This window comes from Flavobacterium sp. T50_26 (assembly GCF_057652995.1).
In genome coordinates, this window is the sequence record NZ_JBYFCC010000006.1 from 57,672 (window position 1) to 162,555 (window position 104,884).

At 33.4% G+C, this 104,884-nt stretch carries 92 protein-coding genes, 3 tRNA genes and 1 riboswitch (1 of these 96 running past the window's edge); of the genes, 42 read left to right on the plus strand and 53 right to left on the minus strand.

Going from position 1 to position 104,884, the window contains the following annotated elements; translation table 11 throughout:
• From AC23MC_RS04980 to tgt, 6 genes are all read right to left on the minus strand, one after another.
• Positions 1 to 1,109 carry the 5' portion of an asparagine synthetase B gene (locus AC23MC_RS04980; protein ID WP_487567397.1) on the minus strand. Its footprint begins 76 nt before the window's first position, so only the first 1,109 of its 1,185 coding nucleotides appear in the window; the start codon lies at positions 1,107 to 1,109; the stop codon falls past the left edge of the window.
• A 221-nt stretch (positions 1,110 to 1,330) separates the two neighbouring features.
• Complete coding sequence (dnaB, locus tag AC23MC_RS04985; RefSeq protein WP_487567350.1) at positions 1,331 to 3,904, minus strand: replicative DNA helicase; 2,574 nt, start codon at positions 3,902 to 3,904, stop codon at positions 1,331 to 1,333.
• A gap of 140 nt (positions 3,905 to 4,044) precedes the next feature.
• The gene (locus AC23MC_RS04990; RefSeq protein ID WP_487567349.1) at positions 4,045 to 4,998 is read right to left on the minus strand and encodes an acetyl-CoA carboxylase carboxyltransferase subunit alpha; all 954 of its coding nucleotides are present in this window, start codon (positions 4,996 to 4,998) and stop codon (positions 4,045 to 4,047) included.
• A gap of 99 nt (positions 4,999 to 5,097) precedes the next feature.
• Entirely contained in the window at positions 5,098 to 5,985 is an 888-nt protein-coding gene (locus AC23MC_RS04995) for a DMT family transporter (protein WP_487567348.1), read from the minus strand.
• A complete protein-coding gene (locus AC23MC_RS05000; protein ID WP_487567347.1) occupies positions 5,972 to 7,048 on the minus strand; it encodes an LptF/LptG family permease in 1,077 nt (358 codons plus the stop codon). The genes AC23MC_RS04995 and AC23MC_RS05000 overlap by 14 nt, the downstream gene beginning before the upstream one ends.
• An 80-nt stretch (positions 7,049 to 7,128) precedes the next feature.
• Positions 7,129 to 8,259: a tRNA guanosine(34) transglycosylase Tgt gene (tgt, locus tag AC23MC_RS05005; protein ID WP_487567346.1), complete on the minus strand. Its 1,131-nt coding sequence runs from the start codon at positions 8,257 to 8,259 to the stop codon at positions 7,129 to 7,131.
• A gap of 149 nt (positions 8,260 to 8,408) precedes the next feature.
• On the opposite strand from tgt, the gene AC23MC_RS05010 reads away from it, so the two are divergent.
• The 4 genes from AC23MC_RS05010 to AC23MC_RS05025 all read left to right on the plus strand — a co-directional run bounded on the left by AC23MC_RS05010 (position 8,409) and on the right by AC23MC_RS05025 (position 13,627).
• Positions 8,409 to 10,748 carry a T9SS type A sorting domain-containing protein gene (locus AC23MC_RS05010; protein ID WP_487567345.1) on the plus strand — a complete coding sequence of 780 codons (2,340 nt, stop codon included), beginning with the start codon at positions 8,409 to 8,411 and terminating at the stop codon, positions 10,746 to 10,748.
• Between the two features lie 202 nt (positions 10,749 to 10,950).
• Positions 10,951 to 11,796: a transketolase gene (locus AC23MC_RS05015; protein ID WP_487567344.1), complete on the plus strand. Its 846-nt coding sequence runs from the start codon at positions 10,951 to 10,953 to the stop codon at positions 11,794 to 11,796.
• 16 nt (positions 11,797 to 11,812) lie between these two features.
• Positions 11,813 to 12,769 (plus strand): transketolase family protein, encoded by a 957-nt coding sequence (locus AC23MC_RS05020; protein ID WP_487567343.1) that lies wholly within the window; start codon positions 11,813 to 11,815, stop codon positions 12,767 to 12,769.
• 126 nt (positions 12,770 to 12,895) lie between these two features.
• Complete coding sequence (locus AC23MC_RS05025) at positions 12,896 to 13,627, plus strand: sulfite exporter TauE/SafE family protein (RefSeq protein WP_487567342.1); 732 nt, start codon at positions 12,896 to 12,898, stop codon at positions 13,625 to 13,627.
• Between the two features lie 49 nt (positions 13,628 to 13,676).
• On the opposite strand, the gene AC23MC_RS05030 is transcribed toward AC23MC_RS05025, so the two are convergent.
• Positions 13,677 to 14,009, minus strand: a complete 333-nt coding sequence (locus AC23MC_RS05030; RefSeq protein WP_487567341.1) for a YegP family protein — start codon at positions 14,007 to 14,009, stop codon at positions 13,677 to 13,679.
• Positions 14,010 to 14,422: 413 nt separating this feature from the next.
• On the opposite strand from AC23MC_RS05030, the gene AC23MC_RS05035 reads away from it, so the two are divergent.
• From AC23MC_RS05035 to pheT, 5 genes are all read left to right on the plus strand, one after another.
• Positions 14,423 to 15,370 carry a tetratricopeptide repeat protein gene (locus tag AC23MC_RS05035; RefSeq protein ID WP_487567340.1) on the plus strand — a complete coding sequence of 316 codons (948 nt, stop codon included), beginning with the start codon at positions 14,423 to 14,425 and terminating at the stop codon, positions 15,368 to 15,370.
• Between the two features lie 217 nt (positions 15,371 to 15,587).
• Complete coding sequence (gene recG, locus AC23MC_RS05040; RefSeq protein WP_487567339.1) at positions 15,588 to 17,693, plus strand: ATP-dependent DNA helicase RecG; 2,106 nt, start codon at positions 15,588 to 15,590, stop codon at positions 17,691 to 17,693.
• A 141-nt stretch (positions 17,694 to 17,834) separates the two neighbouring features.
• Positions 17,835 to 18,698, plus strand: a complete 864-nt coding sequence (locus AC23MC_RS05045) for a bestrophin family protein (protein WP_487567338.1) — start codon at positions 17,835 to 17,837, stop codon at positions 18,696 to 18,698.
• A gap of 167 nt (positions 18,699 to 18,865) precedes the next feature.
• A complete protein-coding gene (locus AC23MC_RS05050; protein WP_487567337.1) occupies positions 18,866 to 19,393 on the plus strand; it encodes a hypothetical protein in 528 nt (175 codons plus the stop codon).
• A 116-nt stretch (positions 19,394 to 19,509) separates the two neighbouring features.
• On the plus strand, positions 19,510 to 21,930 hold the full coding sequence (gene pheT / locus AC23MC_RS05055) for a phenylalanine--tRNA ligase subunit beta (protein WP_487567336.1): 2,421 nt from the start codon (positions 19,510 to 19,512) through the stop codon (positions 21,928 to 21,930).
• Positions 21,931 to 21,999: 69 nt separating this feature from the next.
• Here the strand turns inward: pheT and AC23MC_RS05060 are convergent, their stop codons facing one another.
• Positions 22,000 to 22,569 carry a fasciclin domain-containing protein gene (locus tag AC23MC_RS05060; RefSeq protein ID WP_487567335.1) on the minus strand — a complete coding sequence of 190 codons (570 nt, stop codon included), beginning with the start codon at positions 22,567 to 22,569 and terminating at the stop codon, positions 22,000 to 22,002.
• Between the two features lie 192 nt (positions 22,570 to 22,761).
• On the opposite strand from AC23MC_RS05060, the gene AC23MC_RS05065 reads away from it, so the two are divergent.
• Positions 22,762 to 23,478, plus strand: a complete 717-nt coding sequence (locus tag AC23MC_RS05065; RefSeq protein WP_487567334.1) for a hypothetical protein — start codon at positions 22,762 to 22,764, stop codon at positions 23,476 to 23,478.
• Positions 23,479 to 23,564: 86 nt separating this feature from the next.
• Here AC23MC_RS05065 and rpsA read toward each other — a convergent pair whose 3' ends face one another.
• On the minus strand, positions 23,565 to 25,340 hold the full coding sequence (rpsA, locus tag AC23MC_RS05070) for a 30S ribosomal protein S1 (protein ID WP_487567333.1): 1,776 nt from the start codon (positions 25,338 to 25,340) through the stop codon (positions 23,565 to 23,567).
• A gap of 345 nt (positions 25,341 to 25,685) precedes the next feature.
• Between rpsA and AC23MC_RS05075 the strand changes: the two genes are divergently transcribed.
• Complete coding sequence (locus tag AC23MC_RS05075) at positions 25,686 to 26,573, plus strand: L,D-transpeptidase (protein ID WP_487567332.1); 888 nt, start codon at positions 25,686 to 25,688, stop codon at positions 26,571 to 26,573.
• A 2-nt stretch (positions 26,574 to 26,575) separates the two neighbouring features.
• On the opposite strand, the gene AC23MC_RS05080 is transcribed toward AC23MC_RS05075, so the two are convergent.
• The 27 genes from AC23MC_RS05080 to AC23MC_RS05210 all read right to left on the minus strand — a co-directional run bounded on the left by AC23MC_RS05080 (position 26,576) and on the right by AC23MC_RS05210 (position 59,370).
• A complete protein-coding gene (locus AC23MC_RS05080) occupies positions 26,576 to 28,138 on the minus strand; it encodes an AsmA family protein (RefSeq protein ID WP_487567331.1) in 1,563 nt (520 codons plus the stop codon).
• Positions 28,139 to 28,367: 229 nt separating this feature from the next.
• On the minus strand, positions 28,368 to 30,245 hold the full coding sequence (locus AC23MC_RS05085) for an alpha-amylase family protein (protein WP_487567330.1): 1,878 nt from the start codon (positions 30,243 to 30,245) through the stop codon (positions 28,368 to 28,370).
• A gap of 64 nt (positions 30,246 to 30,309) precedes the next feature.
• The gene (gene hisIE / locus AC23MC_RS05090; protein ID WP_487570631.1) at positions 30,310 to 30,924 is read right to left on the minus strand and encodes a bifunctional phosphoribosyl-AMP cyclohydrolase/phosphoribosyl-ATP diphosphatase HisIE; all 615 of its coding nucleotides are present in this window, start codon (positions 30,922 to 30,924) and stop codon (positions 30,310 to 30,312) included.
• A gap of 59 nt (positions 30,925 to 30,983) precedes the next feature.
• A complete protein-coding gene (gene hisF, locus AC23MC_RS05095; RefSeq protein WP_487567328.1) occupies positions 30,984 to 31,739 on the minus strand; it encodes an imidazole glycerol phosphate synthase subunit HisF in 756 nt (251 codons plus the stop codon).
• 28 nt (positions 31,740 to 31,767) lie between these two features.
• On the minus strand, positions 31,768 to 32,499 hold the full coding sequence (gene hisA, locus AC23MC_RS05100; RefSeq protein WP_487567327.1) for a 1-(5-phosphoribosyl)-5-[(5-phosphoribosylamino)methylideneamino]imidazole-4-carboxamide isomerase: 732 nt from the start codon (positions 32,497 to 32,499) through the stop codon (positions 31,768 to 31,770).
• Positions 32,496 to 33,119: an imidazole glycerol phosphate synthase subunit HisH gene (gene hisH, locus AC23MC_RS05105; RefSeq protein WP_487567326.1), complete on the minus strand. Its 624-nt coding sequence runs from the start codon at positions 33,117 to 33,119 to the stop codon at positions 32,496 to 32,498. Before hisH ends, hisA begins: the two co-directional genes overlap by 4 nt.
• Positions 33,120 to 33,226: 107 nt before the next feature.
• The gene (gene hisB / locus AC23MC_RS05110; protein ID WP_487567325.1) at positions 33,227 to 34,363 is read right to left on the minus strand and encodes a bifunctional histidinol-phosphatase/imidazoleglycerol-phosphate dehydratase HisB; all 1,137 of its coding nucleotides are present in this window, start codon (positions 34,361 to 34,363) and stop codon (positions 33,227 to 33,229) included.
• Position 34,364: 1 nt separating this feature from the next.
• On the minus strand, positions 34,365 to 35,426 hold the full coding sequence (gene hisC / locus AC23MC_RS05115) for a histidinol-phosphate transaminase (RefSeq protein WP_487567324.1): 1,062 nt from the start codon (positions 35,424 to 35,426) through the stop codon (positions 34,365 to 34,367).
• A complete protein-coding gene (gene hisD / locus AC23MC_RS05120) occupies positions 35,419 to 36,708 on the minus strand; it encodes a histidinol dehydrogenase (protein ID WP_487567323.1) in 1,290 nt (429 codons plus the stop codon). Before hisD ends, hisC begins: the two co-directional genes overlap by 8 nt.
• A gap of 197 nt (positions 36,709 to 36,905) precedes the next feature.
• On the minus strand, positions 36,906 to 37,763 hold the full coding sequence (gene hisG / locus AC23MC_RS05125; RefSeq protein ID WP_487567322.1) for an ATP phosphoribosyltransferase: 858 nt from the start codon (positions 37,761 to 37,763) through the stop codon (positions 36,906 to 36,908).
• A 268-nt stretch (positions 37,764 to 38,031) separates the two neighbouring features.
• Positions 38,032 to 40,254: a S41 family peptidase gene (locus AC23MC_RS05130; protein WP_487567321.1), complete on the minus strand. Its 2,223-nt coding sequence runs from the start codon at positions 40,252 to 40,254 to the stop codon at positions 38,032 to 38,034.
• 225 nt (positions 40,255 to 40,479) lie between these two features.
• A complete protein-coding gene (locus AC23MC_RS05135) occupies positions 40,480 to 40,980 on the minus strand; it encodes a hypothetical protein (RefSeq protein ID WP_487567320.1) in 501 nt (166 codons plus the stop codon).
• An 82-nt stretch (positions 40,981 to 41,062) separates the two neighbouring features.
• Positions 41,063 to 42,181, minus strand: a complete 1,119-nt coding sequence (locus AC23MC_RS05140; RefSeq protein ID WP_487567319.1) for a VIT1/CCC1 transporter family protein — start codon at positions 42,179 to 42,181, stop codon at positions 41,063 to 41,065.
• Between the two features lie 6 nt (positions 42,182 to 42,187).
• Positions 42,188 to 43,297 (minus strand): efflux RND transporter periplasmic adaptor subunit, encoded by a 1,110-nt coding sequence (locus AC23MC_RS05145; protein ID WP_487567318.1) that lies wholly within the window; start codon positions 43,295 to 43,297, stop codon positions 42,188 to 42,190.
• Between the two features lie 7 nt (positions 43,298 to 43,304).
• Positions 43,305 to 47,642, minus strand: a complete 4,338-nt coding sequence (locus AC23MC_RS05150; protein WP_487567317.1) for a CusA/CzcA family heavy metal efflux RND transporter — start codon at positions 47,640 to 47,642, stop codon at positions 43,305 to 43,307.
• A gap of 73 nt (positions 47,643 to 47,715) precedes the next feature.
• Positions 47,716 to 49,095, minus strand: a complete 1,380-nt coding sequence (locus AC23MC_RS05155; protein WP_487567316.1) for a sensor histidine kinase — start codon at positions 49,093 to 49,095, stop codon at positions 47,716 to 47,718.
• 14 nt (positions 49,096 to 49,109) lie between these two features.
• The gene (locus AC23MC_RS05160) at positions 49,110 to 49,772 is read right to left on the minus strand and encodes a response regulator transcription factor (protein ID WP_487567315.1); all 663 of its coding nucleotides are present in this window, start codon (positions 49,770 to 49,772) and stop codon (positions 49,110 to 49,112) included.
• Entirely contained in the window at positions 49,769 to 51,085 is a 1,317-nt protein-coding gene (locus AC23MC_RS05165) for a DUF3570 domain-containing protein (protein ID WP_487567314.1), read from the minus strand. The genes AC23MC_RS05160 and AC23MC_RS05165 overlap by 4 nt, the downstream gene beginning before the upstream one ends.
• A 15-nt stretch (positions 51,086 to 51,100) precedes the next feature.
• A complete protein-coding gene (locus tag AC23MC_RS05170) occupies positions 51,101 to 51,310 on the minus strand; it encodes a DUF4266 domain-containing protein (protein ID WP_487567313.1) in 210 nt (69 codons plus the stop codon).
• Positions 51,311 to 51,312: 2 nt separating this feature from the next.
• Positions 51,313 to 52,290: an FAD:protein FMN transferase gene (locus tag AC23MC_RS05175; RefSeq protein WP_487567312.1), complete on the minus strand. Its 978-nt coding sequence runs from the start codon at positions 52,288 to 52,290 to the stop codon at positions 51,313 to 51,315.
• Positions 52,291 to 52,725, minus strand: coding sequence for a thioredoxin family protein (locus AC23MC_RS05180; RefSeq protein WP_487567311.1), 435 nt, complete (start codon positions 52,723 to 52,725; stop codon positions 52,291 to 52,293). It lies immediately after the preceding gene.
• Positions 52,726 to 52,803: 78 nt separating this feature from the next.
• Positions 52,804 to 54,831, minus strand: coding sequence for a hypothetical protein (locus AC23MC_RS05185; RefSeq protein WP_487567310.1), 2,028 nt, complete (start codon positions 54,829 to 54,831; stop codon positions 52,804 to 52,806).
• Between the two features lie 30 nt (positions 54,832 to 54,861).
• Positions 54,862 to 55,068, minus strand: coding sequence for a GldL-related protein (locus AC23MC_RS05190; RefSeq protein WP_487567309.1), 207 nt, complete (start codon positions 55,066 to 55,068; stop codon positions 54,862 to 54,864).
• 370 nt (positions 55,069 to 55,438) lie between these two features.
• Positions 55,439 to 56,185 (minus strand): 3-oxoacyl-[acyl-carrier-protein] reductase, encoded by a 747-nt coding sequence (gene fabG, locus AC23MC_RS05195; RefSeq protein WP_276975734.1) that lies wholly within the window; start codon positions 56,183 to 56,185, stop codon positions 55,439 to 55,441.
• Positions 56,186 to 56,341: 156 nt separating this feature from the next.
• Positions 56,342 to 57,652, minus strand: a complete 1,311-nt coding sequence (locus AC23MC_RS05200) for a Na+/H+ antiporter NhaC family protein (protein ID WP_487567308.1) — start codon at positions 57,650 to 57,652, stop codon at positions 56,342 to 56,344.
• 63 nt (positions 57,653 to 57,715) lie between these two features.
• Positions 57,716 to 57,811: riboswitch (SAM-I-IV-variant riboswitch) on the minus strand.
• A 47-nt stretch (positions 57,812 to 57,858) separates the two neighbouring features.
• A complete protein-coding gene (locus tag AC23MC_RS05205; RefSeq protein ID WP_487567307.1) occupies positions 57,859 to 58,737 on the minus strand; it encodes a pirin family protein in 879 nt (292 codons plus the stop codon).
• Positions 58,738 to 58,836: 99 nt separating this feature from the next.
• Positions 58,837 to 59,370, minus strand: a complete 534-nt coding sequence (locus tag AC23MC_RS05210; RefSeq protein WP_487567306.1) for a DUF1697 domain-containing protein — start codon at positions 59,368 to 59,370, stop codon at positions 58,837 to 58,839.
• Positions 59,371 to 59,603: 233 nt separating this feature from the next.
• On the opposite strand from AC23MC_RS05210, the gene AC23MC_RS05215 reads away from it, so the two are divergent.
• Both AC23MC_RS05215 and AC23MC_RS05220 read left to right on the plus strand, forming a co-directional pair.
• Positions 59,604 to 59,813: a hypothetical protein gene (locus AC23MC_RS05215; protein ID WP_487567305.1), complete on the plus strand. Its 210-nt coding sequence runs from the start codon at positions 59,604 to 59,606 to the stop codon at positions 59,811 to 59,813.
• The gene (locus AC23MC_RS05220) at positions 59,813 to 60,085 is read left to right on the plus strand and encodes a type II toxin-antitoxin system YafQ family toxin (protein WP_487567304.1); all 273 of its coding nucleotides are present in this window, start codon (positions 59,813 to 59,815) and stop codon (positions 60,083 to 60,085) included. Before AC23MC_RS05215 ends, AC23MC_RS05220 begins: the two co-directional genes overlap by 1 nt.
• A gap of 100 nt (positions 60,086 to 60,185) precedes the next feature.
• Here the strand turns inward: AC23MC_RS05220 and AC23MC_RS05225 are convergent, their stop codons facing one another.
• From AC23MC_RS05225 to AC23MC_RS05265, 9 genes are all read right to left on the minus strand, one after another.
• A complete protein-coding gene (locus tag AC23MC_RS05225) occupies positions 60,186 to 60,614 on the minus strand; it encodes a hypothetical protein (protein ID WP_487567303.1) in 429 nt (142 codons plus the stop codon).
• A gap of 78 nt (positions 60,615 to 60,692) precedes the next feature.
• Complete coding sequence (sucD, locus tag AC23MC_RS05230; protein WP_487567302.1) at positions 60,693 to 61,565, minus strand: succinate--CoA ligase subunit alpha; 873 nt, start codon at positions 61,563 to 61,565, stop codon at positions 60,693 to 60,695.
• A 109-nt stretch (positions 61,566 to 61,674) separates the two neighbouring features.
• Positions 61,675 to 62,037, minus strand: a complete 363-nt coding sequence (locus tag AC23MC_RS05235) for a nuclear transport factor 2 family protein (protein WP_487567301.1) — start codon at positions 62,035 to 62,037, stop codon at positions 61,675 to 61,677.
• A gap of 1 nt (position 62,038) precedes the next feature.
• The gene (locus AC23MC_RS05240) at positions 62,039 to 62,968 is read right to left on the minus strand and encodes a UDP-3-O-(3-hydroxymyristoyl)glucosamine N-acyltransferase (RefSeq protein WP_487567300.1); all 930 of its coding nucleotides are present in this window, start codon (positions 62,966 to 62,968) and stop codon (positions 62,039 to 62,041) included.
• 56 nt (positions 62,969 to 63,024) lie between these two features.
• Positions 63,025 to 63,591 carry an elongation factor P gene (gene efp / locus AC23MC_RS05245; RefSeq protein ID WP_248433998.1) on the minus strand — a complete coding sequence of 189 codons (567 nt, stop codon included), beginning with the start codon at positions 63,589 to 63,591 and terminating at the stop codon, positions 63,025 to 63,027.
• Between the two features lie 56 nt (positions 63,592 to 63,647).
• Positions 63,648 to 64,433, minus strand: coding sequence for an acyl-ACP--UDP-N-acetylglucosamine O-acyltransferase (gene lpxA / locus AC23MC_RS05250; RefSeq protein WP_248433999.1), 786 nt, complete (start codon positions 64,431 to 64,433; stop codon positions 63,648 to 63,650).
• Positions 64,434 to 64,443: 10 nt separating this feature from the next.
• Positions 64,444 to 65,841: a bifunctional UDP-3-O-[3-hydroxymyristoyl] N-acetylglucosamine deacetylase/3-hydroxyacyl-ACP dehydratase gene (locus tag AC23MC_RS05255; RefSeq protein WP_487567299.1), complete on the minus strand. Its 1,398-nt coding sequence runs from the start codon at positions 65,839 to 65,841 to the stop codon at positions 64,444 to 64,446.
• Positions 65,841 to 66,866: a UDP-3-O-(3-hydroxymyristoyl)glucosamine N-acyltransferase gene (lpxD, locus tag AC23MC_RS05260; RefSeq protein ID WP_487567298.1), complete on the minus strand. Its 1,026-nt coding sequence runs from the start codon at positions 66,864 to 66,866 to the stop codon at positions 65,841 to 65,843. The genes AC23MC_RS05255 and lpxD overlap by 1 nt, the downstream gene beginning before the upstream one ends.
• A 24-nt stretch (positions 66,867 to 66,890) precedes the next feature.
• The gene (locus AC23MC_RS05265) at positions 66,891 to 68,135 is read right to left on the minus strand and encodes an HD domain-containing protein (protein WP_487567396.1); all 1,245 of its coding nucleotides are present in this window, start codon (positions 68,133 to 68,135) and stop codon (positions 66,891 to 66,893) included.
• A gap of 125 nt (positions 68,136 to 68,260) precedes the next feature.
• On the opposite strand from AC23MC_RS05265, the gene porX reads away from it, so the two are divergent.
• The 8 genes from porX (at position 68,261) to AC23MC_RS05305 (ending at position 75,187) form a co-directional block, all read left to right on the plus strand.
• Positions 68,261 to 69,814 carry a T9SS response regulator signal transducer PorX gene (gene porX / locus AC23MC_RS05270; RefSeq protein ID WP_487567297.1) on the plus strand — a complete coding sequence of 518 codons (1,554 nt, stop codon included), beginning with the start codon at positions 68,261 to 68,263 and terminating at the stop codon, positions 69,812 to 69,814.
• Between the two features lie 240 nt (positions 69,815 to 70,054).
• A complete protein-coding gene (tsaE, locus tag AC23MC_RS05275) occupies positions 70,055 to 70,459 on the plus strand; it encodes a tRNA (adenosine(37)-N6)-threonylcarbamoyltransferase complex ATPase subunit type 1 TsaE (protein ID WP_487567296.1) in 405 nt (134 codons plus the stop codon).
• Between the two features lie 272 nt (positions 70,460 to 70,731).
• On the plus strand, positions 70,732 to 71,925 hold the full coding sequence (locus tag AC23MC_RS05280) for an alanine dehydrogenase (RefSeq protein ID WP_487567295.1): 1,194 nt from the start codon (positions 70,732 to 70,734) through the stop codon (positions 71,923 to 71,925).
• A 38-nt stretch (positions 71,926 to 71,963) separates the two neighbouring features.
• Complete coding sequence (locus tag AC23MC_RS05285) at positions 71,964 to 72,347, plus strand: DUF4258 domain-containing protein (RefSeq protein WP_487567294.1); 384 nt, start codon at positions 71,964 to 71,966, stop codon at positions 72,345 to 72,347.
• A 4-nt stretch (positions 72,348 to 72,351) separates the two neighbouring features.
• Positions 72,352 to 72,789 carry a GNAT family N-acetyltransferase gene (locus AC23MC_RS05290; protein ID WP_487567293.1) on the plus strand — a complete coding sequence of 146 codons (438 nt, stop codon included), beginning with the start codon at positions 72,352 to 72,354 and terminating at the stop codon, positions 72,787 to 72,789.
• A gap of 352 nt (positions 72,790 to 73,141) precedes the next feature.
• Complete coding sequence (locus AC23MC_RS05295) at positions 73,142 to 73,648, plus strand: phosphoribosylaminoimidazolesuccinocarboxamide synthase (protein WP_487567292.1); 507 nt, start codon at positions 73,142 to 73,144, stop codon at positions 73,646 to 73,648.
• A 418-nt stretch (positions 73,649 to 74,066) separates the two neighbouring features.
• Positions 74,067 to 74,573, plus strand: coding sequence for a Crp/Fnr family transcriptional regulator (locus AC23MC_RS05300; protein WP_487567291.1), 507 nt, complete (start codon positions 74,067 to 74,069; stop codon positions 74,571 to 74,573).
• Positions 74,574 to 74,629: 56 nt separating this feature from the next.
• Positions 74,630 to 75,187, plus strand: a complete 558-nt coding sequence (locus tag AC23MC_RS05305) for a DinB family protein (protein WP_487567290.1) — start codon at positions 74,630 to 74,632, stop codon at positions 75,185 to 75,187.
• A gap of 401 nt (positions 75,188 to 75,588) precedes the next feature.
• On the opposite strand, the gene AC23MC_RS05310 is transcribed toward AC23MC_RS05305, so the two are convergent.
• From AC23MC_RS05310 to AC23MC_RS05320, 3 genes are all read right to left on the minus strand, one after another.
• Positions 75,589 to 75,662: transfer RNA gene (locus AC23MC_RS05310), tRNA-Arg, on the minus strand.
• Positions 75,663 to 75,664: 2 nt separating this feature from the next.
• Positions 75,665 to 75,742 (minus strand) — tRNA-Pro (locus AC23MC_RS05315).
• Positions 75,743 to 75,750: 8 nt separating this feature from the next.
• A tRNA-Ser gene (locus tag AC23MC_RS05320) sits at positions 75,751 to 75,834 on the minus strand.
• 290 nt (positions 75,835 to 76,124) lie between these two features.
• Between AC23MC_RS05320 and AC23MC_RS05325 the strand changes: the two genes are divergently transcribed.
• Together AC23MC_RS05325 and AC23MC_RS05330 are read left to right on the plus strand one after the other, a co-directional pair.
• A complete protein-coding gene (locus AC23MC_RS05325) occupies positions 76,125 to 77,303 on the plus strand; it encodes an acetyl-CoA C-acyltransferase (protein ID WP_487567289.1) in 1,179 nt (392 codons plus the stop codon).
• Positions 77,304 to 77,322: 19 nt separating this feature from the next.
• Complete coding sequence (locus AC23MC_RS05330) at positions 77,323 to 78,084, plus strand: C40 family peptidase (protein WP_487567288.1); 762 nt, start codon at positions 77,323 to 77,325, stop codon at positions 78,082 to 78,084.
• A 52-nt stretch (positions 78,085 to 78,136) separates the two neighbouring features.
• Here the strand turns inward: AC23MC_RS05330 and AC23MC_RS05335 are convergent, their stop codons facing one another.
• Positions 78,137 to 79,408 carry a tetratricopeptide repeat protein gene (locus AC23MC_RS05335; protein WP_487567287.1) on the minus strand — a complete coding sequence of 424 codons (1,272 nt, stop codon included), beginning with the start codon at positions 79,406 to 79,408 and terminating at the stop codon, positions 78,137 to 78,139.
• 28 nt (positions 79,409 to 79,436) lie between these two features.
• Complete coding sequence (gyrA, locus tag AC23MC_RS05340) at positions 79,437 to 82,001, minus strand: DNA gyrase subunit A (RefSeq protein ID WP_487567286.1); 2,565 nt, start codon at positions 81,999 to 82,001, stop codon at positions 79,437 to 79,439.
• A 259-nt stretch (positions 82,002 to 82,260) separates the two neighbouring features.
• Between gyrA and AC23MC_RS05345 the strand changes: the two genes are divergently transcribed.
• The 4 genes from AC23MC_RS05345 (at position 82,261) to AC23MC_RS05360 (ending at position 87,063) form a co-directional block, all read left to right on the plus strand.
• Entirely contained in the window at positions 82,261 to 84,810 is a 2,550-nt protein-coding gene (locus AC23MC_RS05345) for an ATP-dependent Clp protease ATP-binding subunit (RefSeq protein WP_487567285.1), read from the plus strand.
• Positions 84,811 to 84,896: 86 nt separating this feature from the next.
• The gene (gene rimK, locus AC23MC_RS05350; RefSeq protein WP_487567284.1) at positions 84,897 to 86,267 is read left to right on the plus strand and encodes a 30S ribosomal protein S6--L-glutamate ligase; all 1,371 of its coding nucleotides are present in this window, start codon (positions 84,897 to 84,899) and stop codon (positions 86,265 to 86,267) included.
• A 137-nt stretch (positions 86,268 to 86,404) separates the two neighbouring features.
• The gene (locus AC23MC_RS05355; protein WP_291116022.1) at positions 86,405 to 86,701 is read left to right on the plus strand and encodes a type II toxin-antitoxin system HigB family toxin; all 297 of its coding nucleotides are present in this window, start codon (positions 86,405 to 86,407) and stop codon (positions 86,699 to 86,701) included.
• Positions 86,702 to 86,703: 2 nt separating this feature from the next.
• The gene (locus tag AC23MC_RS05360; RefSeq protein WP_487567283.1) at positions 86,704 to 87,063 is read left to right on the plus strand and encodes a helix-turn-helix domain-containing protein; all 360 of its coding nucleotides are present in this window, start codon (positions 86,704 to 86,706) and stop codon (positions 87,061 to 87,063) included.
• A 19-nt stretch (positions 87,064 to 87,082) separates the two neighbouring features.
• On the opposite strand, the gene hutH is transcribed toward AC23MC_RS05360, so the two are convergent.
• Entirely contained in the window at positions 87,083 to 88,585 is a 1,503-nt protein-coding gene (gene hutH / locus AC23MC_RS05365) for a histidine ammonia-lyase (RefSeq protein WP_487567282.1), read from the minus strand.
• Between the two features lie 123 nt (positions 88,586 to 88,708).
• Between hutH and AC23MC_RS05370 the strand changes: the two genes are divergently transcribed.
• Complete coding sequence (locus AC23MC_RS05370) at positions 88,709 to 90,088, plus strand: TlpA family protein disulfide reductase (RefSeq protein ID WP_487567281.1); 1,380 nt, start codon at positions 88,709 to 88,711, stop codon at positions 90,086 to 90,088.
• A 58-nt stretch (positions 90,089 to 90,146) separates the two neighbouring features.
• Here AC23MC_RS05370 and AC23MC_RS05375 read toward each other — a convergent pair whose 3' ends face one another.
• Positions 90,147 to 91,643, minus strand: coding sequence for an NAD(P)H-hydrate dehydratase (locus tag AC23MC_RS05375; RefSeq protein WP_487567280.1), 1,497 nt, complete (start codon positions 91,641 to 91,643; stop codon positions 90,147 to 90,149).
• A 270-nt stretch (positions 91,644 to 91,913) separates the two neighbouring features.
• Here AC23MC_RS05375 and thrA point away from each other — a divergent pair, with 270 nt between their 5' ends.
• On the plus strand, positions 91,914 to 94,361 hold the full coding sequence (gene thrA, locus AC23MC_RS05380) for a bifunctional aspartate kinase/homoserine dehydrogenase I (RefSeq protein ID WP_487567279.1): 2,448 nt from the start codon (positions 91,914 to 91,916) through the stop codon (positions 94,359 to 94,361).
• Between the two features lie 119 nt (positions 94,362 to 94,480).
• The gene (locus AC23MC_RS05385) at positions 94,481 to 95,401 is read left to right on the plus strand and encodes a homoserine kinase (protein WP_487567278.1); all 921 of its coding nucleotides are present in this window, start codon (positions 94,481 to 94,483) and stop codon (positions 95,399 to 95,401) included.
• A 198-nt stretch (positions 95,402 to 95,599) separates the two neighbouring features.
• Here the strand turns inward: AC23MC_RS05385 and AC23MC_RS05390 are convergent, their stop codons facing one another.
• On the minus strand, positions 95,600 to 96,769 hold the full coding sequence (locus AC23MC_RS05390; RefSeq protein WP_487567277.1) for a THUMP domain-containing class I SAM-dependent RNA methyltransferase: 1,170 nt from the start codon (positions 96,767 to 96,769) through the stop codon (positions 95,600 to 95,602).
• A gap of 71 nt (positions 96,770 to 96,840) precedes the next feature.
• On the opposite strand from AC23MC_RS05390, the gene AC23MC_RS05395 reads away from it, so the two are divergent.
• From AC23MC_RS05395 to AC23MC_RS05450, 12 genes are all read left to right on the plus strand, one after another.
• Positions 96,841 to 97,605 carry a class I SAM-dependent methyltransferase gene (locus tag AC23MC_RS05395; RefSeq protein WP_487567276.1) on the plus strand — a complete coding sequence of 255 codons (765 nt, stop codon included), beginning with the start codon at positions 96,841 to 96,843 and terminating at the stop codon, positions 97,603 to 97,605.
• Complete coding sequence (locus AC23MC_RS05400; protein WP_487567275.1) at positions 97,605 to 98,339, plus strand: ZIP family metal transporter; 735 nt, start codon at positions 97,605 to 97,607, stop codon at positions 98,337 to 98,339. Before AC23MC_RS05395 ends, AC23MC_RS05400 begins: the two co-directional genes overlap by 1 nt.
• A gap of 170 nt (positions 98,340 to 98,509) precedes the next feature.
• Positions 98,510 to 99,325 (plus strand): N-acetylmuramic acid 6-phosphate etherase, encoded by an 816-nt coding sequence (gene murQ / locus AC23MC_RS05405; RefSeq protein ID WP_487567274.1) that lies wholly within the window; start codon positions 98,510 to 98,512, stop codon positions 99,323 to 99,325.
• A gap of 46 nt (positions 99,326 to 99,371) precedes the next feature.
• Positions 99,372 to 100,103, plus strand: a complete 732-nt coding sequence (locus tag AC23MC_RS05410) for a hypothetical protein (protein WP_487567273.1) — start codon at positions 99,372 to 99,374, stop codon at positions 100,101 to 100,103.
• 5 nt (positions 100,104 to 100,108) lie between these two features.
• Positions 100,109 to 100,336 (plus strand): DUF6095 family protein, encoded by a 228-nt coding sequence (locus AC23MC_RS05415; RefSeq protein WP_487567272.1) that lies wholly within the window; start codon positions 100,109 to 100,111, stop codon positions 100,334 to 100,336.
• Positions 100,320 to 100,895, plus strand: a complete 576-nt coding sequence (locus tag AC23MC_RS05420; protein ID WP_487567271.1) for a DUF1572 family protein — start codon at positions 100,320 to 100,322, stop codon at positions 100,893 to 100,895. The genes AC23MC_RS05415 and AC23MC_RS05420 overlap by 17 nt, the downstream gene beginning before the upstream one ends.
• A 178-nt stretch (positions 100,896 to 101,073) precedes the next feature.
• Positions 101,074 to 101,442: a DNA topoisomerase IV gene (locus AC23MC_RS05425; RefSeq protein ID WP_487567270.1), complete on the plus strand. Its 369-nt coding sequence runs from the start codon at positions 101,074 to 101,076 to the stop codon at positions 101,440 to 101,442.
• Between the two features lie 34 nt (positions 101,443 to 101,476).
• Complete coding sequence (locus AC23MC_RS05430) at positions 101,477 to 102,253, plus strand: TerC family protein (RefSeq protein WP_487567269.1); 777 nt, start codon at positions 101,477 to 101,479, stop codon at positions 102,251 to 102,253.
• 74 nt (positions 102,254 to 102,327) lie between these two features.
• Positions 102,328 to 103,164 (plus strand): alpha/beta fold hydrolase, encoded by an 837-nt coding sequence (locus AC23MC_RS05435; protein WP_487567268.1) that lies wholly within the window; start codon positions 102,328 to 102,330, stop codon positions 103,162 to 103,164.
• A 1-nt stretch (position 103,165) separates the two neighbouring features.
• Positions 103,166 to 103,651 (plus strand): RNA polymerase sigma factor, encoded by a 486-nt coding sequence (locus AC23MC_RS05440; protein ID WP_487567267.1) that lies wholly within the window; start codon positions 103,166 to 103,168, stop codon positions 103,649 to 103,651.
• Positions 103,648 to 104,217, plus strand: coding sequence for a hypothetical protein (locus tag AC23MC_RS05445; RefSeq protein ID WP_487567266.1), 570 nt, complete (start codon positions 103,648 to 103,650; stop codon positions 104,215 to 104,217). Before AC23MC_RS05440 ends, AC23MC_RS05445 begins: the two co-directional genes overlap by 4 nt.
• Positions 104,218 to 104,289: 72 nt before the next feature.
• Positions 104,290 to 104,727, plus strand: a complete 438-nt coding sequence (locus AC23MC_RS05450; protein ID WP_487567265.1) for a DUF4252 domain-containing protein — start codon at positions 104,290 to 104,292, stop codon at positions 104,725 to 104,727.
• Positions 104,728 to 104,884: the final 157 nt, after the last annotated feature.

The following is a 104,884-nucleotide window of genomic DNA, read 5'->3' on the forward strand; positions in this document are numbered from 1 at the left end:
GGGTGTAAATCTAAAACGGTTGGTGCATCGCCTACTAAATGTTGGTAATCTTCCGGATCGTGACCGCCAAAATAAGTAAACATTCCTTTTCCTTTGGTTCCGTGAATGTATCGAGCTTCGCTGTTGTACTGATTTTGTCCCATCACTAAAACATGCGATTTTACTAATTCGCTATCAAAAGAAGTGGTTTGCCCCATAAAACCTTTGACTAACATGGTATGATTTTGGCAGAGCATCGTTGGAATCGGATCCCATTTTGCAGAATATTCCATTAAAGTGAAATAATCTTTCTCCATCGGCATTCGTCTTTTTGTGGTCATATCAATATCCGAAAATTCATAAACAGTTGGTGTTCTTTCCAAAATAAAATCTTTAAAAGCGAAAGTTCTGGAGTAATCTATTTTTGATTGATAATTGGGTTCGCTTTCGTCGCCATCAAACATCGGTTCACAAATATCAACACCTTCGGCAGAAAGTGCAATATCAAAACTATCTGTTGCTGAGCACATTGCAAACATAAATCCGCCACCAATCACAAAGTCACGAATCTTTTTGGCTACAGCCAATTTTGACTCTGAAACTTTTGAGTAACCTAATTTTGTGGCTAAAGCTTCGGCTTCTTTTTTCTGTTCAATATACCAAGGTGCATTGCGGTACGCTCCAAAAAACTTTCCATATTGACCGGAAAAATCTTCGTGATGCAAGTGCAACCAATCATACAAAAGCAATTGATCAGATAAAACTTCTTCATCATACACCGCTTTGAATGGAATTTCGGCATACGTTAGAACCAACGTCACGGCATCATCCCAAGGTTGTTTTCCCTTTGGAGTATAAACCGCAATTTTTGGAGCTTTTTCCAATACAACCGATTCCATATTTTGAGATGGACTGCTTATTTCTTCCAAAATTTGATTGGCTTGACCTTCTGATAAAAGTTCAAAAGAAACGCCTCGAATCTGGCATTCTTTTCTAATTTCAGGAGCATCGGGCAATAAAAAAGAACCACCACGATAATTGAGTAACCAACTGGCTTTGTAATCATTTTCTAAAGCCCAATAGGTTATTCCGTAGGCTTTTAAGTGATTTTGTTGCGTGCTTTCATCCATTGGTAAAAGGATGAAATTGGCTTTAACCGTGAAGGAAATTAAAAATATAAATAAGTAAAAAATCGTCTTTTTCAAAATTTGCAAATTTTTTAGTTGGCAAAAAAAGTTCTTATGTCAAAGATAAACGATTTTGTGTGAAGAAAATGATAAAATTAATAACCATATAAGTCAAATAAGTATAACGAAATAACTTATTTGACTTATATGGTAAAAATTAAATTTTAAAACGGTACATCCGAATCGTCTTCCTCCGCATTCATATTACTTCCAAACGCTTCGTTGGCAGAAGGAAGATTTTTGGTAATAAAAGTAGTTTCTTCCGCATTCATTCGTGAAGGTAAATCGCCAAAACCGGATGAATAGTCATCTAAATTATCAAATTTACCAAGGTTTCCGATGAATTTCAGACGGATATTTTCTAAACTTCCGTTACGGTGTTTTGCGATGATAAATTCGGCTTGACCTTCGGTTGGTGAACGCTCATCGTCATCCCATTCATCAATTTTGTAATATTCCGGACGATAAATGAACGATACGATATCGGCATCTTGCTCAATTGCACCCGATTCACGAAGATCGGAAAGCAATGGTCTTTTGCTGGAACCACGCGTTTCAACCGCACGAGAAAGCTGTGATAATGCGATAACCGGGACGCTTAATTCTTTAGCTAATGCTTTTAAATTTCTCGAAATCGTAGAAATTTCTTGTTCACGATTTCCGCCGCCTTTTCCGCCACCGCCGGCAGTCATTAATTGAAGATAATCGACAATAATTAATTTGATTCCGTGTTGCGATGACAAACGTCTTGCTTTTGCACGTAAATCAAAAATAGAAAGAGAAGGTGTATCATCAATAAAAAGTGGGGCTTTTTCTAAGTTTTTCACTTTTACACTCAATTGTTCCCATTCGTGTTTTTCTAATTTTCCGGTTCTTAATTTTTCGGAAGACAATCCGGTTTCGGAGGAGATTAAACGCGTAATTAACTGAACAGATGACATCTCCAACGAGAAAACAGCAACCGGCTGATGAAAATCGATAGCCATATTTCGAGCCATTGAAAGTACGAATGCAGTATTATGTGTAACGGTCATGTCTTCTAATAAGAACAATCTGTTTCCGTCAATTTCAAAACCATAATAATCATCAACACAATCAAACTCTACTTTAATTCCAGTTACTTTCCAATCTACTTTAGAATTCCACTCTCTGGCTTTCTTTCGTTCTATTTTTGTTGGAATTTCTTTAATATTTCCAAAAATTCTTAATCGAAAAGCTTCTCCTTCAAATCCTGTAGATTTTATAGAAGTTTTTTTCTTTTTTAATGAAGTTCTGTATCCTAACGAATCACATAAAAATTTGATTTGTCGGGCTAATTTTTCGTCTTTTTGAACGATTTCAAAACAATTAAATTCAGAAGTATAATAGCCATCTGCATCAATAATTCCGGCTAACAATTCTAATCTATTTTGCTTTGAATTAATAAGATATGATTGAGGAATATGCTTATTTTGGATAACATTCAATTTTCGTAATTCAGTTTGAATACAAGTTGAAAATTCTTCGGATGTGTGTTTGTTTCTGTTAACAATTCCGTAACCATTCGTTTTGTCTACTTGCTCATAGACCACTAATTCTGATTCTAAACGATTAGCGTAATCTTCTAAATAATGAATAACTTCGGTATCAATATTTGTAATCCTTTGACTATAAGAATGTCCATCGCCTAACCACAAACCAAGATAATAAGGCTCTAATGAAACTGGCTTTTCAGAAAAATCAACGGCAACTTTATATCCTTTGTAATTTGATTTGAATTTTTCTGATTTTTCTAAATAATCTTTGACTGTGATATTTAAAACATCTCCTTTTTTATGTCCTCCTTCATTTCTACTTCTTTTTAACGAAAGTATATGGCTTTCATTTACTCGATAAGAAATGGCTTTATTTTGATGAATCCAATACATTTTTTCACGACCACGAGCAATCGATTTTACCATTCTTGGATTAGAATCATCGCCCATCAGCAATTCTCCCGAGGCTATATCTTCAACTTTTTTTAATGTTCCATCAAACATAAGAACGTTTGTTCCTTTGCCTAAACATTTCCCCATACCTGGTCTTGCCGCAATAATAATCAAATCACTGGGTTGCCAACCTGAAGTTACTTTATCTAACTTATCAAAACCGGTTGCGACTCCACTTAAACCTTCTTTGTTTGCAATTTCTTCGATTCGTTTTTTGGCTTGGATAACTAAACTCTGTGCCGTTTCTGAACTTCGTTTAATATTTCCTTGCGTTACTTCGTATAATTTTGATTCGGCTTTGTCTAATAAATCAAAAACATCGGTGGTTTCGTCATACGATTCTTCGATAATTTCCGAAGATATTTTGATCAAACTTCGCTGAATAAATTTCTGTAGAATAATTCGAGAGTGAAATTCAATGTGAGCTGAAGAAGATATCTTTTGAGTGAGCTGAATTAAATAAAAATCACCTCCAACTAAGTCCAATTTTGAGTTTCGTTTTAATTGTGCCGAAACGGTTAATAAGTCAATTGGTTGTGTATCAGTAAACAATTGTACAATTGCTTCAAAAATATATTTATGGGCATCTTTGTAAAACGCATCCGGTTGCAAGATATCAATTACTTCATCAACCCCTTTTTTATCAATCATCATCGCTCCCAAAACGGCTTCTTCTAAGTCAAGAGCCTGCGGAGGAAGCTTTCCTTTTTCTAAGTTTATTATCGTAGTTTTATCTACTTTAATCGGGTTAATATTTCGTAAATTTTCCATTTGGCTAAAGTAACTATATTATAAAAAAATGCCTGAAGTTTTTGTTAGTAAAAGGATGTTAACAACTAATTTATATTGTTAATAACCCAAAAAAAATCCGAAGTTCAGGGCTTCGGATTTTAAGTATAATAATGTAAGAATTATTCTTTGAACTCGCCCATCTTACTGTATTTATCCATCCTTTGAGCCACTAGCTCAGTTGTTGATAAATCTTTCAATTCGTTATATCCTTTGATAATATATTGTTCAACAGTTTTAAATGTTGTTTCTCTGTCGTAATGAGCTCCTCCAAGTGGTTCAGGAATAATTTCATCAATTAACTTCTGTTTTTTCATATCATAAGAAGTTAATTTTAGAGCTTCTGCAGCTTGTTCTTTATATTCCCAACTTCTCCATAATATAGAGGAACAAGATTCGGGAGAAATAACAGAATACCATGTGTTTTCAAGCATATAAACTCTGTCTCCTACTCCAATTCCTAATGCTCCACCAGAAGCACCTTCACCAACAATAACGGTAATAATTGGTGTTTTTAAACGAAGCATTTCAAAAATATTTCTGGCAATTGCTTCACCTTGTCCACGTTCTTCGGCTTCTAAACCTGGATATGCTCCGGGAGTGTCGATTAAAGTAACAACCGGAATTCCGAATTTTTCAGCCATTTTCATCAAACGAAGAGCTTTTCTGTATCCTTCCGGATTAGCCATTCCGAAATTTCTATATTGACGTGTTTTGGTGTTAAACCCTTTTTGCTGACCAACAATCATAAACGACTGACCGCCAATTTTCCCTAATCCGCCAATCATTGCTTTGTCGTCTTTGAAATTTCTATCGCCAAAAAGCTCTAAAAAAGTTCCGCCGCACAAAGCTCTCACGTGATCCATTGTGTATGGACGACTTGGATGACGTGACAATTGTACACGTTGCCAAGCGGAAAGGTTTTTGTATATTTTTTTCTTAGTTTCTTCTAATTTTTTCTCAATTTGTTTGCAAGTTGCGGTAACATCAACGTTAGATTCTTCACCGATAATTTGGCATTTGTCTAATTGATCTTCTAACTCTTTGATTGGAAGTTCAAAATCTAAATATTCCATAGGTTTCGACAGATTTTAGTTTAGTTTGAGTAGCAAAGATAGAATTTTATCTTGTTAAGAAAAGCTATTTTTAATGTTAAGTTTTAAAAAATTGAAAAATTAATCTCGTTTATTTTTAAGTCTGAATTTGATAATTCCGTTTAAAACAACGGTTAATAAAATTATAACTGCACCAAAATAAAACTCTTGGCTCATTTTTTCTTTGTCTTTAAAAATTAGTAACGCCAAAATTATTCCGTAAATAGGTTCGAGATTAATTGTTAACATAACTGTGTATGGACTAATATACTTCATGACTTTTACAGAAGCTATAAATGCATAAGCTGTACAAATTGAACTAAGAATAAGTAGATAAATCCAATCTGATGGCTGTAATATAAAGAACTCTCTTGAAAAACTTCCCGTGAACAACAAATAAATTGAAAAACACAAAACACCTCCAAAAAGTTCATAAAATGAAATGACTGTTGAATCATACATTTTGGCATATTTTCCATTAATAACAGAAAAAAGTGCTGATAAAAAGGCCGAGGTTAATGCCAAAATAATTCCTAAATAATAATCACCTTCAAAATTAAAAATGATATAGAGACCTCCAACCACTATTAATCCAAAAAAAACTTCATACCAAACAACTTTTCTTTTGTATAAAATAGGTTCCAAAAAAGACGTGAAAAAAGCACCAGTAGACAAACACGCCAATGTTACAGAAACATTTGATACTTTAATTGCTTTAAAAAATGTAAGCCAATGTAGGGCAATTACAAATCCTAAAAGTAAAAAAGCAATTAGTGTTTTTCGTGGAATAGTGAGATTAATTTTTTTGTAAAAAATAAAAATAGCTATAAAACTAACAGCCATTAGCATTCTAAACCATACCAGAGGTAAAGCATCTAAAGATATTAGCTCACCTAAAATGGCTGTAAATCCCCAAATAAAGACGATTAAATGAAGGTGTAAATAACTTTTTACGTTATCGTTTTGCATTTCTAAGCAAATAAACAGCTAATAAACCAAATACTAAATTAGGAAACCAAACGGCTACCAATGGAGGAATGCTGGATTTTTCAGCCATTGTTCCGAAGATTTTGTCAAAGAAAATATACGTAAATGCAATTACAATTCCGATGGCTAGATTTACTCCCATTCCACCTCTTCGTTTCATAGAAGATACAGAAACTGCAATAATTGTTAAAATAAATGCCGTTACGGGCAAGCTATATTTTCTATACAAAACAACCAAATAGGTATTGATGTTTGCATTTCCTCTTGCTTTTTCCTTATCAATAAATCTAACTAAATCCGGCAACGTGAGTGTTTCAGCGATATAAATAACCGGAGTTAAATCTTCTAAATCAAAACTAAAAATTGTATCTCTTTTTTCAGCTTTTTCTAAAATATCACCATAAAGGCCAACTTTACGTTTTTGATAATTATACATTGTATATGTACTGTCTTTTTCATTCCATTTCAATCGATTAGCAGTAATCTTGTAATCGAGTTTTTCTCCTTTAAATTTTTCTAACGTAAAGTTAAAAGCCGTTTTGGAAATGGAGTTAAAGTTACTTACATATAAAAATTCATCATCACTAATTTGCCGAAAAACATTCGAATTTTGCCTTATTTCTTTATTGTTTTTTAAATAAGTGTAGCGAAAATCATTGAAACCTTTACTAGCTTTTGGAACAAGAAAGAATCCCATTAACAAAGCAAAAACCGAAACGATTGTTGCACCAATTATATACGGTCGAAGAAATCTTGAAAAAGAAATTCCGGAACTTAGGATTGCAATTATTTCTGTGTTATTTGCTAATTTTGAAGTAAACCAAATGACAGAAAGAAACAAAAAAATAGGAAATAATAAATTAGCAAAATAGATTGTAAAATCTAAGTAATACATGGCTACTGCCGATAATGGAACTTTACTTTCTAAAATTTTATTGATTTTTTCGGCCACATCAATCACAATTCCGATAGGAATAAATAACAACAGCATCACCGTAAAAGTGGCTAAATATCGCTTTAGGATGTATTTATCAATTATTTTCATATAGAAAATTAGAATTTAGAGTTTAGAATTTAGAAATCGGAGTGAAACACTTCTGAATTCTAATTTCTAAATTCCTATTTTTATAAACGTTGACTCATTTGCTTCACCATTTGCTCTTTCCATACTCTAAAATCTCCTGCAATAATATGTTTTCTGGCTTCACGAACCAACCACATATAAAATCCGAGATTATGAATGGTTGCAATTTGTTTACCAAGATACTCATTTGCAGCAAACAAATGACGTAAATATGCTTTTGTATACTCCGTATCAACAAAAGTAATTCCCATTTCGTCAATTGGTGAAAAATCATCTTCCCACTTTTTATTTTTAATGTTGATGGAACCGTTTGCTGTAAAAAGCATTCCGTTTCGTGCATTTCTGGTTGGCATAACGCAATCAAACATATCAATTCCTAATGCGATATTTTCTAAAATGTTGATTGGTGTACCCACGCCCATTAGGTAACGAGGCTTATCATGCGGCAAAATTGCCGTAACAACCTCGGTCATTGCATACATTTCTTCTGCTGGCTCACCTACAGAAAGTCCGCCAATCGCATTTCCTTGTGCTCCGGCATTGGCAATATATTCTGCAGATTGTTGACGTAAATCTTTATATGTACTTCCTTGAACAATTGGAAAAAAAGTTTGTTCATAACCATACTTGAAAGGAAGTTTTTCTAAATGATTGATGCATCTGTCTAACCAACGATGCGTCATGTGCATCGATCGTCTGGCATAATTATAATCACAAGGATAAGGCGTACATTCGTCAAAAGCCATAATAATATCAGCTCCAATTGTACGTTGAATTTCCATTACATTCTCAGGCGAAAAGAAATGATAAGAACCGTCAATGTGACTTTTAAACTTCACCCCTTCTTCTTTAATTTTTCTGTTTGAAGAAAGTGAATAAACCTGATAACCGCCACTATCTGTCAAAATATTACGATCCCAATTCATAAATTTATGCAATCCACCGGCTTTTTCAAGAATTTGGGTTTGAGGTCGAAGGTATAGATGATAGGTGTTACCTAAAATTATATCGGGATTAATATCATTTTTCAATTCGCGTTGGTGTACACCTTTTACGGAAGCAACCGTTCCAACAGGCATAAAAATGGGTGTTTCAATCACACCATGATCGGTGGTAATTGAACCTGCACGGGCTTGCGAATGAGGGTCAGTCGTCAATAAATCAAACTTCATATCTTTTTTTTACAATTGGCAAAGATAAAAGAATAGTTAATTTAGAATTACGAATTAGGAATTAAATAACAACTCCGTTTTAAAAATTTTATTTTCCAATAATTCAATCTTTAAAAGTTATATATTTGAAAAAAGTTAAACTATAAATTATGAAAAAAGTTGTAATTCTACTTGTGTTCATTCAATCAATAGGTTTTGCTCAAGAAATATGGAGACCATTAGGATATGACGATTTTGACAAAGCATCATACGGCGATGCAACTTTAGCCGGAAGATACCCAATTGTAGTCAAAAATGACCATGTTTTTTTGTTCAAAATTGAATTGCCTTATTACCAAAACACCAATCATCTCTTCTCGGTAAGCAAATATTCAGATGGTGGATGGCAACATATGGATTTTCCCTTTCTCTTTCCAAATATTCCTACAATTGATTGTTCTGTTGACAGTAACGAAATACCTTATGTGCTATTCAATGCTATTGACGGAAATAATGCTCCGGTAGTAAAAAAGTTTGAAAATGGTAATTGGACAGATGTTGGATCAGACATCTCTAATGTGTCATCAGACTTTTTAAATATAAAGATTGGAAATGATAATTTACCACAGATTTTATATAGGGACGGCAACGTAATTAAATTAAAAAAATTCGATGGCAGTAACTGGATTTTGCTTTCCGAAACCACCGAATTCATACCTTATACTAGTATTTCGCTTGAACTCGACAATAACAACGTTCCCTATGTTGTCTCTAATTATCAAGTTGGCTCAACTTCCAACTGTTTCGTAAAAAAATTCAATGGAAATGCTTGGGAAGAAGTTGGAATTACCGGTTTTGCCCCAATTGGATTTTCATTAGTCTTTGATAATTTCAATGTCCCACATATCTTTATTGGTAATATCATAAAAAAGTTTAACGGATTGGCTTGGGAAAATATTTCATCTCAATTATCAGAACCAAATTTACAGATTAATGGAGGTATAAATTTATTTTTTAATGATTCTAATGAGTTGTATGCGAGTTATTCTGTTTCTGGTTATTTGTTACCTCCTCGAAATTATGTTAAAAAATTGGTTGGCACAACTTGGCAGTCCATTGTAAATAATGGCTTTATCTATGATAAAGTTTATACAGTTTTTGGAAATGATTTATATCATGTTTCTTTTGGAACGGACTATCAACCGGATATATACAAAATAAACAATGGGACATCTACGCTTTTGGGCATGTCTCCTTTTCTACAAGCACGAAGCAGAGATTATGATTTTTCAATTTGCAATGGCATCCCGTTGATAGCCTATCAGAGTAGTAATGGAAAAGCCCAAGTTGCAATGTTGAATAACGAAAGTTGGTCTAATTTAGGTGCACTTAATATCTCAGAAAACGAAATTTACACTGCAAAGATTAAATCGGGTACGGATGGTAATATTTACCTGGCATACAATAATAAAATTTCATACTCAACAAGCGATACCAAACTCAGTGTTAAAAAGCTTACCTCGACAGGATGGGAACTTGTAGGACCAGTCAACTTTTCATTATCTGCAGGAGTTTATTTTGATTTCAAAATGAGTCATGCTAACGAACCATATGTACTTTACATGTCGGGTAGAGTGCAAAAATTTGACGGTAGCAATTGGGTTTTTGTTGGTGGAAGTGCTTTTGTTGGTGATACCGAAGCTCGATTGGCATTGGATTCAAACGATTTACCTTATATTGCCTATAAAGATTTGTCAAACGGTGGTCGGATCGCAGTAAAAAAATTAAATGGTAATGTCTGGGAATATGTAGATCAAACTAGTCTTGCCGTTTATACAGGTCAATCCTATAACCCAAGGATAGTAATTGATGCACTAAACAATATTTACCTTGGCTTTACAGACAATACAAAAAAAGTACATATCAAAAAATTAAATAATGGAGTTTGGGAATCTGTTGGTCCGGATTATTTTAATAACGGAATAACAGAACAACATGAAATAGCTGTTGACTATAATAATGTTTTGTATGTGATTTATAATGAGTTCGAAAATAACTTCAGAAATCAAGCAAAAGTAAAAAAGTTTAATGGTAACAATTGGGAATTTGTAGGTGAATCTAATTTCTCCGCATCATCTATTTTTCATGGGAAAATTGATTTTTGGGCTAACAATACCCCTCTGGCTTCTTTCAGTTCTCGTTATGGCAGTTTCAATGGTATTTTTACAAAATATTTTGGAGAAATGAATGCATTAGGTGTAAACGAACAAGAATTAATTACTGAAAATCCAAAGTGGTTACTGTATCCAAATCCGGTTAATAATACTTTTTCAATTGTAGGAAATGATTCTATCTTGTTAATTGAAATATTCGACATGACCGGTAAAAAAGTGAAAGTGGAAAATGCTAATTTTAATAACATAGATATCTCATCTTTTCGTTCAGGCATTTACATGGTAAAAGTAAAGTCATATAATGGAGCAAGTATTGTGAAGTTAGTGAAAAGTTAAATTGAAATTTTTTAATTTAATTTTTTTCGAGAATTTCGTTGAACTTTTCAATTAGTTACAACTTCTGTTTTTTAATATTAAAACAAATAATTGCCTCTGAAGCATAAAGTTTAAAATAATTGATGATAACTATTCATAAATTCATTTGTCAACCTTTAAAATTACATTTACTTTTGCGACATTAAATTTTTAACTACAAAAAATGTCAAAAACACAACAACTAAAAGACTTTTCAACACAAGTCAGAAGAGACATTCTTCGCATGGTTCACGCCGTAAACTCCGGACATCCAGGAGGTTCTTTGGGATGCACAGAATTTTTTGTCGCCTTATATCAAGTTTTGATGGACAGAAAAGAAGGCTTTGATATGGATGGAAAAAATGAAGATTTATTTTTCTTATCAAACGGTCATATTTCCCCTGTCTTTTACAGCGTTTTAGCCAGAAGTGGTTATTTTCCGGTATCAGAATTAGCAACTTTTCGATTAATTAATTCAAGATTACAAGGACATCCTACTACGCACGAAGGTTTACCTGGAATTCGCATTGCATCAGGTTCACTTGGGCAAGGAATGTCAGTATCTATCGGAGCTGCATTAGCAAAAAAATTGAATAAAGACAGTCATTTGGTTTATTCACTTCATGGTGATGGCGAATTACAAGAAGGGCAAAATTGGGAAGCAATAATGTATGCTTCGGCTTATAAAGTGGATAACTACATTGCTACCATCGATTTAAATGGAAAACAAATTGACGGTTCAACCGACGAAGTTTTACCAATGGGAGACATTAAAGCAAAATTTGTCGCATTTGGATGGGATGTTTTAGAAATCAAAGAAGGAAATAAAATTGAAGCTATAATTTCCGGAATGACTGAAGCAAAAGCAAAAACCGGAAAAGGAAAGCCAGTTTGTGTTTTATTACACACTGAAATGGGTAATGGTGTTGATTATATGATGCACACCCACGCTTGGCACGGAAAAGCTCCAAATGATGAGCAATTAGAAAAAGCATTGGCTCAAAACCCAGCAACTTTAGGCGATTACTAAAACTTTGAACAATCTCATGAAAAAATATATCAATACAGGAAATAAAGACACCCGTTCCGGTTTTGGAGCAGGATTGACTGAATTAGGTCAGAAAAACGAAAAAGTAGTTGCACTTTGTGCCGACTTAATCGGATCATTAAAAATGGATGATTTTAAAAAGAATCATCCTGAACGTTTTTTTCAAATCGGAATTGCCGAAGCGAATATGATTGGTATAGCTGCCGGATTAACTATTGGTGGAAAAATTCCTTTTACAGGAACTTTTGCTAATTTTTCTACCGGAAGAGTGTATGACCAAATTCGTCAATCGGTTGCGTATTCTGATAAAAATGTAAAAATTTGTGCTTCGCATGCCGGACTTACATTAGGTGAAGATGGTGCAACACACCAAATTTTGGAAGACATTGGTTTAATGAAAATGTTACCCGGAATGACAGTAATCAATACGTGTGATTACAACCAAACCAAAGCCGCAACATTGGCTATTGCCGATCATCATGGTCCGGTTTATTTACGTTTTGGTCGTCCGAGTGTGGCTAATTTCACACCTGAAAATGGTGAATTTGTAATTGGAAAAGCTGTTATTTTGAATGAAGGTACAGACGTAACCATCATTGCAACAGGTCATTTAGTTTGGGAAGCTTTGCTTGCTGCCGAAAAATTGGAAGAGAAAGGAATTTCTGCTGAAGTAATTAATATCCACACAATCAAACCATTAGACGAAGAAGCCATTTTAAAATCAGTTGCTAAAACGGGTTGTGTGGTTACTGCCGAAGAGCACAATATTTTAGGTGGTTTAGGCGAAAGTGTAGCAAGAACATTATCGTTAAACAATCCTGTTCCGCAAGAATATGTTGCTGTTCAAGATAGTTTTGGCGAAAGCGGAACTCCAGACCAATTAATGGAAAAATATAAATTGAATCATCAAGCTATTTTTGAAAAAGCTCAAAAAACAATAAGTAGAAAAAAATAGATAATTCATAAGAAACAATCTTTAAAAAATTGCCCTCAAAAAGTAGTAAACTTTTTGGGGGCATTTTAATTTAAATTTCAAAATAACTGCATTAAAATTTGTATATTTAGGTATCAATTCATCAATATGGAAATTGACAAAACCTTGTTATTTTTATTGCTCACATTAATTGCAGAAATCATAGGAACCATTGGCGGTTTTGGCTCTTCAGTATTTTTTGTGCCTTTTGCAAACATTTTCTTTGATTTTCATACTGTTTTAGGAATCACTGCGATTTTTCATTTGTCGAGTAACTTATCAAAAATCTATTTGTTTAGAAAAGGATTAGACAAAAAACTCATTCTTCAAATTGGAATTCCGTCTGTAATTTTCGTGATTATTGGAGGCTTTTTAAGTAAATTATTTGAAAGTAGAATTTTAGAAATTGCATTAGGTATTTTTCTAATCGCACTCAGTTTGCTGTTTTTAATAAAAGACAAACTCATCATTCCACCAAAATTCAAACAAACTGTTATCGGTGGAGCTCTTTCAGGATTTTCAGCCGGATTAATCGGAACCGGTGGAGCTATTCGAGGTTTAACAATGGCTGCCTTTAATTTAGAAAAAAGCGTTTTTGTGGCCACATCAGCAGCAATCGATATGATGATTGATTTATCGCGAACCGGTGTTTATTACAGTAATGGATATATTACTAAAGACATATTGATATATATTCCCTTTCTATTCATAATCGGTTTTGTTGGTAGTTGGATTGGTCAAAAGATTTTAAACCATATTTCGCAAGATTATTTCAAACGAATTTCACTATTTATGATTCTTATAATTGGATTATTTTCAATCTATCAAAGCTTAAAATAAAGAAGCCCTGAGATTTCTCAAGGCTTAGTTGCTATAGTATGTACGGTGGTTATTCTAAATCTTCTTTTACATTTGCATCAGGAGCATTTTTAGCTACAGAAGCAATTCCGTTTTCACGAGCTGCAACCGATTCATACATTTCACTGTTGCCAATAATTTGTCCGTTAGTTGCTTTTAAATTAAAATAAGGTTTTCCATTTTTTGCTTCCAAACGTTCAAAACGCTTATCATCTTGTGAATTTTTTCGAACCGATTCAATTCCGTTTTCACAAGCAGCTTTGGTAGTATAACCTTCACTAGACAGAATTACCTGCCCATTTCCGGCTTTTAAAACAAACTGAAATTCACCATTTTTTCTTTTACTGATTACAAATGATCCCATGCTAATTATTTTAAAAATTATTGAATTGTAAAATTAAGAAGATATTTTAACAAAACATATTATTTTAATGTGAAATTATAAACAATTCTATCATAATTGCGTAGAATTAAAACTACAGATTTATACTATAGATAATTGAAATTGTTTTCGTCTTTCAAAATCCACCACAAAAAACTATCTTCGCTTTAAAATGAAATTGACGTTGACATTGATTTTTGAATTTGAAATTGATTTTACCATTGATTTTTTAAAATGAACGATATCCTACAAACTCCTATCGAATACCTGAAAGGTGTTGGTCCTTCTCGTAGCGAAATGCTTCGAAAAGAACTCAGCATTTATAGTTCACTGGGAATGTAATTCTACTTAAACAAATAAAATAGAATTTAATAAATTTACAAAAAATGAATATCATGAAAACCAAATCAATAAAATTAATTACTCTTGTTTTACTTTTTGTTCATGGAGCTATTTTTGGATGTATTAATGGAGAAACTAAAGTTTTAAAAAATGGTATTTTTATTTATGAAGATCATGAAGGAAGTATTCCGTTTGGACATAAATTCAACAAGTTTAATTTTGAAAAAGTAAAAAAAGAACTAGATAGTTTGTATAAAAAAACAAACGATTTAGACTATCTTTCAGATATTGGCTATGTCTTAATCATTGAAGGAAAATACATAGAAGCTTTAGATATATACTCAGAAATTGAAAAAAAATCACCCAATCGATATTCAACAGCATCTAATATGGGAACAATCTATGAACTTTTGGGGGATAACAAAAAAGCATATTTCTGGATTGAAAAAGGAATTCAAATAAATCCAACATCTCATAATGGTTCAGAATGGTTACATCTTAAAATATTAGAGGCAAAAATTAATAAGGAAAAAAATCTTGATAGTAATTTCTTCTTTTCAACTTCGTTTGGAACATTTAATAATGCTCAAACTGAATTGAGCAATAGCAAAATCGAAAAATTGATTAGTGATATCTATTACCAGTTAAATGAACGAATTACTTTTATAAAAGGTACAGATCTTATTATTGCAAATCTTTTATTTGATCTAGGAAATCTGTGTTTAATTGAAGGAAAAAAATATGAAGCACTAGAGATTTTAAAAATGTCCAGAGAATATGGATTAAAGTCAGAACTTTTGTATAGACGAATCGCATTTACAGAAGGATTAAATACCTGCAATTCCAATGAGTCAAGATTTGAAACATCAAGAATAAATTATAATGATGTTTACAATATTGAAAAAACCATTTTGCTTATTTTGAGCATTATAGCATTTTGTGTCGTACTCTACTTTTTATTTAAAAAGTACAATTCTCAAAATCATACACCAAAAAATTAACTTTTTGAAAAGCTCTAAAGTAAAACCTATTTTACATAGTTTATAAATGATTAACATTTTTATGAAATTTAGGACTTAAAGGTTTAAAATCAAATTTGTTCAATTTCATAATTCCACCACAAAAAACTATCTTCGCTTTGAAATGAAATTGATGTTGACATTGATTTTTGATTTTTGAATTTGACATTGATTTTGATTTTGCCATTGATTTTTTAAAATGAACGATATACTACAAACTCCTATCGAATACCTGAAAGGTGTTGGTCCTTCTCGTGGCGAAATGCTTCGGAAAGAACTCAGCATTCATCGATACGGAGATTTGTTGACGCTGTTTCCCAATCGGTATATTGACCGAACGCGTTATTATAAGATCAATGAATTACAAGCTGGAAATACAGAAGTTCAAATTGTTGGGAAAATTATCCACATCAAAACCGTTGAACAAAAAAAAGGACGAGGTCGCTTAGTCGCTACGTTTGTAGATGACACCGGCGAAATGGAATTGGTCTGGTTTCAAGGTCATAAATGGATTCGTGAAAGCTTAAAACTCAATGCCGTTTATGTTGCTTTTGGTAAAGTTGCTTCTTTTTCAAACCTATTCAACATGGCTCATCCGGAATTGGAATTGTTGGAAGAACACAAGCAAAGTCTACGTTCGGCAATGCAACCGGTTTATCCTTCTACCGAAAAATTAACGCAAAGAGGCATTTCCAATCGTACCATTAACAAAATGATGCAACAATTGTTTGTGGAAACGCAAGCTCGTTTTACCGAGACACTTCCCTCCTATTTGTTGGATGAATTAAAGTTGATTCCGAAAAATGCAGCTTTGTTTAATATTCATTTTCCAAAGAGTCAGGAATTGTTGGCAAAGGCTCAATTTCGATTAAAATTTGAAGAATTGTTTTTTATTCAATTGCAGTTAATCACCAAAAATCTCATTCGAAAACATAAAATCAAAGGCCATCCGTTTGAAAAAGTGGGCGATTATTTTAATAATTTCTATCAAAATCATTTACCTTTTGAATTAACAAATGCTCAAAAAAGAGTGTTGAAAGAAATTCGAAATGACTTGGGCAGTAATGCTCAAATGAACAGATTATTGCAAGGTGATGTTGGTTCCGGAAAAACAATCGTGGCATTAATGTGTATGCTTATGGCGTTGGACAATGGTTTTCAAAGTTGTTTAATGGCTCCTACGGAAATCTTAGCAACACAACATTTTAACGGTTTAACGGAATTAGCTAAAGACTTAAAAATCAATATAAAATTGCTCACTGGTTCAACTAAAACTTCAGAACGAAAAATTATTCATGAAGCGTTAGAAAATGGTGAATTACACATTATTATTGGAACCCATGCTTTATTGGAAGACAAAGTACAATTCCACAATTTAGGTTTAGCGATTATTGACGAACAACATCGATTTGGAGTTCAACAACGTTCAAAACTATGGAAGAAAAATGATATTCCGCCACATGTTTTGGTGATGACCGCCACGCCAATTCCGAGAACATTGGCGATGAGTTTGTACGGTGATTTGGATATTTCTGTGATTGACGAATTGCCTCCGGGACGAAAACCCATTCAAACTGTGCATCGTTACGATTCCAATCGATTGAAAGTTTGGAAATTTTTGAAAGATGAAATTGCAAAAGGCCGTCAAATTTATATTGTTTATCCGTTGATTAATGAAAGTGAAAAATTGGATTATAAAGATTTGATGGATGGTTATGAAAGCATTTCAAGGGATTTTCCACTGCCACATTACAGCGTTTCCATCGTTCACGGCCAAATGAAAGCGGCTGACAAAGAAGAAGAAATGCGACGCTTTGCTGCCGGAAAAACCAATATTATGGTCGCAACCACCGTAATTGAAGTCGGCGTAAACGTTCCAAATGCAAGCGTAATGGTCATTGAAAGTGCGGAACGATTTGGATTATCGCAATTACACCAACTTCGTGGTCGTGTAGGTCGTGGTGCCGAACAAAGTTATTGTATTTTAATGACGAGCCACAAATTGAGCGATGATTCAAAAACCCGATTAGAAACCATGTGCCGCACCAACGACGGTTTTGAAATTGCTGAAGTGGATTTAAAACTTCGTGGACCCGGTGATATTATGGGAACACAACAAAGTGGTGTGTTGAATTTACAAATCGCCGATTTAGTTCGTGACCGTGATATTTTACAAGTTGCTCGCCACGAAGCCATAAAACTCTTGAAAAAAGATGCTTCAATGACATTACCTGAGCACCAAACGTTGCGAATGGTTTTTATGGAAATGAGTAAGAAGAAGAATATTTGGAATTATATTAGTTAATAGAGTTTGAAGGTTGCGAGTTACGAGTTGCGGGTAGGAAAAACATGAAAATTTATATTCTCAATCAAAAATTAAAATTTCTTCTCTACATTTACGTTTTCAAACCAATCACCTATTACCTTTAACCCATTACCCTAAAAAATGGTTCAATACAACCCAAAAGACTGGATTACCTTTATTTTCAGATTTCATAAATCAGATACATTCAGACAATTGATTCCGATGATGATTTTTATCGGGCTTTATACGTTTGGTGTTGGTTATCTAGAGATTGTTTACTGGAAAATGTCTGAAAAAAGTCATTTAAGTAATATCACAATTATGCATAATATGCTAGGATTCGTGATTTCATTATTGCTTGTATTCCGAACCAATACAGCTTATGATCGTTGGTGGGAAGGACGAAAATTATGGGGAGCATTAGTCAACAACAGTAGAAACTTGGCTATAAAACTTCGTGTGATGTTGCACGATGAAAATGATAGAGCCTATTTTAGGAAACTTATTCCCGGTTATGCTTCTATTTTGAATAAGCATCTTACTAATGTAGAAACCAGTAAACAACTTTATGACGATGCTGATTTAGAAATTGATCACCACAAACACAAACCCAATCAATTGGCCAAAATGCTTTTTCAAAAAATAAATGATTTATATGATCAAAAGAAAATTTCCGGCGACCAACTGATTATTTTGAACAACGAAATTATGTCGTTTACTGAGATCTGCGGAGCTTGTGAACGTATCAAAAACACTCCTATCCCCTATTCCTACAGTGCATTCATCAAAAAATTTATCTTTTTTTATGTCATGACTTTGCCATTTGGTTATGTCTTCAGCTTAGGGTATTATTCCATTCCGGTAGTTATTTTTATATTTTATGTACTAGCAAGTTTAGAATTAATTGCCGAAGAAATTGAAGATCCTTTCGGGTTTGATGCAAACGATCTTCCTATAGAAAAAATCGCTTCCAATATTAAAAAACACGTAGAAGAAATCCTTTAAATCATAATAATCACACTAATTTTGAGTTAGTTAACGATAAAACAGTGTTTTTGAACGATTTTATTTTTGTATCACAAATCTTGCACTTAGCTTAGCACCATCAACTAAAAGCTTGCCCGGCAATTAGTTGAATAGATCCCAAGTCTAACACAAAAAACTTAACCAACATGAAAAAAATTACATTAGTAATTTTTACTGCATTTCTGACGCTTAATTGTAGTAAAGACGATTCTTTTAACGAAGAACAAACAAATCTTGCACTGCTTTCCTCCAAAAAAGATATTGCTTTAAAATCTGAAGTGAATTATGAAATCGTTAACAATCAATCTAAATCAATTGGTGAATTGTCTATTTATCACGATGAAACTACTATTTATATGATTTGTAAATCAAATACTAACATTTCTATTTCGGAAGCTGATTTATATTTCGGAACCTTTTCTAAAATTCGTAAAAGTATTGATGATACCGAAACAATTCCTTCTTACAATTTTAAAACTACCACAAATCAGACTGAAAATATCTTTAGAATAGAAAAAGAAAATTTAAAATTTGATAAAAACGGATGCATTTATGTGTCTACGCATTTCAAATTTACAGATGCTACATCACAAGAAAGTAAATCTGCCAATAGTGTTTCACAAGTTTTACCCGGAAGCGAAAAATTATCCTATTTTCTATATTGTATCAATTAATTATAATAAATAAAAAAGTTTCAAAAAGGTCGCTAAATTAAGTGACCTTTTTTATTTAAAATTATGCAAAAAGTAATTCATTGATTATCTTTGCCACCTTTAAAAGCTCATAGAAAATGCGTATCTCATACAATTGGCTCAAACAATTTATTAAATTAGATTCATCTTCCGAAGAAACAGCTGCTTTGCTTACCGATTTAGGTTTGGAAGTGGAAGTTGTAGAAAAATATCAATCTGTTAAAGGTGGTTTAGAAGGAATTGTGGTTGGTGAAGTAAAAACATGCGTCCAACACCCTGATGCTGATAGACTTAAAATAACAACAGTTGATTTAGGCGACGGAAATCCAATTCAAATTGTATGTGGTGCTCCCAATGTTGCGGCTGGTCAAAAAGTTCCTGTAGCAACCATTGGAACCAATTTATTTGATAAAGAAGGAAACGAATTTCAAATTAAAAAAGGAAAAATTCGCGGACAAGAAAGTCACGGAATGATTTGTGCCGAAGATGAATTAGGTCTTGGCGAAAATCACGACGGAATTATGATTTTAGATGACTCTTTGCAAGCAGGAACTTTGTTTTCTAAAGTAATGAACATTGAAAATGATGAAGTTTTTGAAATCGGTTTAACCCCAAATCGTGCCGATGCCATGTCGCATTGGGGAGTTGCTCGTGATTTACGTGCCGGTTTGGTTCAAAAAAATGTTCATCCTGAATTAATTACGCCTTCTGTAACCAGTTTTCGTGTTGATAAAAGAACGCTTAAAATTGATGTTGAAGTAAAAGACATCAAATTAGCTCCACGCTATTGCGGAGTTACAATTTCCGGAATTACAGTAAAACCTTCTCCGGATTGGTTGCAAAATCGTTTAAAAGCCATTGGTTTAACTCCAAAAAATAATATTGTTGATGCTACTAATTATGTATTGCACGAATTAGGACAGCCGCTTCATGCGTTTGATGCGAACAAAATCAACGGAAAAATTATCGTAAAAACTGCTGAAAGTGGAACAAAATTCAAAACCTTAGATGATGTAGAACGAATTTTGCACGAAGAAGATTTAATGATTTGCGACGAAAAAGGTCCGCTTTGCATTGCAGGTGTTTTTGGTGGGAAAAATTCAGGCGTAACCGAAAATACATCCAATATATTTTTAGAAAGTGCTTATTTTAATCCGGTTTCTATTCGAAAAACAGCGAAAAGACATGGTTTAAGCACCGATGCTTCTTTTCGATTTGAACGTGGAATTGATCCAACAATTACAGAATATGCTTTGAAAAGAGCAGCCATTTTAATCAAAGAAATTGCTGGTGGCGAAATTACATCCGATATCATCGATATTTATCAAAAGAAAATTGAGGATTTTACGGTTTTATTGAACTTCAATAAAGTAAATAAAATTATCGGTCAGGAAATTCCAAAAGAAATCATAAAAAAGATTTTGGTTTCCTTAGATATTAAAGTAAATAGCGTTTCCGATGCCGGTTTGGGCTTAACCATTCCTGCTTATCGTGTTGATGTTCAGCGAGAAATTGATGTAATTGAAGAAATTCTTCGTGTTTATGGTTACAACAATATTCAGTTTTCTAAAAAATTGAATGCAACCGTAGCCAATTCAGGAAGAACCGAAGATTATAAAGTTCAAAACATCATCGCTTCACAATTAAATTCGGTAGGTTTTCATGAGATGATGGCTAATTCGTTAACCACTCCTGATTATGCAAAATTATCAGAAAATTTAAAAGAGGAATTCAATGTGATGATGCTCAATCCGTTGAGCAATGATTTATCGGCGATGCGTCAATCGTTATTATTTTCAGGCTTAGAAGCGGTTTCGTATAATATCAATCGTAGAAATTCAGATTTAAAATTATTTGAATTTGGTAAAAGTTATCACAAAATGCCATCCGGTTATGAAGAAAACAAGCATCTTTCTTTATTTGTAACCGGTAATCGTCAAGCTGAAATTTGGACAACTCCACAAAAAACAAGTGATTTCTTTTTGTTTAAAGGATATATTCAATCCATTTTAACGAGACTTTCTTTCGGAAAAACGCAAACTGTTCCGGTTTCAAGTGATGTATTTAATGAAGGAATAGCCATTGCCATTGGAAATGATGTTTTGGTTGAATTTGGTACAGTAAAAAAATCTATTCTAAAATATTTCGACATCAAACAAGAGGTTTTTTATGCCGATTTCAATTGGAATTTGATTTTGAAAATGATTTCCAACAAAATTAAATTTCAAGATATTCCAAAATATCCGGAAGTTCGAAGAGATTTGTCGTTGTTGTTAGATAATAACGTTACGTTTGATAAATTATATTCAATCGCTCGTCAAACAGAGAAAGTTTTACTCAAAGACATTAATCTTTTTGATGTTTATGAAGGAAAAAATCTTCCGGAAGGAAAGAAATCGTATGCGTTGAGTTTTGTTATTCAAGATACCACCAAAACACTGACGGATGATCAAATTGATAAAATAATGAACAAGCTTCAGCAAAATTTTGAAAAAGAGCTAGGAGCTGTTTTGAGATAATAAAAAAAGACCACAACTGTAAAAATTGTGGTCTTTTCCATTTAAAACAAAAATCAAATCAACATGCTTTTATGATTTCGGTGTAACAACTGCATCAACTACGTGAATCACGCCATTGGATTGATTTACATCAGCAATTGTAACTTTCGATTTTCCTCCATTTTCATCTATCAAAATAACATCTTTTCCATTCATTGAAGCATATAATTTTCCACCGCTCACGGTTTTAAATTCTGCTTTTCCATTACCGTCTTTTATTGCCAGCACAATATCTTTTGCACTAAACTTTCCTTGTAATACGTGGTAAGTCAAAATTGTTTGTAACGTTTTAAGATTTTCCGGTTTTAAAAGTGTTTCAACTGTTCCTTTTGGCAATTTATCAAAAGCCGAATTGGTTGGTGCAAAAACGGTGAATGGTCCTTTTCCTTGTAATGTTTCAACTAAGCCTGCTGCTTTTACTGCCGCAACCAATGTGGTATGATCTTTTGAATTCACTGCATTTTCAACAATGTTTTTACTCGGATACATCGGAGCTCCACCCACTTGAACCGTTTTTTCTTTGGTTTGTGCAAAAGTTGATGTTCCCATCATCATTGCAAATGCAACTACTAAGGTTGCCAAATTTCTTTGTGTTTTCATAATAGCTTTTTTTAAGTTATAAAGTAAGTTACGCTGATACAATAATTTTGGTTTTGAATTACTTTCGATTTAACATTAGTTTAGTGAATGTTTTTCGGAAAATAAATTCACAAAAATTTCATTTTTATATGATAAATAATTAATTTAGAACGTATTGTAATTATTTTATGTAACTTATAAAAACATCTTAAAATGCTACTGAAAAAGAAGAATCTTTTAAATGAATTACGATTGGAGAGACATAAATTTAAAACAGAAGAAGCTATTTTAAACGAAGTTTTTTCAATTTTAAATAAAAATGAAATCAAAAGGGCTGAAATTCTTTCAACCTTAACTGAAAAAAGTTCAACAAAATATAATACATTTCATTTTGATTGTTTAGAATCGGATAGAATATTTCATTTGGAACAAATTAAATCAATATGTGTAGATTATCGATTACGATTTTTAGATAGTCACTTATTTAAAGGAAAAATTCCGGAAGAGGCTATCACGAAAATTCATCAACTGGAAAAAGAACATCAAACAAAACTTGAAGGTTTCAGAATTATTGCTCCATCAAAATTGTTTAAATTAGAAAATTATGATGATCCTTTACTGTTTGCTCCAATTGGAAATGGTTATTATTATTTAATTCACAAATGGGGAAATGATTTGCATCCATTACGTAAACTTGCCATGAAACCATTTAAAACAATGGGCAATTTTATAATTTTATTAGTACTTATCAGTTTAGTTTTAACTAGTTTATTACCGCAAAACCTATTTGGCAAATCTCCTCAAAATGTCATGGGTTTAGTTACTTTTTTATTTATGCTTAAATCTATTATGGGAATTGCAATTTATTATTGCTTATGGCAAGGTAAAAATTTTAATGAAGATATTTGGTTGAGTAAATATTATAACTAGTGATTAGCTGCAAACGTTGAAATTATACAAAAAAAATCCCTCAACTTTCGAAGAGGGATTTTTTGAATTTATAAAGTTAAGAAATATTATTTCTCTCCTTTTTCCATTTTAGCTTTAAGGTCAGCTAAAATTTGGTTGTTTTCTCCAAGAGTTTGAGCAGGAGCATTCGTGTTGTTATTAGCAGCAACAGATTCTGTAGCAGCTTTCACGTTTTTCTCTTCTTCTTCTCTAAAGATTGATGTGTGCGAAGCAACAACTCTCTTAAATTCTTTATTAAATTCAATTACTTTGAAGTCAGCAGCATCACCTTTTTTCAATTTTTTACCATCTTCTTTTTCTAAATGACGAGTTGGTACGAAAGCAACAACATCATCACCAAAATCAACTGTTGCACCTTTGTCAACAATTTCAGCGATAGTTCCGTTATGAACAGTTCCTACAGCAAAAGCATCTTCGTGCTTATCCCAAGGGTTTGCAGTAGTTTGTTTGTGACCTAAAGATAATTTACGTCCGTCAACATCCAATTCTAAAACAACAACATCTAACGTTTCACCAACATTGATGAATTCTGATGGATGTTTGATTTTTTTAGTCCAAGATAAATCTGAAATATAAATTAAACCATCGATACCTTCTTCTAATTCTACGAAAATACCAAAGTTTGTAAAGTTTCTAACGATACCATTATGTTTAGAACCAACAGGATATTTAGAAGTGATATCAGTCCAAGGATCTTGCGACATTTGTTTGATACCTAACGACATTTTTCTTTCGTCTCTGTCTAATGTTAATACAACAGCTTCTACTTCATCACCAATTTTCATGAAATCTTGAGCCGAACGTAAATGCGTTGACCAAGACATTTCTGAAACGTGGATTAAACCTTCAACACCTTCAGCAACTTCAATGAAAGCACCGTAATCAGCGATAACTACTACTTTACCTTTCACTTTGTCACCTACTTTCAAGTCTGCATTCAATGCATCCCATGGGTGAGCGTTTAATTGTTTTAAACCTAATTGGATTCTTGTTTTCTCATCATCAAAATCAAGAATTACAACGTTTAATTTTTGATCTAATTCAAGAACTTCGCTTGGGTGATTGATTCTTGACCAAGAAAGGTCAGTAATGTGGATTAATCCATCAACACCACCTAAATCAATAAACACACCATAAGAAGTAATGTTTTTAACAACACCTTCTAATACTTGTCCTTTTTCTAATTGACCAATGATTTCTTTTTTCTGAACTTCAATATCAGCTTCGATAAGAGCTTTGTGAGAAACTACCACGTTTTTGAATTCGTGATTAATTTTTACCACTTTAAACTCCATCATTTTGTTTACATATTGATCGTAGTCACGGATTGGTTTCACATCAATTTGTGATCCCGGTAAGAATGCTTCAATTCCGAAAACATCAACAATCATACCTCCTTTAGTTCTACATTTCACAAAACCGTTTACGATTTCACCGCTTTCGTTAGCAGCAATAACGCGATCCCATGCTTTGATTGTTCTTGCTTTTCTGTGAGATAATACTAACTGACCTGTTCTGTCTTCACGAACGTCGATTAATACTTCTACTTTGTCACCCACTTTTAAATGTGGATTGTAACGGAATTCATTTAAAGAGATAACTCCTTCAGATTTCGCGTTAATGTCAACGATAGCGTCACGATCTGTAATACGAACTACTGTTCCCATTACTACTTCGTCGCTGTCAGTTGAAATGAAGGTTTTAGCAACTAACTCTTCAAATTCTCTTAGGTTTTTCTCATCTACAGCATCAATTCCTTCTTGGAAGTTATGCCAGTTAAAGTTTGCTAAAAACGCTTCTTGTTCTTTTAATAATTCAGACATGCTGATAAAAAATTTGTATTCTGAGTTCTCTTGAGTTTCTTAATGCGATAGAAAACAGCAGAAGTTGTTTACATAAATTGTTTATACCCAATGGAAACTCTTCTCCGCCAAAAGGTGTGCAAAATTACGAACCTTTTTTGAATATACAAAACTATTTTTGAGGGAATTAGTGGGAAATTTCATGGATTGAAAGATAAATAGTAAGTTTTCATCATTTCTTAAACTAATCAACTCATTTTCAGCAATCAAATTCATTTAAAAAAGTTAAAAATTTCCTTATAAATGGGATGTTTTAATTCTAAATAGTATCTTGTCAAAAAACACAAAAACCCAAAATACAATTTAATGAAGACACATTTTAAACATACCATTTTCTTATTCGCATTTGCTTTAATGGTTTCTTGTCAAAATTCGAAAGAAATAGATGAAGTTGAACGACCAAAACCGACCCGAAAATATGACAAACCACAAGATTTCACGTATACAATTTGGTCTTTAAAAAATGATTCGGTTCGAAAAATTTTCAAATCTAAATTTTCAAGTAGTGAAATAACGACAATCGTTTCGTTGAATAGAATTGATAAAAATACACTTCAAAGAGCGGATACTTTAATCATCCCAAATAAATTTGATGATGATTTTCTGGCCTATTCTGCTTTTCCATACACTATTAAAAAATTAAATGATGTGCCAAAAATTGCCATTTTCTCCTATCCTATTCAAGCCTATGGTTTATATGAATATGGCGAATTGGTCAAATGGGGTCCAACTAGTTTAGGATCAAAAGCTCATAAAACACCAACCGGATTATTTTTTACCAATTGGAAAGGCGAAGAAGTACAAAGCACCGTGGATGATGAATGGATTTTACGTTGGAATTTCAACATCGAAAATACAGAAGGCGTGGGTTGGCATCAATATGAATTGCCTGGTTATCCGGCTTCACATTCGTGTTTGCGATTATTGGAAAACGATGCCAAATGGATGTATGATTGGGCAGACGAATGGATTTTGAAAGATGCCAATACCGTTGAAGCCAAAGGAATTCCTGTACTAGTTTTTGGTGATTATGATTTTGATGGAAAATCGCCTTGGTTAAAATTAGTTGATGAACCTAAGGCGAATGATATTTCGGAAAAGGAATTAGAAAATTTAGTTGAAAAACACCTTTCTGAAATTATGAAAGAACAAGAAAACAGAGAAAAAGTGCTGACCAAAAAACAAATAAAATAAGTTTAAAGCAAGGTTTTTTTGAGACCTTCGCCGATGCTTCGCCAAAGAAAATTGTAGAACGATTTTTCTGGAATTCTTTCCACTTCTACTTCCACTTCTTTAACTTTTTCATCAGAATCTTTTTTGACAAACAAATTACCAATAGCCGAAAGAAATTTATTTTTCTCTTTTCGGCTATTTTTTTTGTAAACTGTCACGTTCAAATCTTCATATTTAATGGCAAAATTACCTTTTGATTTTAGATCATTTCCGGCGAAATTAAAATAGACTTCATCCAACATTCCTTCCACATCCACATTCATATAAGGTTTGGTAAAAGGTTTAAGTTGTTCGGCCGGAAAGTTTAAAATCGTACCTTTAATTGTAAATCCGTCCATTTTATCCAGTACGTTGAATTGCCAATCGACTTTCATTGGAGAAACATTCATAAAACGACAATCTACTTTGATTTTTACATCCGATAATTTTTGCTCTTTATAACCGCTATTGACATTGGTTACAGCCATATTAAATTGATGAAATGATAGTAATCCCGCTCCTTTTTCAAATGTTTTTTCTTCTTCATATTCTAAAATGGATTCTCGAATTTGCAATGAATCGACTTGCAATTTAAATGGAATTTCTCTCAATAATTTGTTATACAAAGGTTTTTTGGAAAGATCGTCATTTGGAATTTTTGATCGATAAATGTTAGCATAAACCGAATCTAAAACTATATTTTTTGAATGAAAATAAAAATCTTCTTCTTCAAAACCCCAGTCCATATCTTTTAGTGAGATGGATTTAATTGAAGTTGAATAAATATCTTTTTCGACAGAAATTTTTCTAACAAATTCAGCTCGGCTGTATTCTGAAAATAATTTAAAATTATCGATTTTTAATTCCGATTTTGTACTTTGAATATTCTCTGCTTTCAAATGATAAAATTCATTGGCTCTGAAATAAATACTATCACACGAAAAATCAAAATCGTTGTAATTGAATGGAATTTTTTCTTTGATTGTTTCATCATCCAAAACAACATTATCCAATTCTAAAGAAAGATTACTAACGACTAATGAAGGTAAATTTGTTTTAGTTGAAATGATTTTCAAGTTAGCATTTTCCAATTCAATGTCTGAAACTGAAATGGTGTTTTTAAACGGTTTTACGACACTTTCGTTAATACTTTTCGGATTATTTAATGCTTTGTCATCAATTTTATAGAGAATAATTTCCGGTTGAGAAATAATAAGTTTTGAAGCTTTGATTTTTTTATTGAAAAGGAAACTCCAAATACTAATTCCTTTAATATCAACGTCTGAAATTGTTGCAAATAATCCGGTTTTATCCGTTGTATCATTCATCACTTTTTTGGGAACAATCGTAATGTCATTAATTAAAATCGTTCCGCTCAGCAATGTAATATCGATGGTTTTGTAAACAATATGATAAGGCGAATCGTTATTCTCGTTGATGATTTTAGGCAGTTCTTTTTTTAACCAAAAGCTCAATCCGATATTTAAAACGAAAATCAGAGCTAGTAAACTTAAAACGAAAATGACTATTTTTTTCCACCAAACCATATGAAATGTTTAATTTTTAAATATAGTGACTAATTCAGCAATTAATGCCAAATAAAGTATAAAAAACTTACTATATATTCTTGTATTCATAGAAGAACTAAAGTTATTTAAGCCACAAATTTCACTAATTCACACAAATTAATTCGTGTAAATTAGTGAAATTCGTGGCTTTTTTTCTAATGATTATTTAAAAATCTGTTGGAATTAGTGAGACTCGACTAAAAGAAAATTAAATCTTATAAATAAAACTCTCATTCACACCAATCTTCAACTTAAACTTCCCTACTCCATTTTCAATAACTAATTCAGTTGAACTTTTTCCGTATAATTGATCTTTTAATGTATATTTTCCGTCTTTCAGATTCATTTTTTTTACTACATCTGCCGGAATCATCACATCACATTGAACGGGTGTGTTTTGGTTGAAATTAGTTACAATCACCAATTTCTCGTCGTCACTCCAACGCACATACGAATACAATCCGAAATCATAATTGGAACCCGCATTTAAATTAGCATCGTGAATTTGCTCGAATTCACCCATCAAAGCACTGCTTTTTAAGGTAAAATTCAATAAACGTTTATAGAAATCACGTAATTCTTTTTCTTCCGGTTTTAATTGTCCGCCGTCAAATTTTCCACCATTCATCCAACGTTGATGATGAGGAACTCCAACATAATCAAAGATTGAGGTGCGTGAATTTTTTCCGAAACCGGCATCAAGAGCTCCCGGCTCACCCACTTCTTGACCAAAATAAATCATCGTTGGTGACGAACTGATTGTTGCCGAAACAACCATCAACGGTTTTCCTTTTTTAGCATCATCTGCAAACTGCGGACTCGCCAAACGTTGTTCGTCGTGGTTGTCTAAAAAGTGCAACATATGGTGTTCGATATCTTTCAAATCTTCTCTGATTCCTGAGATATTTTTCGGTAAACCGCGACCTTGCACGATGTTTTTCAATGTGTCATACATTTGCACTTTATCATACAAATAATCCATTTTTCCTAAATGAATATAATTTCTGTATTCACCCGGATTATATACTTCTGCCAACAAAAACGCATTCGGATTTTTCACTTTGATGGATGAATTCATATAACTCCAAAATTCCACTGGAACCATTTCAGCCATATCATATCGAAAACCATCCACACCTTTATCTATCCAATAATGGGTGATATCTTTAAATTTTTTCCACGAATCCGGAACGTCTTTTCCTTTCCAAAATTCGGCGTGAGCTTTGTAATCTTTTTTATCAAAACCTTCAGGTAACGTTGGAAAATCTTTGCTTCCATCCGGTTTTACGCCATAATTAATTTTGACCGTTTCATACCAATCATTGATGTCTGGCTTGGCTAAACGAGAACCATTCCCGGTCCATTTTGCAGGGACTTCTTCAAATTTTCCATCAGCCAACGGGTGTTTTTCACCACCAAGCGGTTTATAATTAGCATCGGTTGGTACCTCAAATTTCGAATTTGGAATGTAATAGAAATTGTTATTTCGTTTGTATTCGACTGATTTATCATCGTCTGCACCAAAATCTTTCACACCTTTCGGATTCGTTTTTCCTTCATATTTTCTGGCAATGTGATTGGGAACAATATCAATTACGACTTTCAAACCGTTTTTGTGTGTTCGCTCAATCAACGCCTCAAATTCTTCTAATCGTTTTGCTGGATCTACTGCCAAATCAGGATTTACATTATAATAATCTTTCACGGCATAGGGAGAACCGGCTCTACCTTTCACCACATCAGGATCATCATTAGAGATGTCATACTTTGTATAATCATTGATTAAAGCGTGATGCGGAACACCGGTGTACCAAATGTGCGTTACACCCAAATCTTTAATTTCCATAAGAGCTTTATCGGTGAAATCATTGAACTTTCCAACACCATTTTCTTCGATTGTTCCCCACGGTTTGTTGGTAGCATTTGTGTTTCCAAATAATCGTGTAAAAACTTGATATACAACAATTTTATGTTCTGAATTGGATTCAGTTACCGTTTCTGTTTGGGCCTTCATATTTTTTTGTTCGCAGGATAAAGTTGAGAATAAGACGATGGTGCTTAGAGCAACCGCTGATTTTTTGAGCATAGAATTTACTTTTTAAAGGTCTAAATATACGAATTTTTAGTAATTGGTAAATAGTGAATAGTAATTAGCGTCTTTGCTTCAAAATTTCAACAATATCATTTAATTCAAAACCTTTTGCCTTCAATAGAATTAAATAATGAAACAGTAAATCGGCACTTTCGCTCAAAAATAAATCATCGTTAGAATCTTTGGCTTCAATGACCATTTCGATTGCCTCCTCGCCTACTTTTTGAGCGATTTTATTGATTCCTTTCGCAAATAAAGAGGCTACATAACTTTTTTCAGACTCGCCATTTTCTTTACGAAGTTGAATCGTGTTTTCTAACTCTGATAAAAATCCAAACGCTGTTTTATTTGGCTGTTGCCAACAAGTTTCGGCTCCCGTATGGCAAACCGGACCAGTTGGGTTGACTTGGATTAAAAGTGTATCATTGTCGCAATCCGCTTCAATTGAAACAAGATTGAGAAAATTTCCGCTTTCTTCGCCTTTTGTCCACAATCGATTTTTTGTACGACTAAAGAACGTAATTTTTTGAGAAGAAATGGTTTTTTGATAGGCTTCTTCGTTCATATATCCCAACATTAAAACTGTTTTGGTCGTTGCATCTTGAATGATTGCAGGGATTAATCTATCGGGGTTTTTATTGAAATTTAAATTATTTTTTAACATATAAGTCATATAAGTTGATTCGTTAAAAGTTTTTGAAGTTCATAAAAGTTTTTTCAAGTTAAAACTCTTTACAAACAAATCGGAATGTTTTGTTTTTTTAGAAATTGTTTTAGTTGTGGAATTGAAATTTCATTATAATGAAAAACACTCGCAGCCAGAGCCGCATCTGCATTTCCGATGGAAAAAGCTTCTTCAAAATGTTGCATTGTTCCTGCTCCACCCGAGGCAATAATGGGGAGATTTACTGTTTTGGATAATTGAGCCAACGCGTCATTGGCAAAACCATTTTTTGTTCCGTCATTGTTCATTGAGGTGAATAAAATTTCGCCGGCTCCTAGTTGTTCAACTTCTTTTGCCCAATCAAATAAATCCAATTCGGTGGCTACTTTTCCTCCAACTAAATGGACTTTCCAATTTTCTTTGATTAATTTGGCATCGATGGCAACCACAACGCATTGACTTCCGAAGTTTTTAGCAATTTCTGAGATTAATTTTGGATTCTTCACAGCGGAAGAATTAATGGAAATTTTATCCGCTCCATTTTTTAAAAGCAATTCAACATCGTGCACTGATGAAATTCCGCCACCAACCGTAAACGGAATGTTGATGGTTTGAGCCACTTTTTGAACCAGTTGAACCAAGGTTTTTCTGCGTTCTTCCGTGGCAGAAATGTCTAAAAAAACCAATTCATCGGCACCTTCCAAACTATATTTCAAAGCTAATTCTACCGGATCTCCGGCATCTTTCAATTCTAAAAAATTAATGCCTTTTACGGTTCTTCCGTTTTTTATGTCTAGGCAGGGAATGATTCTTTTTGTCAACATATTTATTTCTCGCAAAGTCGCAAAGACGCTAAGCTTTTTGTTTAGTTATAAAGTTTTCTAGCTGTTTTAATGTTATTCGGTTTTCATAAATGGCTTTTCCGATGATAACACCGTGACAACCTAATTCGGCTAATTTTGGTAATTCGTCAAACGTTGATATTCCGCCGGAAGCGATTAATTTTATGTTTTTAATTTCATTTAAAATCGTTTTATACAATTCAAAACTTGGTCCTTGCAACATACCGTCTTTTGCAATATCCGTACAGATAACGGACTGAATTCCTTTGGTTTGATAGTTTACAATGAACGGAATTAATTCTTCACTACTTTCCTCTTGCCAACCCAAAACAGCAATTTTTCCATTGGAAACATCGGCACCGAGAATGATTTTTTCATTTCCAAAACGGTAAATCCATTCTTCAAATAAAATAGGATTTTTTACTGCTATACTTCCTCCTGTAATTTGATTGGCACCACATTCAAAAGCGATTTCCACATCTTTATTGGTTTTTAATCCTCCTCCAAAATCAATCTGTAAAGTGGTATTTGTACTTATTTCTTCCAAAATTTTGTAATTCACAATTTGACCTGATTTTGCTCCATCTAAATCGACTAAATGCAAATTGGTTATACCGTGTGCTTCAAATTGTTTCGCAACTTCTAGCGGATTTTCGTTGTATATTTTTTGTGTGGCATAATCGCCTTTTGTTAATCGGACACATTTTCCGTTTATAATGTCGATGGCAGGGATAATTTTCATTTTATTAGGTTTTCGGGTTGCGAGTTACGAGTTACGGGTTTTAGATTGAGGAAATTTTGTAATAGTTTTTCACCGACAAGTCCACTTTTTTCAGGGTGAAATTGAACGCCATAAAAATTATCTTTTTGCAAAGCCGCTGAAAAATCAGTTAAATAATATGTTGTTGCGATGGTTTCTTGGCAGATTTCAGCATAAAAACTGTGCACGAAATACACAAAACCTGTTGAAGCTCGGCAGAAAAACTGCTTTTCATCGGCAGTTTTTATGTCATTCCAACCCATATGTGGCACTTTAACTTGGTTAGAAAACTGAATAACATTTGTATCAAAAATTCCTAAACCTTTGGTATAGCCTTCTTCGGTGTGATTGCACATCAATTGCATTCCCAAACAAATTCCTAAAACCGGTTGGGTTAACGTGGGGATTAATTCATCCAAACCACTGTTTTTTAGTTTTTTCATCGCTGAACTGGCTTCGCCAACACCTGGAAAAATGACTTTCTCGGCAGAACGAATTTCATCTGGATTATTTGTCAAAATGCCTTCAAAACCTAATCGATTCAAGGCAAATTGAATGCTTTTTATATTTCCTGCTCCGTAATCTATTATTGCTATTTTCATTTTTTTGTTTCAGGTTTCAAGTTTCAAGTTTCAGGTTTCAAGTTTCAGGTTTCAGGTTCAAGTTATTCCACAAAAACAACTTGAAACTTTAAACTTGAAACAAATTTTTACAACATTCCTTTTGTACTAGGCAAAATCATTTTCTCAGAATCTCTTTTAACCGCAGCTTTGATTGCTTTAGCGAAAGCTTTAAAAATCGCTTCAATTTTATGGTGCTCGTTAAAACCTTCCGCTTTGATGTTTAAGTTAGCTTTGGCACCATCGGCAAACGATTTGAAAAAATGAAAAAACATTTCCGTTGGCATATCACCAATTTTTTCACGTTTAAAAGGAGCTTGCCACATCAACCACGAACGACCTCCAAAATCGATAGCGACTTGAGCCAAACAATCATCCATTGGGAGGCAAAATCCATACCGTTCGATGCCTAATTTGTTTCCTAACGCTTTTGCAAAAACTTCGCCTAATGCAATGGCCGTGTCTTCAATGGTATGGTGTTCATCCACTTGCAAATCTCCTTTTACCTGAATATCCAAATCCATTTGACCGTGTCTGGAAAGTTGATCGAGCATGTGATCAAAAAATGCTAATCCGGTTTGAATGTTGCTTTTTCCGATTCCATCTAAATTTAAAGTGATGGCGATTTCGGTTTCATTCGTTTTGCGATAAATTGAAGCGGTTCTGTTTTCCAATTTCAAGAACTCATAAATTTGCTTCCAATCATTTGTTTCTAACGCAATAATTGAATTTAATTCTTCCTGTTTAACGGAAATTTCATTCGTACCCAAATTGGTATTATCATTAATGAAAATCGCTTTTGATCCTAAGTTTTTAGCGAGTTCAACATCGGTTAAACGATCACCAATTACGAACGAATTTTCTAAATCATAGTCAGCCGAAAAATACTTTTGCAACAAGCCAATTCCTGGTTTTCGGGTAGAAGCATTTTCGCGTGGAAACGTTTTATCAATCAAAACTTCATCAAACACAACACCTTCATTTTCAAATGTTTTTAAAATGAAATTATGCACAGGCCAAAAAGTTTCATCAGGAAAATTTGCTGTTCCCAAACCATCTTGATTGGTGATCATCACTAATTCAAAATCTAATTCCAAGGCGATTTTGCTTAAATATGTTAATGATTTTGGATAGAAAGTCACTTTATCAAACGCATCAATTTGTTCATCAGGCGTTTCGTTGATGATGGTTCCGTCACGATCAATAAATAGAATTTTTTGTGCCATTTTAAAGTGATTTTAAAGTTGTTATTAATTGATTGTTTTCTTCTTTTGTTCCTACTGTAATTCGAAGACAGTTTTCGCATAATTGCTGATTACTTCGGTTTCGAATCACAATTCCGGCTTGAATTAATTGATTATATCTCAAGTTTGCATCATCTACTTTTACTAAAATAAAATTGGCATCGGAAGGAAAAATACGTTCAATAAATTTAATGGTTTTCAATGAATTGATGACGATTTCCCGCTCCGAAATAATCTTTTTTAATTGAGCATTTAATGTATTTTGATTTAATTTTTTGAGAGCAATTTCCTGTGAAGCTGTATTCAAATTGTAAGGTGGTTTGATTTTGTTCAGAATAGAAATAATTTCTTCCGAAGCATAAATAATTCCAATTCTAAGTCCGGCCAAACCGTATGCTTTTGATAATGTTTGAATAATTACTAAATTAGGAAAATCAGTCAACTCCGACAACCAACTTTCTTTGGACGAAAAATCGATGTAAGCTTCATCCAAAACTACCAAACCACTGAAATTTTTCAATAAATACAAAATACTTTCATCTGAAAATGAATTACCGGTTGGATTATTGGGTGAACATAAAAAGATGATTTTTGTGTTTTCTGAAATGGCATTCAAAATTTCATCCACATTTGGTTCAAAATCTTTGGTTAACAAAATCTCTTTGTTTTCAATGGCATTCAAATCGGCTAAAACACCATACATTCCGTAGGTTGGTGGTAAAGTTATGACGTTATCTTGATTTGGTTCGCAAAACGCACGAAAAAGTAAATCGAGTACTTCATCGCTTCCATTTCCTAATAAAATTTGGTTTAAAGAAACCTTTTTTTGTTTCGCTAAAACTGCTTTCAATAACTTTTGTTGCGGATCAGGATAGCGATTGTATCCATTGGAAAACGGATTTTCATTCGCATCCAAAAAAATTAAATTGGTTTCAAATTCTTTGTATTCATCTCGTGCAGACGAATAGGATTTCATATTCAAAATCGTTTTACGAACTAAATTCTGAATCGAAAAGGAGCTGCTAATTTCTATGTTTTTATTCATTTTTTAAAGCATTAAGTCGTAATGTAACTGCATTTTTGTGCCCTTGTAAACCTTCGGCTTCCGCCATAATATCAATTGCATTTCCGATGTTTTTTAAACCTTGTTCAGAAATTTTTTGAAACGTAATGGCTTTTGAAAAACTATCGAGATTTACACCGGAATAATTCTTTGAAAATCCATTTGTTGGCAAGGTGTGATTGGTTCCAGAAGCATAATCACCAGCACTTTCGGGCGTGAAATTTCCAATGAAAACAGAGCCTGCATTTTGAATTCCGTTAACAAAAAAGTCTTCGTTCTTGGAACAAATAATAAAATGTTCGGGAGCATATTCGTTGATAAAATCCAATCCATCACTTTCCTTTTTAATAAAAATTAATTTCGAATTTTCGATGGCTTTTTGAGCGATTTCTTTTCGAGGTAAAGCTTGAATTTGTTCTTCAATTTCTTTTTCGACTTCATCAATTATTTTTTGCGAATTGGAAACCAAAATTACTTGACTATCGGTTCCGTGCTCGGCTTGACTCAATAAATCAGAGGCAACAAAAGCCGGATTGGCTGAATCATCGGCATAAATCAACAATTCACTCGGACCTGCCGGCATATCGATGGCGGTTCCGAATTGCGTTGCAACTTGTTTCGCCACCGTGACAAACTGATTTCCGGGACCGAAAATTTTATACACTTTCGGAATCGTTTCTGTGCCAAAAGTCAATGCGGCAATAGCTTGGATTCCGCCCACTTTGTAATTTTTTGTCACACCACATAAATTAGCCGCATACAAAATAGCGGGATTTATTTTTCCGTTTTTATCCGGTGGTGAGCACAAAATAATTTCTTCACAACCTGCAATTTGAGCGGGAATAGCCAACATCAAAACTGTTGAAAATAACGGAGCTGTTCCGCTTGGAATGTATAAACCTACTTTTTGAATGGGTCGTTTTTCTTGCCAACATACAACCCCTTTGGTGGTTTCAACTTCAATTTTATTTGCTTTTTGAGCTGAATGAAATTTGTAAATATTTGATTTTGCCAACGCGATGGCTTCTTTTAGTTCGTTTGAAACTTGATTTTCTGCTTCTTTGATTTCATTTTCAGAAACTAAAAAATTATCTAATTTAATTCCGTCAAACAACGAAGTATATTTTGCAACTGCTGTATCGCCTTTGGTTTGGATTTCTTTGAAAATGGCTTTTACTGTTTCTTCTATTTCAGCGAATGATTGGGTTGGTCGTTGGGTTAAGGACGACCACTGGGATTGGGGTGGATTTTTATATTTTTTCATTTTTTTTGAACTTTATGATTAATTGAACTTTGTTTATGGCTCTTTAAGCTTCGCTTTAATGGAACACGGATTGAAAGAATTTAAATGATTTTCACGGATTTTGTTAGCTTTGCTATGATGGATTGAAAAGGATTCGTTTGGTGAACATTTTCTTTTTGAACAAATCTCAACTTGAAACTTGAAACTCGAAACCCCTTCTACAAAACCATCTTCTCAATTGGGCAAACCAAAATTCCTTCGGCTCCGGCGGATTTGAGTTGGTCGATGACTTCCCAAAAGGTGTCTTCTTCGATGACGGAATGAAGGCTGCTCCACCCCGATTCTGCTAACGGCATAATGGTTGGGCTTTTTAAAACCGGAAGAATTTGGCTGACTTCTTGAATTTTATCATTCGGCACATTCATCAAAATGTATTTTGACTTTCTGGCTTTTAGTACGGATTGGATTCGGAATTGAAGTTTGTTTAAAATTTCTTGATTTTCAGTTGAAATGTTTGGTGAAACGGCTAGAACAGCTTCGCTTTTCAGAATGACTTCTACTTCTTTCAGGTTATTTTTGAATAAAGTACTTCCGCTGGAAACGATATCGACAATTGCATCGGATAGACCAATATTGGGAGCAATTTCAACCGAACCGGAAATTTGATGAATATCAATCGAAATGTTTTTCGACTTAAAAAAGTTTAAAACCGTTGTAGGATAGGATGTTGCCACTCGCAAATTATTCAAATCTTGAATGGAATTGTATTGAAAATTCTTTGGTACCGCCACTGAAACTCGGCATTTTGAAAAACCCAATTTTTCAGCAACTGTGATGTTTTGTCCTTTTTCAACCAAAAGATTGTCGCCTACAATTGCCGCATCTACCACTCCGTCGATAAGATATTGCGGAATATCTGAATTACGAAGAAACAAAATTTCTAAAGGAAAATTGGAGGCTTCGGCTTTAAGTTGATCGTTGCCGTTGTTGATGGAAATGCCGCAGTCTTTGAGAATTTGAAGACTTTCTTCGTTGAGTCGACCTGATTTTTGAATCGCAATTTTTAAGGTGTTCATTTTTTGTTTTTTTTTAAATGAGTACACCAAAGCGGAGAGCAACAAAAAACCCGTTTGATGTACTCAAACGGGTTTTAGATATATGAATTAATTACATAGCATCATTACTTCGCTTGAGCGGAGGTGTGATGATGATGATGTAATTGAATTGAAAACATTTTGATCTATTTTGATGTTGCAAATGTAACGACTTAAATTTTTAGAAAACAAAAAATTTAGAAACTTTGTGATTTGTTGAACTTTTATTGTTTGTCAAATCTAATCTAAATTAATCTTTATTTATATACTCAATTGCTTTTTCAAGCACTTCATCGCGACCGTTTTTGATACCTTCGATAGTCGGTTTCACTTCGATATCGGGAACAATTCCGATGCGTTGGGTTTCTCTACCGTCGGGATAGTAAACTCCGATTCCGCTAATCATGGTTGAAATTCCACCCGGAAGAGAAATAGTAGAAACATTTCCATCTGCTCCAGCAGTTGTTGACCCCATCACGATTGCGTTTGGCGATTGTTGATAAGCCATTGCATGGAATTCAGCTGCACTTTGAGTTATTTCATTCACTAAAATAACCACTTTTCCTTTGTAATTATTATCTCTTTTGTTAGTTACATTATAGGTTTTATAAAATGTAAATATTCCAGGTTGTACCAAACTACCTTTTGTGAACTTGACAAAAGGACTCTTTTTGTGCACCAGATAACTTCCTAAAGTGTAGATTGAATAAAAATCAGATGGATAGTTTCTTATATCAAGAATTAAACCTTTGGAGTTTTTAAATTGCTCCCACAAATCCGGTAAACTATCTTTTTTGACTGTACCAATATTTAGGTAAGCAATATCTTTTTCAACAAATTTGAAGGAGGGTTCTTGGTCTTGATAAAATTTATAAATATTAATTTCATCTGTTGTATACGTTGCTATTTTTCGTTGAAATTTTTTCCCATCTCGAATGTATTCGATCGTTAATTCATCGTCATTTGTTCGCAAGACTGAATTAGCAATGTCTCTCAATTGTGTTGGATAATTGGATGCAGGAGTTCTGTGTAATTGTTCTTTTACAAACTCTTCCATTTGTTTTTGATTCACCGAAGCAATAATATCTCCAACTTTTAATCCTGATTCTTCGCCTAATTTATCATCATAAAAACGAGTAACCACAGCTTTTTCTTCAATAAATTTGATTTCTGCTGCTGCAAATTTTGATCCATGAAATTTATTTAAAACCTCATTTCCGCCCCAAATATTGGCGTGCGTATCATGAATTCTGGCAATAATCTCTAACGTAGTTAATGTATATTCTGTTTCGTCTTTTGCTTGAATAAACTTGGGAATAAATTCTTCTAAAACCATTTTCCAATCTTCTTCAATTAAATTTTTGTATGGAAAATAATACTGAATCATGTTCCAATACCGAAACAAAGTCAATAAACGAAAACCTGTATCCGGATAAACCGTTTTTGCATAGGCGTTTTCATTTTTGAAATCAGGATTATTTACATACGGGTAAAAAGCTAAATAATAATGATTGTCAGTTCGTTTTGCTGTTTTTACTTTGTTTAGTGCTGTAGTTAATTCATTTGAAAAATTGGAAGTAGTAATCCAATCTAAATCAGGTTTAAATTTAATTTTATCCTTTGGTTCTTTAAGACTTGTTGTTTTAAAATCACCTAAACTTGCTATCCATGCAGTAAAAATTGCATCGCGTTCGTTTGTTGATTTTGCAGAAAGTATTTTTGGCATAATTCGGAACAATTCATAATCCCAATTCAAATCGCCAGACGCTACTTTTGGATGGTGGTATTTTAGAAATCCCCAAATCAATCCGAGCATTTTGAGATTTGTAATTTGAGTAGAAGTATAATCAAACGATGTTATTTTTGAACCTTCATCAAATTCTTTATCTAATTGAGCCGGAAAAACGGGTTTAATAAATGTTTTTGCATTTTGAATTTCTTTTCCGTCAATCGTAACTTTAAAATCATCTAACCACATTTTGCCTTTTCCAACCAATAATCCACCTACTACTATTTTATCAGTTTTATCCGGACTCATTGGTAAGGTAATTTCGTATTTAGTCCAATCTGTTGTGCCGACAATTCCTCTATCGTTCATATTATCAAAGCCTAAACTTGGGTCAATTCTCATCCATAATCCGGCATGACCTTCGGAAACATTTTCTGTTTTAATGAATCCGCTTAGCGTGATTGATTTTCCTTTGTAATTATCCGGTAATGTAAATGCCCATGCTTTGAAACCAGAATTCCCATCAGTGTAAGCTAAAGAAACCGAATACTTTCCATTTTTAACAATTGTAGAATCTAACGCTTTTTGATATGTTTCATTTCCAAAGATTTCCCAACCTTTTGGATTTCCATTTTCTATGGTTTCAAAATCAAAATTAAATACTGATTTGGTCGGTTGTTTCTGAGCGAAAATCATCATTGTAAATGATAGAAACAAAATCGAAAGCAGGTAACTTTTTTTCATAAATAGCTGTGTTAAGTCTTTTTAAAATAATAATTTCATTCAATAATTTAAAAATCAATAATGAATGATTATTATTTTCACATCGTAAATGAAGTAAATTATCTTACAAAGTAAAAAGTGATTAACAAAAGTTTATGTCATTCTGTTCTTTATAAATATATTTTTTTAAAACAAAAAACCGTCTGAAATTCAAACGGTTTGTAAGGTATATGTAAAAAAAGATGTTTAATCATCATCTTTTTTAAATTCTCTTTCATCGGAAGATGAATTATTCATTTGAACAGTTACATTTTCTCTAATTTCAGTATGACGAATTTCGCCACCCGATGTGCCAACAGATTTTGACAAAACTGCCGAACCTATAGCTGAAATTAATACAACATAAGAAACAATTGCAGCTCTTGAATGCTTTTTAAAATTGGCTACTAAGCCTAAAATTGAAAGAATACCTAAACCATAAAGCACTTTCATAAAAGTTTCTGCAACTTCTTCGTGCTCGTGAATGATGTCGTGCGATATTCCTAATTCTTCTACAATTTCTTCTGCTCCTTCTCCCGTCATCATTGTAGCTTTTGACATAATCATACAAAAAATGAAAATCACATAAGCTGTATTAACCAAAATGGTTTGCTTTTTAAAAATTCCGTAAGCTAAAATTCCGATTCCAAAAAATAATCCGATGATGGGAAAATGGTTAAAAACCATGTGTAAATGTGCGTCGTTCATAATTTCTATTATTTAAAGTTAATATTTTAAGTTTTAAAGTTTCAAGTTTTAGGTATAACTACTGAAATAGTGCTTAAAGAATTTAACCTGCTAATGAAACACCGATTAAAGTTCCAATTCCAAAGGTAATAGCTGCTGCTGCTAATCCAAAAATAACTTGTCGCATACCTGAATAAATAACATTTTTTCCTGTAAATAAAGTTATAGCAGCTCCAATTCCAAAAAGGCCAATAATACTTGATCCAACACTTAGATAGATAGCGTTGTAACCTTCTAAAATAAAAAAAGGAAAAAGCGGAATTATGGCTCCAATTGCGAATAATACAAAAGAAGTGATTGCGGCTTCCCAAGCAGATCCACCTAATTCTTCTTTATTGATTCCGAGTTCTTCTACAATTAATGTTTCAATAGCAGATTCTTTCGTTTCAAATGCTTTTTCGGCTAATTTTTTTGCTTCAAAAACAGACATTCCTTTCGCTTGGTATAAAAGTATTAATTCTTTTTTCTCTTGTTCGGGCGATGCTTCCAATTCTTCTGTTTCTAATTCAATTTGACGCAAATGTAATTCTCGCGAACTTTGAACGGAAAGCCATTCGCCTAATGCCATAGAAATAGCACCTGCCAAAAGTCCTGCAATTCCGGTTAATAAAATTGTGTTGTTGGAAACTGCCGCTCCTGCAACTCCCATCACTAAACTCATATTTGACACCAAACCATCGTTTGCACCCAAAACTGCTGCTCGAAGTGCATTTCCGCCAACAGATTTATGGCGACTTTCGAACTTTGACAAAAAACCACCGGAAACATTAAATGCGGAATTATTATTCACAGCTTCAATGATTTTAAGATGATTGTGCTCAAAACCGGTTATTTCTTTCCCTTCTATTTTTTTGTTTTTGATTGAGTTTACCGCAAACTGTTTTTCAATACTTGATAAATTACTAATGATTGAACTGTAGCCAAATATTTTGCCTAATTTCAATTGCAATTTTGCTCTTGTTGAAGGTAAAGGCATTTGATAATTCACTTCCATTTCTGAAATTTTTTTATGTATGTGAATAGCGTGACCGTTTTCAATTTCGGATAAACCATTTAATACTCGAATTAAATTAATATCTGATTGAAGAGCCGCAATACTTGAATATAAAAAAGCGGTATCAACTTCAGTTTGCAATTGAGATTTAAGTTTACTTGTATCCATGATTAATTAGTTTAAATCAAATACTCCATTTGTGAGTAATTTTATTTTAGCATTAACATTATCATCAGGCATAATTTCAGTGAATTTTTCTGATTTCTCTCCTATTGTAACAGCAACTTTTTTGAATTTATATTCAGTTGTTTTACTTTTTAAAACCAATACATAATGTTTGTCATTTTCTGTAATGATAGCATCAGATGGAACTCCAAATCCTTTTTTAGCATCTGTAATTATGTTAGCTTCTACAAACATTCCAGATAACAATTTTCCTTTTATTTCTGGTGATAGTGTACCAAAAACCGAAATGGTTCTGTCTTTACTTTCTATCGATTTCCCAACTAATTGTACGTTAGAAATGAATTGTTCTTTGCTTGCTTCTGGTACTTTAAAAGTGATTTTTTGACCTTGTTTTACATGTAAAATGTCTTTTTCAAAAATGCTTAAATTCAGGTGTAAATAATTGGTATCTACAATTTCTAAAATTACATCGGAAGGCGACATAAACATGCCAACATTTGCGTTCATAACTGTTACATCACCAGAAATTGGTGCGAAAATAGTAATTTGTGAAGTAAATTTTCCACGCTCAACGTTAGCTGGATTGATGTTTAACAACACTAATTTTTCGCGTAAGCCTTGATACATTCCTTTTGCTTGTCGGTAATCACTTTCTGCTTTTAGATAGTTTTTTTGAGAAGTAATTTTTTCATTATACAACGTTTTCTGACGCTCAAATTCTGATTTTAAATAGTTAATTTGTTCGGCAACTTCTACATAATCCTTTTGTAAATCAAGATAATCTGTGTTTTCTAATGTAATCAAAGCTTGTCCTTTAGCAACTTTATCGCCAACTAATAATTTTGTAGCTTTTACATAACCGCCTAAAAAAGTAGTTACTTTAGCTCGATATTGTGGTGGAACATCAATTTTTCCGGATGATTTGACTATAACTTCAAAATCTTGTTCTATAGGTGAACCAATTTCCATTTTTGACGATTGAAATTGAGCTTCTGTTACTGTAATCAATCCGTCATCAACTACTTTTTCTTCTGCAACTTCTTGTTTGCATGAAAATAAAAGTGTTGTTATCGTTGCTATGTAGAATAGTTTTTTCATTTGTAAATTATTGTATATTAATATATTGTAAGTCTAATTGCGTTTTGTTGTATTGGTTTACGGCATCTAAATAATCTACCTGAATTGTGGTTGCATTTTCTAAACTTTGTATGAATTGAAAAAAATCAATTTCACCATGCTTGTAACTCATGTTGGCTACTTTAATAATCTCTTGAGAAACTTTTTTCCCATATTGATTATAATAATCAATTGCTTGGTTATATTGCTCTAATTCGCTGTTTTTCTGATTGATGTGTGCATCAATCTTAATTAGTTCATGTTGTTTTTGTTGTTCCCATGCTTGTGTTTCTAATTTGGCAACTTTAGATTTAGCAACATTCCCATTAAATAGAATTGGAACAGCAACACCTACTTGAAATCCATATAAAGATTGCGAAATTCCGCTATTTCTTCCTTGAAAATATTCCACGTTTAAATCGGGTAACCAATTCTGTTTTTGGAGTTTTTCATTAGATTTGTATTTTTTTGTAATACTCTCTAAATAAGTACTATACAATTCTTTACTTGAAGTATTTAATGTATTATTCATAGGTTTAATTTCATTTGTTTTTATACTGATTTTTTCCTCCGATTGTACTAAAGCTTGTAATACTTCTAATTGTGCTTTTTTCTCTTTATCTAATTGCGAAAGTTTGGTTCTAATTTGTCTAAATTTAGCTTCAGCAGTTATTTTTTCCAAGTAATTGGTTTCGCCTAATTCAAATCTTCGGTCGCTTGCTTTAGAGAAATTTTGATACAAACTATCTAAATAGCTGTACAATTTTTCTTGATGTTGCAGATATACAATTTGATGATATATTTTTGAAACTTCAAATTTGAGTTTGTTTTTTTGTAATTCAAAAGAAGCCTTTTGACTTTCTAATTCGGCTTTATAGACCTTTTTTTGAGCACCATAAACCGTTGGAAAAGCAAATGATTGCTGCACTCCAAATACTTTTAAGGGTTCGTTATTTAGGGCCAAATTATTTTGGTCATAACTATAATAGACATTCATTTTATCAAAAGAGTAAGCCGTTTTAATAGTTGCATTTGCTTTGTCGATTTGCAATTGTCCTGCTTTTACTAATTTATTGTTTTGCAAAGCTTTAGACATTATTGAATCTAATTCCGTATTATTTTCTTGAGCAAAACCAAAACTTGTACCCAATAAAAATATCAAAATATAAGTTCCGCTTACATGTTTTTTGAATTTCGGTTTTTTGAATTCTTTCTCATCAAAAACTTTGAATAAAATAGGCAAAACAATCATTGTTAATAGTGTTGCTGTGAATAATCCACCAATAACTACAGTAGCTAACGGACGTTGTACCTCTGCTCCAGCCGATGATGAAATTGCCATTGGTAAAAACCCTAAAGCAGCGGCAGCGGCAGTTAATAAAACTGGTCGAAGTCTATCGGTGGTTCCTTTTAAAATGAGTTCGTTCATATCTTTCATGCCACTGTGTTTTAATTCTTTAAAATGTTCAATTAGTACGATTCCATTTAGCACTGCAATTCCGAATAATGCAATAAATCCAACACCTGCCGAAATACTAAATGGCAAATCTCGCATCCATAAAAACAACACACCACCAACTGCTGATAAAGGAATTGCTGAATATACCATTAAAGCTTCTTTGATGGAACCAAAGGCAAAATGCAATAAGATAAAAATTAAAAATAAGGCAATTGGTACAGCAATTAACAATCGAGCTTTTGCACTTTGTAAGTTTTCAAATTGTCCGCCATAGGTTACGCGATAGCCTGTTGGTAAATCAATTTTAGTATCTATAATTTGCTGAACATCATCAACAACACTTTGTAAATCGCGGTTTCTCACGTTGATTCCCACAATAATTCTTCGATTGGTATTGTCTCTTGAAATTTTAGCCGGACCTTCTGTATATTCGATAGAGGCTAATTCTCTCAACGGAATTTGCTCGCCATTTGGAGTAGAAACATATAAATTTCGTAAGTCTTCAATATCGGTTCTGTTCGTTTTATCTAACCGAATGACCATATCAAAACGTTTTTCACCTTCAAATACATTCCCAACGGTTTTCCCAGCGAATCCTAAAGCAATCATTTCGTTTAAATCGGCAATATTTAAGCCATAACGAGCAATTTTGCTTCGGTCGTATTGCACGAACATTTGAGGCAAGCCTTCCGTTTTTTCGATGATAATATCCGATGCACCTTCCACATTTTTAATTGCTTTTTCGATTTCGTGTGCTTTTTTGGCTAAAATATCTAAATCTTCACCAAAAATTTTAATGGCCACATCGGAACGAGAACCTGAAATTAATTCGTTGAAACGCATTTCAATAGGTTGTGTAAATTCGATTTCCATGTTTGGAATTTTCTCTTCTAAAGCCGCTTTGATTTTATCAGCTAATTCATCTTTAGAATCAGCAGAAACCCATTCAGATTTTGGTTTTAATTTTACGATAATATCACTTTCTTCCATACTCATTGGATCGGTTGGCACTTCGGCAGCACCAATTCTACTGACTACTTGTGAAACTTCTGGGAAATTTTTAAGAATTATTTTTTCAATTTTGGTAGTCGTTTCAATGGTTTTAGAAAGTGATGTTCCTGTTTTTAAAACGGGTTGAATCACGAAATCACCTTCATCTAATGTTGGAATGAATTCACCACCCATGGTTGCAAACAAACCAACGGCTAAAAACAATAACCCAACAGCTCCGTAAAGTACTTTTCTAGTATTGCCTAAAGCCCAAGTAATTACAGGTAAATACCAAGAATTCAATTTGTTAATTAAACGATTGGAAATTGATTTTGGGTTTTCTTCTTGCGGTTTTAAAAACAATGAAGCCGCAACAGGAACGTAAGTAAAACAGAATAACATCGCACCCACTAGAGCAAAACTAAATGTCATTGCCATAGGTTTGAACATTTTTCCTTCAACACCTGATAAAGAAAGAATTGGAATAAATACGATAAGAATGATTAACTGCCCAAAAATAGCCGAATTCATCATTTTAGAAGCACTTTTATAGGTAATTTGGTCAATTTCTAACTGACGATCTTCTTTCGTTAAACCGACTAAATGTCTGGATTTATGAGCAATTTGAAAAGCAATAAATTCAACGATAATGACGGCTCCGTCGATTATAATTCCGAAATCGATAGCCCCTAAACTCATTAAATTGGCATCAATTCCGAAAATATTCATGAACGAAATAGCAAATAATAAGCATAGCGGAATTACAGAAGCCACAACCAATCCTGAACGCCAATTTCCGAGCAATAAAACCACAACAAAGATTACGATTAAACAACCTAAAATTAGGTTTTCAGCAACGGTGAATGTAGTTTTACCCACTAACTCACTTCGCTCTAAAAATCCGTTGATAAAAACGCCTTCTGGTAATGTTTTTTCAATTTCTGCAACTCTATGTTTCACATCTTCAATTACTTGTTTTGAATTGCCACCTTTTAGCATCATCACTTGACCCAAAACCTTCTCGCCTTCTCCGTTTCCGGTAATCGCACCAAAACGATTGGCATGACCAAATTGTACTTTGGCGATGTCTTTAATGTATATTGGCAAACCAGAATCATTTTTAACAACAATATTTTCAATATCTTGAGCAGAATTTACTTTTCCTTCGCCACGAATAAAATAACTTTGATTGGTTTTTTCAATATATGAACCACCGGCAATGCTATTATTTTTTTCTAAAGCTGTAAAAACATCAGTAGTAGAAATGTTCATTGCTTTTAAACTAGCAGGATTGATAGCGATTTCGTATTGTTTTAAAAAGCCACCCCAAGTATTGATTTCAACTACACCTTTGATTCCAGATAATTGTCTTTTTACTACCCAATCTTGAATCGTACGTAAATCGGTAACTGAATATTGATTTTTGAATTCGGGTTTTACTTCTAACGTATATTGATAGATTTCGCCTAAACCAGTTGTAATTGGTCCCATTTCCGGTGTTCCAAAACCTTCAGGAATTTTTTCGGTAGCAGTTTTGATTTTTTCAGCGATTAATTGTCTAGGTAAATAGGTTCCTATTTCGTCTTCAAAAACAATCGTTACCACAGATAATCCGAATTTTGAAATAGAACGTATTTCGGTTACACCGGGCAAATTTGCCATTTCAATTTCTACAGGATACGTAATATATTGCTCGATATCTTGAGTAGAAAGATTGCGAGATGTTGTAATTACTTGTACCTGATTATTAGTAACATCAGGCACTGCTCCGATTGAAATTTGGAAAACAGAGAATAAACCAAATCCTAAAACACCAAGCGTGAATAAAAGGATTATGAGTTTATTTTTTAAACTAAAGGCTATAATTTTTTCGAGCATTTTGGCATCTTTTAATTTCAGTAAAATTAATCTGAAAGTAATAAATCCGCCTTAAGATTGACTTAGGAATAAATTAATTAAACCTTAATTCTACAATCGTTCCATCATTTAATCTGCTCTGAATTTTGAAGTCGATATTCAACAAATCCGTAAGTCTTTTTACAATAGACAATCCCAAACCTGTACCTTTTGTATTGGTTTCTAGTGCAGATTGAGAACGATAAAAACGATTTTCAATTTTATCTAGTTCTTCGGTTGGAATTCCAATACCATGGTTATGAATTTTGCAAATAATTTGATTGTTTTCTTTAAATAAATAAACGGAGACAATTCCATTTTGATTAGAATATTTAATCGCATTTGAAAGTAAATTGCTGATAATAATCGAAACCAAATAACCATCGGATATTATAAAAAAATCATCGTTAAAGTCATGTTGAATAGTGATATTTTTGCTATTAATTTTTTGAGAATAGCGTGCTAAATTATCTAAAATCAACGCATTAAGAAAAACCTGTTCGTTTTTGCTCGCTTCTTTCTGATTTTCAAAACGAGCAAGTAAAAGTAATTCATCTACCAATTGATTTAATCGGTCAACTTCTTTGATACTATAATTTATTTTTTCTTCATATTCTGACTGATTGCGAGGTTTACGGATTAAAACCTCTAAAGTTCCTTTAATTACTGCTAAAGGTGTTCGTAATTCATGCGAAGCATCGGAAGTAAATTGTTTTTCGCGTTCTACGGCATTTTCAATTCGGTCGAGTAAATCGTTAATCGTTTTAGAAAGAACGAACAATTCGTCTTTGTTTTGGGGTAAATCTATTCGCGAACTTAGGTTTTCGCGACTAATTTGTTTTGATGTTTCAGTAATTGTTTTGATTGGTTTGATGCTTCTTCCCACAATAAATCTGGCGATAAGAAATAAACTTATCAAAATAATTGGAAATGAAATAAATAGAATGTTTCGCAAATTAGACAAAACCATAATGGCATCATCCAACGACATGGCTACAACGAGATGACCAATTACTTTATGATTATCATAAAGCGGAACCTGAATCTGACGAATAGGTTTTTTGTTTAAATACGTATCAATAAATTCGTTTTTTCTATTTTCTGGATAAAGCTTTAAATTGAGTTTTTTTAAATTGGGTGATTTATCAATTAGTTCGTTATTACTGTCAAAAAATTGAACAAATACAGGGTTTACGTCCACCGTATTGTGTTCTCTTTCACGCCATTCATCTACTTGAATGAGATAGGAATTGTTGTGATCGATTTCAATTTCTTCCAAATGTTTTTCAACTTCATTTTGAATATCATCATTAATGTGATTAAAAACACTCAAACTCACCATTTGATAAATTACTAAAAAAACTATTGTTATTAGCAAAGCAGTGCTAATAATATAGTAAAAAGCAATTCTATTTCGAAAAGAGAATTTAAGCATAAATTGTAACTACCTTAATCATTAGCAATATAACCAACACCCCGAATGGTTTTGATACTTTCATCTTCTTTTGAAAGATTGAGTTTTTTTCGAATGGCATTCATAAACACATCAATTACACCGGTATCATACTCAAAATGAATATCCCAAACATCTTCAATAATTTGATTTCGAGTGCATACTTTTCCTTTGTTTTTAATTAAATATATCAAAAGTTCGTATTCTCTTTGCGTCAATGAAATTTCATTATTTTCTGAAAAAACCTGGTGTTTGGATTGGATAATTTTAATCTTTCCTAAGGTCAAAACATCAACTTCATTGGTGATTCTAAAATGAATTTTTATTCGTTCCAACAATTCATCAAAACTAAATGGTTTTTTGATATAATCATTAGCTCCGGCTTTTAAACCTTCTATTGTTTCTTGAACAGTATCTTTGGCCGTTAAAAAAATAATTGGCGTTGTGGTATTGATTTTTCTGAAAGATTCACAAACTTTTAGACCAGAGAGTTTTGGTAACATCCAATCTAATAAAATTAAATCGGGTTTATGGCTAATTGCCATTTCTAATCCTGATTGACCATCATTGGCAACCAACACTTCGTAGCCTTCTTCTTCTAAACCTTGTTTTAGAAAATTGGCAATTCCTATTTCATCTTCAACGACTAAAAGTTTCATTTGTCTAATACAAATTTAATTCCGAAAGATACAATATTTGCCTCTAAACCATCACTTCTGGAATAATGATTATATCTGAAATCGATGTTTTTTATGCCGAATTTCCAAATTTTAGCTGCTGTAAAAATATCGGTATAATTCACTCCAAATCCGTATTGATGTGCATCAAATGTTGATAAATCATAATCGGAAGTATAAAATTCATCGGTAGAAAGATGTTGTTCGTGCGGTGCAAAATATTTTGATGCAGATTGAGTATAAAAACGATACATCGGAAAAATAGTAAAACGATCTGTTATTTTATAAGGCAATTCAATACTTGCCGTGTGTGAACTAATTCCCCAATTATCCGTATAAAAACGATAATAGGTTCTAAACACAAATTTTTCATTGATATAATAATTCAAACGAGCTCCAATTGGTAATTTAAATCGACTATCCGGTAATCGTTCAATATCATCAGCTAATTGAAATTCATTAATAAATGAATCACTCACATCGGCAAAATAAACCCGTTGATACGGTGTTGAAAGTAAGCCCTGTTGATGTAAAATATCTGCAAAAATGGATAATTGTGTATTCTTATTCAGCACTTGCGAAAAACTGAAAGAAAGAGCATAAGAATTTCTATTTTTTTCCGGTTGAAAAACAAAATTGGTTGGGTTGTAATTGGTATTTCCTGTGATTGAAAAATCATCAAAAATTCCACCGTTTAATGTATTACCATTATCAGCAAAATCTTGTAATTCTTTTGGGTAAATAGGTTTCCAAGTATCTAAATAAACATTGGCAGCAATTCCCACTTCAGTATTTTTATCGTTAAATAATTTGGTTAAACCGCCACCAAATCCAATAGAAGAATAATCATATTCAACTGAACCGGAAATATGTGCATTCCAAATCGTATTTCTATCATCCGCACTATGACTGTAATTCACAACCAACGTAGTTAAAACATCCTGAGCAGAAGCACCCGAACTAGCTTGCCACGGACTTGGAGTTGCACTATCAAACGGATTGATGTTTCCTGATGAAGCCGAAGAATAGGCAGAAATCCCCATATCTACAGTTAAAACATCATCGTCATTTAACGGAACGGCTACAACAATGGTTGGTGTAATATCGGTTAATTCCTCCATCCCACTTCCGCCGGAAACAGCAGAATGGATTCCGTCTTGTTTATAATAACTCATCAAAAAATCAACTTCTGTTGATTCCAACACTCGTTTTTTAAACACAAGTGTTGAATCTTGTTCTTGTGCTAAAAGCGAGAAAGAACAGAGAAAAAGCCAAAGAAAAAAATAGTTTTTCATTTTAAGTTTGGATAATTAGTTACAACCACAACCACCTCCGGTTTTGCCTCCATTGGCTCCGGCTGCTGCTTCGCGATAGACTTGAAAATTAGTTTCAAAACGTTCGGACGAGCGGGCTGCTAATTTCATGTCGGAATCGTTGATTTTTTCTTTTTCGTACTCTTTAACTGAATTGCAGGATTGTAAAGCAAAAAGAGTGATTGTGAGGATTACTATTTTTTTCATATTTATTTTTTTAAGTCAATATTTTTAGAGGTATGCACCACACCTTTATCATCAACAATAATGCATTCGATACCTTTGATTTGATCTACTAAATCGAGTCCAACATCAAGGCCCAGAACGAAAATTCCGGTAGCCAGTGCATCGGCAAGTTCTGTGGTTTTTGCAAAAACCGATACACTAACAATTCCGGTGGCAGGATAACCTGTTCTTGGATCTATAATGTGTGAGTATCGTTTTCCGTTGAAAGTGACAAATTTTTCATAACTCCCGGAAGTTTCTACTGCACTGTCTTCTAAAGGAAAAGTGGCAAATACTTTATTTTTATTCATCGGATTCACGATGGCTACTGTCCATGGTTTTCCGTCAGGTTGTTTGCCCCATGCAAAAATGTCGCCTGAAACATTTACAATTCCTGATTTACAACCGTTTTCGATTAATAAAGCTTTGACTTTATCAGCAATGTAGCCTTGACCGATTCCGCCTAGACCGAGTTTCATTCCATTATTTTTTAGAAAAATTGTCGATTCTTTTTCGTTTAAAATGATATTTTGATAGCCAACTTTAGCAACTGAATTTTTGATAGCTTCTTCGGTTGGCATTTCTTTCATACTACCGTCGAATTTCCAAATTTTGTCCATAGATGCATACGAGATATCAAAAGCTCCGTTAGTCAATTTTGAAATTTTAATGGCTCTTTCAATCAATTCAAAAACTTCTTGATCTACTTTTACGGGAGATTTACCTGCATTTTGATTGACTTTGGAAATCTGTGTGGTTGGAATCCAATCGGAAATTAAATTTTCAATACGTTTAACTTCGTCAATAGCTTGGTTGATATATTGATTTCCCTGAACGGTATCTTTTACAACAACTGTCATCTCAAAAGGACTACCAAGCATGAATGTCTTTTTGGTATGAGTTATTTGTGCGGAAGAATTCCACAAAAAGAAAAGACTACCATATAAAAGAATAGTTTTCATTTACTTTTCGAATTTTTTAATCATCGCTATGTATTCGGCAGGTGATACATTTTTGAATCCGGTCATTCCAAGCACTTTTCCATTTTTATCCAACAAAACTACCAAAGGAAAACTTCCTCCTTTGTTGTATTTTTCGGCTAATACTTTATTTTGCTCTGTTATTTCAGGAGCCAATTGATTTGCTTTTTTCTTTGGAAAATCGGCTTTATATGTCACCCAGTTTTTTTCAGCTTCAACTTTAAATTCAGCTGACATCCAAATGTTTTTTTCTAATTTAATACAAGGAGCACACCAATCGGAACCGGAAAAAACCAAAATGATGTTTTTATTTTCTTTTACGGCAATGGATTTTGCTTGTTCAAAATTAGTTTGCCAGTTTTGAGCATAAAAAAAACTCACTGTAAAAAGGAATACGATAGAAATGTAACTTTTCATTTGCTTTATTTTGATGTAAAATTAACGCAAATAGAGTTACATTATTAGTGAGAAGAATTCAATTAAGTAAATCTTAAGTTATAGCAATCCGTTAAACTTTCTAATAAACCATTCTGAAACCAAAGCAAGAGAAATAATAATAAGTAACCAAACCCAATCGATAATTGGTGTTTTTTTGACTATTTCTTTTTGGATGGGTTTGTAGTTTTCGTTCGCCAATAAAGATGCAATTAATTCATCTGTTTGAGTAGCCAGAAATGTTTTTCCGTTAGTTTGAGTAGCCAATTGATTTAGTTTGGCGTAATCCGGATTGACAAATTGTTTTTCAATGTCAAAATCTAAGACTTCAAAAAAACCTGAATAGGATGTTTTGGAATTGTTTTCGGTTACGGTAAACGAATAATTTCCGGCTGAAAGTCCGTCTAAATTTACTTTATACGAATTGGTTGATTTCAATAAATCATACGATTTTGTTTGATTAGTCGCTTTGTTTTTTACCGAAATGGATAAACGAGCATTATCATCAAATTCATAATTTTTATTGAAATATTGAGCATTAATTTCGATGGCATCGCCTGAATTATAGAAGTTTTCGTGGGTAACAACCAATGATTTTCTAGCATTGTTGGAAGATAAAAACTGAATTGTTTTATCAATAAAAACATCAAATTTCTCAAAGCTTTGTTGATCGATGTGACTTTGCAAACGCCATTTCCAAATATTTTCACCTAATAAAAAAGCCGATCGTTTTCCTTGATTTTCAGTATAAGCTAACAAAGGAAAATTAAGTTCTACGTTGCGAATTCTAGCTCCAATTAATTTATCATAGTTCGATTTTGATGTAATTGTTCCGAACGGATTTTGCAATGGCGGCAAATTTTCAAATCCAATATTATCAATAGCAAAAAGGTTGAATTGTGAAGAAAAAGTAGCCAAATAATCTTCTTGTTGGCCACTCATTTTAAAATCAAACGTAGTTTGCTGTTGATTTAAAAAATTGAAATCGCTGTGCAACCCAGTGATAATCCAAGTGTTTAAATTAGCTAAAGTATTTTTTTCGAAAACCGATTTGAATTCGGATGTTGGTTGGTATAAAATCAATACATTATAATCTTGTAACGAATTGATTTGATTGGGTTTAACAACCGTTACTTTACGTTGTTGATTAGTTTCAATAGCTCGTTTTAACGCTCCGACATCAGGATGATTAATCGAAGAAATAATAGCAACTTCTGTCTTTTGATCGATGATTTCGACAGCAAAGTTCTTGGTGTTATTGTACGTATTTTTTTCCTGTTCGGAAGAAGAAATCGTTGCTTTGAAAACTTGAACGCCCACTTTTTCAGCAGGTAATAAAACGGTGATTAATTGCGATTTTTGACTGTTTGAAAAACTTACATTTTGCTTACTTAAAACTGAATTTCCTTGTGATATGGAAAAAGTGGCATTCACATTTTTATTTCCGGAATAGTTGACAAACACTTCAACTGGAAATTCATTTTTCAGAAACGCATATTTGTTGACGTTGAGCTGACTGATTTTTAAATCTAAAACAGAAGTCGTGTCGCCCAAAACAATTGGGTAAACCGCTTTATTTTCGTCGAATGAATAGATATAATCACTTCCTTGGGTTTGATTTCCGTCTGAGATAATAACGGTGGGATGATTGACACTTTTGTGGATGCTTTTCAGTCCTTTTCCTACTCCATCGATTCGGGTTTGTGTTCCTTTGAAATCATAGGTTTCAGAAGATTCTAATTCGCTTGAAAATTGATAAGATTGTACTTCGTATTTTTCTTGTAAAGCAGAATTGGATGTCAGTTTTTTGTAAACTTCTAAAGCTGATTCTTTGGAATTTAATTCCGCAATTGATGAGGAATTATCGACTACAATTGGTAACGGAATTTTGATGGTTTCAAATGATTTTTGGGTGAGAATTGGGTTGATTAATAAAACCAATAATCCGAAAATGGCAATGAAACGCAAAAAAGCCAAGAACCAATTGATTTTTGAATTGGATTTGGCTTTGTAGAAATAGTGAAAAAATGATACTCCTCCGGCCAGTATTACTGAAAGTAAAAGTAAAAGGACGGTGCTTGTGGTCATTTTTATTTAAAGGGTTAAAAAGTTAAATGTTTATTTGTTTAAAAAAGTATCATTTCTATTACAGATGAGCTTAAATATAAACAATATTGCTGCGATAACTTTAATAAACATACCTATTGTTAAAATAAGATTTCCAGTAATTGGACCAATTTCAAAATGAATTATCTTAAATAATGCACCAATAATAGTTATAATTACTCCTAGTAAAAATAATATGATTATATGTTTATTTTTCATTGATTAAAATGGTTAATTTATACTGTTTTTTAGCCCCGATTGCAATGGAAAGCCTTGTGCAGCTTGGGCTGATTTTTTCTTGCTGAACCAAAGCGACCAACGGAAGCTCTTGGGGCAGCTTAGAAAAAACAGACTGAGCAAACAAGCTTGGAATGAAAAGCGGGATTAGCTTCTTATCAGTTTTCTGTTGTCGGTTGTCGGTTGTCGGTTTTCTAGCCTGTTTCGCAGGAGAATTGCTTCGCCAGTTCGCTACCGCTCGGGCCTATTTCGACTTCGTCATCTTGCGAATTGACAAAGTGAGTGTGGAAACTGAGACTGCGACTGGAAACTGCGACTGAGACTGCGACTGAAAACTGCGACTGTATACTGACTACGTCAACATTCCCCCATCCACGTTCATTACTTGTCCGGTTACGTAGGCACTCAAATCTGAGGCTAAGAAAAGACAAGCATTGGCAACGTCTTCCGGTGTTCCGCCACGTTTTAATGGGATGGAATCTCTCCAGCCTTGCACAACTTCTTCGTTTAATTTTCCGGTCATTTCGGTTTCGATAAATCCTGGTGCGATGGCGTTACAACGGATGTTTCGCGAACCTAATTCTAACGCAATTGACTTAGTAAAACCAATCATTCCTGCTTTTGAAGCGGCGTAATTTGCTTGTCCGGCATTTCCTTTTACTCCAACAACCGAACTCATGTTTACGATGGAACCTTTGCGGTTTTTCAACATTACTTTTTGAACGGCTTTGGTCATATTGAAAACCGATTTTAGGTTAATTTCGATTACTTTGTCGAAATCTTCTTCAGACATCCTCATTAATAAATTGTCCTTTGTGATTCCGGCGTTGTTGATTAAAATATCGATGGTGCCGAATTCTGCCAATACATCATCGGCTAATTTTTGAGCTTCGTTAAAATCGGCTGCGTTTGATTTGTATCCTTTGGCTTTGATTCCTAAAGCGTTTAGTTCGTTTTCTAAAACCAAAGCAGATTCGGCAGACGAACTGTATGTAAATGCCACATTTGCTCCGTGTTGAGCAAAAACTTTAGCGATTCCACTACCAATTCCGCGACTGGCTCCGGTGATGATGGCTACTTTTCCTTCTAATAATTTCATGCTATGTTTGTTTGTTTTGTTTGATTTGAACGACAAATATAAGTAATTCTATTGGCAGAATAGAATGGAATCAGCGTGTTTTTGATGTTAAAAGAAAATTAATTTTTGATTTCATTATTAGACGCATAAATGAAATTTAACTTCGTAAATTTCAATTTAATGTGAATATTTCATAATTAGCTTGTCCCAAAAGGTGCTATAAATTGCTATGATTGTAAACAAAAATAGAAATAAGTAATACCATGCGTTGAGCAGTAAATCTGTCCACGTTAACGCACCACCGGCAAAGCTGAGGATGAGTAAAACTTGTGCTCCATAAGGCAATAAACCTTGAAAAATACATGAAAAAATGTCTAAAATAGTGGCTGTTTTTTTTGCACTTAAGTGGTATTCATCATTAATTTCTTTAGCAATTCCGCCAGTTACAACGATGGAAACGGTGTTGTTTGCAATAGCAACATTAACCAATCCAACTAAGGTTCCAATTCCCATTTGAGCAGAGCGTTTAGATTTTATTCTTTTTTTAATTTGATGCAAAATAAAAGCAATTCCGCCTGCTTTATCAACCATGGCTGCCAATCCACCTGTGAGCATTGAGAGCAAAAATATATCAGTCATGCTTGTAAAACCTTTGTAGATGGTTTGCGAGAAGGATAAAAGTGTAAAATCGCCTTGATAAAATCCGATGATTCCTGCAACAATTATTCCGATTACGAGAGTGGAAAAAACATTGATTCCAAGTAAAGCCAATATGATGACTAAAAGATAAGGTGTAATTGTAATGAATTGATAATCTTGTTCTTGCAAAAAAACTTCGGTTGAACCATGTCCAAAGAAAAGTAGTACTAAAACCGTTAAAGCAGCAGCTGGCAAAGCAATAAATAAATTAACTTTAAATTTGTCTTTCATTCTACAGCCGAGCGATTGAGTTGCTGCAATTGTTGTATCTGAAATTAGTGAAAGATTGTCGCCCAACATTGCTCCGCCAAGTAAAGCTCCACCAATGAGCGATACTGATGAGCCTGATTTGTCGGCTAACGAAATAGCAATTGGTCCAATAGCAACGATTGCTCCAACCGATGTTCCGGTGGCTGTGGATAAAAAGGCTGCTATCAAGAAAATTCCTAAAGGAAAATAGGCCGAATTTATATTTTGGATTCCGAAATTCACTACCGAATCAACTCCACCCATTGTTTTGGTAACCGTTGCAAAAGCTCCAGCCAAAAGATAAATTAAACACATGGTCATAATTTTTGAATCGCCACAACCTTTGATTAATGCTTGAATTTTTTCTTCTGTAGAAAGTTTGAATAATAAGAAAGCTGTAATAATTCCGAGTATAACAGCGATTGGAGAAGGAAGAGCATAAAAATCATTAAGAACAATTCCGCTACCGAGAAAAGTAAAAATAAATACGCCTAAAGGTAGTAATGCCAAAGCATTTCCTTTGTTTTGAGTTTGATTCATAGAGCAATTTTTTTCGTTATTGTTTCACGAATCCATTGCTTACTTGTCTAAAAATGGCATAGTAATGACAACATTTTTTCCAAAAGAATTGGCTTATCGTTTTAGCACCTTGCTTGTTGTTGCAGGTTGCTATCTTTGAAAAGATTCGTGATAACGGCGGCAAAATTAAATCAATTAGACCAAATAAAAAAGAAATTATGTTTTTTTTAAAATCCTTCTGGTAAAGGAACATACGAATCATCATTTTGCACCATTGGAAACGTTTTGTTCTTCCAATTCTCTTTTGCTTTTTCGATGGTTGATGAATCGGAAGCCACAAAATTCCAAAATATGTGACGTTCTTGTTCAAATGGTTGTCCGCCAAAAAGAATGATGTGCGAGTTGGGATGAATCGTCAACGAACACGCGTCTTCCGCTTTAGAAACCAACATATTCCCTTTTTCTACGTGATTATCGCAAGCTTGAATTGAACCTTCGACGATGCAAATTCCGATTTCGCCACGCACTTGTCCGTTGATTTGAAGTTGATATTCTTCTTCGGTTTTTATTTCAACCATGAACATTTCTGAAAAAACAGGAACAGGCGATGTTTTTCCGAAAGCGGTTCCGGCAACGAGTTTAAAATGGGTGCTTCCCTCCTGCCATTGTGGTAATTCATTGCTATCAAAATGATGAAATTCGGGTTGCATAAATTCTTTTTCTTTGGGAAGAGCCACCCAGATTTGATAGCCGTGCATTGTTAAAATGTTTCCGTTTCTGAATTCTTCAGGTGTTCGTTCGGTGTGTGTAACTCCACTACCGGCGACCATCCAATTGACTGATCCGGGTTGGATTTTAACTTTGGTTCCTAAACTATCTTCGTGCATCACTGCTCCTTCTAACAAAAATGTCAGTGTTGCGAGACCGATGTGAGGATGCTGATCTACATCCATATATTTATCAGGACCTAATTCTGTTGGCCCCATGTGGTCAATAAAAATAAACGGTCCGACCATTCTCTTTTTACGAAAAGGTAAAATTCTGCCGACTAAAAAATCGCCGATATCGCGGCTGCGTTCTTCTATAATTAAATCGATGTTTGACATGATATAAGTTTTTTATAAAAATAAAGAAAAGTTATGAGATAAAAAAAGCTCTAGCAACGCAGAACTTTTAAACCTATAAACTCTTAAACTTTTAAACCACTAAAATAGTTCAATCAACTTATTCACTGTATTCCAATTTCGACTTGTAGCAATTACATTTAACTTTTTTTCGATGTATTTTTGAGTCAGTTTTGTATTTCCTGCACCTGTTTCTAATTTCATATAGATTCTGTTTCCATCAATAAATGCTTCATCAGGTTTGAATTGGCTTATTTTTAATTCGTTCAAAAAAGTATTGTTTAATTCTTTTGAAATAAAGGCAACATATAATTTTTTAGTATCAACTCCTTTTTCTTTGAAAAATGGATTATTCGTCAAGCATTTTTCTAAGTCAGCTTTACTAATTACGATAATCGGAACATCAAAACCCAGGTGTTTAGCAATTTCTTGTTTGATGGTAAAACCAACACTTTGAGGATTTTCATCTTCCGATTTTACAAACACATTTCCAGATTGAACATAGGTTTCCACATTTTGAAAGCTAGCATTTTCAAGGATGGTTTTTAAAGTATCCATTTTAATCATGTTGTGACCGGATACGTTGATGCCGCGGAGAAGTACTAGGTGTTTCATTGGGTTAATTTTTATTGAGGTGTTTGATAATTTTGTCACATTTGAGCATCTTTACGTACGAAAAGTAATTTAGTAAAACAGAATTCTCATTCAATATTCCAAAAATAACCTAATTTTATCAATAATCACATAACAAACTTATTACACTTATTACAACCCAATTCTTCCTTAAAAGAATTTGATTTTTTTTATCGAATTGAAAAAAATTGTAACTTTGATTAAAATAATTGATTATGACTACGATAACTTTAAAAATAAATGAAAAATCAAAAGCAGGTAAACTTCTTACTGGTATGATTGAACTTTTAAGTAAAAACAAAAGTGATGTTGAAATTATCAGCACGCCAAATTTTGAAACGTTAAAAGCGATGGAAGATGCTAAAAACGGTAAAGTTATAAGAGCTAAAAATGCTAAAGAATTGATTTCAATCTTAAAATCATAATGTTTACTATAGTAGCCACAAATAAATTTAAAAAAGATTTTAAGCTTTGTATTAAAAGAGGTTTAAATATGAGTTTAATTGAAGATGTTATCTTACAATTAGAAAAAAATGGAACTTTACCATCAAATTTTAAGCCACATGTTTTAAAAGGTAATTACAAAGGATTTTGGGAATGTCATATTCAGCCAGATTGGTTATTAATTTGGCAGCAAGATGAAGAAATAAAACTGATTTCTTTGACTCGTACAGGAACGCATTCAGATTTATTTTAAAATTATTGATTAATAAGTTCGAAAACTCTAAATATTATCAAAAACAAAAAAAGGTTCCCCAATCACAAGAAAACCTTTTTTATATAATTACAAAATAATTTTAAAAAGCCACATTCCACCTCGGTAACTTCCCATTTTCCTTTAAAAATAATTGTAAAATTTGTCCTTCAACAAAAGTTGGAATTACTTTAGTTTTGTTGTTATAAGTTTCATACCAAAACACTTCAATTGCTTCAATTTTTTCTAATTTTAATTGTGTTTTCCAAGAATATTTACGAGCGGTTTTAGCAAATTGATGTCCGTTTACAATTTTGTCATACAAGCCACCATTTTTGGCTTTCAACGTTCCATCATTTTGAACCGTTCCGGTAGAACCGACCATGATTAATTCTTTATTGTCTTCTTGTATGGCATACACCAAAAATACACCACTGGCATCATTTGGAGCATTACAAACTACTTCCAAATCATCGTTTGACGAAAATTGAAAACTTCCACTATTTTTGAATTTGCTTACTTCTTTATACATTTTTATGCTTCTATTTTATATTGAAAAAAATAAGCCCTGACTAATCAAGGCTTATCATAACTTTATATTTTTGGATGATTATCCTAAAACTTCTTTTACTTTTTTACCAATCTCAGCTGGTGAATCAACAACGTGGATTCCGCTTTCTCTCATAATTCTTTTCTTCGCTTCTGCTGTGTCATCTGCACCACCAACGATAGCACCTGCGTGACCCATTGTTCTTCCTTTTGGAGCCGTTTCACCTGCGATAAAACCAACAACCGGTTTGCGGTTACCGTCGGCTTTGATCCATTTTGCTGCATCAGCTTCCAATTGACCTCCGATTTCACCGATCATTACGATACAATGTGTTTCAGGGTCATTCATCAATAATTCAACTGCTTCTTTGGTTGTAGTTCCGATGATTGGATCTCCGCCAATTCCGATAGCAGTTGTAATTCCTAAACCTTGTTTTACAACTTGGTCAGCCGCTTCATAGGTTAATGTTCCTGATTTTGAAACGATTCCAACATTTCCTTTTTTGAAAACGAAGCCAGGCATAATACCTACTTTCGCTTCTCCCGGAGTGATTACACCCGGACAGTTTGGCCCGATTAATCTACAATCTTTACTTTTAATATAAGCATATGCTTTAATCATATCGGCAACAGGAATTCCTTCCGTGATGGTGATAATTACTTTAATTCCGGCATCGGCAGCTTCCATAATGGCGTCGGCAGCAAAAGCGGGTGGTACAAAAATGATAGTTGTGTCTGCTCCTGCTTTTTCAACAGCATCTTTTACTGTATTGAAAACCGGACGATCTAAATGCGTTGTTCCTCCTTTACCCGGAGTAACTCCACCAACTACATTTGTTCCGTATTCAATCATTTGAGAAGCATGGAAAGTTCCTTCGCTTCCTGTAAATCCTTGAACAATTATTTTTGAATCTTTATTAACTAAAACGCTCATGATTGTGTTTGTTTGTGTTTAATTTTCGAGTTACAAAAGTAATTCTTTCGATTACTTTTTTTATGCTTTTTTATATTTTTTTTGCAAAATTACTATACAATTTATTTTTTTAAGGTAATTGGCTCATTTGATAACCTCGAAACAATTTTCCGTCAACAATTTCCCAAATCACAAAAAAATAAGCTAATCGATTGATTTGATTAGGATTTTCAATAGTAGTTCCAAAATGAGTATAATGCACAGAAACTAAATTATCTTCCGCTAAAATTTGATGAATTTGAACCACAAATGTTTCATATCCAATTTTTAAATCATTCGCCATTTGAATCAATTCGTCACGGTTTTTCTTTAAAAAACCTTTGCTACTGTTCCATTCTAAAATTACATCAGGATGTAAAAAAGATTCCAACGTTTTGCTATTATACAAAGCATCAGAATTATAAAACGATTGAACTAATTCTTTTGGGTTCATTTTATTTTAATTTTTCAATTATCTCCGGTATTCGTTTAATATTGGCCAATTGTTTCAACTTTTCACGTGATTCTTCAATTGGTGTTCCGAAATAGGTTTTTCCTCCATCAACTGATTTTGTCACGCCGGTTTGTCCCATAATTACAGCTTTAGAACCAATAGTGATTCCGCTTGTTGTTCCTACTTGACCCCATAAAGTTACTTCATCTTCAATGATAACGCAACCTGCAATTCCGGTTTGAGCAGCAATTAAGCATTTTTTTCCGATAACGGTATCATGACCAACATGCACTTGGTTGTCAATTTTTGTTCCGGCACCAATGGTTGTATCGCCTGTTACACCTCTGTCGATGGTACACAAAGCTCCGATTCCAACATTATCTTCTATTACTACTCGACCTCCTGAAAGCAATTGATCAAATCCTTCTGGTCTTTTCTTATAATAAAAAGCATCAGCTCCTAATATAGTTCCGGCTTGAATCATCACATTATCACCAATTACACAATGATCATAAATACAAACATTGGCGTGGATGAGACAATTTTTACCGATTTTCACATTGTTTCCAACAAAGCAATTCGGTTGAATTACTGTTCCTTCACCAATTTGAGCGGAAGAAGAAATAGAAACATTCGAATAGTTAAACGGTCTAAAATGATTCGTTAATTTATTAAAATCACGAAATGGATCATCAGAAATCAACAATGCTTTTCCTTCAGGGCAATCAACTTGTTTGTTAATTAAAACAATAGTTGCTGCCGATTGAAGTGCTTTATCGTAATATTTCGGATGGTCAACAAATACAATATCTCCCGATTCAACCACATGAATTTCATTCATACCCTGAACCGGAAAATTTTCATCTCCTACAAATTCACTACCAATAATTTGTGCTATTTCTTTGAGCGAATGTGTTTTTGGAAATTTCATAAAACTTGAAATTTGTTATTGAAATTGATATTGATTTTTTTAATTGAGTTTTGAAACTATTCTTTCACACGCTCCATGTATGCACCCGAAGCCGTATCAATTTTAATTTTATCTCCTTCATTAATGAATAAAGGGACGTTTACACTTGCACCTGTTTCCACTTTAGCTGGTTTTGTAGCATTTGTTGCGGTATTTCCTTTAACACCCGGTTCTGTATAAGTTACTTCCAAAATAATTGAAGCCGGCATATCAACTGACAAAGGTAAATCGGTTTCTGTATTAATTTGTACCATTACGTTTGTTCCTTCTTTCAATAAATCTGGAGCATCCAACACATCTTTATTCAATGTAATTTGCTCAAAACTTTCGGTATTCATGAAATAAAACTCAGTTCCTTCTGAATATAAAAACTGAAAAGTATGTGTTTCAACACGAACTACATCAATTTTGTGTCCGGCAGAAAATGTATTGTCTAACACTTTTCCGTTGGTTAAACTTTTTAATTTTGTACGAACAAAAGCCGGTCCTTTTCCTGGTTTTACGTGAAGAAATTCAATGATTTTATATATATCGTGGTTGTGTTTGATACATAATCCGTTTCTAATATCTGAAGTACTTGCCATTCTTGTTTTATTTTAATTTTTTGTATTTCTGTTTCTAATTTCTGAATTCTAATTTTCTAATAAACTCCTGTATAACCTTTCATCACTCCTCGTGAAGAGTTTCTGATGAACTGAAGAATTTCATCACGTTCCGGTGAAGCCGCCATTTCAGCTTCAATGATACTCACTGCTTGGGACGTATTGTAATTTTTTTGGTATAATATTCTGTATATTTCCTGAATTTCTCTGATTTTTTCAGATGTAAATCCTCTTCTTCGTAATCCAACTGAATTAATTCCAACATACGAAAGCGGTTCTTTTGCTGCTTTTGTAAATGGCGGAACATCTTTTCTGACTAACGAACCACCAGAAATCATAGCATGATCGCCAATATTAATAAATTGATGCACAGCTGCCAATCCGCCAATAATAGCAAAATTACCTACGGTAACGTGTCCTGCTAAAGCCACTCCGTTTACAATAATGGCATTATCGCCAATGTGACAATCGTGAGCCACGTGAGCCGTTGCCATGATAAGACAATTTTTTCCAATGGTTGTTTGACCGGAGGCAATGGTTCCTCTATTAATAGTTACACATTCACGAATTGTGGAATTGTCGCCTATAATTGCCAGTGAATCTTCTCCACCAAATTTTAAATCTTGCGGAACTGCTGAAATTACAGCTCCGGGAAAAATATTGCAATTCTTACCAATTCTGGCACCTTCCATTATGGTTACGTTGGAACCAATCCAGGTTCCTTCGCCAATAACTACATTATTATGAATGGTTGTAAACGGGTCAATTACTACATTTCGTGCAATTTTTGCTCCTGGGTGTACGTATGCTAAAGGTTGATTCATAGTTTAGTTGTTAGTTCTTTTTTGCAATTTGTGCCATTAGTTCGGCTTCGGCAACCAACTTTCCGTTGGCATACGCATTAGCTTGCATGTGACAAATTCCGCGACGAATTGGCGTAATCAAATCACATTTAAAAATTAATGTATCACCCGGCAACACTTTATGTTTGAATTTTACATTATCAATTTTCATAAAATAAGTAAGGTAATTTTCAGGATCCGGAACAGTGCTTAATACTAAAATTCCACCTGTTTGAGCCATTGCTTCCACAATTAAAACGCCAGGCATTACAGGAGCATCTGGAAAGTGACCTACAAAAAATGGTTCGTTCATAGTTACATTTTTCAATCCAACCACATGAGTTTCTGATAATTCAAAAATCTTATCGATTAACAAAAAAGGTGGTCGGTGTGGCAGCATTGCCATAATTTTATGAATATCCATCAACGGTTCCTGATGTAAATCATACGTTGGCACCTGATTTCTTTGTTCTATTTTAATGATTTTAGCTAATTTTTTTGCAAATTGAGTATTTACAAAATGTCCTGGTTTGTTGGCGATAACCTTACCTTGAATTCGAGTTCCAACCAAGGCCAAATCACCAATTACATCTAATAATTTATGGCGAGCTGCTTCGTTAGGATAATGTAATGTCAAATTGTCTAAGATGCCATTTGGTTTAACCGAAATTTTATCTTTTCCAAAAGCAGTTCTTAAATTTTCCATTGTTTCTGTTGAAATTTCTTTGTCAACATAAACGATGGCATTGTTTAAATCGCCTCCTTTTATTAAACCATTATTTAAAAGCGATTCCAATTCATGCAAGAAACTAAATGTTCTTGCATCAGCAATTTCTTTTTTAAAATCGCCTATATTTTTTAATGTTGCATTTTGAGTTCCTAATACTTTCGTACCAAAATCAACCATTGCAGTTACTTGATAAGAATCAGATGGCATAACCAAGATTTCACTTCCCGTTGCCTCATCTGTATATGAAATAACTTCTTTAACAACATATACTTTTCTGTCCGCATCTTGTTCAACAACTTCAGCTTGTTCAATAGCTTCAACAAAATACTTAGATGAACCATCCATAATTGGTGGTTCAGAAGCATTTAGCTCAATAATAATATTATCAATATCGCAACCAATGCAAGCTGCTAAAACGTGTTCTGAGGTTTGAATTTTAACCGCATTTTTTTCTAAATTGGTTCCGCGTTGTGTATTTACCACATAATTTGCATCAGCTTCAATGATTGGATGACCTTCTAAATCCACTCTTACAAATGAAAATCCGTTGTTTATAGGAGCCGGTTTGAATGTCATTACAACTTCCTGACCTGTGTGTAATCCTACTCCTTTTAAAGTAACTTCGTTTTTTATGGTTTTTTGTTTAACCGATTGTACCATTATTCTTTAGTTATTGTTTTTTTTAATACTTCTAAATCGTTTACGATTTTTGGCAAATTTTTAAAATGTACGTATGATTTGCTATAATCTCCATAATTAAATGAGGGTGAACCTTGAACTGTCTCGCCATCTTTTAGATTTTTACCAATTCCGGATTGAGCTTGGATGCGAACTCCATCACCTATAACTAGATGACCTGCAATTCCAACTTGACCTCCAATCAAACAATTTCTTCCTATTCTTGTTGATCCTGCTATGCCTGTTTGTGCAGCAATTACAGTGTTTTCACCAATTTCAACATTATGAGCAATATGAATTTGATTATCAAACTTTACACCTTTTCTAATAATTGTTGAACCTAAAGTTGCTCTGTCAATGGTTGAACAAGCTCCAATTTCTACATTATCTTCTATGATAACATTTCCTATTTGTGGAATTTTATCATAACTTCCATCAGCCATTGGTGCAAATCCAAACCCATCAGAACCCACAATTGTTCCGGAATGTATGGTGCAATTATTACCAATTTCAGTTTCCGAATAAACTCTTGCACCAGCGAAAAATACACAATTATCGCCAATTATAACATTATCTCCGATAAAACTATTTGGATAAATTTTTACGTTACTGCCAATTTTCACGTTTTTACCAATATAGCAAAAGCTTCCTAAATACAATCCTTCACCATACGTAACTCCTTCAGAAACAACAGAAGGTTGCTCGATTCCGGATTTCATCAATTTTACTTGATTGTAATATTCAAGTAATTTTGAAAAAGATTTGTATGCATCTTCAACCGTGATTAAAGTTGCCGAAATTTCTTGTTCCGGTTCAAATGATTTATTAACTATTACAATTGATGCTTTTGTTGAATAAATATAATTTACATATTTTGGATTGGCTAAAAAAGTAAGCGATCCTTCGGATCCTTCTTCGATTTTTGACAATTTATAGACTTCAACATTGGGATTTCCAACGACTTCGCCTTCTAATATGGATGCTATTTGTGCTGCAGTAAATTTCATTCCGACAAAAATATAAAAAACTACCTAAAATTTGTTAATTTCTTCGAGTACTTTTGGAAAACAAATATAGAATTTTGTTACCGGCTTAGAGAATGCTTTGGAATTAAGTTGATCTGAAGAAATCACGATATCCTCAATGGTCTTATCTTTTTTAACAATTTTGATTGGTTGCGACTCTTTATTATAACCCAACGTTTTTATTTTTCCTTTAAATACAAAATAATCCGTTTCTGACATGGAGATAGGATATTGTTGCAATAATTGTTCTTTATATGCTGTCAACACTTCTCTATCAAACTTTTCATTGCTCACTTTAATTTTCAGTAAATCTCTGTTGATAATCATTTTGCTTAAAGAACTAAGTACAAAATCATCATGATATTGCCATGATTTCATCGCACTCATAATATCAAAATCATCCAATTGGGAAAATTTCTCTAAAATTTCTACTGTAAAATCTTCTTTTTCAATTTTATTATTCAAAAAAAATGAAAGTGGTTTTGATGCATCCAAAACAATTCCTTTTTGCGAAAGTTCTTTGGCTCTTTTTAATGCTTTAGTGAGAATTAGTTCGGCTACCAAACTGGTTTTATGTAAGTAGGCTTGCCAATACATCAATCGTCTGGCCATTAGGAATTTTTCGATGGAATAAATGGCTTTTTCCTCCACAACCAACACATCATCAATCACATGTAGCATCTGAATTAATCGGTCGGAATTAATATTTCCCTCGGCCACACCGGAATAAAAACTATCTCTTTTTAAATAATCCATTCGATCCATATCCAACTGACTCGAAATCAATTGAAGCATGAATTTTCGATGATATTCTCCTTTAAAAACCTGAATGGCTAAACTTAATTTCCCATCAAATTCCTCATTAAGACGATTCATAAATAAAAGGGAAATTTCTTCGTGATGCACATTTTCAACAATACTTTGTTCTAAAGCATGTGAAAACGGTCCGTGTCCAATATCATGCAACAAAATAGCGACATAAAGAGCTGTTTCTTCGTCTTGCGTAATTGAAATTCCCTTAAAACGAAGAACTTCAACGGCTTTTTGCATCAAATGCATCGCTCCCAAAGCATGATGAAAACGGGTATGATGTGCTCCCGGATAGACCAAATAAGACAATCCCATTTGAGAAATTCTTCGCAATCGCTGAAAGTACGGATGCTGAATTAAATCGAAAACCAATTCGTTCGGAATGTTAATAAATCCGTAAATTGGATCGTTAAAAATTTTTAATTTATTGGTTCGACTCACAAAGTTAGAATTGGATTGCAAATATACTGATTTTGAATTTGTATTAATCATTCATTTTTTACAATAACTTTAATACTTCCTACGTTCGATAATTGTTAAATTGCACCAAATAAAAAAACACCTCTATGGACAAAATAAAAATTCTTTGGGTAGATGATGAAATTGATTTACTCAAACCACATATTCTTTTTTTAGAAAATAAAAATTATGCTGTAACCACTTGCAATAATGGTCGTGATGCGGTTGATATATTTGAAGAAAACCAGTTTGATATTGTGTTTTTGGATGAAAATATGCCTGGTATGAGCGGCTTGGAAACCCTTTCGGAAATGAAAGAAAAAAAATCGGCCGTTCCCGTGATTATGATTACCAAAAGCGAGGAAGAGCATATCATGGAAGAAGCTATTGGTTCTAAAATTGCTGATTATTTGATTAAACCGGTTAATCCAAATCAAATTTTATTAGCATTAAAGAAAAATTTAGATCATTCCCGTTTAATTACCGAAAAAACGACGTTAGATTATCAGAAAGAATTTCGAAAAATTGCGATGGATTTAGCTATGGTAAATTCCTTTGAAGATTGGACGGAATTGTATAAAAAATTAATTTTCTGGGAAATTGAATTAGAAAACATCGAAGACCAAGGATTGATTTCTATTTTAGAATCTCAAAAAGTAGAAGCTAACAGCCAATTCGGAAAATTTATTGAAAAAAATTATGAAAAATGGTTTGAAGAAAAAGCAGACAAACCGGTTTTATCGCACAAATTATTCAGAGAATATGTTGTTCCTGAGATCGTAAAAAAAGACAAACCTATTCTTTTTGTTGTGATTGACAATTTGCGTTATGACCAATGGAAAGCGTTTGAAAGTGTTGTAAACAACCATTACAAACCGGAAAAAGAAGCTGCTTATTATGCCATGTTACCAACCGCTACGCAATATGCCAGAAATGCTATTTTTTCAGGTTTAACTCCTTTAGAAATGGAAAAACAATTTCCTCAATATTGGCGAAATGATGTGGAAGACGGTGGAAAAAACCTCTATGAAGGCGAATTTTTAGAAGCTCAATTAAAACGATTAGGCCTACACATAAAAAGTGAATACTATAAAATCACCAATTTTAAAGATGGTAAAAAGTTAGTTGATAATTTCAAAGGACTTAAAAACAACGATTTAACTACAATTGTTTATAATTTTGTAGATATGCTTTCACACGCTAAAACCGAAATGGAAGTGGTAAAAGAACTAGCTTCTAATGACAAAGCGTATCGTTCGTTAACACTAAGCTGGTTCAAGAATTCTCCTTTGTTGGAAATGATTCAAATGGCACAACAAATGGGTTTCAAACTTATTTTAACCACCGATCACGGAACTATAAACGTAAAAAATCCATCAAAAGTAATTGGCGATAAAAACACAAGTTTGAACCTTCGTTACAAAACCGGAAGAAGCTTAACCTACGAAGACAAAGATGTTTATGCTGTGAAAGATCCGAAAAAAATCGGTTTACCCTCCATCAACATGAGTAGTTCATTTATTTTTGCCAAAAATGATTTGTTCTTAGCATATGTAAATAATTACAATCATTATGTGAGCTATTATCGGAATTCGTATCAACATGGTGGAATTTCATTAGAAGAAATGATCGTGCCGTTTTTGGTGTTTAATCCAAGGTAAAGTCAGTTGTCAGTTGTCGGTTGTCGGTTGAAAACAGTAGTAATTTAGCAGGAACAAATCTGTTTAAATCTATTATAGCGAAGCTATCAAAAATCTGTGAAAATCAGTTCAATCAGTGAAAATCTGTGTGCTATTTTATCTAACCCCTCTCCAAAGGAGAGGATGATTGGAACCCATAAAATTTGCTAATTTTGTAATTTGAATAAAATTCTCTGTACCACTAAAAGTGAAAAAACTAAAATGCAATACCAGTTCAATTTAAGCGAAATAGAATCCATCGCTCAAAAAATAATTTCATCCAACCTCGAAAAAGTTATTCTTTTTAACGGGCAAATGGGTGCCGGAAAAACTACACTTATTAAAGCTTTATCCAAAGCTTTAGGTGTAAAAAATCCAACCTCCAGCCCTACTTTTTCTTTGGTTAACGAATATGAAGCTAAAGAAGGATTGGTTTATCACTTTGATATGTATCGTCTAAAAAATGAAATGGAAGCCCTTGATTTCGGTATCGAAGATTATGTCTATTCCGGACATTGGTGCTTTATCGAATGGGCAGAAAAAATTCCAAATTTAATTCCTGAGAAACATAGTGTCATTACGATAGAAATTTTAGAAAACGGTGATCGAAAGTTAATTTTAAACTGATTTATAGTTCAAATCAACCTGAAACCTGAAACTTTAAACTTAAAAATGGAACACGGATTGAACGGATTTGCTTTGTAAAACGCTGATTTTTACAGATTTTAATAGCTTCGCTATAATAGATAAAAAACGGATTCGTCTGTGAAACATTTTCTTTTTAGCACAAATCAACCTGAAACCTCAAACCTGAAACCTGAAACTTTTCAGAAAAAAAATAACTCTTTTTATTTCCAAAATAATTCCTAACTTAGACACTTATTTTTACAATTTGATTTATGCCCATAACACCTTTCTCCAAACAGCAATTACTTCCGCAGGAAGAAAAATTGGAAATTGCCCGACATAAAAGCGAATTATTTATCGGAATTCCCAAAGAAACTTCCTATCAGGAACGTAGAATTTGTTTGACACCGGATGCTGTCAATTCACTCGTTTCGCATGGTCATCGAGTAATGTTGGAAGCCGGGGCCGGAGAAAGTGCGAGTTATTCCGATAAAGAATATTCCGATGCCGGAGCAGAAATCACACAAGATCCTAAAAAAGTTTTTAGTTGTCCGATGATTCTAAAAGTAGAACCACCAACTTCTACAGAAATCGAAATGATCAATCCCAATACAATTATCATTTCTGCCATACAATTAAAGACACGCAAAAAAGAATATTTCGAAAAATTAGCTAAGAAAAAAATCACCGCATTTGCGTTTGAATTCATCAAAGATGACGATGGCTCCTACCCTGCCGTGAAATCATTAAGCGAAATTGCCGGAACAGCTTCCATCTTAATTGCTGCAGAATTAATGATTAACAATCAATTCGGAAAAGGCTTACTCTTTGGCAATATTACCGGCGTTGCTCCTACCGATGTCGTGATTATTGGTGCAGGAACGGTAGGTGAATTTGCTGCTAAAACCGCTCTTGGTTTAGGAGCAAATGTAAAAGTTTTCGACAATTCAATCACTAAACTGCGTCGTTTACAAAATAATTTAAAACATCCAATTTTCACTTCTACCATACAACCGAAAGGACTTTTAAAAGCGTTACGTCGTTGCGATGTGGCCATTGGTGCAATGCGTGGACAAAACCGCACACCAGTTGTGGTGACCGAAACCATGGTGGAACACATGAAAAAAGGAGCTGTAATTGTCGATGTGAGTATTGACACCGGCGGTTGTTTTGAAACGTCGGAAATCACAACACACGAAAAACCGACTTTTATAAAAAATAACGTAGTGCATTATTGTGTGCCAAATATTCCGTCCCGCTATTCTAAAACGGCTTCGTTGTCGATTAGTAACATTTTAACTCCTTATCTAATTCAAATTGCGGAAGACGGCGGTGTAGAAAGTGCCATTCGTTGCAACCGCGGACTCAAAAACGGACTCTATTTTTACCACGGCATCTTGACTAACAAATCAATTGGCGATTGGTTTGATTTACCAAACAGCGATATTAATTTGATTGTGTTTTAGCGAATTTGTTCGTACTTTTGCCGCATTAAAACTTAGAAATGAAATTCTATCAACGTCTTGCTTTTTTCCTTTTCGGTTTATTAATCGGAGTTATTTTTCTTATTTATTTTTTAGGGGCAAAAGCCGAAGCAAGAGGCGTAACATTCTGTTATTTACCCAATTGTCGTGTATTGAAAGACATTCGTACCAAACCGTTTCACTACTCTGAAGAAGCCTCAAAAGTATTGGCGGAAACGTGGATTGATACGGTTGACATCAAAAATACGTTAACACATGGCGATGTAGATTTTGACCTAAGCAACGTAAAAGAAGGAGCTGCCAAGTTATATGTCATCGAAGGCAAAACCATAAATCAGGTTCCAATCACCTTAGAAGTACTAAACTTTGAGAAAAAAGCCGTTTTAAAATCCATCAAAAAATAGCAACATGAACTGCCTCATTCGTCCTGTTACCGAAACCGATTTTGAGGCTGTTTATCAATTTATCAATGAGTTAGAAGATTGCGTTTTTCCTAAAGAATCGCAACGAGCAATCTTTCTCGAAAACCTCGCCAATTCCAAACATATTTTTCTGCTTGCCGAAATCAACAAAATGCCGGTTGGTTTTCTGAGCTGTCACGTTCAAAACCTGATTCATCACGGCGGTTTGGTAGGTGAAATTCAGGAAATGTTTGTCGATACCAATTATAGAAGTCTCCACATTGGCAAACAATTGCTCAATGAATTAAAAACCATCGCAAAACAAAATAATCTTCTTCAAATTGAAGTCACTTCCGGCTTTAAACGCGAAAAAGCACATGCATTTTATGAACGCGAAGAATTTCCGCATACGCACAAGAAGTTTGTGTGGAAATGTAACCGTTAGTCATTTATTTATAAGCTATTCCCGCTTTCCGCTATAAGCTTTTGCTCAAAAACCTTCTTTTCTAAGGTTTTGCAGTAGCTCCCAAGGTCGCTCTGCCAAACCAAGAAAAAATAGGTTTTTTTCACAAAAGGCTTTCCGCTACAATCGGGGCTAGGAGATTGTGCTGAAAAACAAAATTCAGTGAATAAAGTAGTTTTGATGATTTGTGAGATTTATTTATTAAATTTGAGAAAATAAATCTAACGATTGTCAGACATATACACCCAATTTAGTGTAGACAAGTCTGATTTTGTCAGACATATATAAGTTAGCTGACATTATACCAAAAATCCTTTAAAATCAACTTTAGAGAATGGAACTCGAAAAAAAATTCAAAACGAAAACAGGGTTTTGTCATATTTTACCCGACAAAATTATTTTAACTAGAGATGGAATAATTGGAAATGTTGCAAAAAATACCGTTGGAAATGGAATTTCAAGAATACTAATTATTTATTCTTCTTTTGCTTTTTTCTTACTTTATTTTGGTTTTAAAGCATATCAAGAAAATAAAGTTGTTACCGCATTATTTTATATATTTTTTGCTTGTTATTTATTGTTTAAAGTAAAACAAAGTATGAACTATTCTGCAACTTCAACAATTGAAAGAGATAAAATTAAAGAAGTGAAATTCATAGATGCAAAATATGGTGCTACACGTTCAAGGTTTGAAGTTCTTTTTGAAGATGAAAAAGGAAAAATTAAAACTCGATTAATTTTACTTCCAGGTTCATTAAATGACGGCGAAAATGAAACGAAAAAAGCACTTGAAATTATGAAAATCGAAAAAATATATACTTACAAAAGTAACGTCAGCTAACAACGGTTCCTTTGTAAAGCACCATAAAGTTATCAACAACTTTGAATAAGGGTTATATGTTAGTTTTTTTTTCGAGTAAGGTTATCCGGTCCAATGGCTTGTTGGAAAAGTTGGCAACAACTTTTTGTCCGTCGAAGGTATTGGAGTAAAAAGTTAGGTGCACTTTATCAATGACGCCACGAAAGTTTTTCCTCTTCTATTTACCAAATATGATCATACAACTTAAATGCACTGACATTCCTTTTTGGGCAATAAATGAACTTTTTAAGGCGTTTTAGAACCTTTTATTTTTTAATTTACTTATATTATTGTAAGTTAAAACCAATATATTTACGTTATAATTAATTAAAATCAGTTCCTAAATGGTTTTTTAAGCTAACTAGCTGCAAGCATATCGCAACTCACAACCAGACAGAAAATGAAAGAAATAGTTGAACTTTCGGACAAAGAAATTACAATCGACAGAAATGAGTTTCTTAAAATAAAAGGTAGCATTGACACTAATTTGTATTATATCGTAAGTGGAAGTTTGAGAATTTTTGTTTTAGATGATTACGTGGAACAAACGATTAGGTTTGGTTACAAAGAAAATTTAATTGTTTCGTTGGACTCTTTTTTGACGGGAAGTCCTTCTAACTTATATATTCAAGCAATTAAAAAGACTGTTGTAAAAGTCGTAACCAAAGAGCAAATTAACATATTTTTAGAAAAGGAAAATAATCAAAATTTATGGACAAAAATTTTAGAAAATTTGGTTGTTCAACAAATGGAACGAGAAATTGACATTTTAACAAATTCGCCAAAAGAACGATATGAAAGAGTTTTAAAACGAAGTCCACAACTTTTTCAAGAAATTCCAAACAGACATATTGCAAATTATTTGCGAATGAGTGCCGAAACTTTATCAAGACTAAAAAAGTCTTGACTTCAATCAAGATTTATTGAAAATACAAATTAGAACTTTGCATAAAATTTAAAATTATGCTATCAGAGAAATTAATACAAACGCTTTTGGAACAAACAAAGCAAATTATAAACCAAGCAGAAAAACTAAAATCCTACGATTTGAATAAATTAACGTGGAAAGAAGACGAAATTTCGTGGAGTATTTTAGAGTGTTTGGAACATTTGAACTTATATGGCGACTTTTATTTGCCACAAATAGAAAGTAAAATAGAAAATTCAACTACTAAGACTGATATTGAATTTTACAGTGGAATTTTAGGGAATTACTTTGCGAAAAGTATGTTACCAAAGGAAAAGTTGAATAAAATGAAAACATTTAAAGACAAAAATCCATTAAATGCAAATCTTGACAAAACGGTAATTGACAAATTTATAAATCAACAAATCAAACTTCTGGAATTGCTAAATAAATCAAGAAATGTGAGTTTAAACAAAGTAAAAATTCAGACTTCAATTTCAAGTTTAATCAAACTCAAGTTGGGCGACACTTTTCAGTTTTTTATCAATCATATTATTAGACATTTAAACCAAATTGACAGAATACAAACTGCGATAAAAAAAGCCAACAGCTAACAAGGTTTTTGCTTAAGGCGGGCTGAAGTGCAAAACCCAACCTCAGTTTTTCAATTAAAATTAGCAATAAAACCAGCTTTTGTGCTTCGATTTCCTGCTCGAACGCAAAACCCTAAACCGCTAAAACAATCAAAAATCCAATTGAATAGATTTAAGTTTTACAAAGAATAATAAAGCAATTGGCACACAATTCCTTTATCTTCTTCGGAACCCCAGCTCACCTAAGTCTTCCTTAACAGCACAATACTCTTCGAAGTCTAATAACTTCTAAGCAAAAATATCCTTGAGAAAATACTCATATAGCAATCCCACCAACAAAAACTTAGAGTCTTACAACCTTTTTTACAAAACAAAAAAGTCCTAAAAACAAAAAAACCACCTGAAAATCAGATGGTTCAATGTGACCCAGTCAGGATTCGAACCTGAGACCTACTGCTTAGAAGGCAGTTGCTCTATCCAGCTGAGCTACTGGGCCATTGGTCGGGGTGGCAGGATTCGAACCTGCGGCCTCCTGCTCCCAAAGCAGGCGCGATAACCGGGCTACGCTACACCCCGAAAAAAAGCGGAGAGACAGGGACTCGAACCCTGGCGACAGTTACCCGTCGACAGATTAGCAATCTGCTCCGTTACCACTCCGGCACCTCTCCTATTCTGCAAAGAACTTAACTTTTTTGCGGTTGCAAATGTAGCTTTTCATTCTTTAGTTTACAAGTATTTATCTTGTTTTTTTAATATTTTTTTTGCTTTTCTTTAAAATCACTTAGAAGTCAATTACATAGCTAATCTATCAAAAAAATATAATTGTATGACTTTACCAAGTAATAGTAAAAACAACATCTACTTCTCTTCATTCAAAAATTATAAAAAAGATAATTTTTGTGCTAAAAATAGCTGTAAAATAGTTAATTTCGCAACATAAACAAACGTAAACTTAGTTATGAATAAAAAAGTAGTCATCGTTTCTGCAGTTAGAACACCAATTGGTAGTTTTATGGGAGGTTTATCCACTGTATCTGCACCACAATTAGGAGCAATTGCAATTCAAGGAGCTTTAGCAAAAATAAATTTAGATCCAAAACTTGTTGATGAAGTTTTAATGGGTAATGTGGTGCAAGCCGGAGTTGGTCAAGCTCCTGCAAGACAAGCTGCCATTTTAGCCGGATTACCAAACACTGTTCCATGTACAACTGTTAATAAAGTTTGTGCTTCTGGAATGAAAGCTGTCATGCAAGCTGCACAAGCAATCCAATCAGGAGATGCAGAAGTTGTTGTTGCTGGTGGAATGGAAAACATGAGTTTAATTCCGCATTACGTTCATTTGCGTAATGGTTATAAATTTGGCCCAACAACTATGGTAGATGGAATGCAAAAAGATGGTTTAACTGATGCGTATGATAACAATGCAATGGGTGTTAGTGCCGATTTGTGTGCATCAGAATATAAAATTTCGAGAGAAGAGCAAGATGCGTTTGCTATTCAATCGTATGAGCGTTCTGCAAAAGCTTGGTCTGAAGGAAAATTTGACTCGGAAATTGTTCCGGTTGCCGTTCCACAACGAAGAGGCGAACCAATAATTGTTTCAAAAGACGAAGAATTTACAAATGTAAAATTAGATAAAATACCAAGTCTAAATCCTGCTTTCACAAAAGATGGTTCGGTTACGGCCGCAAATGCTTCAACCATAAACGACGGTGCAGCTGCTTTAATTTTAATGAGTGAAGAAAAAGCACATTCTTTAGGATTAAAGCCATTAGCATTCATTAGAAGTTATGCAGACGCCGCACACGAACCTAAATGGTTTACTACTGCTCCGGCAAAAGCATTACCTAAGGCGTTAGATAAAGTTGGGCTCTCAATTACAGATGTTGATTATTTTGAATTTAATGAAGCATTCTCTGTAGTTGGTTTGGCCAATGCAAAAATACTTGGCCTTGATGGTTCAAAAATTAACGTAAATGGAGGTGCAGTATCATTAGGTCATCCATTGGGTTGCTCGGGTGCAAGAATTATTGTTACTTTGCTAAATGTATTACAACAAAACAATGCTAAACTTGGAGCTGCTGCAATTTGCAACGGAGGCGGTGGTGCATCGGCAATTGTAATCGAAAGAGCATAATCAAGAAACATTAATTTTCATGTACGGAATCTGCAATTTAGCCATCATTCCACTCAGAATTGAACCAAATGATAGAAGCGAGCAAGTTTCGCAAGTCTTGTTTGGTGAACATTTTGAAATACTCGAACAACTAAAACAATGGTTTAAAATTCGTTTGCAGTATGATAATTATGAAGGTTGGATTGACTCCAAACAATGTCAGATTATTTCGGAAAGTGATTTTAATGAAATTTCAAATAGTGCCCTGATTTTAAATCATGATTTGGTGGAATATGTAACATCAAAAGACAATTTACTTATTCCGATACTGCTGGGCTCTTCTTTATCTTTTTTGAATTATGATACTATAAATATCAATAATTTTGAATTTGAAGGACTGAAAGTAACAGGTATAAAACCAAAAAGTGATTTAATAAAAACCGCATTTATGTATTTGAATGCTCCTTATTTATGGGGCGGAAAAACACCTTTTGGCATTGATTGTTCTGGTTTCACACAAATGGTTTATAAACTTAACGGATATAAACTGCTACGCGATGCATCACAACAATCTACACAAGGAGAAGCGTTAAGTTTTATTGAAGAAAGTGAACCGGGAGATTTAGCTTTTTTTGATAATGAAGAAGGTAAAATTATTCACGTTGGCATTATTATGAATGACAATTACATCATTCACGCAAGTGGAAAAGTTAGAATTGACCGATTAGATCATTTAGGAATTTATAATGCGGAGACGAATCGTCATACGCATAAATTGAGAGTTATTAAAAAAATTATATAAAAAAATCCCGATTTAAAAATCGGGATTTTTTGCTTATATCAATAAACTGATTTTAGTTCATTGAAGCTTTTAAAGCTTTATACTTGTCAGTCATATCTAATGAAGTGTAAACATTTAGAAGTGTTCTTTTAGCCTCGACATTAGTAGGATCAAATTCAACAACTTTTTCTAAATAAGGAAGAGCATCTTTAAACACTTTTTCTCTTTCTACTTTTAGTTCTTCATAACGTTTATTATCTTTTGCAGAATTTCCTAAACTGTTCATTTCTTCAACAAGTTTAGTATCTGCATCTAATTTTAAAATAGCAAGATTTAAATACGCATTTGAATATTTTGGGTTTAATTCAATAGCTTTTTTATAATATTTTTCAGCATCAACTGCATTTGCAGAAGTACCTGAAATAACACCTAAATTATAATATAAATCGGCATCATTGGGAGATTTTTGTAAAACTTCTTCGATCACTCTTTTATAAGAAGCATAATCTTTTGCATCTAAATACAAATTGGCTTCTGTTAATGCTAATGAAGTATCATCCGGATTATCTTTTTTTGCTTCTAAAATTGCTTGTAAAGCTTTATCCTTTTCACCTTTTTCAACTAAAATAAGAGCATAATTTCTATAAACTTCTCCTCTTTTAGATGGAATTTTTTCATCTCTTGGATTTATATGCAACTTTAATTTTACAGAATTATCACGTTCTTGTTTTGTATTAAACGCCTCTTCTTCACCACTTACAACGCTTTTAGCATAATAAGACATTCCTTTGCCAGAATAATTCAACTTTTTTAATTTTTCATAATAGGTTAAGGCAACATCATAATCTTTACCATTTACAGCAGATCCAGCAGCATAATAAAGATATGAAGTGTCTTTTGGGCTTAGCATATAAGCTTCGTACAACTTTTGAGAACTTTCTTTAAATCTTTTGTTATCACTATCTTTAATTGCTTCAGCAACCAATTTATCTTTAACAGATACTAATGATTGAGTTGCTTGTTCAGAATATTTTGATTTTCCAATTTTCTTCTCAGTTGCAATTAATTCTTGATAAGATGTAGCAGCTGCAAGAAGATTTTTACTGGTCTCCATGTTTTTGTTCGCCAATTCTAACAAAGCATTACCTTTTAGGAAATAAAACTGAGCTTTTTCTTGATCAGTTGCACTACCAATTACACCTTCGGCTGCAGCCAAGGCATTTTTTACAGCAGTTGGTTCAAAGTTTTTAATAGCCTTTTCCAACGCTTTTAGTTGATCTTTTTGGGCATATGATCCCAAACTTAACATCAAAGCAAAAGCGGAAATAATGTATCTACTTTTCATTGTAAATCTAATTTTAATTAATATTTATTTATTCTTGGGTTTCTTCATTTTCCTCGTCAGCATCTGCATCATCATCAAAATCTGTTTCAACTGTTGACGAACTTTCTCCGGTAACTGCCGCAGAAACATCTTCAAACTCAACTTCTTCTGCAGCTTCTTCTTTCATAACTTTCGTTACTGCAGCGATTGAATCGTTTCCTTTGATGTTGATTAATCGGACACCTTGTGTGGCTCTTCCCATTACTCTTAAATCGGAAACTTCCATTCTAATGGTCAATCCAGATTTGTTGATAATCATCAAATCATCAGCATCCGTCACACTATTGATTGATACTAATCTTCCTGTTTTATCAGTAATATTAAGGGTTTTCACTCCTTTTCCTCCGCGGTTTGTAATACGATAATCTTCTAATGAAGAACGTTTTCCATAACCATTTTCGGATACTACCAAAATCTCACTACTCATATCATTTACAGAAACCATGCCAATCACTTCATCTTTCTCATCCGCTAAAGTAATTCCGCGAACACCCGAAGCTCCTCTTCCCATTGGACGAGTTTTACTTTCTTCGAAACGAACCAATTTACCGGATTTTACAGCCACTAAAATTTGACTTTTTCCGTTGGTTAATTTTGCTTCTAGCAATTCATCGTCTTCCTTAATAGTAATAGCAGCAATTCCGTTCACTCTTGGACGTGAATATTGCTCTAACAACGTCTTTTTAACCTGACCTTGTTTAGTTGCCATAATCACATAATGACTATTAATGTACTCTTCATTTTTCAAATCTTGAGTACAAATGAACGCTTTTACTTTATCATCATTTTCGATGTTAATCAAGTTCTGAATCGCTCTTCCTTTTGATGTTTTACTTCCTTCCGGAATTTCATAAACCCTCATCCAAAAACATTTTCCTTTTTGAGTGAAGAACAACATATATTGATGATTTGTTGCCACAAACAAATGCTCTAAGAAATCTTGATCTCTTGTACCTGCACTTTTTTGACCAACTCCTCCTCTATTCTGTGTTTTATACTCTGAAAGGTTTGTACGTTTAATATAACCGGCGTGTGAAATTGTAATCACCACATTTTCATCGGCAATTAAATCTTCGATACTTACATCACCTCCGGCATATTCAATGACAGAACGTCTTTCATCACCATATTTATCACGAATTTCAACCAATTCATCTTTGATCACTTGCATTCTCAAATCTTTATTAGCCAATAATTCTCTTAAATGCGTAATCAATTTCATGATTTCTTCGTACTCGGCACGCAATTTATCTTGCTCAAGACCGGTAAGTTGACGCAAACGCATTTCAACAATCGCACGAGCTTGAATTTCGGATAATGAGAATCGTTCGATTAATTTTGTACGAGCTTCATCACCATCTTTCGAACCTCTAATCAAAGCAATTACTTCATCAATATTATCTGAAGCAATGATTAAACCTTCTAAAATGTGAGCTCTTTCTTCTGCTTTACGCAAATCGAATTTAGCTCTACGAACTACAACATCGTGACGGTGTTCAACAAAATAATGAATCAATTCTTTTAGATTCAACATTTGCGGACGACCATTTACCAACGCAATGTTATTTACGCTAAAAGATGATTGTAACTGTGTGAATTTATATAAGGTATTCAAAACCACGTTTGGAACTGCATCACGCTTTAATTCGTATACAATTCGCATTCCGTTTCTATCCGATTCATCACGAATATTCGAAATACCTTCAATTTTTTTATCATTAACTAAATCGGCCGTTTTCTTAATCATATCAGCTTTATTTACCTGATATGGAATTTCGGTTACGATGATAGCATCTTTTCCATTACTTTCTTCAAAAGCGATTTTAGCACGCATCACGATACGACCACGACCGGTTTTGAATGCTTCACGAACACCTTCATAGCCATAAATGATTCCACCTGTCGGGAAATCGGGAGCTTTGATGTGTTCCATCAATTCATCAATCTCAATTTCAGTATTGTCGATGTACGCCAATGTTCCATTAACTACTTCTGTCAAATTGTGAGGCGGCATATTGGTTGCCATACCCACTGCAATACCCGAAGCTCCATTAATCAAAAGATTAGGAACTTTAGTTGGCATTACTTTTGGTTCATATAAAGTATCATCAAAATTCAATTGAAAATCTACTGTTTCTTTTTCGATGTCGGCCATAATTTCTTCCGAAATCTTTTGCATTCTGGCTTCCGTATAACGCATCGCTGCCGGACTATCTCCATCCACCGATCCAAAGTTACCTTGACCATCAACTAAAAGATAACGCAAGCTCCATTCTTGAGCCATACGAACCATTGCATCATAAACAGATGTATCTCCGTGTGGGTGATATTTACCTAAAACTTCTCCGACAATTCTAGCGGATTTCTTGTGAGCTCTATTCGAAAAAACTCCTAAATCATACATTCCGTAAAGTACTCTACGGTGTACAGGCTTTAAACCATCTCTAACATCCGGCAATGCACGTGACACAATTACTGACATCGAATAATCGATGTACGCTGATTTCATTTCGTCCTCGATGTTAATAGGAATCAACTTTTCTCCTTCAGACATATGTATTTATTGGTTAAAAATTATAATTATTTCAAAACGTGCTAATATACGGATTTCTGTACTTTTTGAAAGCTTTTTATCGAACTAATTTCAATGATTTATTAACAAAAATGAGGTGTTTTTTGGTTAATAATTAAACGTAACTTTAACTTTCATAATTCAAATATTTTTTGTCAATTAGCTGACAGTAGATATGAATGGGAATAGTTTTTGCATTTACCAACCATATTTAGTAAATTTACCTTTAAAAAGAACTGCTATGGATGATAATTTTTCTCCAAGAGTCAAAGATGTAATCACGTACAGTAAAGAAGAAGCCTTGCGTTTAGGGCACGACTTTATTGGGACTGAGCATTTGATGCTAGGAATTTTGAGAGACGGAAATGGTAAAGCAATCACTATTTTGAGCAATTTAGATATTGATTTAGAATATTTACGTAAGAAAGTAGAAATACTTAGTCCGCCTAACCCAAATGCTGAAGTGGGTAACGAAAAAAAGAATCTTCACCTTACCCGTCAAGCGGAAAGAGCCTTGAAAACTACTTTTTTGGAAGCCAAAGTTTTTCAGAGTTCTTCCATCAGTACGGCACATCTTTTGCTTTGTATTTTAAGGAACGAGAACGATCCGACAACAAAATTACTTAACAAGCTAAAAATCGATTACGATATAGCGAAAGAACAATATTTGAATATGATACCGAATAATAACGAAGACGAATATACTGACAGCTTTCCAAAAAATGAATCTTTTAATGAAGATTCAGGACAAGATGACAGTTTAAAAGAAGGCAACTTTAATAATCCCGGAAGTAAAACCAATAAAAAATCCAAAACGCCTGTTTTAGATAATTTTGGCCGTGATTTAACCGAGTTAGCAGAAGAAGGAAAACTTGACCCGGTTGTGGGTCGTGAAAAAGAAATCGAACGTGTTTCACAAATTTTAAGCCGAAGAAAGAAAAACAATCCGCTTTTAATTGGTGAACCCGGCGTTGGTAAATCTGCCATTGCCGAAGGTTTAGCGTTGCGAATCATACAAAAGAAAGTATCTCGAATTTTATTCAACAAACGAGTGGTAACGCTTGATTTGGCAAGTTTAGTTGCCGGAACAAAATACCGCGGACAGTTTGAAGAACGAATGAAAGCGGTAATGAATGAATTGGAAAAAAACGATGACATTATTTTGTTTATCGATGAAATTCATACCATTGTGGGTGCAGGTGGAGCAACTGGTTCGTTAGATGCTTCGAATATGTTTAAACCTGCTTTAGCCAGAGGCGAAATTCAATGTATTGGTGCTACAACTTTAGACGAATACCGTCAATATATTGAAAAAGACGGTGCTTTGGAAAGACGTTTTCAAAAGGTAATTGTAGAACCTACTACGATTGAAGAAACAATTACAATTTTGAATAATATTAAGGGTAAATATGAAGATCATCACAGTGTAACATATACACCGGAAGCGATTGATGCGTGTGTGAAATTGACCAGTCGTTATATGTCTGATCGATTCTTACCTGACAAAGCGATTGATGCGTTAGACGAAGCCGGTTCGCGTGTACACATCACCAACATTGAAGTTCCGAAACAAATTTTGGAATTAGAAAAACAATTGGAAGATGTTCGTGAATTGAAAAATACGGTCGTTAAAAAGCAAAAATATGAAGAAGCAGCTAAATTGCGAGATGATGAAAAACGCATCGAAAAAGATTTAGCAATTGCTCAAGAACAATGGGAAATTGATTCTAAAAATAACAGAATTACCGTTACCGAAGACAATGTTGCTGATGTTGTTTCGATGATGACCGGAATTCCTGTGAACAGAATTGCTCAAACTGAAAGCAATAAATTAGCTCACTTACCTGAATTAATCAGAGGAAAAGTTATTGGTCAAGACGAAGCAGTGATGAAAATTGCCCGTTCGATTCAACGTAATCGTGCCGGATTGAAAGATCCAAACCGTCCGATTGGGTCGTTTATTTTCTTAGGTCAAACCGGAGTTGGAAAAACGCAATTAGCAAAAGTTTTAGCTAAAGAATTATTCGATTCTGAAGATGCTTTGGTTCGTATTGATATGAGTGAATACATGGAAAAATTTGCAATTTCCAGATTAGTCGGAGCACCTCCGGGATACGTTGGCTACGAAGAAGGTGGTCAGTTAACCGAAAAAGTCCGTCGCAAACCGTATTGTGTTGTTCTTTTAGATGAAATTGAAAAAGCTCATCCGGATGTTTTCAATATGATGTTGCAAGTGTTGGATGATGGTTACTTAACGGACAGTTTAGGTCGAAAAATCGATTTTAGAAATACCATTATCATTATGACTTCCAATGTAGGAGCTCGTCAATTGAAAGATTTTGGTCAAGGTGTTGGTTTTGGAACTGCCGCAAAAGTTTCGCAAGCGGACGATCATTCAAAAAGTGTAGTTGAAAATGCGTTAAAGAAAACCTTTGCTCCTGAATTTTTAAATCGTATTGATGATGTAATTGTGTTCAATGCATTAGAAAAAGAACACATCGATTTAATCATCGAAATCGAATTGAAAAAATTATATGCTCGAATTAAAGATTTAGGTTATACGTTGAATTTGTCTGATAAAGCCAAAGCATTTATTGCTGATAAAGGTTTTGATAAACAATTTGGAGCACGACCATTAAAAAGAGCAATTCAAAAATATGTGGAAGATTCGTTAGCCGAAGAAATTATCACTTCCAAAATTGGAGAAGGTGACGAAATTTTTATGGATATTGAAGACGATGCTCAAGAATTAAACGTAAAAGTTCAAAAAGCAGAAAAACCAACGAGTTAAATATAACTAAATTGTAAGCCACGAATTCACGAATTAAAGTAAAACTATTTGTGAATTCGTGGCTTTTTTATACAATCAATCAAAAAATGTTAGACAACAAATTAATTTTAGGTAGCGAGGAATGGTGTTCTTTCCCAGAATTAGGAATTCCAACTATCAAAGCCCGAGTAGATTCCGGAGCCAAAACCTCTGCCCTACACGCCATCAACATCAGTCCATTTATCAAAGAAGGGGAACATTGGGTGAAGTTTGATATTAATCCGATTCAAAATAACGTCAAAACCATCATTCATTGTCAAGCTCCTTTGATTGATAAACGTGTGGTAAAAAGTTCCAGCGGATTTCGTGAGCAACGTTTTGTAATTCAAACGCAATTGCAATTAGGTGATTCACATTGGGTGATTGAAATGACGTTGACAAACCGAGATTCAATGGGTTTCAGAATGTTATTAGGTCGCGAAGCGATGAGCGGACGTGCGATGGTTGATCCTGAAAGGAAATATTTGTTAGGCGATAATTCTACCGATAAATTAAAAGACTTATATCCCGATGTGTTAAAAGAGCGTTCAGGTTTAAAAATCGGACTTTTGGCCAGTAATCCTGAACTGTACAGCAATAAAAGAATTATGGAAGCCGGTGAACGCCGTGGTCACGAAATGCAATTTTTAAACATCAAAGAATGTTATATGAAATTGGATGCAGACACACCTCAAATTCATTACCGTGGTGGAAAAGTTTTGAATGAATTGGATGCAGTCATCCCTAGAATTCGTCCGAATATTACGTTTTATGGTTGTGCGTTGACGCGTCAATTTGAAGCATTAAAGATTTTTTGTTTGAATTCTTCTTCCGCAATTACGCAGTCACGAGATAAATTATATTCGTTGCAATTGCTTTTGAATAATGGAATCGACATTCCAACTACCGGATTTGCCAATTCGCCATTAGATACAGATGATTTAATAAAAATGGTTGGCGGAACTCCTTTAATAGTAAAACTTTTAGAAGGAACTCAAGGAAAAGGAGTTGTTTTGGCAGAAACTAAAAAAGCAGCAGAAAGTGTAATTAATGCATTTAAAAGTTTGAATGCCAATATTTTAGTACAAGAATTCATCAAAGAAGCCAACGGAAAAGATTTGCGTTTGTTTGTTATTGACGGAAAAGTAGTAGCGACCATTCAACGAGAAGCATTGGCAGGAGAATTTAGAGCGAACATTCATTTAGGCGGAACAGCTTCGGTTATCAAACCAACTCGAGAAGAAAAAATTATTGCCGTGAAAGCTGCCAAAGCGATGGGATTAAAAGTAGCCGGAGTGGACATTATTCGCTCGAGTAAAGGGCCGCTTTTGTTGGAAGTCAATTCATCTCCAGGTTTAGAAGGAATTGAAGGTGCAACAAACAAAGACATTGCTGGGGAAATGATTAAGGCGATTGAGAAGAATTTTAGGGTGAAGTAGATTGTTAAACGATCATATTTTAATCGTTTAAATAAAAAAATCAATTCATAAGTTTTAATATATTTTATAAAATAATGTTTTTCAAAACAATATTTTGAATTTCAAAATTTTATATATCTTTGTATAAAATAATTTCAATGCGAATTGTTACTTTCAAAAGAATAAAAGAATTTTCTGAGAATCATAATGATGCCGAAAGTGCTTTATTTGTTTGGTATTACACAGTAACTTCTAAAGATTGGAATTCGCTAAATGATATTAAAAAGGATTTTAATACTGTTGATTATGTTGGCAACAATCGTTTTGTTTTTAATATAAAAGGAAACTCGTATCGATTAGTTGCAATTATTTCGTTCAACGCAAAAAAAGTGTACATCCGATTTATAGGAACGCATTCAGAGTATGACAAAATAAAAGACATCAAAAATATATAGTGATGATTAAAACAGAAAAAGAATATAATGTACTGATTCAAAGAATTGAAGAACTTTTAAAAAATCAAGAAAACATTGAAAATCAAGATGCTGAAGGTTATATCGAACTTAATATTTTGTCTGACCTTGTGGCAGATTATGAGGAAACTAATTATCCCGTTAAAAAACCAACATTAATTGAAACAATGAAATTGCGTATGTATGAACGTGGATTAAATCAAAAGCGTTTATCCGAATTACTAGGCGTAAGCACTTCCAGAGTTAGTGAATATTTAACAGGAAAAACGGAACCAACGTTAAAAACGGCAAGAGACATCAGTAAAAAATTAGATATCGATCCTACTATTGTTTTAGGTTTATGAAAAATATTCTATTAACTTTTTAATTCTCCACCTCAATCTCAAAACTCCTCAAAAAAGCAATTGAATTTTCAATATCATAATGCAAAATGCGATCTTCTTTTACAAACGGAACTTCTGTTCGGTAAGAAGCTATAAATTGTTCAATAAATTCGCTAGATTTTAATGGTCTTCTAAACTCAATCGCTTGTGAAGCATTCATCAATTCAATAGCAAAAATGCGTTCTAAATTTTCAGCAATTTTGAAACATTTTGTTGCCGCATTCGCACCCATACTCACGTGATCTTCTTGACCATTACTGGAAACAATGCTATCAATACTGGCCGGAGTGGCTAATTGTTTATTCTGGCTAACTATACTTGCTGCCGTGTATTGCGGAATCATAAAACCAGAATTCAAACCAGGATTGTCAACTAAAAAAGCCGGTAATCCTCGAAGTCCGGAAATCAATTGATACGTTCTTCTTTCTGAAATACTTCCTAATTCGGCTAAAGCAATTCCGAGAAAATCTAATGCTAAAGCTAACGGTTGTCCGTGGAAATTTCCACCCGAAACAATAACATCTTCACCTACAAAAACATTCGGATTATCGGTTACAGAATTGATTTCTGTTCGAAAAACTCTTCGCACATAATCCATTGTATCCTTTGAAGCACCGTGAACTTGTGGCATACATCGGAAAGAATACGGATCTTGAACGTGAACTTTCTTTTGATTGATAATTTGACTTCCATCTAAAAAATCAGTGATTCGTTGAGCTGTTTCAATTTGCCCTTTGTGCGGACGAACTAGGTGAATCAATTCATTAAACGGATCAATTCGACCATCAAAACCTTCCAAAGAAATGGTACCGATTAAGTCTGCCAAATAGGATAATTTATACGATTTTAATAAAATATGAACACCATACGCACTCATAAACTGAGTTCCGTTCAACAAAGCCAAACCTTCTTTGGATTGCAAAACGATGGGTTTCCAATTAAAATGAGCAAGAACTTCTTTAGAATGCACTTTTTTTCCTTCAAAACAAACTTCGCCTTGGCCTAACAATGGTAAACTCAAATGTGCTAATGGAGCCAAATCACCTGAAGCACCTAAAGAACCCTGCGTATAAATTATCGGTAAAACATCATTGTTAAAAAATTCAATCAATCGTTCCACCGTTTCTAATTGAACTCCTGAATTTCCATAACTTAATGATTGAATTTTAAGTAATAACATCAACTTCACAATCGAATTCGGAACTTCATCACCTGTTCCACATGCATGCGATTTCACTAGATTTTCTTGAAGTTGCGAAAGGTTTTCATTTGAAATTTTCACATTACACAACGACCCAAATCCGGTATTAATTCCGTAAATCGGATCGGTTTGCGATAGCATTTTTTTATCTAAATAATCACGGCATTTTTGAATGTTGACTTTCGCTTCTTCTGATAAAGCCAGCGATTTATTTTCAAGTAAAATTTGATTGATGGTTTCCAACGAAAGTAGGTCGGAACTGATATAATGATAATGGTCCATTTATTGTTTGGTTGAGGTTTCAAAATTCCGCAAACGTTTGCATAAATGCAACATAATTGTGGTTTTTTTAATAACAAATTATGAATTGAATTTCTTACTTTTGAGAAACTAAACAATTATACCATGAAAAAAATTATCGCACTACTCTCTGTAATTTGCTTTATTTCCTGTCAGGATAAAGAAGTTATTACCACATTATCAGGAAAAATTGCAAATGCTGAGTCAAAAACCATCAAATTAGAAGGGTTGAATTTTTCAAAAGAAATCAATCTTAATGAAGACGGAACATTTTCGGACACGCTTCAATTGGATTATGACGGACTTTATTCGTTGGTTCTAAATGATGAAAAACAACGGTTCATTTATTTGGAAAACGGATTTCAATTGAATATCGAAAACAATGCGGAAGAGTTTGAAAAATCATTTACTTTCAAAGGAAATGGTTCTGATGAAAATAATTTTATGTCAAAAAAACATCAAGTAATTGAATCGATATATGGTAAAATGAATGATATGGAAGGTTTTAAACCGTTATTTACTTTAGATGAAAAAGCATTTATTGAAAAAAATGAATTGTATAAAAAAGAAATTTTGAAAACATTGGATGAAGCAAAGTTAACCAATCAAAATTTTGTAAAACTTGAAAAATTAGATGCCGATTATCATGTTTTAAAATTGTATGAACAATATCCGTCTTATCACGGATACTTTACTGACAATAGAGAATTCAAAGCTTCAGAAAGCTTTCCTAAAATTGGTGATGATTTTTCTTTGGATAATGAAGAATTATTTAAATTCTCCAATTCCTATCGTAATTTAAGCGGAAGCCACTTTTCTGAAAAAATGTATGCCGAAGCAGACTCTACAAAAACACCTATTGAAAAAGGTTTTGCTACTTTAAAAACAATCAAAAGCAAACTCATTCAAAGTGAAATGGTCAAAAATATGATGTATGAATTGAATGGTACAACTCCAAATTTAGAAGCTGTTTACAAAGAAATGCTGAGTTATTCAATTGATAAAAAGTATAACGATAAACTAACAGAAAAATTTGAAATCTTAAAAAATATTGCCAAAGGTTTACCCTCTCCTACTTTTGATTATGAAAATATAAATGGTGGAAAAACTTCTTTGGAAAGTTTGAAAGGAAAATTTGTTTATATAGATGTTTGGGCCACTTGGTGCGGACCATGTATTGGAGAAATTCCGGCTTTAAAAGAAGTTGAAAAAGAATATCACGGAAAAAATATAGAATTCGTCAGTATTTCAATTGATGAAAAAAAAGACCATGAAAAATGGAAAAAAATGGTGGCTGACAAAGAATTAAAAGGAATTCAATTATTTGCGGATAATGCCTGGGAATCGGATTTTGTGAAAAAATATGCGATTGACGGAATTCCGAGATTTATCCTAATTGATACTGAAGGTAAAATAGTGAATGCCGATGCTCCAAGACCATCAGATGCTAAATTAAAAGAATTGTTGAAGGAAGTTGGTTTGTAAATTCAATCATCTTACTTATTTTTAAACCATTTGGAAATTAACTTAGTTTCTAAATGGTTTACTTTTTCAACTCCAAAAAAACTTTACCTAGATACTTTATAATATCCGAAGCTATAAAACCTTCATAACCCATATCATTCATAGCAATATCAGCCGTTCGTCCATGAAAATAAACCCCTAAAAGTGCGGCATCAACAGCAGAATATCCTTGAGCACGAAAACTTGTAATCATTCCCGATAGAACATCTCCACTTCCACCGGTTGCCAATGCTTGATTTCCCGAAGAATTGACATACACATTTTTTTCATCTATAATTAAAGTAAAAGCTCCTTTAATTAAAACAATTAAATGGTACATTTTTGCAAACATTTTTACTTTTTCAATTTTATCAAAATCGTCTTCCCAAGTTCCGATTAGCCGTTCTAATTCTTTCGGATGTGGAGTCAGAATTGAATTTTTAGGTAATAAATTCAGCCATTCCGGATGTTCCGAAAGAATATTCAACGCATCCGCATCAATCACTAACGGAATGGAATTATTTTTTAAAAAGTGATGAAAAGCTTGAGTTGTTTCCTCATCTTGACCAATTCCCATACCAATACCAATTGCTTTTGGCTGAAAATCAAATTCAATATTTGTAATTTTATGGTAACTTTTATCAGTAATAACCATTGTTTCCGGAGTTGCCGTTTGCATAATTTCATAACCACATTTAGGAATAAAAACCGTTGCTAAACCACAGCCGGATCGCAAAGCTGCTTGCGAGGCCAAAACCATCGCTCCAATTTTTCCAAAACAACCGCCAATCAGCAAAACGTGACCTTGTGTTCCTTTGTGTGAAAATTTAGAAATTGGTTTATATCGTTTTTTTATTTTATTCAAATCGGTATAATAATAATTTGTATAAATTGACTCAATTGCTTTTTCATCAAACTCAATTGGCAACAAAGCAATGTCGTTAATAAAATTTTCATTATCAGGAAGATAAAAAGCCAATTTTGGTAACTGAAATGTAAGCACAACGTCAGAATGAATAGCAATCGTTGTTTTTTTATCCAAAAATAATCCGGATGGAACATCAATTGAAACTTTATACGACTGATGATAATTTATTTTTTGAATTAGAAGTTGAAGCCAGCTATCCATTTCTCTGGTTAATCCAATCCCGAAAATAGCATCTATAATGATATGATTTTCAGCAATATCCGGAAATTCTGCAGCTGCATTGATAACTTCATACGTAAGATTACATTCTTTTAGACGTTCTAGATTTTTATCAAAATCAGAAGAAAATTTATCGCTAAAAGGAACAATATACACATGAACATCAAAATAATTTTGCTTTAGCATTCGAGCAATTACCAATCCGTCTCCGCCATTATTTCCCACACCACAAAAAATATGATAAACTGTTTTTTTATCATGAAAATGGTTTACCAACCACAAAAAAGCTTGCAAAGCTGCTCTTTCCATTAAATCTAACGAAGTGATTTGTTGCTTTGCAATTGTTAATTTGTCAAGTTCTTTGGTCTTTTCAGCATTAAATATTTTCATCTGCCAGTGTTATAGAAAGTTTTTTGAAATATTCGTAAAAGTTTATATTTCCTTTTTTCTTTAGGTAAATTTATTACATTTGTTTTAGATGAAATCACAAAAGAACATATTTTATTCAAATAACTCCATCAATTCGTTGAACGGATTTTCTTTTGGTACATCTTCTTCAACTACAACCCCTTTCGGGGTATAATTTTCAAATATAATCCGCATCTATGCTTATTCGAAAGAATAAAATAAAATCCATGTTTCCAAATAAAAAATAATCAAATGAAGGTATTAAAATTCGGTGGAACTTCGGTTGCCAATGCTCAAAATATAAAGTTAGTTCTCAAAATTGTTGAACAAAAATCCAAAGAAGATAAGTTAATAGTAGCTGTTTCAGCATTTAGTGGTGTTACCGATTTACTTTTATCTGCAGCACAAAAAGCATCTTCAAAAGATGATTCGTATCGCGATGTTGTTTTACAAATCGAGAAAAAGCATCTAGAAGCCATTAAAGAATTGGTTCCCGCAAACGAACAAGCTGCTTTATTGCATTATTGCAAAAAGAATATTTCCTTATTAGAAACATTATTAGATGGTTGTTATTTACTGGGAGAATTAACCAATAGAACATCAGATATGATTGTAAGTTTTGGCGAATTGTTATCATCTTACATCATTGCCGAAGCAATGAAGCAAAAAGTGCAAAATAGTAGTTTTAAAGACAGTCGTGAACTCATCAAAACCAATAATAACTTTGGAAAAGCGGAAGTTCATTTTGAAATAACCAATAAAACTATTCGTAATTATTTTTCAGATAATGCTACGCAAGTAACTGTTATTCCGGGCTTTATTGCATCATCCATGAGCAACAACACCACTACGTTAGGCAGAGGTGGTTCCGATTATACCGCAGCTATTGTAGCAGCAGCCTTAAAAGTAAAAGAGTTGGAAATTTGGACCGATGTGAACGGAATGTTTACTTCCAATCCGAAAATCGTGAAACAAGCTCAACCCATTGAAAAAATCACCTACGAAGAAGCGATGGAATTGTCGCATTTTGGTGCAAAAGTGCTTTATCCGCCAACAATTCAGCCGGTTTTGAGTAAAAATATTCCGATTTGGATAAAAAATACGTTTGAACCGGAAGCTTTTGGAACCTATATTTCCTCTGAATCTAATCCAAATGGAAATCCGATTAAAGGAATTTCGCATATCGATAAAATCAGTTTGATTACGTTAGAAGGTTCAGGAATGGTGGGTGTTGCGGGAGTTTCCAAACGTTTGTTTGAAGTTCTGTCGAATCATTCCATCAATGTAATTTTTATTACACAAGCTTCGTCAGAACATTCCATTTGTATAGGAATTTTGAATGCGGATGCGGATTTGGCAAAAACAGCGATTGATAAAATCTTTGAATTGGAAATTTCACAACAAAAAATCAATCCGTGTGTGGTTGAAAAAGATTTGTGTATCGTGGCTTTGGTAGGCGAACAAATGAAAAATCATCAAGGAATTAGTGGGAAAATGTTCAGCACTTTAGGTAAAAACAATGTGAATATTCGTGCGATTGCTCAAGGTGCTTCAGAGCGAAATATTTCTGTAGTAATCAATGAAAATGATGTAAAAAAAGCATTGAATACGTTGCACGAACGCTTTTTTGAAGAACAAACCAAACAGCTGAATTTGTTTGTGATGGGTGTTGGAAATGTGGGCGAAAAATTCATTGAACAAATTCATCTACAAAAGAAATTCTTAAAAGAAAATTTAAAAATAAATCTGCGTGTTATTGCACTTTCCAATTCCAGAAAAATGGTTTTTGATGAAGAAGGAATTTCATTAAAAGATTGGAAAACTGATTTGGATAATGGTGAAAAAGCTTCAAAAGCTGATTTTATTGAAAAAACAAAAGCTCTCAATCTTCGCAACAGCATTTTTGTTGACATTACAGCAAATACAGAAGTTTCGAAAACCTACGAACATTATCTTCGTAAAAATATTGCTGTGGTAACGTGCAACAAAATAGCTTGTTCATCTGAGTATGACAATTATTTGAATTTGAAAAGATTATCACGAAAATACAATGCTCCGTTTTTGTTTGAAACGAATGTGGGTGCGGGTTTACCAATTATTGATACTTTGAAACATTTAATTGCTTCGGGTGATCGAATTCATAAAATTCAAGCGGTTTTATCAGGAAGTTTAAACTTTATTTTTAATAATTTTAGCGAAACCTATACTTTTCACGATGTTGTGAAAGAAGCCGGTGTGCAAGGTTTCACCGAACCCGACCCAAAAATTGATTTAAGTGGCGTTGATGTAGCTCGAAAAATTCTTATTCTTATACGCGAAAGCGGTTATCAAATGGAAATGGAAGACATTGAAAATATTTCGTTCTTACCGAAAGAATGTATGGAAACCACCAACAATGAAGACTTTTTCAAATCCTTAATCAAACACTCAAGTCATTTTGAAAATTTATTGAAAGAAGCGAAAGAAAAAGACTGTCGTTTGAAATTTGTTGCTAAATTCGATAACGGAAAAGCCAGCGTTGGTTTGCAATTTATTCCGAAGGAAAGTCCGTTTTACAATTTGGAAGGAAAAGATAATATTGTTGAATTTTTCACCGATCGTTATGTAGATCAACCGCTAATAATCAAAGGTGCCGGTGCCGGTGCTGCGGTTACTGCTTCGGGTATTTTTGCAGATGTGATTCGGATTGGAAATGTATAGAATTGTTTAAAAGTTTAGTGGTTTAAATGTTTAAAAGTTGTTGGTATCTACTAACTCAACCATTTTAAACAAACTTAAACCATCTAAACTATTTTAAACAAACTTAAACCCTAACTAAAATGAACCAAATAAAAATATTCTGTCCCGCCACCGTAGCCAACTTATCCTGTGGATTTGATGTGTTAGGATTGTGTTTAGAAGGCATTGGCGATGAAATGATTATTCGCAAAAGCGATGAAAAAGGAATCCGAATTTCCAAAATAACCGGAGCCGATTTGCCTTTGGAAACTAATAAAAATGTAGCTGGCGTTGCCGGATTGGCGATGTTAAACCACTTGGATTTAGAATTCGGATTTGAAATTGAAATCCATAAAAAAATTAAAGCCGGAAGCGGAATTGGTAGCAGTGCGGCAAGTGCAGCAGGAATTGTAGTTGGAATTAACGAGTTATTAGGAAACCCTTTGCATCGAAAAGATTTAATTCCGTTTGCAATGGAAGGTGAATTTTTGGCCAGTGGAAGTTATCACGCCGATAATGTGGCTCCTGCAATTTTGGGCGGATTTACGTTAGTTCGAGGTTATGACCCGTTGGAAGTTATTAAAATTAATAGTCCGAATGATTTGTATGTAACAATTATTAATCCGCATATTGAAGTAAAAACATCTGAAGCCAGAAACATTTTACCTAAAGAAATTGCATTAAAAACAGCCATTACACAATGGGGAAATTTAGGTGGATTTATTAGTGGATTATATACCGAAGATTATGAATTAATGGGTCGTTGTTTGCAAGACGTTGTTGCTGAACCTTATCGGAAAAACTTAATTCCTGAATTTGATAATGTCAAACAAACAGCCTTAGAAAATGGTGCATTAGGTTGTGGAATTTCCGGTTCAGGACCTTCAATTTATGCATTGAGTAAAGGAATTCAAACAGCTAAAAATGTGGGCAATAAAATGAAAGAAGTCTATTCAAAAACCGGAATTGAATATGCTATTTATGTTTCGAAGGTTTGTGATTTTGGGGTGAAAGTAATTTAGCTTCATTTTGTCATTCCGACGAAGGAGGAATCCCATCATGAGGTTCCTCCTTCGTCCTTTAGATTTGTTTCTTAAAAAAATCAATAAATTAATTATTGAGAAAGGAAGCAAAAGTACACTATTACTTCGTCAGAGTTAATTACTCATATCCTGATTAATACTTTTGCCTCCCTTTTTCAGGATGACAAAAAAATACAATTAATCCTCTTCCCTATTCTGAAACTTCGCTCGTTTACTACCTTCATAAATATCATATTTCAACAACCTTGCTTCTAATTTTCCATTGAATAATTTGATTTTTCGGGAAGGTTTTAACCCCACAAACTTCAACGCTTCTAAATTAGCGGTGATAAACCAAGCTTGTGTGTTGGGATAACTTTGTTTGAAAGTATCGCCAATTTCTCTATAAAATCGTTCCATATCAATATCTAAACGTTCACCATACGGCGGATTGAAAACCATATGAAGAGGACCATCGGTTAGTTTTTCTGTTTCAAAAAAGTCTTTCTGTTCTATCGTAACATAATCGTCCAAGTTGGCATTCTGAATATTATCTTGAGCTTTTCTCACGGCACTCGGAGCTTTATCAAATCCTTTTATTGTATAATGAAATTCTCTCGTTTTCTTCATCAAACTATCAATAATTTGGTCGAATAAATCATTATCCCAATCATTCCATTTTTCAAAAGCAAATTCTTTTCGATTGATGTTTGCCGGAATATTACAAGCAATCATCGCAGCTTCAGCCAAAATAGTTCCACTTCCGCACATCGGATCGAGAAAGTGAGAAGTTCCATCCCAACCGGAAAGAATCAACATTCCGGCTGCTAAAACTTCATTTATTGGAGCAATATTCGTAGCTGAACGATAACCTCTTTGATGCAGTGATTCACCGGAAGTATCCAATGAAACCGTACATTGATCACGATCTAAATGAATGTGAATTCGTAAATCGGGAAAATCTTTATCAATACTCGGACGAACGCCGGTTTTTTCACGAAATTGATCCACAATCGCATCTTTCGTTTTTAAAGCTACAAATTGTGAGTTGTTAAAAGCTTCAGAATACAATGTGACATCCACCACAAAAGTCTGCTTTTCGTTCATAAACTGACTCCAATCTATGCTGTAAATTCCATCATACAAACTCTTGTCATTAAACACTTTAAACCATTTAATTGGTTTTAAAATTTTAAGAGCGGTTCGCAACGATAAATTGGCTTTGTACATAAAACCTTTGTCGCCGGAAAAAGTAACAACTCGTGTCCCGGTTTGCACATCTTGTCCGCCTAATTGCTGCACTTCTTTGGCTAAAATATCTTCAAAACCAAAAAAGGTTTTGGCTACCATCTTAAAATTCTTCTCCATAACTGTTTAAATCTGTAAAACTTGGCAAAAATACACTAAATTTGCACGTTCTTAAAGCATCTATCCAATTAATGTCAGAATCTAAAATTCCTTCAACCCGCAACTCGCAACTCGCCACCGAAAACTGGTACGCCTCTTGGTTTGACACTCCGTATTATCATATTCTTTACAAAGACAGAGATTATGAAGAAGCACAGGCGTTTATGGATAATTTAACCGAATATTTGAATCTACCAGAAGAAGCCAAGATTTTAGATTTAGCTTGTGGAAAAGGTCGTCATTCTATTTATTTGAATCAATTGGGTTATGATGTTACCGGAGCAGATTTGTCTGAAAACAGCATAAATGCAGCTTCAAAATCATCGAATGAAAAACTGCATTTTGTGGTTCATGATATGCGGATTTCGTTTGAAGAAAAGTTTGATGCTATTTTCAATTTATTCACGAGTTTTGGTTATTTTGAAGATGATGCGGATAATTTAACGACGCTAAAAGCCATTCGCGACAGCTTAACAGAATATGGATTTGCAGTCATTGATTTTATGAATGTTGATTTCGTTTTGGAAAATTTAAATCCGGAAGAAACTAAAACCGTCGATGGCATCGATTTTCATATTAAACGATATGAAAAAGACAATCATATTTACAAAGAAATTTCGTTTTCGGATAAAGGAAAAGAGTTTCATTTCACCGAAAAAGTGCAAGCTCTCCGATTAGCTGATTTTGAAAAGATGATGGATGAAGCCGGAATCTATTTATTAGATGTTTTTGGCGATTACAAACTCCGAAAATTCTACAAATCACAATCTGAACGTTTAATTTTGATATTCAAATAATGCAATACATCATCACTTTTGCAGCTGTAATTTTAGGTTTTTTAATTGCTTTGTTTTTAAAACCTCAAAAGAAAAAAAACATCAAATTATTACTGGCTTTTAGTGGAGCTTTTTTGCTTTCGCTAACGGTTTTGCATTTGCTTCCCGAATTATTTCACGAAGGTCATCACCACGTACACGAAGGCGAACACGAACATCACACGCTACCGGTTGGGGTTTTTATTATGATTGGAATTTTGTTCCAAATTATCCTCGAATTTTTCTCGAAAGGTGCCGAACACGGTCACGTTCACGTACATACCGATGAAAACAATGAAGTACATCAAATTCCGTGGTTATTGTTTATCAGTTTGTGTATTCACGCGTTGTTAGAAGGATTTCCGATTCACGAAAATACGAATTTGGCTTATGGAATTGCAGTTCACCACTTTCCTATTGCGATTATTTTAACACTGTTTTTTGTAAATGCGAAGATGAATAAAATGATGGTTTTTGCCTTTATGTTTTCGTTTGCTTTGATGACGCCTATTGGAACGTTATTAGCGGAACAATTGCATTTTGCACAACATTATTCCAAAGAAATTTCAGCCATTGTAGTTGGAATTTTATTTCATATTTCCTCTACCATTATTTTTGAAAGCAATGAAGGTCACAAATTCAATTTAGCTAAAATAACAATGATTTTGTTGGGATTTATATTGGCTTATGTGATGGAAATGGGTCATTCGCATTAAAGTTTTCTGTTGTAGGTTGTCGGTTTTCTGATTTGGGATGACCTTATATTTCATCATTATCATCAAAAAAACTCAGGTTCTCAGCTACTCAGCAACTCAGTAACTTTTTTTGCGACTTCGCGACTTTGCGAGAAATGAAAATCTCGTATCTTTGAGTGAAAATTAAAAGTATGTCTTTTACCAAAACCACCGAACAATCCTCCAAGTACGAACATCTAGAAAAGATGTCAGTTTCCGAATTACTACAAAACATTAATAACGAAGATAAAACTGTTCCATTAGCGGTTGAAAAAGCGTTACCACAAATTGAAAAAACTGTTGAAAAAGTAGTTAGTCAATTAAAAAACGGCGGACGTCTTTTTTATATCGGAGCCGGAACATCAGGAAGATTAGGTGTGGTAGATGCTTCTGAATGTCCTCCAACGTTCGGAGTTCCGTTTGATTTGGTCGTGGGAATCATTGCAGGTGGCGACAAAGCCATCCGAAAAGCGGTTGAATTTGCCGAAGATGATACTGAACAAGCTTGGAAAGATTTATCAGAATTCAACATCAATCAAAATGATTTTGTAATTGGCATTGCGGCTTCGGGAACCACGCCGTATGTGATTGGTGGATTAGAAAAATGCAATCAGAATAACATTGCAACGGGTTGTATTACTTGCAACGAAGGGAGTCCGCTCTCGCAAGTTTCCCAATTTCCAATTGAAGTTGTGGTTGGACCCGAATTTGTAACCGGAAGTTCACGAATGAAAGCCGGAACCGCTCAAAAGTTGGTTTTGAATATGGTTTCAACAGCCACGATGATTCAACTTGGAAAAGTGAAAGGTAATAAAATGGTCGATATGCAATTGAGCAACAATAAATTAGTTGATCGTGGCATTCGAATGATTATGAGCGAAATTCCGGTGAGTTATGAAGAAGCGGGAATTCTGTTGGAGAAATTTGGAAGTGTACGGAAAGCGGTGGAGAGTTATCAGTCGCAGTAAATAGTCGCTCCCAATAGCTATCGGGATTCAGTAAGATTTTAAGAAAATGAAACGCAGAGAAAGTAAAAATAATTTTATTTATTTTGGAATTGCCATTGTTGCAATTACATTCTTGTTTGTTTTATTTTCTTATGAAAAACCATCAAAATTTTGCAAAAATGAACTTTTTGTAATTTCCTCAGATAGTTTACCAAAATTTAATCTCAAACTAAATCAACCAGAAGATAGTTTAGCAAAAGATGTTGAACGTTTTTTTTATAAAAGTGATATTTGTGATAAAGACATTAATTTTGGATTGATTTTAGAAAACAAAGAAATTGTGAATGTTCATATTTTCAAACAATGTGATAAACTTCTGATTAGTAATCGCAACAGAATTTCAATACTTTTAAATCATAAAGGGCAATTATTATTAGAAGAAAATATCACTTCAATAGATTCTATTCCTAGTAAAATTTTAAAGCAGTTTATAAATGATTACTCTGGATATGAAAAACATTATTCTCCTTATCAAAATCTAAGTAGTCAATCCTTCTTTGTTAATTGGAGACTATTAACACCAAGAGATTCTATTGAAAAAGTTCTTTTAAAAACTCAAGAAGGATTTATCAAAATATATGATGAAATTGCACGTAAGCGTTACAATAAAAATTTGTGCGAGTTAAATGAAAAAGAGTTGTTGGAATTGAAAAATGGTTTTGACTGTAATCTAATTTTAGATTTTTTCTCTCTTCCATTTCCTACGCCTCCACCACCTCCGCCAACAACAATTAACTAATTATTATGGACAACAAAGAACTTCTCTTTAAAGGAATAAAATATGCCGTCGGTTCCATTCCATTAATGTTTTTGGGACCAATTCTCATTCATAATGCGTTTATGAACAAACATACCAATTGGCATTATGTTGTTTTAGGAATCGGAATTTTTATCTGTATTACCGCCGTATCTTTGATGTTTAAAGGAATAAAAATTATGATGAAAAGTTTATTTGATGGAAACGAAAGCTAATTACCTCGAAAGTGTCACAAAACAATTTCTCTACTATAAAACGTTGGGTGAAAAGGCAATGGAACAACTTGAACCTGAGCAACTTTTTATTTCTGTGAATGAAGACACGAATTCGATAGCTATTATTATAAAACATTTGGTGGGAAATATGCTTTCGCGATGGACCAACTTTCTAATCACCGACGGCGAAAAAGAATGGCGAAACCGTGATGCTGAATTTGAAGAAATTCTCACAACCAAACCTGAACTTGTAGCTCATTGGGAAAAAGGTTGGCAATGTTTATTTGATGCGTTAAATAGTTTACAACCACAACAACTAAACGAAATCATCTATATTCGAAACGAAGGCCATACCGTTATAGAAGCCATAAATCGTCAATTGGCTCATTATCCTTACCATATTGGCCAAATCGTCTTTTATGCCAAAATGGTAAAGAAAACCGAATGGAAAAGTTTATCCATTCCTAAAAATAACTCGAACAATTATAATGCAGATAAATTTTCTAAAGAAAAAAGCATTAAGAATTTTACTGATGATGAATTAAGAAAATTAAAATGAGATACGAATCATTTCATGAAATTGGAGGTTTTATCTATTGGATAATATTCAAATTCTGCAAAACGAAACTTTCAGAAGAGCAAAATATTAAAAATAGAGAAAGAAATATTTTCATTTTTATTATATCTATTTTCATTTTAGGATTTATATCCGTTAAACTCAAGCATTATTTTTAAATATGAAAAAACTACTTCCATTCTTAACATTATTATTGATTTCCTGCTATCAACAAGAACGAAATTGTGCCGATTTTAAAACCGGAAAATTTCAATTTGAACAAGAAATTGATGGTAAAAAAGAAATTTCAATTTTTGAACGAAATGATACTTTACAAATAGAAACCTTTCGTGGAAAAACAGATTCTTCGTCAGTTAGATGGTTAAATGATTGCGAATTTGTTTTGCAAAAACTTCATCCGAAAGGCATGAAAGAAAAAAAAGCAATTCATATGAAAATTTTAACTACAACCGAAAAAAACTATACATTTGAATATTCTTTTGTAGGCGAATCGGCTAAACAAAAAGGCGTTGTAACAAAAGTGAATTAATTGCGTATAAATATCATTAATCAAACTAAACTGTATGGAAGTATTTGCTAATCCCGATGCATGGGTTGCTCTTTTAACCTTAACATTTCTTGAAATTGTTCTTGGAATAGACAACATCATTTTCATCTCAATTGTAACCGGAAAATTACCTCAAGAAAAACGAAAAAAAGCCACTCGAATCGGTTTATTTTTAGCCATGTTTATGCGTATCGCTTTGCTTTTCGGTATCACCATCTTAATTGCCATGAAAGCTCCTTGGTTCACAATCGATTGGGGTTGGTTTAGCGGAAGTTTTACCGGACAAGCAATGGTTTTGTTTTTAGGAGGTTTATTTCTAATTTATAAAAGTACTAAGGAAATTCATGAAAAAGTAGACCACAAAGGAGATGAAGAAAAAGATTTGAAAACATCTGCCGCCAAATCATTTGGAAATGTAATTTTTCAAATTCTTTTAATTGACTTAATTTTCTCTGTGGATAGTATTTTAACTGCTGTTGGTATGACAAATGGCATTGAAGGTGCTCTTTATATAATGGTAACTGCCGTTGTTATTTCCGTAGGCGTAATGATGCTTTTTGCGATTCCGGTTGGTAATTTCGTTAACGCAAACCCTTCTATACAAATACTTGGTTTGGCGTTCTTAATCTTAATCGGATTTATGTTGATTACTGAAAGTATGCACCTATCCGAAGCTTCTTTGTTAGGTCAACACGTTGGAGCAGTTCCAAAAGGCTATCTCTATTTTGCTATTGCTTTTTCACTAGCTGTGGAATTTATTAATATGAAAATGAGGAAGAAAAGCGGACATTAGAAAAAAAAATAAAAAAAGATGTAACAATTTTCATCGTGATGAATCAAAAGGAAAACTTTTAAAAATCACAACTTATGAAAACTGTTACATTTTTTATTTTATCACTTGTAAGTTCATTTGTAACTTCTATTTATGCTCAAAAATCATTCAACGTAACTATCAAAGGAAAAGGAGAACCTGTTTTTCTATTCCCAGGTTTTGGATGCACAGGCGAACTTTGGAACGATACTGTTTCTGAACTTTCTAAAACCAACGAATGCCACATTTTTACATTTGCCGGATTTGGTGATGTTGCTCCAATTGAAATGCCTTGGTTTAGTAGAATTAAAGAAGATATCATTTCTTATACAAAAACCAATAAAATTGTTAAACCAACATTAATTGGTCATAGCTTGGGTGGAACGTTAAGTTATTGGTTGGCATCTTCTGAACCGGATTTATTCAAAAAAGTAATTGCTGTTGATGCTCTTCCCTGCTCCGCCACTTTGATGATCCCTAATTATAACGGAGAAAAAATTCCATACAACAATCCGCAAAGCAAAATGATATTGCAAATGGAAGATGCCGCTTTTAAAGGAATGAATGCTCAACAAGTTCACTTTATGTGTAAAAACCAAGAAAAGCAAAAAGTAATTATTGAAATGATGAATAAAGCCGATCGTAAAACTTACGTTAATGGTTATATTGATATGTTGAATTTAGATTTGAGAGAAGAAATTTCAAAAATAAAAGTTCCGGTGATTATCTTAGCAGCTACATTTCCTGATAAAGCTACAGTTGAAAAAACCTATCAAGCACAATTTGAAAAATTACCTTCTGTAAAAATTGAATATGCTGAAAATGCCGCTCATTTTGTAATGTTTGATCAACCGGAATGGTTTTTGAAAAATCTAATCGAAAATTTAAACTAACTTGGAAAAGCAAGCCCAATTTAACGAATTATTCAACACACATTATCCCAAAGTTTTGCGATTGTGCAAAGGATATTTCAATGGCGATGTTGATTTGGCTGCTGATGCTTCCCAAGAAGTTTTCATCAAAGTTTGGGAAAATTTAGATTCCTATAGAAACGAATCCAGTATTGGTACTTGGATTTTCAGAATAGCTGTAAATACGTGTTTGGTTTATTTACGAAAGAAATCAACTAAAAAAGAAATCCGTTCTGAACAATTTCCCAATCTTGAAACCGAAAATTATTCTCCTGAAATTGAAGAAAAATTAAGCAAAATGTATGCTTGTATTCAAAAATTAGATGAAATAGGAAAAATGATTATTCTAATGGTTTTAGAAGGAATGGACTATAGCGAAATTGCTCAAGTAGTGGGTTTGACCGAAGAAACACTTCGGGTTCGAATTCACAGAATTAAAAAAAGTTTAACTCAATGTGTACAAAAATGACAGAATTTAATAACATACAAGAAATTTGGAATTCGCAATCGACTGCCAAACCAAGCACCACTGCTTCTGCATTAATTGCTAAAGCGAAGGAACATACCAAAACCTTAAAACACAATCATTATTGGACAATCGGAATTATTTCTGTGACCGTTTTAATTTTATTGTTTTACTTTTTTTGGACTAATTCGCATCAATTTAATTCGCTCACCATTGGTTTGAGTGTGATGATTGGTATGTTGGTTTTTAGAATTATTTTGGAGATCAACAGTTCAACCAAACTAAAAAGCATAAAACCGGATTTATCATTAGTAGACTATTCTCAAAAAGTAAAAACATTTTATGAGTGGCGAAAAAAGATTCATCTGATTCTAACACCAATTATTTACGTCAGCTATTTTATTGGTTTTACGATGCTTTTACCTTCTTTTAAAGCCAATTTCAGCAACGGATTTTATATTTATTGTTTAGTGAGCGGTTATGGATTTTTCTTTGTCTTTGGCTACTTTTTAATCAAACAAATTAAGAAAGAATTAAAATTGATTGAATTTCTTAATCAAGTGAAATAATTTTAAGATTGAATGTTACAATAATACAATTGATTCGTCTTCAATTTATTACTAATCAAAAAACAATCAATCATGAAAAAATTAATTTGTGCTGTAGCTGTACTTTTTATTTCCGTTTCTTCTTTTGCTCAATCTTTTGAAAAGTTTGAAAAAGAAGAAAATGTGAGTAAAGTTTCAATGAACAAGAGTTTATTCTCTTTAATTTGTGATTTATCAGACAAAGAAAATTTATCTTCGGAAGATAAAAAAGTAGTAGATTTTATCAATCGTATTACATCGTTTAAAATGTACTCAACCAGTGATACAAACTTGCGGAGCGAAATGAGATCGATTGCTAAAAAATTCAAAAAATCAAAAGAATTTGAAGAATTAATGCGAATTAATGATGGCGGAAAAGAAGTCGAATTTTTAGTAAAAAACGGAAAAAACGATGAAATTAAAGAACTAATTATGTTTGTAGAAGGTTCCGGCGAAAATGAATCGGTTGTTTTTCAACTTAAATTAAGCTAATTACAATTTCAAATTAAAAGGTTCGCAGTGAAAATATTTTCATTTGCGAACCTTTTTTTATTTTATGTTTTGAGTCAAAAGGTACTATAACATAAACTGTGTAAGTAGAAAAAATAATGGGGTTTTAAAACCCCATTATTTTTTTGTTTAATTTTAT

Excerpts from the sequence above, each read along its gene's own strand:
- dnaB (WP_487567350.1), bottom strand. The coding sequence starts at position 3,904 with ATGGAAAATTTACGAAATATTAACCCGATTAAAGTAGATAAAACTACG.
- AC23MC_RS04990 (WP_487567349.1), bottom strand. The coding sequence starts at position 4,998 with ATGGAATATTTAGATTTTGAACTTCCAATCAAAGAGTTAGAAGATCAA.
- AC23MC_RS04995 (WP_487567348.1), bottom strand. The coding sequence starts at position 5,985 with ATGCAAAACGATAACGTAAAAAGTTATTTACACCTTCATTTAATCGTC.
- AC23MC_RS05000 (WP_487567347.1), bottom strand. The coding sequence starts at position 7,048 with ATGAAAATAATTGATAAATACATCCTAAAGCGATATTTAGCCACTTTT.
- tgt (WP_487567346.1), bottom strand. The coding sequence starts at position 8,259 with ATGAAGTTTGATTTATTGACGACTGACCCTCATTCGCAAGCCCGTGCA.
- AC23MC_RS05010 (WP_487567345.1), top strand. The coding sequence starts at position 8,409 with ATGAAAAAAGTTGTAATTCTACTTGTGTTCATTCAATCAATAGGTTTT.
- AC23MC_RS05015 (WP_487567344.1), top strand. The coding sequence starts at position 10,951 with ATGTCAAAAACACAACAACTAAAAGACTTTTCAACACAAGTCAGAAGA.
- AC23MC_RS05020 (WP_487567343.1), top strand. The coding sequence starts at position 11,813 with ATGAAAAAATATATCAATACAGGAAATAAAGACACCCGTTCCGGTTTT.
- AC23MC_RS05025 (WP_487567342.1), top strand. The coding sequence starts at position 12,896 with ATGGAAATTGACAAAACCTTGTTATTTTTATTGCTCACATTAATTGCA.
- AC23MC_RS05030 (WP_487567341.1), bottom strand. The coding sequence starts at position 14,009 with ATGGGATCATTTGTAATCAGTAAAAGAAAAAATGGTGAATTTCAGTTT.
- AC23MC_RS05035 (WP_487567340.1), top strand. The coding sequence starts at position 14,423 with ATGAAAACCAAATCAATAAAATTAATTACTCTTGTTTTACTTTTTGTT.
- recG (WP_487567339.1), top strand. The coding sequence starts at position 15,588 with ATGAACGATATACTACAAACTCCTATCGAATACCTGAAAGGTGTTGGT.
- AC23MC_RS05045 (WP_487567338.1), top strand. The coding sequence starts at position 17,835 with ATGGTTCAATACAACCCAAAAGACTGGATTACCTTTATTTTCAGATTT.
- AC23MC_RS05050 (WP_487567337.1), top strand. The coding sequence starts at position 18,866 with ATGAAAAAAATTACATTAGTAATTTTTACTGCATTTCTGACGCTTAAT.
- pheT (WP_487567336.1), top strand. The coding sequence starts at position 19,510 with ATGCGTATCTCATACAATTGGCTCAAACAATTTATTAAATTAGATTCA.
- AC23MC_RS05060 (WP_487567335.1), bottom strand. The coding sequence starts at position 22,569 with ATGAAAACACAAAGAAATTTGGCAACCTTAGTAGTTGCATTTGCAATG.
- AC23MC_RS05065 (WP_487567334.1), top strand. The coding sequence starts at position 22,762 with ATGCTACTGAAAAAGAAGAATCTTTTAAATGAATTACGATTGGAGAGA.
- rpsA (WP_487567333.1), bottom strand. The coding sequence starts at position 25,340 with ATGTCTGAATTATTAAAAGAACAAGAAGCGTTTTTAGCAAACTTTAAC.
- AC23MC_RS05075 (WP_487567332.1), top strand. The coding sequence starts at position 25,686 with ATGAAGACACATTTTAAACATACCATTTTCTTATTCGCATTTGCTTTA.
- AC23MC_RS05080 (WP_487567331.1), bottom strand. The coding sequence starts at position 28,138 with ATGGTTTGGTGGAAAAAAATAGTCATTTTCGTTTTAAGTTTACTAGCT.
- AC23MC_RS05085 (WP_487567330.1), bottom strand. The coding sequence starts at position 30,245 with ATGCTCAAAAAATCAGCGGTTGCTCTAAGCACCATCGTCTTATTCTCA.
- hisIE (WP_487570631.1), bottom strand. The coding sequence starts at position 30,924 with ATGACTTATATGTTAAAAAATAATTTAAATTTCAATAAAAACCCCGAT.
- hisF (WP_487567328.1), bottom strand. The coding sequence starts at position 31,739 with ATGTTGACAAAAAGAATCATTCCCTGCCTAGACATAAAAAACGGAAGA.
- hisA (WP_487567327.1), bottom strand. The coding sequence starts at position 32,499 with ATGAAAATTATCCCTGCCATCGACATTATAAACGGAAAATGTGTCCGA.
- hisH (WP_487567326.1), bottom strand. The coding sequence starts at position 33,119 with ATGAAAATAGCAATAATAGATTACGGAGCAGGAAATATAAAAAGCATT.
- hisB (WP_487567325.1), bottom strand. The coding sequence starts at position 34,363 with ATGGCACAAAAAATTCTATTTATTGATCGTGACGGAACCATCATCAAC.
- hisC (WP_487567324.1), bottom strand. The coding sequence starts at position 35,426 with ATGAATAAAAACATAGAAATTAGCAGCTCCTTTTCGATTCAGAATTTA.
- hisD (WP_487567323.1), bottom strand. The coding sequence starts at position 36,708 with ATGAAAAAATATAAAAATCCACCCCAATCCCAGTGGTCGTCCTTAACC.
- hisG (WP_487567322.1), bottom strand. The coding sequence starts at position 37,763 with ATGAACACCTTAAAAATTGCGATTCAAAAATCAGGTCGACTCAACGAA.
- AC23MC_RS05130 (WP_487567321.1), bottom strand. The coding sequence starts at position 40,254 with ATGAAAAAAAGTTACCTGCTTTCGATTTTGTTTCTATCATTTACAATG.
- AC23MC_RS05135 (WP_487567320.1), bottom strand. The coding sequence starts at position 40,980 with ATGAACGACGCACATTTACACATGGTTTTTAACCATTTTCCCATCATC.
- AC23MC_RS05140 (WP_487567319.1), bottom strand. The coding sequence starts at position 42,181 with ATGGATACAAGTAAACTTAAATCTCAATTGCAAACTGAAGTTGATACC.
- AC23MC_RS05145 (WP_487567318.1), bottom strand. The coding sequence starts at position 43,297 with ATGAAAAAACTATTCTACATAGCAACGATAACAACACTTTTATTTTCA.
- AC23MC_RS05150 (WP_487567317.1), bottom strand. The coding sequence starts at position 47,642 with ATGCTCGAAAAAATTATAGCCTTTAGTTTAAAAAATAAACTCATAATC.
- AC23MC_RS05155 (WP_487567316.1), bottom strand. The coding sequence starts at position 49,095 with ATGCTTAAATTCTCTTTTCGAAATAGAATTGCTTTTTACTATATTATT.
- AC23MC_RS05160 (WP_487567315.1), bottom strand. The coding sequence starts at position 49,772 with ATGAAACTTTTAGTCGTTGAAGATGAAATAGGAATTGCCAATTTTCTA.
- AC23MC_RS05165 (WP_487567314.1), bottom strand. The coding sequence starts at position 51,085 with ATGAAAAACTATTTTTTTCTTTGGCTTTTTCTCTGTTCTTTCTCGCTT.
- AC23MC_RS05170 (WP_487567313.1), bottom strand. The coding sequence starts at position 51,310 with ATGAAAAAAATAGTAATCCTCACAATCACTCTTTTTGCTTTACAATCC.
- AC23MC_RS05175 (WP_487567312.1), bottom strand. The coding sequence starts at position 52,290 with ATGAAAACTATTCTTTTATATGGTAGTCTTTTCTTTTTGTGGAATTCT.
- AC23MC_RS05180 (WP_487567311.1), bottom strand. The coding sequence starts at position 52,725 with ATGAAAAGTTACATTTCTATCGTATTCCTTTTTACAGTGAGTTTTTTT.
- AC23MC_RS05185 (WP_487567310.1), bottom strand. The coding sequence starts at position 54,831 with ATGACCACAAGCACCGTCCTTTTACTTTTACTTTCAGTAATACTGGCC.
- AC23MC_RS05190 (WP_487567309.1), bottom strand. The coding sequence starts at position 55,068 with ATGAAAAATAAACATATAATCATATTATTTTTACTAGGAGTAATTATA.
- fabG (WP_276975734.1), bottom strand. The coding sequence starts at position 56,185 with ATGAAATTATTAGAAGGAAAAGTAGCCATCATCACCGGAGCCAGTCGC.
- AC23MC_RS05200 (WP_487567308.1), bottom strand. The coding sequence starts at position 57,652 with ATGAATCAAACTCAAAACAAAGGAAATGCTTTGGCATTACTACCTTTA.
- AC23MC_RS05205 (WP_487567307.1), bottom strand. The coding sequence starts at position 58,737 with ATGTCAAACATCGATTTAATTATAGAAGAACGCAGCCGCGATATCGGC.
- AC23MC_RS05210 (WP_487567306.1), bottom strand. The coding sequence starts at position 59,370 with ATGAAACACCTAGTACTTCTCCGCGGCATCAACGTATCCGGTCACAAC.
- AC23MC_RS05215 (WP_487567305.1), top strand. The coding sequence starts at position 59,604 with ATGACTACGATAACTTTAAAAATAAATGAAAAATCAAAAGCAGGTAAA.
- AC23MC_RS05220 (WP_487567304.1), top strand. The coding sequence starts at position 59,813 with ATGTTTACTATAGTAGCCACAAATAAATTTAAAAAAGATTTTAAGCTT.
- AC23MC_RS05225 (WP_487567303.1), bottom strand. The coding sequence starts at position 60,614 with ATGTATAAAGAAGTAAGCAAATTCAAAAATAGTGGAAGTTTTCAATTT.
- sucD (WP_487567302.1), bottom strand. The coding sequence starts at position 61,565 with ATGAGCGTTTTAGTTAATAAAGATTCAAAAATAATTGTTCAAGGATTT.
- AC23MC_RS05235 (WP_487567301.1), bottom strand. The coding sequence starts at position 62,037 with ATGAACCCAAAAGAATTAGTTCAATCGTTTTATAATTCTGATGCTTTG.
- AC23MC_RS05240 (WP_487567300.1), bottom strand. The coding sequence starts at position 62,968 with ATGAAATTTCCAAAAACACATTCGCTCAAAGAAATAGCACAAATTATT.
- efp (WP_248433998.1), bottom strand. The coding sequence starts at position 63,591 with ATGGCAAGTACTTCAGATATTAGAAACGGATTATGTATCAAACACAAC.
- lpxA (WP_248433999.1), bottom strand. The coding sequence starts at position 64,433 with ATGAATCAACCTTTAGCATACGTACACCCAGGAGCAAAAATTGCACGA.
- AC23MC_RS05255 (WP_487567299.1), bottom strand. The coding sequence starts at position 65,841 with ATGGTACAATCGGTTAAACAAAAAACCATAAAAAACGAAGTTACTTTA.
- lpxD (WP_487567298.1), bottom strand. The coding sequence starts at position 66,866 with ATGAAATTTACTGCAGCACAAATAGCATCCATATTAGAAGGCGAAGTC.
- porX (WP_487567297.1), top strand. The coding sequence starts at position 68,261 with ATGGACAAAATAAAAATTCTTTGGGTAGATGATGAAATTGATTTACTC.
- tsaE (WP_487567296.1), top strand. The coding sequence starts at position 70,055 with ATGCAATACCAGTTCAATTTAAGCGAAATAGAATCCATCGCTCAAAAA.
- AC23MC_RS05280 (WP_487567295.1), top strand. The coding sequence starts at position 70,732 with ATGCCCATAACACCTTTCTCCAAACAGCAATTACTTCCGCAGGAAGAA.
- AC23MC_RS05285 (WP_487567294.1), top strand. The coding sequence starts at position 71,964 with ATGAAATTCTATCAACGTCTTGCTTTTTTCCTTTTCGGTTTATTAATC.
- AC23MC_RS05290 (WP_487567293.1), top strand. The coding sequence starts at position 72,352 with ATGAACTGCCTCATTCGTCCTGTTACCGAAACCGATTTTGAGGCTGTT.
- AC23MC_RS05295 (WP_487567292.1), top strand. The coding sequence starts at position 73,142 with ATGGAACTCGAAAAAAAATTCAAAACGAAAACAGGGTTTTGTCATATT.
- AC23MC_RS05300 (WP_487567291.1), top strand. The coding sequence starts at position 74,067 with ATGAAAGAAATAGTTGAACTTTCGGACAAAGAAATTACAATCGACAGA.
- AC23MC_RS05305 (WP_487567290.1), top strand. The coding sequence starts at position 74,630 with ATGCTATCAGAGAAATTAATACAAACGCTTTTGGAACAAACAAAGCAA.
- AC23MC_RS05325 (WP_487567289.1), top strand. The coding sequence starts at position 76,125 with ATGAATAAAAAAGTAGTCATCGTTTCTGCAGTTAGAACACCAATTGGT.
- AC23MC_RS05330 (WP_487567288.1), top strand. The coding sequence starts at position 77,323 with ATGTACGGAATCTGCAATTTAGCCATCATTCCACTCAGAATTGAACCA.
- AC23MC_RS05335 (WP_487567287.1), bottom strand. The coding sequence starts at position 79,408 with ATGAAAAGTAGATACATTATTTCCGCTTTTGCTTTGATGTTAAGTTTG.
- gyrA (WP_487567286.1), bottom strand. The coding sequence starts at position 82,001 with ATGTCTGAAGGAGAAAAGTTGATTCCTATTAACATCGAGGACGAAATG.
- AC23MC_RS05345 (WP_487567285.1), top strand. The coding sequence starts at position 82,261 with ATGGATGATAATTTTTCTCCAAGAGTCAAAGATGTAATCACGTACAGT.
- rimK (WP_487567284.1), top strand. The coding sequence starts at position 84,897 with ATGTTAGACAACAAATTAATTTTAGGTAGCGAGGAATGGTGTTCTTTC.
- AC23MC_RS05355 (WP_291116022.1), top strand. The coding sequence starts at position 86,405 with ATGCGAATTGTTACTTTCAAAAGAATAAAAGAATTTTCTGAGAATCAT.
- AC23MC_RS05360 (WP_487567283.1), top strand. The coding sequence starts at position 86,704 with ATGATTAAAACAGAAAAAGAATATAATGTACTGATTCAAAGAATTGAA.
- hutH (WP_487567282.1), bottom strand. The coding sequence starts at position 88,585 with ATGGACCATTATCATTATATCAGTTCCGACCTACTTTCGTTGGAAACC.
- AC23MC_RS05370 (WP_487567281.1), top strand. The coding sequence starts at position 88,709 with ATGAAAAAAATTATCGCACTACTCTCTGTAATTTGCTTTATTTCCTGT.
- AC23MC_RS05375 (WP_487567280.1), bottom strand. The coding sequence starts at position 91,643 with ATGAAAATATTTAATGCTGAAAAGACCAAAGAACTTGACAAATTAACA.
- thrA (WP_487567279.1), top strand. The coding sequence starts at position 91,914 with ATGAAGGTATTAAAATTCGGTGGAACTTCGGTTGCCAATGCTCAAAAT.
- AC23MC_RS05385 (WP_487567278.1), top strand. The coding sequence starts at position 94,481 with ATGAACCAAATAAAAATATTCTGTCCCGCCACCGTAGCCAACTTATCC.
- AC23MC_RS05390 (WP_487567277.1), bottom strand. The coding sequence starts at position 96,769 with ATGGAGAAGAATTTTAAGATGGTAGCCAAAACCTTTTTTGGTTTTGAA.
- AC23MC_RS05395 (WP_487567276.1), top strand. The coding sequence starts at position 96,841 with ATGTCAGAATCTAAAATTCCTTCAACCCGCAACTCGCAACTCGCCACC.
- AC23MC_RS05400 (WP_487567275.1), top strand. The coding sequence starts at position 97,605 with ATGCAATACATCATCACTTTTGCAGCTGTAATTTTAGGTTTTTTAATT.
- murQ (WP_487567274.1), top strand. The coding sequence starts at position 98,510 with ATGTCTTTTACCAAAACCACCGAACAATCCTCCAAGTACGAACATCTA.
- AC23MC_RS05410 (WP_487567273.1), top strand. The coding sequence starts at position 99,372 with ATGAAACGCAGAGAAAGTAAAAATAATTTTATTTATTTTGGAATTGCC.
- AC23MC_RS05415 (WP_487567272.1), top strand. The coding sequence starts at position 100,109 with ATGGACAACAAAGAACTTCTCTTTAAAGGAATAAAATATGCCGTCGGT.
- AC23MC_RS05420 (WP_487567271.1), top strand. The coding sequence starts at position 100,320 with ATGGAAACGAAAGCTAATTACCTCGAAAGTGTCACAAAACAATTTCTC.
- AC23MC_RS05425 (WP_487567270.1), top strand. The coding sequence starts at position 101,074 with ATGAAAAAACTACTTCCATTCTTAACATTATTATTGATTTCCTGCTAT.
- AC23MC_RS05430 (WP_487567269.1), top strand. The coding sequence starts at position 101,477 with ATGGAAGTATTTGCTAATCCCGATGCATGGGTTGCTCTTTTAACCTTA.
- AC23MC_RS05435 (WP_487567268.1), top strand. The coding sequence starts at position 102,328 with ATGAAAACTGTTACATTTTTTATTTTATCACTTGTAAGTTCATTTGTA.
- AC23MC_RS05445 (WP_487567266.1), top strand. The coding sequence starts at position 103,648 with ATGACAGAATTTAATAACATACAAGAAATTTGGAATTCGCAATCGACT.
- AC23MC_RS05450 (WP_487567265.1), top strand. The coding sequence starts at position 104,290 with ATGAAAAAATTAATTTGTGCTGTAGCTGTACTTTTTATTTCCGTTTCT.